This is a genomic window from Nocardioides sp. zg-1230, from assembly GCF_013155335.1.
In the GTDB taxonomy this organism is placed as follows: domain Bacteria; phylum Actinomycetota; class Actinomycetes; order Propionibacteriales; family Nocardioidaceae; genus Nocardioides.
In genome coordinates this window covers 170,994-285,198 of the sequence record NZ_JABJQZ010000008.1, presented here as the reverse complement: position 1 = coordinate 285,198, position 114,205 = coordinate 170,994, and the positions used below count along the sequence as shown (strand labels likewise).

The 114,205-nt window shown below is 72.5% G+C and carries 100 protein-coding genes, 1 pseudogene and 1 riboswitch (2 of these 102 only partly in view); of the genes and pseudogenes, 70 read left to right on the top strand and 31 right to left on the bottom strand.

The window, feature by feature from the left end; genetic code table 11:
• On the top strand, positions 1-596 hold the 3' portion of the coding sequence (locus HOO61_RS20635; RefSeq protein WP_172261474.1) for a hypothetical protein. Its footprint begins 268 nt before the window's first position; 596 of the gene's 864 nt are visible here — the last part of the coding sequence; its start codon lies beyond the left edge, outside the window; its stop codon occupies positions 594-596.
• Positions 597-691: 95 nt separating this feature from the next.
• On the opposite strand, the gene valS is transcribed toward HOO61_RS20635, so the two are convergent.
• Positions 692-3,340 (bottom strand): valine--tRNA ligase, encoded by a 2,649-nt coding sequence (gene valS, locus HOO61_RS20630; protein WP_172258987.1) that lies wholly within the window; start codon positions 3,338-3,340, stop codon positions 692-694.
• 77 nt (positions 3,341-3,417) lie between these two features.
• Here valS and HOO61_RS20625 point away from each other — a divergent pair, with 77 nt between their 5' ends.
• From HOO61_RS20625 to HOO61_RS20570, 12 genes and pseudogenes are all read left to right on the top strand, one after another.
• Positions 3,418-4,383 (top strand): GNAT family N-acetyltransferase, encoded by a 966-nt coding sequence (locus tag HOO61_RS20625; RefSeq protein ID WP_172258988.1) that lies wholly within the window; start codon positions 3,418-3,420, stop codon positions 4,381-4,383.
• 12 nt (positions 4,384-4,395) lie between these two features.
• Entirely contained in the window at positions 4,396-5,769 is a 1,374-nt protein-coding gene (locus HOO61_RS20620; protein WP_172258989.1) for a folylpolyglutamate synthase/dihydrofolate synthase family protein, read from the top strand.
• Positions 5,766-6,164 (top strand): DUF4233 domain-containing protein, encoded by a 399-nt coding sequence (locus tag HOO61_RS20615; protein ID WP_253942384.1) that lies wholly within the window; start codon positions 5,766-5,768, stop codon positions 6,162-6,164. The genes HOO61_RS20620 and HOO61_RS20615 overlap by 4 nt, the downstream gene beginning before the upstream one ends.
• A gap of 23 nt (positions 6,165-6,187) precedes the next feature.
• The gene (ndk, locus tag HOO61_RS20610; RefSeq protein WP_172258990.1) at positions 6,188-6,616 is read left to right on the top strand and encodes a nucleoside-diphosphate kinase; all 429 of its coding nucleotides are present in this window, start codon (positions 6,188-6,190) and stop codon (positions 6,614-6,616) included.
• A gap of 118 nt (positions 6,617-6,734) precedes the next feature.
• The gene (locus HOO61_RS20605; protein ID WP_172258991.1) at positions 6,735-7,778 is read left to right on the top strand and encodes a rod shape-determining protein; all 1,044 of its coding nucleotides are present in this window, start codon (positions 6,735-6,737) and stop codon (positions 7,776-7,778) included.
• The gene (gene mreC / locus HOO61_RS20600) at positions 7,778-8,716 is read left to right on the top strand and encodes a rod shape-determining protein MreC (protein ID WP_172258992.1); all 939 of its coding nucleotides are present in this window, start codon (positions 7,778-7,780) and stop codon (positions 8,714-8,716) included. The genes HOO61_RS20605 and mreC overlap by 1 nt, the downstream gene beginning before the upstream one ends.
• Entirely contained in the window at positions 8,713-9,225 is a 513-nt protein-coding gene (gene mreD, locus HOO61_RS20595; RefSeq protein ID WP_172258993.1) for a rod shape-determining protein MreD, read from the top strand. The genes mreC and mreD overlap by 4 nt, the downstream gene beginning before the upstream one ends.
• Complete coding sequence (mrdA, locus tag HOO61_RS20590) at positions 9,222-11,369, top strand: penicillin-binding protein 2 (protein WP_172258994.1); 2,148 nt, start codon at positions 9,222-9,224, stop codon at positions 11,367-11,369. Before mreD ends, mrdA begins: the two co-directional genes overlap by 4 nt.
• A 4-nt stretch (positions 11,370-11,373) precedes the next feature.
• Positions 11,374-12,558: a rod shape-determining protein RodA gene (gene rodA / locus HOO61_RS20585; RefSeq protein ID WP_172258995.1), complete on the top strand. Its 1,185-nt coding sequence runs from the start codon at positions 11,374-11,376 to the stop codon at positions 12,556-12,558.
• Between the two features lie 143 nt (positions 12,559-12,701).
• The gene (locus HOO61_RS20580; protein WP_172258996.1) at positions 12,702-14,675 is read left to right on the top strand and encodes a TIGR03960 family B12-binding radical SAM protein; all 1,974 of its coding nucleotides are present in this window, start codon (positions 12,702-12,704) and stop codon (positions 14,673-14,675) included.
• Between the two features lie 124 nt (positions 14,676-14,799).
• Positions 14,800-15,168 carry a hypothetical protein gene (locus HOO61_RS20575; protein ID WP_172258997.1) on the top strand — a complete coding sequence of 123 codons (369 nt, stop codon included), beginning with the start codon at positions 14,800-14,802 and terminating at the stop codon, positions 15,166-15,168.
• Positions 15,165-16,679: pseudogene (locus HOO61_RS20570) on the top strand (glycosyltransferase); the annotation flags it as partial. The gene HOO61_RS20575 and the pseudogene HOO61_RS20570, both read left to right, overlap by 4 nt.
• 52 nt (positions 16,680-16,731) lie before the next feature.
• On the opposite strand, the gene HOO61_RS24340 reads toward HOO61_RS20570, so the two are convergent.
• Genes HOO61_RS24340 through HOO61_RS20560 form a run of 3 tightly spaced genes read right to left on the bottom strand, consistent with a single transcriptional unit; the run spans position 16,732 to position 20,377 of the window.
• Entirely contained in the window at positions 16,732-18,312 is a 1,581-nt protein-coding gene (locus tag HOO61_RS24340) for a DUF2142 domain-containing protein (RefSeq protein ID WP_253942385.1), read from the bottom strand.
• A gap of 11 nt (positions 18,313-18,323) precedes the next feature.
• A complete protein-coding gene (locus HOO61_RS20565; RefSeq protein ID WP_172258999.1) occupies positions 18,324-19,439 on the bottom strand; it encodes an acyltransferase in 1,116 nt (371 codons plus the stop codon).
• Positions 19,436-20,377 (bottom strand): hypothetical protein, encoded by a 942-nt coding sequence (locus tag HOO61_RS20560; RefSeq protein WP_216658880.1) that lies wholly within the window; start codon positions 20,375-20,377, stop codon positions 19,436-19,438. The genes HOO61_RS20565 and HOO61_RS20560 overlap by 4 nt, the downstream gene beginning before the upstream one ends.
• A gap of 120 nt (positions 20,378-20,497) precedes the next feature.
• Between HOO61_RS20560 and HOO61_RS20555 the strand changes: the two genes are divergently transcribed.
• Both HOO61_RS20555 and HOO61_RS20550 read left to right on the top strand, forming a co-directional pair.
• Positions 20,498-21,709, top strand: a complete 1,212-nt coding sequence (locus tag HOO61_RS20555; RefSeq protein WP_172259000.1) for a hypothetical protein — start codon at positions 20,498-20,500, stop codon at positions 21,707-21,709.
• Positions 21,710-21,719: 10 nt separating this feature from the next.
• On the top strand, positions 21,720-22,826 hold the full coding sequence (locus HOO61_RS20550) for a glycosyltransferase family 1 protein (RefSeq protein ID WP_172259001.1): 1,107 nt from the start codon (positions 21,720-21,722) through the stop codon (positions 22,824-22,826).
• Between the two features lie 28 nt (positions 22,827-22,854).
• Here HOO61_RS20550 and HOO61_RS20545 read toward each other — a convergent pair whose 3' ends face one another.
• From HOO61_RS20545 to HOO61_RS20535, 3 genes are read right to left on the bottom strand one after another with little or no spacing between them, the layout of a single operon-like run.
• On the bottom strand, positions 22,855-23,757 hold the full coding sequence (locus HOO61_RS20545) for a glycosyltransferase family 2 protein (protein ID WP_367650139.1): 903 nt from the start codon (positions 23,755-23,757) through the stop codon (positions 22,855-22,857).
• Entirely contained in the window at positions 23,754-24,146 is a 393-nt protein-coding gene (locus tag HOO61_RS20540) for a DUF2304 domain-containing protein (RefSeq protein WP_172259002.1), read from the bottom strand. Before HOO61_RS20540 ends, HOO61_RS20545 begins: the two co-directional genes overlap by 4 nt.
• Positions 24,143-24,946 carry a glycosyltransferase family 2 protein gene (locus HOO61_RS20535; protein ID WP_172259003.1) on the bottom strand — a complete coding sequence of 268 codons (804 nt, stop codon included), beginning with the start codon at positions 24,944-24,946 and terminating at the stop codon, positions 24,143-24,145. Before HOO61_RS20535 ends, HOO61_RS20540 begins: the two co-directional genes overlap by 4 nt.
• A 57-nt stretch (positions 24,947-25,003) precedes the next feature.
• Here HOO61_RS20535 and HOO61_RS20530 point away from each other — a divergent pair, with 57 nt between their 5' ends.
• Together HOO61_RS20530 and HOO61_RS20525 are read left to right on the top strand one after the other, a co-directional pair.
• Positions 25,004-26,953, top strand: a complete 1,950-nt coding sequence (locus HOO61_RS20530) for a hypothetical protein (RefSeq protein WP_172259004.1) — start codon at positions 25,004-25,006, stop codon at positions 26,951-26,953.
• A gap of 12 nt (positions 26,954-26,965) precedes the next feature.
• Complete coding sequence (locus HOO61_RS20525; protein WP_172259005.1) at positions 26,966-27,685, top strand: TIGR03936 family radical SAM-associated protein; 720 nt, start codon at positions 26,966-26,968, stop codon at positions 27,683-27,685.
• Here the strand turns inward: HOO61_RS20525 and HOO61_RS20520 are convergent.
• Both HOO61_RS20520 and HOO61_RS20515 read right to left on the bottom strand, forming a co-directional pair.
• Positions 27,640-28,860: a glycosyltransferase gene (locus HOO61_RS20520; RefSeq protein WP_172259006.1), complete on the bottom strand. Its 1,221-nt coding sequence runs from the start codon at positions 28,858-28,860 to the stop codon at positions 27,640-27,642. The genes HOO61_RS20525 and HOO61_RS20520 overlap by 46 nt on opposite strands.
• Positions 28,850-30,622, bottom strand: coding sequence for a glycosyltransferase (locus tag HOO61_RS20515; RefSeq protein ID WP_172259007.1), 1,773 nt, complete (start codon positions 30,620-30,622; stop codon positions 28,850-28,852). Before HOO61_RS20515 ends, HOO61_RS20520 begins: the two co-directional genes overlap by 11 nt.
• Positions 30,623-31,059: 437 nt before the next feature.
• On the opposite strand from HOO61_RS20515, the gene HOO61_RS20510 reads away from it, so the two are divergent.
• The 5 genes from HOO61_RS20510 to proB all read left to right on the top strand — a co-directional run bounded on the left by HOO61_RS20510 (position 31,060) and on the right by proB (position 37,914).
• Positions 31,060-34,278: an Rne/Rng family ribonuclease gene (locus tag HOO61_RS20510; RefSeq protein ID WP_172259008.1), complete on the top strand. Its 3,219-nt coding sequence runs from the start codon at positions 31,060-31,062 to the stop codon at positions 34,276-34,278.
• A 187-nt stretch (positions 34,279-34,465) separates the two neighbouring features.
• The gene (gene rplU, locus HOO61_RS20505; protein ID WP_056908626.1) at positions 34,466-34,765 is read left to right on the top strand and encodes a 50S ribosomal protein L21; all 300 of its coding nucleotides are present in this window, start codon (positions 34,466-34,468) and stop codon (positions 34,763-34,765) included.
• A 43-nt stretch (positions 34,766-34,808) separates the two neighbouring features.
• On the top strand, positions 34,809-35,063 hold the full coding sequence (gene rpmA, locus HOO61_RS20500; protein WP_056908627.1) for a 50S ribosomal protein L27: 255 nt from the start codon (positions 34,809-34,811) through the stop codon (positions 35,061-35,063).
• Between the two features lie 162 nt (positions 35,064-35,225).
• Positions 35,226-36,791, top strand: coding sequence for a GTPase ObgE (obgE, locus tag HOO61_RS20495; protein ID WP_216658881.1), 1,566 nt, complete (start codon positions 35,226-35,228; stop codon positions 36,789-36,791).
• Positions 36,781-37,914: a glutamate 5-kinase gene (gene proB / locus HOO61_RS20490; protein ID WP_172259009.1), complete on the top strand. Its 1,134-nt coding sequence runs from the start codon at positions 36,781-36,783 to the stop codon at positions 37,912-37,914. The genes obgE and proB overlap by 11 nt, the downstream gene beginning before the upstream one ends.
• On the opposite strand, the gene HOO61_RS20485 is transcribed toward proB, so the two are convergent.
• Positions 37,911-38,267 carry an HIT family protein gene (locus tag HOO61_RS20485; RefSeq protein ID WP_172259010.1) on the bottom strand — a complete coding sequence of 119 codons (357 nt, stop codon included), beginning with the start codon at positions 38,265-38,267 and terminating at the stop codon, positions 37,911-37,913. The two genes, proB and HOO61_RS20485, sit on opposite strands and share 4 nt — an antisense overlap.
• Before the next feature lie 32 nt (positions 38,268-38,299).
• Here HOO61_RS20485 and HOO61_RS20480 point away from each other — a divergent pair, with 32 nt between their 5' ends.
• Positions 38,300-38,959 (top strand): hypothetical protein, encoded by a 660-nt coding sequence (locus tag HOO61_RS20480; RefSeq protein WP_172259011.1) that lies wholly within the window; start codon positions 38,300-38,302, stop codon positions 38,957-38,959.
• 4 nt (positions 38,960-38,963) lie between these two features.
• Here HOO61_RS20480 and HOO61_RS20475 read toward each other — a convergent pair whose 3' ends face one another.
• On the bottom strand, positions 38,964-40,211 hold the full coding sequence (locus tag HOO61_RS20475; protein ID WP_172259012.1) for a hypothetical protein: 1,248 nt from the start codon (positions 40,209-40,211) through the stop codon (positions 38,964-38,966).
• A gap of 73 nt (positions 40,212-40,284) precedes the next feature.
• Here HOO61_RS20475 and HOO61_RS20470 point away from each other — a divergent pair, with 73 nt between their 5' ends.
• The 3 genes from HOO61_RS20470 to HOO61_RS20460 are packed head-to-tail and all read left to right on the top strand — an operon-like array spanning position 40,285 to position 43,571.
• Positions 40,285-41,466 (top strand): cysteine desulfurase family protein, encoded by a 1,182-nt coding sequence (locus tag HOO61_RS20470; protein ID WP_172259013.1) that lies wholly within the window; start codon positions 40,285-40,287, stop codon positions 41,464-41,466.
• Positions 41,467-41,481: 15 nt separating this feature from the next.
• Positions 41,482-42,585 (top strand): tRNA 2-thiouridine(34) synthase MnmA, encoded by a 1,104-nt coding sequence (mnmA, locus tag HOO61_RS20465; RefSeq protein ID WP_172259014.1) that lies wholly within the window; start codon positions 41,482-41,484, stop codon positions 42,583-42,585.
• Positions 42,582-43,571 carry a methionine synthase gene (locus HOO61_RS20460; protein WP_172259015.1) on the top strand — a complete coding sequence of 330 codons (990 nt, stop codon included), beginning with the start codon at positions 42,582-42,584 and terminating at the stop codon, positions 43,569-43,571. Before mnmA ends, HOO61_RS20460 begins: the two co-directional genes overlap by 4 nt.
• A 26-nt stretch (positions 43,572-43,597) precedes the next feature.
• Here HOO61_RS20460 and HOO61_RS20455 read toward each other — a convergent pair whose 3' ends face one another.
• From HOO61_RS20455 to HOO61_RS20445, 3 genes are all read right to left on the bottom strand, one after another.
• Positions 43,598-44,236, bottom strand: a complete 639-nt coding sequence (locus HOO61_RS20455) for an alpha/beta hydrolase (RefSeq protein ID WP_367650140.1) — start codon at positions 44,234-44,236, stop codon at positions 43,598-43,600.
• Positions 44,237-44,291: 55 nt separating this feature from the next.
• Positions 44,292-45,911: an MFS transporter gene (locus HOO61_RS20450; RefSeq protein WP_172259016.1), complete on the bottom strand. Its 1,620-nt coding sequence runs from the start codon at positions 45,909-45,911 to the stop codon at positions 44,292-44,294.
• A 75-nt stretch (positions 45,912-45,986) separates the two neighbouring features.
• A complete protein-coding gene (locus tag HOO61_RS20445; RefSeq protein WP_172259017.1) occupies positions 45,987-46,595 on the bottom strand; it encodes a TetR/AcrR family transcriptional regulator in 609 nt (202 codons plus the stop codon).
• Between the two features lie 154 nt (positions 46,596-46,749).
• Between HOO61_RS20445 and ligA the strand changes: the two genes are divergently transcribed.
• From ligA to HOO61_RS20425, 4 genes are all read left to right on the top strand, one after another.
• Entirely contained in the window at positions 46,750-48,882 is a 2,133-nt protein-coding gene (ligA, locus tag HOO61_RS20440) for an NAD-dependent DNA ligase LigA (protein ID WP_172259018.1), read from the top strand.
• 79 nt (positions 48,883-48,961) lie between these two features.
• Positions 48,962-50,215, top strand: coding sequence for a calcium-binding protein (locus tag HOO61_RS20435; RefSeq protein ID WP_172259019.1), 1,254 nt, complete (start codon positions 48,962-48,964; stop codon positions 50,213-50,215).
• Between the two features lie 58 nt (positions 50,216-50,273).
• Positions 50,274-52,508, top strand: coding sequence for a sensor histidine kinase (locus HOO61_RS20430; RefSeq protein ID WP_172259020.1), 2,235 nt, complete (start codon positions 50,274-50,276; stop codon positions 52,506-52,508).
• A gap of 43 nt (positions 52,509-52,551) precedes the next feature.
• Complete coding sequence (locus HOO61_RS20425) at positions 52,552-53,196, top strand: response regulator transcription factor (RefSeq protein WP_172259021.1); 645 nt, start codon at positions 52,552-52,554, stop codon at positions 53,194-53,196.
• Positions 53,197-53,215: 19 nt separating this feature from the next.
• On the opposite strand, the gene HOO61_RS20420 is transcribed toward HOO61_RS20425, so the two are convergent.
• Genes HOO61_RS20420 through HOO61_RS20410 form a run of 3 tightly spaced genes read right to left on the bottom strand, consistent with a single transcriptional unit; the run spans position 53,216 to position 56,377 of the window.
• Positions 53,216-54,124 (bottom strand): LCP family protein, encoded by a 909-nt coding sequence (locus HOO61_RS20420; protein WP_172259022.1) that lies wholly within the window; start codon positions 54,122-54,124, stop codon positions 53,216-53,218.
• Positions 54,121-54,732, bottom strand: a complete 612-nt coding sequence (locus tag HOO61_RS20415; RefSeq protein ID WP_172259023.1) for a hypothetical protein — start codon at positions 54,730-54,732, stop codon at positions 54,121-54,123. The genes HOO61_RS20420 and HOO61_RS20415 overlap by 4 nt, the downstream gene beginning before the upstream one ends.
• A gap of 34 nt (positions 54,733-54,766) precedes the next feature.
• Positions 54,767-56,377 (bottom strand): N,N-dimethylformamidase beta subunit family domain-containing protein, encoded by a 1,611-nt coding sequence (locus tag HOO61_RS20410; protein ID WP_172259024.1) that lies wholly within the window; start codon positions 56,375-56,377, stop codon positions 54,767-54,769.
• Positions 56,378-56,504: 127 nt separating this feature from the next.
• Here HOO61_RS20410 and gatC point away from each other — a divergent pair, with 127 nt between their 5' ends.
• The 9 genes from gatC (at position 56,505) to HOO61_RS20365 (ending at position 68,294) form a co-directional block, all read left to right on the top strand.
• The gene (gene gatC, locus HOO61_RS20405; RefSeq protein ID WP_172259025.1) at positions 56,505-56,804 is read left to right on the top strand and encodes an Asp-tRNA(Asn)/Glu-tRNA(Gln) amidotransferase subunit GatC; all 300 of its coding nucleotides are present in this window, start codon (positions 56,505-56,507) and stop codon (positions 56,802-56,804) included.
• Entirely contained in the window at positions 56,804-58,318 is a 1,515-nt protein-coding gene (gene gatA / locus HOO61_RS20400; protein WP_172259026.1) for an Asp-tRNA(Asn)/Glu-tRNA(Gln) amidotransferase subunit GatA, read from the top strand. Before gatC ends, gatA begins: the two co-directional genes overlap by 1 nt.
• The gene (gene gatB, locus HOO61_RS20395; RefSeq protein ID WP_172259027.1) at positions 58,315-59,826 is read left to right on the top strand and encodes an Asp-tRNA(Asn)/Glu-tRNA(Gln) amidotransferase subunit GatB; all 1,512 of its coding nucleotides are present in this window, start codon (positions 58,315-58,317) and stop codon (positions 59,824-59,826) included. Before gatA ends, gatB begins: the two co-directional genes overlap by 4 nt.
• 124 nt (positions 59,827-59,950) lie before the next feature.
• Positions 59,951-61,360, top strand: a complete 1,410-nt coding sequence (locus HOO61_RS20390; RefSeq protein ID WP_172259028.1) for a prenyltransferase/squalene oxidase repeat-containing protein — start codon at positions 59,951-59,953, stop codon at positions 61,358-61,360.
• Between the two features lie 91 nt (positions 61,361-61,451).
• Positions 61,452-61,591, top strand: a riboswitch (cobalamin riboswitch).
• A 76-nt stretch (positions 61,592-61,667) separates the two neighbouring features.
• A complete protein-coding gene (locus tag HOO61_RS20385; protein ID WP_172259029.1) occupies positions 61,668-63,602 on the top strand; it encodes a hypothetical protein in 1,935 nt (644 codons plus the stop codon).
• A complete protein-coding gene (locus HOO61_RS20380; RefSeq protein ID WP_172259030.1) occupies positions 63,599-64,738 on the top strand; it encodes a hypothetical protein in 1,140 nt (379 codons plus the stop codon). The genes HOO61_RS20385 and HOO61_RS20380 overlap by 4 nt, the downstream gene beginning before the upstream one ends.
• A gap of 6 nt (positions 64,739-64,744) precedes the next feature.
• Entirely contained in the window at positions 64,745-65,845 is a 1,101-nt protein-coding gene (locus tag HOO61_RS20375) for a CbiQ family ECF transporter T component (protein WP_172259031.1), read from the top strand.
• Positions 65,842-67,461, top strand: a complete 1,620-nt coding sequence (locus tag HOO61_RS20370; RefSeq protein WP_172259032.1) for an ABC transporter ATP-binding protein — start codon at positions 65,842-65,844, stop codon at positions 67,459-67,461. The genes HOO61_RS20375 and HOO61_RS20370 overlap by 4 nt, the downstream gene beginning before the upstream one ends.
• On the top strand, positions 67,458-68,294 hold the full coding sequence (locus HOO61_RS20365; protein WP_172259033.1) for an ECF transporter S component: 837 nt from the start codon (positions 67,458-67,460) through the stop codon (positions 68,292-68,294). The genes HOO61_RS20370 and HOO61_RS20365 overlap by 4 nt, the downstream gene beginning before the upstream one ends.
• Positions 68,295-68,312: 18 nt before the next feature.
• Here the strand turns inward: HOO61_RS20365 and HOO61_RS20360 are convergent, their stop codons facing one another.
• From HOO61_RS20360 to HOO61_RS20350, 3 genes are read right to left on the bottom strand one after another with little or no spacing between them, the layout of a single operon-like run.
• Positions 68,313-69,488, bottom strand: coding sequence for a sorbosone dehydrogenase family protein (locus HOO61_RS20360; RefSeq protein WP_172259034.1), 1,176 nt, complete (start codon positions 69,486-69,488; stop codon positions 68,313-68,315).
• Entirely contained in the window at positions 69,485-70,396 is a 912-nt protein-coding gene (locus HOO61_RS20355) for a DMT family transporter (RefSeq protein ID WP_367650141.1), read from the bottom strand. The genes HOO61_RS20360 and HOO61_RS20355 overlap by 4 nt, the downstream gene beginning before the upstream one ends.
• Positions 70,397-70,409: 13 nt before the next feature.
• Positions 70,410-70,988, bottom strand: a complete 579-nt coding sequence (locus HOO61_RS20350) for a PadR family transcriptional regulator (RefSeq protein WP_172259035.1) — start codon at positions 70,986-70,988, stop codon at positions 70,410-70,412.
• Between the two features lie 64 nt (positions 70,989-71,052).
• On the opposite strand from HOO61_RS20350, the gene HOO61_RS20345 reads away from it, so the two are divergent.
• From HOO61_RS20345 to HOO61_RS20310, 8 genes are all read left to right on the top strand, one after another.
• Positions 71,053-72,156: an exo-alpha-sialidase gene (locus HOO61_RS20345; protein WP_172259036.1), complete on the top strand. Its 1,104-nt coding sequence runs from the start codon at positions 71,053-71,055 to the stop codon at positions 72,154-72,156.
• Between the two features lie 30 nt (positions 72,157-72,186).
• Positions 72,187-72,645 (top strand): SRPBCC family protein, encoded by a 459-nt coding sequence (locus HOO61_RS20340; protein WP_172259037.1) that lies wholly within the window; start codon positions 72,187-72,189, stop codon positions 72,643-72,645.
• 314 nt (positions 72,646-72,959) lie between these two features.
• Positions 72,960-73,610 carry a helix-turn-helix transcriptional regulator gene (locus HOO61_RS20335; RefSeq protein ID WP_172259038.1) on the top strand — a complete coding sequence of 217 codons (651 nt, stop codon included), beginning with the start codon at positions 72,960-72,962 and terminating at the stop codon, positions 73,608-73,610.
• Between the two features lie 78 nt (positions 73,611-73,688).
• The gene (gene ilvD, locus HOO61_RS20330; RefSeq protein ID WP_172259039.1) at positions 73,689-75,380 is read left to right on the top strand and encodes a dihydroxy-acid dehydratase; all 1,692 of its coding nucleotides are present in this window, start codon (positions 73,689-73,691) and stop codon (positions 75,378-75,380) included.
• Positions 75,381-75,428: 48 nt separating this feature from the next.
• Complete coding sequence (locus HOO61_RS20325; RefSeq protein WP_367650142.1) at positions 75,429-76,649, top strand: kynureninase; 1,221 nt, start codon at positions 75,429-75,431, stop codon at positions 76,647-76,649.
• Positions 76,646-77,413, top strand: a complete 768-nt coding sequence (locus HOO61_RS20320) for a GNAT family N-acetyltransferase (protein WP_172259041.1) — start codon at positions 76,646-76,648, stop codon at positions 77,411-77,413. The genes HOO61_RS20325 and HOO61_RS20320 overlap by 4 nt, the downstream gene beginning before the upstream one ends.
• A 1-nt stretch (position 77,414) precedes the next feature.
• Complete coding sequence (locus tag HOO61_RS20315; RefSeq protein ID WP_172259042.1) at positions 77,415-77,831, top strand: VOC family protein; 417 nt, start codon at positions 77,415-77,417, stop codon at positions 77,829-77,831.
• A complete protein-coding gene (locus tag HOO61_RS20310) occupies positions 77,828-78,301 on the top strand; it encodes a deaminase (RefSeq protein ID WP_172259043.1) in 474 nt (157 codons plus the stop codon). Before HOO61_RS20315 ends, HOO61_RS20310 begins: the two co-directional genes overlap by 4 nt.
• Here HOO61_RS20310 and HOO61_RS20305 read toward each other — a convergent pair.
• Positions 78,285-78,737, bottom strand: a complete 453-nt coding sequence (locus tag HOO61_RS20305) for a hypothetical protein (protein WP_172259044.1) — start codon at positions 78,735-78,737, stop codon at positions 78,285-78,287. The two genes, HOO61_RS20310 and HOO61_RS20305, sit on opposite strands and share 17 nt — an antisense overlap.
• A gap of 25 nt (positions 78,738-78,762) precedes the next feature.
• Here HOO61_RS20305 and HOO61_RS20300 point away from each other — a divergent pair, with 25 nt between their 5' ends.
• The 8 genes from HOO61_RS20300 (at position 78,763) to HOO61_RS20265 (ending at position 87,012) form a co-directional block, all read left to right on the top strand.
• A complete protein-coding gene (locus HOO61_RS20300; RefSeq protein ID WP_172259045.1) occupies positions 78,763-79,779 on the top strand; it encodes a S66 peptidase family protein in 1,017 nt (338 codons plus the stop codon).
• A gap of 41 nt (positions 79,780-79,820) precedes the next feature.
• Positions 79,821-80,504 carry a 4a-hydroxytetrahydrobiopterin dehydratase gene (locus tag HOO61_RS20295; protein WP_172259046.1) on the top strand — a complete coding sequence of 228 codons (684 nt, stop codon included), beginning with the start codon at positions 79,821-79,823 and terminating at the stop codon, positions 80,502-80,504.
• 249 nt (positions 80,505-80,753) lie between these two features.
• On the top strand, positions 80,754-82,529 hold the full coding sequence (locus HOO61_RS20290; protein WP_172259047.1) for an acetolactate synthase large subunit: 1,776 nt from the start codon (positions 80,754-80,756) through the stop codon (positions 82,527-82,529).
• Positions 82,526-83,074, top strand: a complete 549-nt coding sequence (gene ilvN, locus HOO61_RS20285) for an acetolactate synthase small subunit (RefSeq protein WP_172259048.1) — start codon at positions 82,526-82,528, stop codon at positions 83,072-83,074. Before HOO61_RS20290 ends, ilvN begins: the two co-directional genes overlap by 4 nt.
• A gap of 34 nt (positions 83,075-83,108) precedes the next feature.
• The gene (gene ilvC / locus HOO61_RS20280; protein ID WP_367650143.1) at positions 83,109-84,137 is read left to right on the top strand and encodes a ketol-acid reductoisomerase; all 1,029 of its coding nucleotides are present in this window, start codon (positions 83,109-83,111) and stop codon (positions 84,135-84,137) included.
• A 177-nt stretch (positions 84,138-84,314) separates the two neighbouring features.
• A complete protein-coding gene (locus tag HOO61_RS20275) occupies positions 84,315-84,653 on the top strand; it encodes a hypothetical protein (protein ID WP_172259049.1) in 339 nt (112 codons plus the stop codon).
• 46 nt (positions 84,654-84,699) lie between these two features.
• Complete coding sequence (locus tag HOO61_RS20270; protein ID WP_172259050.1) at positions 84,700-86,199, top strand: cytosine permease; 1,500 nt, start codon at positions 84,700-84,702, stop codon at positions 86,197-86,199.
• Between the two features lie 96 nt (positions 86,200-86,295).
• A complete protein-coding gene (locus HOO61_RS20265; protein WP_172259051.1) occupies positions 86,296-87,012 on the top strand; it encodes a DsbA family oxidoreductase in 717 nt (238 codons plus the stop codon).
• 3 nt (positions 87,013-87,015) lie between these two features.
• Here the strand turns inward: HOO61_RS20265 and HOO61_RS20260 are convergent, their stop codons facing one another.
• On the bottom strand, positions 87,016-87,588 hold the full coding sequence (locus HOO61_RS20260; RefSeq protein ID WP_172259052.1) for a YdeI family protein: 573 nt from the start codon (positions 87,586-87,588) through the stop codon (positions 87,016-87,018).
• Between the two features lie 167 nt (positions 87,589-87,755).
• On the opposite strand from HOO61_RS20260, the gene serA reads away from it, so the two are divergent.
• The gene (serA, locus tag HOO61_RS20255; protein ID WP_172259053.1) at positions 87,756-89,366 is read left to right on the top strand and encodes a phosphoglycerate dehydrogenase; all 1,611 of its coding nucleotides are present in this window, start codon (positions 87,756-87,758) and stop codon (positions 89,364-89,366) included.
• A 6-nt stretch (positions 89,367-89,372) separates the two neighbouring features.
• Here serA and HOO61_RS20250 read toward each other — a convergent pair whose 3' ends face one another.
• Complete coding sequence (locus HOO61_RS20250) at positions 89,373-90,824, bottom strand: PLP-dependent aminotransferase family protein (protein WP_172259054.1); 1,452 nt, start codon at positions 90,822-90,824, stop codon at positions 89,373-89,375.
• Positions 90,825-90,885: 61 nt separating this feature from the next.
• Here HOO61_RS20250 and HOO61_RS20245 point away from each other — a divergent pair, with 61 nt between their 5' ends.
• On the top strand, positions 90,886-91,587 hold the full coding sequence (locus HOO61_RS20245; RefSeq protein WP_216658883.1) for a YitT family protein: 702 nt from the start codon (positions 90,886-90,888) through the stop codon (positions 91,585-91,587).
• Here HOO61_RS20245 and HOO61_RS20240 read toward each other — a convergent pair.
• Both HOO61_RS20240 and HOO61_RS20235 read right to left on the bottom strand, forming a co-directional pair.
• Positions 91,553-93,058, bottom strand: a complete 1,506-nt coding sequence (locus HOO61_RS20240; protein ID WP_172259055.1) for a gamma-glutamyltransferase — start codon at positions 93,056-93,058, stop codon at positions 91,553-91,555. The genes HOO61_RS20245 and HOO61_RS20240 overlap by 35 nt on opposite strands.
• Before the next feature lie 18 nt (positions 93,059-93,076).
• The gene (locus tag HOO61_RS20235; RefSeq protein ID WP_172259056.1) at positions 93,077-93,643 is read right to left on the bottom strand and encodes an O-methyltransferase; all 567 of its coding nucleotides are present in this window, start codon (positions 93,641-93,643) and stop codon (positions 93,077-93,079) included.
• A gap of 424 nt (positions 93,644-94,067) precedes the next feature.
• On the opposite strand from HOO61_RS20235, the gene HOO61_RS20230 reads away from it, so the two are divergent.
• Genes HOO61_RS20230 through HOO61_RS20210 form a run of 5 tightly spaced genes read left to right on the top strand, consistent with a single transcriptional unit; the run spans position 94,068 to position 99,022 of the window.
• On the top strand, positions 94,068-94,208 hold the full coding sequence (locus HOO61_RS20230; RefSeq protein ID WP_172259057.1) for a hypothetical protein: 141 nt from the start codon (positions 94,068-94,070) through the stop codon (positions 94,206-94,208).
• Positions 94,209-94,218: 10 nt separating this feature from the next.
• Positions 94,219-95,307, top strand: a complete 1,089-nt coding sequence (locus HOO61_RS20225; RefSeq protein ID WP_172259058.1) for a 3-isopropylmalate dehydrogenase — start codon at positions 94,219-94,221, stop codon at positions 95,305-95,307.
• A 35-nt stretch (positions 95,308-95,342) separates the two neighbouring features.
• On the top strand, positions 95,343-96,431 hold the full coding sequence (locus HOO61_RS20220) for a branched-chain amino acid aminotransferase (RefSeq protein ID WP_172259059.1): 1,089 nt from the start codon (positions 95,343-95,345) through the stop codon (positions 96,429-96,431).
• On the top strand, positions 96,428-98,290 hold the full coding sequence (gene nhaA, locus HOO61_RS20215) for a Na+/H+ antiporter NhaA (protein WP_367650144.1): 1,863 nt from the start codon (positions 96,428-96,430) through the stop codon (positions 98,288-98,290). Before HOO61_RS20220 ends, nhaA begins: the two co-directional genes overlap by 4 nt.
• Before the next feature lie 57 nt (positions 98,291-98,347).
• On the top strand, positions 98,348-99,022 hold the full coding sequence (locus HOO61_RS20210; protein WP_172259060.1) for a DUF2306 domain-containing protein: 675 nt from the start codon (positions 98,348-98,350) through the stop codon (positions 99,020-99,022).
• Here the strand turns inward: HOO61_RS20210 and HOO61_RS20205 are convergent.
• From HOO61_RS20205 to HOO61_RS20190, 4 genes are all read right to left on the bottom strand, one after another.
• Positions 98,998-99,642, bottom strand: coding sequence for a response regulator transcription factor (locus HOO61_RS20205; protein WP_172259061.1), 645 nt, complete (start codon positions 99,640-99,642; stop codon positions 98,998-99,000). The two genes, HOO61_RS20210 and HOO61_RS20205, sit on opposite strands and share 25 nt — an antisense overlap.
• The gene (locus HOO61_RS25075; protein ID WP_216658884.1) at positions 99,639-100,784 is read right to left on the bottom strand and encodes a sensor histidine kinase; all 1,146 of its coding nucleotides are present in this window, start codon (positions 100,782-100,784) and stop codon (positions 99,639-99,641) included. Before HOO61_RS25075 ends, HOO61_RS20205 begins: the two co-directional genes overlap by 4 nt.
• Before the next feature lie 629 nt (positions 100,785-101,413).
• On the bottom strand, positions 101,414-102,820 hold the full coding sequence (locus HOO61_RS20195) for an HNH endonuclease signature motif containing protein (RefSeq protein WP_172259062.1): 1,407 nt from the start codon (positions 102,818-102,820) through the stop codon (positions 101,414-101,416).
• A 140-nt stretch (positions 102,821-102,960) separates the two neighbouring features.
• On the bottom strand, positions 102,961-103,305 hold the full coding sequence (locus HOO61_RS20190; protein ID WP_172259063.1) for a TraR/DksA C4-type zinc finger protein: 345 nt from the start codon (positions 103,303-103,305) through the stop codon (positions 102,961-102,963).
• A gap of 88 nt (positions 103,306-103,393) precedes the next feature.
• On the opposite strand from HOO61_RS20190, the gene HOO61_RS20185 reads away from it, so the two are divergent.
• The 5 genes from HOO61_RS20185 to cimA all read left to right on the top strand — a co-directional run bounded on the left by HOO61_RS20185 (position 103,394) and on the right by cimA (position 109,330).
• Entirely contained in the window at positions 103,394-105,124 is a 1,731-nt protein-coding gene (locus HOO61_RS20185; RefSeq protein ID WP_172259064.1) for a serine/threonine-protein kinase, read from the top strand.
• 71 nt (positions 105,125-105,195) lie between these two features.
• Positions 105,196-105,762 (top strand): DUF5709 domain-containing protein, encoded by a 567-nt coding sequence (locus tag HOO61_RS20180; protein ID WP_172259065.1) that lies wholly within the window; start codon positions 105,196-105,198, stop codon positions 105,760-105,762.
• 124 nt (positions 105,763-105,886) lie between these two features.
• Positions 105,887-106,918 (top strand): zinc metalloprotease, encoded by a 1,032-nt coding sequence (locus tag HOO61_RS20175; protein WP_172259066.1) that lies wholly within the window; start codon positions 105,887-105,889, stop codon positions 106,916-106,918.
• Positions 106,919-107,084: 166 nt separating this feature from the next.
• Positions 107,085-107,501: a hypothetical protein gene (locus HOO61_RS20170; protein ID WP_172259067.1), complete on the top strand. Its 417-nt coding sequence runs from the start codon at positions 107,085-107,087 to the stop codon at positions 107,499-107,501.
• 248 nt (positions 107,502-107,749) lie between these two features.
• Positions 107,750-109,330, top strand: coding sequence for a citramalate synthase (gene cimA / locus HOO61_RS20165; protein ID WP_172259068.1), 1,581 nt, complete (start codon positions 107,750-107,752; stop codon positions 109,328-109,330).
• 51 nt (positions 109,331-109,381) lie between these two features.
• Here cimA and HOO61_RS20160 read toward each other — a convergent pair whose 3' ends face one another.
• Positions 109,382-111,178: an LVIVD repeat-containing protein gene (locus tag HOO61_RS20160; RefSeq protein WP_216658885.1), complete on the bottom strand. Its 1,797-nt coding sequence runs from the start codon at positions 111,176-111,178 to the stop codon at positions 109,382-109,384.
• 156 nt (positions 111,179-111,334) lie between these two features.
• On the opposite strand from HOO61_RS20160, the gene HOO61_RS20155 reads away from it, so the two are divergent.
• Positions 111,335-112,012 carry a DUF305 domain-containing protein gene (locus HOO61_RS20155; RefSeq protein ID WP_172259069.1) on the top strand — a complete coding sequence of 226 codons (678 nt, stop codon included), beginning with the start codon at positions 111,335-111,337 and terminating at the stop codon, positions 112,010-112,012.
• Positions 112,013-112,022: 10 nt separating this feature from the next.
• Here the strand turns inward: HOO61_RS20155 and HOO61_RS20150 are convergent, their stop codons facing one another.
• Positions 112,023-112,613, bottom strand: coding sequence for a TetR/AcrR family transcriptional regulator (locus HOO61_RS20150; RefSeq protein WP_172259070.1), 591 nt, complete (start codon positions 112,611-112,613; stop codon positions 112,023-112,025).
• Positions 112,614-112,684: 71 nt separating this feature from the next.
• Here HOO61_RS20150 and HOO61_RS20145 point away from each other — a divergent pair, with 71 nt between their 5' ends.
• Positions 112,685-113,239, top strand: a complete 555-nt coding sequence (locus HOO61_RS20145) for an NADPH-dependent FMN reductase (RefSeq protein WP_172259071.1) — start codon at positions 112,685-112,687, stop codon at positions 113,237-113,239.
• Between the two features lie 31 nt (positions 113,240-113,270).
• Positions 113,271-114,205 carry the 5' portion of an amidase family protein gene (locus HOO61_RS20140; RefSeq protein WP_172259072.1) on the top strand. The gene runs 478 nt beyond the window's last position, so only the first 935 of its 1,413 coding nucleotides appear in the window; the start codon lies at positions 113,271-113,273; its stop codon lies beyond the right edge, outside the window.

The following is a 114,205-nucleotide window of genomic DNA, read 5'->3' as shown; positions in this document are numbered from 1 at the left end:
ACACGGCGTCGGAGGACACCGACGCGGCGGGCACGTCCGGTGGCTCTTCGAACGACTCCGGCACTGCTGCCGCGCAGTCCTCCGACCCCGCGTCCTCGGACGACGACGGCTCGTCGTCGGCGGACCGCGACGCCGCGAGGGAGGCCGAGAAGGCCGAGCGGGCCGCGCAGCGGGAGGCCGAGAAGGCCCAGCGTGCCGCGGAGCGGGAGGCCGCCAAGGCCCAGCGTGCCGCGCAGCGGGAGGCCGAGAAGGCCCAGCGTGCCGCGCAGCGGGAGGCCGAGAAGGCTCAGCGTGCCGCGCAGCGGGAGGCCGAGAAGGCTCAGCGTGCCGCGCAGCGGGAGGCCGAGAAGGCTCAGCGTGCCGCGCAGCGGGAGGCCGAGAAGGCTCAGCGTGCCGCGCAGCGGGAGGCCGCGAAGGCTCAGCGTGAGGCCGCCAAGGAGCAGCGGGCTGCCGAGCGGGAGGCCGCCAAGGCCCAGCGCGAGGCCGAGCGGGCAGCAGCCCAGGCCGCGCAGCAGGCGGCGCAGAACCCCGGCAACGGCAACGGCAATGGCAACGGCCCCGGCTCGAACAACGGCCACGGGAACGGCAAGGGCTGACGCCCCACCACCGCTCGGCGGTGCGGAGGAGCTCCCGGACGCACGGATCCCCCTCCCGCACCGTCCAGCAGGTGCGGGAGGGGGATCGGTCGTGCTCAGTCCTCGGTGGGCGCCAGGTCGGCGGCGGTGACCCGCAGCTCGGTGGCCGACTCGTCGGTGACGAAGTCCAGGTCACCGACGATGGTGCCGACGGCCCGTAGGTCGTCCTGCGCCTGCTGGGCGGCTTCCACCAGGGATGCCGGGCCGGTGATCTCGACGCGGGAGAGCGGGGCGCGCATCTTGGCCTTGGCCTGCGACTTGGCGCCGCGGATGCCGGTCAGCGCAGCCGCCACCGCGTCGAGGACCAGCGGCTGAGAGGCAGCAGCCGAGCCGAGGTCGGCGGCGGTGGGCCACGAGGCGTGGTGGATGGAGCCGTCCTGCCACCACGACCAGACCTCCTCGGTGGCGTAGGGCAGGAACGGCGCGAGCAGCCGGAGCTGGACGTGCAGCGCGATGGCCAGGGTGGCGCGCGCGGAGTCGGTGCCAACGCCGCCCTCGGCGTCGTACGCGCGCTCCTTGACCAGCTCGAGGTAGTCGTCGCAGAACTCCCAGAAGAACTTCTCGGTGACCTCGAGCGCGGTCGTGTAGTCGTAGGCGTCGAAGGCCTCCGTCGCCCGTCGGACCACGATCTCGAGACTGCCGAGCAGCGCGCAGTCGACCGGGTTGATGACGACGGCCGGGCTGAGCTCGGTGGCGCCGACGTTGCCGAGGACGAACTTCGAGGCGTTGAGCACCTTCATCGCCAGGCGGCGCCCGACCTTCATCTGCGACTCGTCGAAGGGGGAGTCCATGCCGGGACGGCCGATGGCGGCGCGCCAGCGGACGGCGTCGGCGCCGTACTTGTCGAGGATGTCGGTCGGGACGACGACGTTGCCCTTGGACTTCGACATCTTCTTGCGGTCGGGGTCGACGATGAAGCCGGAGATCATCGCGTGCGACCACGGCACGACCTGCTGCTCGAAGTCCGCGCGGACGACGCGGGAGAACAGCCAGGTGCGGATGATGTCGTGCGCCTGGGTGGCCAGGTCGTAGGGGAAGACGCGCGAGAACAGGTCGTCGTCGACGCCCCACTGACCCGCGATCTGCGGGGTGAGGGAGGACGTCGCCCAGGTGTCCATCACGTCGGGGTCGCCGACGAAGCCGCCGGGCTTGCCGCGCTGGTCCTCGGTGTAGCCCTCCGGCGCCTGCGTCGACGGGTCGACCGGCAGCTGCGCCTCGGTCGGCATCAGCGGGTGGTCGTGGTCGGGCTCGCCGTCGGCGTCGAGCGGGTACCAGACCGGGAACGGGATGCCGAAGAACCGCTGGCGTGAGATCAGCCAGTCGCCGTTGAGGCCGCCGACCCAGTTGTCGTAGCGGTGCTTCATGTGGGTGGGGATCCAGGTGATCTCCTCACCCCGGACCAGCATCTCCTTGCGGAGGGCCGCGTCCCTGCCGCCGTTCTTGATGTACCACTGGCGCGTGGCGATGATCTCGAGCGGCTTGTCGCCCTTCTCGTAGAAGTTCGCCATGCGCTGGGTGGCCCTGGGCTCGCCGTCGAGGTCGCCCGACTCGCGCAGCAGCGCGACGATCGCCTCGCGGGCGCTGAAGGTGGTCTTGCCGGCCATCTCGGCGTACGCCGTCGCGGCGCCCTCGGCCCCACCCGAACCAGCACTGAGCCACTCGGGCGTCTCGCGGGTGAGGCGCCCGTCGCGGCCGACGACCGTGCGGACGGGGAGGCTGAGCTCGCGCCACCACATCACGTCGGTGAGGTCGCCGAACGTGCAGCACATCGCGATGCCGGCGCCCTTGTCGGGCTCGGCCGCGTGGTGGGCGAGGACCGGGATCTCGACGCCGAAGACCGGCGAGGTGACCGTGGTCCCGAAGAGGTCCTGGTAGCGCTCGTCGTCGGGGTGGGCGATCAGCGCGACGACGCTCGGGATGAGCTCGGGACGCGTGGTCTCGATGTGGACCGGAGTGCCGTCCGGGCGGTGGAACGCGACGCGGTGGTAGGCGCCCGGGTAGTCGCGTGCCTCGAGCTCGGCCTGCGCGACGGCGGTCTGGAAGGTGACGTCCCACAGCGTCGGCGCCTCGGAGAGGTACGCCTCGCCGCGGGCGTAGTTGCGCAGGAACGCGCGCTGGCTGACGGTGCGCGAGTGGTCGCCGATGGTCGTGTAGGTCGGGTTCCACTGGACCGAGAGCCCGAGCTGGCGCCACAGCGCCTCGAACGCCTTCTCGTCCTCGACGACGAGCTGCTCGCACAGCTCGATGAAGTTGGGCCGGCTGATCGGGACCTGCTTCTTGGCGTCGGGCTTCTCCGGCGGCGTGAAGTCGGGGTCGTAGGGCAGCGTCGGGTCGCAGCGGACGCCGAAGTAGTTCTGCACGCGCCGCTCGGTCGGCAGGCCGTTGTCGTCCCAGCCGATCGGGTAGAACACGGCCTTGCCCTGCATCCGCTGGTAGCGCGCGATCAGGTCGGGGTGGCTGTAGGAGTAGACGTGGCCGACGTGCAGCGAACCGCTCACCGTGGGCGGCGGGGTGTCGATCGAGTAGACGTTCTCCCGCGGCTGCGTGCGGTCGAAGGCGTAGGTGTCCTCGTCGGCCCACCGCTGCGACCACTTGTCCTCCAGCCCCTCGAGCGCCGGACGCTCCGGTACGACGACGGCACGCTGGTCGGTGCTCGCTGTCGTCGGACCAGTGTCCGGGGCCTGGGTGCTGGGGTTCTCAGTCATGCGCCGAGTCTATTGACGGGCCTCCGGCCTGCGAAAACGAGTATCGACGCACGTGCACCGACCCCTAGCGTGACGACATGGCTCTCCCGACTGACGGCGCCTTCGCGCTCGAGTTCTTCGACGCTCCGCAGCCCTTCCTCGACGCGGCCAGTGACGTGCTCGCCGCCGACCCGGTGATGGGGAGCGTCATCGCCAGCGTCACGGAGCGGACGGCGCGCGAGCTCGCGGCCGGGCGTGGCTCCTGGGCGGAGGTCGACGCGCCGTTCGAGCGCTGGTGGGTGGTCGTGCGCGACGCCCCGGGCAGGGTCGTGAGCGCCACCATGCGGACCGCCCCCTTCCCGCCCCACCCGTCCTTCTCGATGCCCATGCCGGACGCGGCCGCCCGCCTGCTCGCCGCGGCACTCCACGAGCGCGGCGAGCTGCTCGGCGGCGCCAACGGTGCCCTCCCCGGGGCCGAGGTGCTGGCCCGCGCCACGGCCGAGCTGGCCGGGGGAGTGGTGGTCGCCGACAAGGCGACCCGCCTGTGGGAGGCCACCTCGGTCACCGTGCCGCCTGCGCCCGAGGGACGCCTGCGGCTCGCGACCGAGGACGACGCCGCCCTGGTGCTGTCCTGGTTCACCGCCTTCCACGTCGAGGCCGACGAGCAGGCCGGACGTGAGCCCGACCCCGCCTCGGGTGAGCACAACACGCTCGACAGCGTGCTGGTCCGCATCCGGGAGGGTGTCGAGTGGCTGTGGGAGCTGCCCGACGGCACGATCGCCCACCTGACGGGCGCGGGCCTGCCGTCGTACGGCGTCTCCCGCATCGGTCCGGTCTTCACGCCCCGAGAGTTCCGCGGGCGCGGGATCGCGTCGTACGTCGTCGGCGAGCTGACGCGGCGCGGCCTGGCTGCGGGCCACCGGATGTGCCTGTTCACCGACCGGGCCAACCCCACCTCCAACAAGATCTACGCGGCGCTGGGCTACGAGCCGACGGTGGACATGGCCGAGCACGTCGTCCGGGTGCCCGGCGACGAGTCGTCGCAGGGTGCAGCGGGTCAATAGACTCGGAGGGCGATGACTGACGCCCACGACACTGCCCCCGACGCCCCCCGCCTCGCCGAGACCTTCGCCGAGGTCGAGGACGCGCTGCTGTCGCGCTGGCCGGAGACCAGGCTGGAGCCCAGCCTCGACCGGATCGAGGCCTTCACCGAGCTGCTCGGTGAGCCGCAGCACTCCTTCCCCTCGATCCACCTGACCGGCACCAACGGCAAGACCAGCACCAGCCGGATGATCGAGACCCTGCTGCGCGCCCTCGACCTCCGCACCGGCCGCTTCACCTCCCCGCACCTCGAGCGGATGAGCGAGCGGATCAGCATCGACGGCGAGCCGCTGGACGACGAGGCGTTCGTGCGCGCCTTCAACGACGTCGCCCCATACACCCATCTCGTCGACGCCGAGCAGGACCACCCCCTCAGCTTCTTCGAGACGATCGTCGCCATGGCCTTCGCCGCCTTCGCCGATGCGCCCGTCGACGTGGCCGTGGTCGAGGTCGGCATGGGCGGCAGCTGGGACGCCACCAACGTCATCGACGCCGACGTCGCCGTGGTGCTGCCCGTCGCCGTCGACCACGCCAAGTACCTCGGCGAGGACGCGGTGACCATCGCGGCCGAGAAGGCCGGGATCATCAAGGCCGGCTCCGTCGCCGTGCTGGCCGAGCAGACGCCCGAGGTCGCCGCCGTGCTCCTCGAGCGCGCGGCCGAGGTCGGCGCGACGATCGCGCGCGAGGGCATCGAGTTCGGTGTCGCCTCGCGCACCCCCGCAGTCGGCGGACAGGTCGTCTCCCTGCAGGGCCTGCGCGCCCGGTACGACGACGTGTTCCTGCCGCTCTACGGAGCCCACCAGGCCCAGAACGCCGCCGTGGCGCTCGCCGCTGTCGAGGCGTTCGCCGGGACCGGCGTCCTCGACGACGAGGTGGTGCGCGCTGCGTTCGCCGAGGTCACCTCGCCCGGCCGGCTCGAGATCATCCGGCGCAGCCCGACCGTGCTGCTCGACGCCGCGCACAACCCGCACGGCGCGGAGGCCGTCGCGGCCGCGCTCGAGGACTCCTTCTCGTTCAGCCCGCTGGTCGGGGTCCTGGGCGTGATGGAGGACAAGGACCACGAAGGCCTGCTGGCGGCGTTCGAGCCCCACCTCGCGCACGTGGTGTGCACCCAGAACTCCACCCCGCGCTCGATGTCCGCCGCGGCCATCGGGCGAGCCGCTGCCGAGATCTTCGGCGAGGACCGCGTCAGCGTCGTCCCCGACCTCGCCGACGCGATCGACCGGGCCGCGACCCTGGCCGAGGCAGGGGAGGCGATCGATGTCTCGATCGGCGCCGGCGCGGTGCTCGTCACCGGGTCGGTCGTCACCGTGGGCGAGGCCCGCTCCCTGCTGAAGGGACGCCGATGAGCGAGGAGACCCCCGACCCGGTGCCGACCAACACCGAGCGCTCGCCGCGGCGCGGGATGGCCGCCGCCGTCCTGAGCCTCGAGGCGATCACCCTCGGCCTGACCACGCCCGTGATGATCACCATCGCCGACGTCCCGGCCGGCACGGCCGTGACCGTCGGTCTCGGCCTCGCGGTCGTGTGCCTCCTGCTGGCCGGGATGCTGCGGGCCGAGTGGGCCTACCTCGCCGGCTACGTCGTGCAGGTCGCGGCCATCGCCCTGGGCTTCGTCGTCCCCGTCATGTTCGGCCTCGGAGCCGTCTTCGCCGCGCTCTGGACGGCCGCGGACCTCCTCGGCCGGAAGATCGAGCGCGAGCGCGCCGCCGCGTGGGCGGCGTACCGCGCGGAACAGGGCTGAGCCTCCTCGCTAGGCTGCCCCGCATGACCGACGTCCAGCGTTCCCTCGTCCTCGTCAAGCCCGACGGCGTGCGCCGCGGCCTCTCGGGCGAGGTCCTGCGCCGGATCGAGGCCAAGGGCTACACGCTCGCGGCCGTCGAGCTGCGCACCGCGACCCCGGAGATCCTCGCCGCGCACTACGCCGAGCACGAGGGCAAGCCGTTCTACGGCCCGCTCGTGGAGTTCATGCTGTCGGGCCCCGTGCTCGCGGTGGTGATCGAGGGCGAGCGCTGCATCGAGGGCTTCCGCTCGCTCGCCGGCGCCACCGACCCGACCGTGGCCGCCCCCGGCACCATCCGCGGTGACCTCGGCCGCGACTGGGGCGTGGCCGTCCAGCAGAACCTCGTGCACGGCTCGGACTCCGAGGCCTCCGCCGCCCGCGAGATCGGGATCTGGTTCAGCGACCTGGCCTGACGCCAGCCGCGTGTCCTCCCGGGAAGACCCGCTCCCGCTCCTTAACCTGAGCGTGGGTCGGCAGCCTCGCCGTCCCCTCTTCCCGAGTACGACCCGACCTGCAAGGGCAGCAGCGGCAATGGCACTGAATGGCACAACAGGGGGCTTCATCGGCCGCGACATGGCCGTCGACCTCGGCACCGCCAACACGCTCGTCTACGTCCGCGGCCGGGGCGTCGTGCTCGACGAGCCGTCCGTCGTGGCGATGAACACCACCACCGGCGAGGTGCTGGCGGTGGGCCACGAGGCCAAGCGGATGATCGGTCGCACACCCGACACCATCGCTGCCATCCGCCCGCTCAAGGACGGCGTGATCGCCGACTTCGAGGCGACCGAGCAGATGCTGCGCTACTTCATCCACCAGGTGCACCGCCGCCGCTACTTCGCCAAGCCGCGCATGGTGATCTGCGTGCCGAGCGGCATCACGGCCGTCGAGCAGCGCGCGGTCAAGGAGGCCGGCTACCAGGCCGGCGCCCGCAAGGTCTACATCGTCGAGGAGCCGATGGCGGCCGCGATCGGCGCCGGGCTGCCCGTCCACGAGGCCACCGGCAACATGGTCGTCGACGTGGGCGGCGGCACCACCGAGGTCGCGGTCATCAGCCTGGGCGGCATCGTCACGAGCCTGTCGGTGCGCACCGCCGGCGACGACCTCGACCAGGCGATCATCGCGTGGATGAAGAAGGAGTACTCCCTCATGCTGGGGGAGCGCACCGCCGAGGAGATGAAGATGACCCTCGGCTCCGCCTTCCCGCTGCCCAGCGAGCCCGACGCCGAGATCCGCGGGCGCGACATGGTCTCCGGCCTGCCGCGCACCGTGGTCGTCTCCAGCTCCGAGCTGCGCCAGGCGCTCGAGGAGCCGCTGCACAGCATCATCGACGCCGTCCGCACCACCCTCGACCAGACGCCGCCCGAGCTCGCCGGCGACATCATGGATCGCGGCATCGTCCTCACCGGTGGCGGCGCGATGCTGCGCGGCCTCGACGAGCGGCTGCGCCACGAGACCGGCATGCCCGTCCACGTCGCGGAGGACCCGCTGTCCTCGGTGGCCTACGGCGCCGGTAAGTGCGTGGAGGAGTTCGAGGCGCTCCAGCAGGTCCTGGTCTCCGACCCGAGGCGCTTCTGATGGGGGCCTTCGGGGGGCACGAGGGTCGCGAGCGGCGCTGGACCGGCCTCGACCGGCTCGAGTCGCGCAACCGCCCGCCGCGCTCGCTGCTGGTGGCGCTCGTCCTGGCCAGCGTCACGCTCATCACCCTCGACGTGTCCGGCGGGGCCAGCTCGCCGATCGAGCCGGCGCGACGCGTGGTGGGGGAGGCCTTCGGTCCCGCCGAGACCGGCGTCGCCGCAGCCGTGCGCCCCTTCACCGCCGTGCCCGCGTGGTTCCGCAGCAAGGGCGACCTCGCCGACCAGGTGCGGGACCTCGAGGCCAGCAACGCCGAGCTCAAGGGCCAGGTCGAGCTGGCCGGCTTCGACCGCAACCGCCTCGAGCAGTACGACGGACTCACCACGGCCGCGGAGGACCTGGGGTCGGCCCTCGTCCCGGCCCGCGTGGTCGCGCTGGGCTCGCGCCAGTCGCAGAGCTTCACGGTCACCATCGACGCCGGCTCGGAGGCCGGCGTCGGTCCCGACATGACGGTCGTCAACAACGACGGCCTCGTCGGCCGGGTGCTGCGGGTCACCCGCACCACCGCCACCGTGCTGCTCGTCATCGACCCCGACTCGACCGTCGGCGGTCGCGTCGGGTCGAGCATGGAGATCGGGTTCGTCACCGGCAGCGGGTCGCTCGACCAGGAGTCGGGCCTCGACCTGCGCCTCGTCGACGACGCGTCGGTGCCCGCTCGCGACGACACCGTCGTGACGTGGGGCAGCACGACCGGCCCCTACGCCCCGGGCGTGCCCATCGGCACCATCACCGAGGTCTACAGCTCGCTGCGCGAGGCCTCCCAGCGCGCGGTGGTGAAGCCCTTCGTGGACTTCTCCGCCCTCGACGTCGTCGGCGTGATGGTCCCGAGCGGCGTTCGGAGCGACCGCGCCCTGGTCGAGGCCGACGGGAGCCTGCGATGAGCTACCTCCGCTGGCTGGCCGCCCTCGCCGCGGTCGTCGTGGCGCTCGTCGTGCAGGTCACCCTCTTCCCGCACGTCGCGTGGCACGGCATCGTCCCCAACCTCTGCCTGCTGGTCGTGGTCGCGGCGGCACTGACCGTCGAGGCGCCGTTCGCCCTGGTCCTGGGCTTCGCGGCCGGGCTCACCCTCGACCTCGCGCCACCGGCCGACCACGTGGCCGGTCGCTGGGCGCTCGCACTGACGGTGGTGGCGTTCCTCGCCGCCCGGGTGCGCCAGGACCAGAAGCCGACCGCGCTCGCCGTGGTCGGCACCGTCGCCGCGGCGTCGTTCGTGGCGACGTCGTTGTTCGCGCTCTCGGGCGTGCTGCTCCAGGACCCCGCCATGTCGGTCGCCGGGCTGCTCGAGGTGGTCCTGGTCGCTGTCGCGTGGGACGTGCTGCTCACCCCGTTCGTGCTCCCGCCGCTGATGAAGCTCTTCACGCGCCTCAGCCCGCAGTGGGCCGCCTCGTGAGGCCTGCCACCCGGGGCAGGGGCGACCGGAGCCGCCTGCGGCTGGTGGTGGTGCAGGCCCTCGTCTTCTCGCTCTTCGCGACCCTGTTCGTCCGGCTCTACTACCTCCAGGTCATCGGCGGCGAGTCCTACCAGGCGCAGGCCGCCGACCAGTCCGTGCGCGACATCGTCGTCCAGCCCCAGCGCGGGCTGATCGTCGACAACCAGGGCCGACCGCTCGTGGCCAACCGCACCTCGTGGGTCATCTCGATGGATCGCACGCTCCTCGGCAAGCTGGAGGAGCGCCAGCGCACCGAGCTGGTCCGGCGCGTCTCCGTGGTCGTCGACGCCCAGCCGGCCGACGTCGAGGCCCGCCTCGTGACGTGCGGCGACCCCGGAAGCGTGCGCGACGTGTGCTGGAACGGCTCGCCCTACCAGCCGGTGCCGGTGGCCACCGACGTACCGAAGAGCGTCGCCCTGCAGGTGCTCGAGCAGCCGGAGGACTACCCCGGCGTGCTGGCCGAGCAGCAGAACGTCCGCTCCTACCCGCGACCCTTCGGCATCAACCTCGCCCACGTGCTGGGCTACCTCAGCCCGGTCACCGAGGAGGAGTACGACCTCGCGGCGGAGCGCGACGACCGCTCCCTCAACGGCGCGTCCGTCGTCGGCCGTGCCGGGGTGGAGAAGCAGTACGACGAGTGGCTGCGCGGCCTGCCCGGATACCGCCGCGTCGCGGTGGACTCCATGGGCCGCGTCCTTGGCGACGACTCGCTCGTCGACAGCACGCCCGGCGACACGCTCGTCACCTCGATCGACGCCAAGGTGCAGTCGGTCGTCGAGCGCCAGCTGGCCGAGCGGATCGCCTTCCAGCGCACGCAGCTCGACACGGTGACCGGCCGCAAGTACGTCGCCGACTCCGGCGCCGCCGTCGTCCTCGACGCCAAGACCGGACGGGTGGTCGCGATGGCCAGCCAGCCGACGTACGACCCCGACGTGTGGACCGGTGGCATCAGCCAGGAGCAGCTCAAGAGGCTCTACTCCGAGAAGGCCGGCACGCCGCTGCTCTCGCGCGCGACCCAGGGCCAGTTCGCCCCCGGGTCGACGTGGAAGCCGTTCATGACGGCCGGCGCGCTGACCAACGGCTACTCGATGGACACTGCGCTGCCGTGCTCCTCGGGCTTCCAGGTCGGCAACCGGGTGTTCAAGAACTACGAGTCCGGCGCCTACGGCAGCATCGGCTTCGCCAAGGCGCTCGAGGTCTCCTGCAACACCTTCTTCTACCGCATCGGCTACGACTTCTGGCAGCGCTTCGGAAGCGACCCGGCCGACATCGACGCCAAGGACCCGCTGGTCGAGGAGGCCAAGGACTTCGGCTTCGGCTCCCGCACCGGCATCGACCTGCCCGGTGAGGCGCCCGGCCGGATCGCCGACCGCCATTGGAAGCAGGCCTACTACGAGTCACAGAAGGACTACTACTGCGAGCTCAGCGCCAAGCCGCAGACCGACGACACGAGCGACTTCGTCTACAAGTTCGCCCGCGAGTTCTGCCTCGAGGGCAACCTCTACCGCGCCGGCGACGCCGTGAACTTCTCCATCGGCCAGGGCGACACGATCGTCACGCCGCTCCAGCTCGCCCGCGGCTACGCCGCGCTGAGCAACGGCGGCACCCTCTGGGCGCCGACCGTCGCCAAGGCGATCGTCAGCCCCGAGGGCAAGGTGCTGCGCCGCATCGCCCCACGCAAGGTCGGCGAGGTCGACGTCCCGAAGAAGTACCTCGACTACATCGACGGCGCCCTGGAGAACGTCTCCCGGGTGGGCACGATGGCCTGGAAGCTCGTCGGCTTCCCCATCGACGACGTCACCATCCGCGCCAAGACCGGCTCCGCGGAGGTCTACGGCAAGCAGTCGACCGGCTGGGTCGCGTCCTACTCGAAGGACTACGTCGTGGTCATGATGATCAGCCAGGGCGGCACCGGGTCGGGCTCCACCGGCGAGGGCATCCGCGCGATCTGGGAGGCGCTCTACGGCGTCGAGGGCGAGACCGTGCGTCCGGCACGCGCCGCCATCCCGGGCACCGTGCCGCCGGCCAGGCTGCCGCAGTTCCTCGAGGACGGGTCGATCATGCCGCCCGTCCCCGGCACGGCAGCAGACAAGGGAGGGGAGTGAGCCGATGACCGTCCTGTCCACCCGGCCCACCGGTCGTCCTGCCCGGCCCCTGCGCGCGGCGACGAGCCTGCGCGCCCCAGGACTCGACTGGCTGCTGATGCTGGCCGCGCTGGCGCTCGTCACCCTCGGCACCCTGCTGGTCTGGTCGGCCACCTCGACCCGCGCCGACCTGACCGGCGGCGACCCCAACGCCTACCTGCGCAAGCAGCTGGTCAATGTCGCAATCGGTTTGGTGCTGATGGTCGCCGTCCTCGCCACCGACCACCGGTGGGTGCGCATCCTCGCGCCGCTGGCCTACCTCGCCAGCGTCGGCGGCCTGGTCATGGTGCTCGTGGCCGGCAGCACGATCAACGGGTCCCGGTCGTGGATCCAGCTCGGCGGCATGTCGATCCAGCCCGCGGAGTTCGCCAAGCTCGCCGTGGTGATCGGCATGGCGCTCGTCGTGGCCGAGCGCACCGAACGACGGTGGGGCCGGCGCGTGGGCAGCCTCGAGGTCGTCGTCATGCTCGCGATCGCCGGGGTGCCCGCGGCGCTGATCCTGCTCCAGCCGGACCTCGGCACCATGCTCGTGCTGTCGGCGACGGTCTTCGGCGTGCTCGCGGTGGCCGGCGCCGGCCGGCTGTGGCTCGCGGGCCTGACGCTCGGCGCGGTCGGCGGCGCCGTCGTGGCGGTGTCCATGGGCGTGCTCAAGCCCTACCAGGTCGACCGTTTCCTCGCCTTCACCAACCCCGGGCTCGACCCGCGCGGCGCGGGGTACAACGTCGAGCAGGCGCGCATCGCCGTCGGCAACGGCGGCCTCCTCGGCCAGGGCCTGTTCGACGGGTCCCAGACGCGTTCGGGGTTCGTGCCCGAGCAGCACACCGACTTCATCTTCACCGTCGCCGGCGAGGAGCTCGGCCTGGTGGGCGCGGGCGTCCTGATCCTGCTCGTCGCGGTCGTGATCTGGCGCGCACTGACGATCTCCGCCCAGGCCCCCGACCTCTTCGGCCGCGTCGCCGCTGCCGGTATCGCCTGCTGGTGGGGGTTCCAGGCCTTCCAGAACATCGGCATGTGCCTCGGCATCATGCCCGTCACGGGCGTGCCGCTGCCGTTCGTGTCCTACGGCGGCAGCTCGCTGTTCGCAGGCATGCTGGCACTCGGCCTGCTGCAGAACATCCACCTGAGGTCGGCGGGCCCGCTGCGTCGATGAGCGGGGGCCGCTGAGCCTCGCTGAGCCCCGCTGAGTAGGCCGCACCACCCGCGTCGACGTAACCTTGAGGGTCGACGCGGCCGCCGTGCCCGTCCTTCCCTGGTCCCGAACCGTGTCCCCAGCCATGTCGAGGTGTTGCTGTCATGTCCGTCGCGTCGGTCTTCCCGCGCCTGGAGGCGAGGCTTCCGTCGGTGCAGAAGCCCATCCAGTACGTCGGTGGCGAGCTCAACTCGGTCGTCAAGGACTGGGACTGCGCGGAGGCGTCGGAGACCGGCGGCCCGACGGTCCGCTGGGCGCTGATGTACCCCGACGCCTACGAGGTGGGCCTGCCCAACCAGGGCGTGCAGATCCTCTACGAGGTGCTCAACGAGCGCGACTGGATCCTCGCGGAGCGCACCTACTCGGTGTGGCCCGACATGGAGCAGGTGATGCGCGAGGGTGACGCGCAGGGACCGATCCCGCAGTTCACCGTCGACAGCCACCGCCCGGTCGGCGCCTTCGACCTCTTCGGCCTGAGCTTCTCGACCGAGCTCGGCTACACCAACATGCTCAACGCCCTCGACCTGGCCGGGATCCCGCTCCACGCGGTCGACCGCGGTGAGGACGACCCGGTCGTGATCGCCGGCGGGCACGCCGCGTTCAACCCCGAGCCCATCGCCGACTTCGTCGACGCGGCCGTGCTCGGCGACGGCGAGGAGGTCGTGCTCGCCATCTCCGAGGTCGTGCGCGAGTGGAAGGCCGAGGACCGTCCGGGCGGTCGCGAGGAGCTGCTGCGCCGGCTCGCGGTCACCGGCAACATCTACGTCCCGCGGTTCTACGACGTGGCCTACGCCGCCGATGGCTCGATCGAGGCCGTCGTGCCCAACCGCCCGGGCATCCCGTTCCGGGTCCGCAAGCACACGCTGATGGACCTCGACCAGTGGCCCTACCCGGCCAACCCGCTCGTGCCGCTGGCCGAGACCGTGCACGAGCGCTTCTCCGTCGAGATCTTCCGCGGCTGCACCCGCGGCTGCCGCTTCTGCCAGGCCGGGATGATCACCCGCCCGGTGCGCGAGCGGTCCATCGAGACCATCGGCGACATGGTCGAGAACGGCATCCGCAAGTCGGGCTTCGAGGAGGTCGGCCTGCTGTCGTTGTCCAGCGCCGACCACACCGAGATCGGTGATGTCGCCAAGGGGCTGGCCGACCGCTACGAAGGCTCCAACGTCTCCCTGTCGCTGCCCAGCACGCGCGTCGACGCCTTCAACATCACCCTGGCCAACGAGTTCTCCCGCAACGGGCGCCGCTCGGGCCTGACCTTCGCTCCCGAGGGTGGCTCGGAGCGGATGCGCAAGGTGATCAACAAGATGGTGAGCGAGGACGACCTCATCCGCACCGTCGCAGCGGCGTACTCCCACGGCTGGCGCCAGGTGAAGCTCTACTTCATGTGCGGCCTCCCCGAGGAGACCGACGAGGACGTGCTCGCCATCGCCGACCTCGCCAAGCGCGTGATCAAGACCGGCCGCGAGGTCTCGGGCCGCAACGACATCCGCTGCACCGTGTCGATCGGCGGGTTCGTGCCCAAGCCGCACACGCCGTTCCAGTGGGCCCCGCAGCTCGACCACGAGGCCACCGACGAGCGGCTGCGGCTCCTGCGCGAGGTGGTCCGCGAGGACAAGAAGTACGCGCGTGCGATCGGCTTCCGCTACCACGACGGCAAGCCCGGGATCGTCGAGGGCCTGCTCTCGCGGGGTGACCGCCGTGTCGGCCGGGTCATCGAGGAGGTCTGGCGCGACGGCGGCCGCTTCGACGGCTGGAGCGAGCACTTCTCCTACGACCGCTGGATGACCTCGGCGGAGAAGGCGCTGGCGGGCACCGGCGTCGACGTCGACTGGTACACCACCCGCCCGCGTGACTACGACGAGGTGCTGCCGTGGGAGCACCTCGACTCCGGCCTCGACAAGGACTGGCTGTGGGGCGACTGGGAGGACGCCCTCGCGACCGCAGACGGCGCCGACATCGAGATCGAGGACTGCCGCTGGACGCCCTGCTACGACTGCGGCGTCTGCCCGGAGATGGGCACGGAGATCCAGGTCGGCCCGACGGGCCAGAAGCTGCTCCCGCTCTCCGTCGTGTGAGGGTGGTCTGACCTCGGGCCTGCCCGGCGGCGGTCCCGGCTTGGGATAGCCTGACGCGCGCACGGAGCAGGTCCGGCGCGCACCGCGCGCGGCAGCAAGGCAGGCAGCAGGCGGAGGAGACAGGGTGACCCAGGACGCGACGACGGCGACGGGCGAGTCGGAGGTCGAGCGGCTCCGCCGCGAGATCGCCGAGGTCCGCCACGAGCTGCTGCTGAGCCGCGACCAGGTCATCGGCAGCGACGCCGAGGTCGGTCGGGTCAACCGCGACCTGACCCGGCTCACCCAGGAGCTGCGCTCGACCACCCGCAAGCTGCGCCGCACGACCGCCCGCCGCGACGAGCTCCAGCAGCGCCTCGACCGCTCCCGCAAGCGCCAGGAGGAGCAGGTGCAGCGCCTGCGCAACCGGGTGGCCCAGCTCGAGGGCGAGCTGTCGGCAGCACGCACGTCGTTCCCGCGACGCGTCGCGCGCGCCGTGCGCCGGCGGCTGCGGTGAGCCCGGCACGGGCGGGCAGCCGCGGGGAGGCCCCGCTCTTCTCCATCGTCACACCTGTCTTCGACCCGCCGATCGAGGTGCTCGAGGAGACGATCGCCTCGGTGCTCGCCCAGGAGCACCGCGACTGGGAGTGGATCTTCGTCGACGACGCCTCGACCGACCCGCGCGTGGTGGGCACCATCACCCGCCACATGCTCGCCGACGAGCGGATCCGGCTGCTCGAGCGCGACGTCAACGGACACATCGTGGCGGCGTCCAACGACGGCATCGAGGCCGCGCGTGGCGAGTTCATCGTGCTGCTCGACCACGACGACCTGCTGACCGCCGACGCGCTCGCGGTCAACGCGCGCTGGATCGCCGAGCACGACGACGTCGACTACCTCTACTCCGACGAGGACAAGGTCGACGACCGCGGCCGCACCTACGGCCGTTTCGCCAAGCCCGACTGGTCCCCGGAGCGGCTGCGCGGCCAGATGTACACCTCGCACCTGTCGGTGATCCGTACATCGGTGGTGCGCGAGGTCGGCGGCTTCCGCGAGGGCTACGACGGGTCACAGGACCACGACCTGGCGCTGCGCGTGGGTGAGGTCGCCCGCCGCGTGGTGCACATCCCTGAGGTGCTCTACCACTGGCGTGCCGTCGCCGGGTCCGCGTCCGCCGCGATCGATGCCAAGCCGTATGCCACCGTCGCGGGTCAGCGCGCGGTGCAGGACCACCTCGACCGCACCGGGGTGCCCGCCCGGGTCGAGCAGGGCGCCGAGCCCGGCCGCTACGTCATCCACCGCGACCTCGACCCGGGCATCCGCGTGTCGGTCGTCATCCCGACACTCGGCCAGAGCGACCTCGTCTTCGGGCGGCGGCGGGTGATGGTCGTGGAGGCCGTGCGCTCGCTCCTGGCCCGCACCGAGCACCGCGACGTCGAGGTGGTCGTCGTCCACGACGCCCCGACCCCGCCCGAGGTGCTCGAGCAGCTGCGCGAGGTGGCCGGGGACCGGCTGGTGCTGGTGCCCTACGCCAAGCCGTTCAACTACAGCGAGAAGATGAACCTCGGCGCCGTCGCCGCCACCGGCGAGCGGCTGGTGCTGCTCAACGACGACGTCGAGGTGATCTCCGATCGCTGGTTGGAGAACCTCGTCGCGCCCCTCGACGACCCCCGGGTCGGGATGACCGGCGCCAAGCTCTACTTCGCCGACAGCACCGTCCAGCACGCCTGCCACGCCTACTGGGGCACCCACTACCGGCACCCGTTCCGGTTCTGGACACGGGACGAGGCCGGTCCGTTCGGCGAGCTCGTGGTCAACCGTGAGGTCAGCGGCGTCACCGCGGCCTGCGCGGCGATGAGGCGCGAGACCTACTTCGAGGTCGGCGGCTTCACCGAGACGCTGCCGGCCAACTTCAACGACGTCGACCTCTGCTACAAGGTCCGCCACGTCGGCCGCTCGATCGTGTGGGTCGCCAACTGCGAGCTCTTCCACTTCGAGTCGCGCACCCGCGAGGGGAAGGCCGAGGCGTGGGAGCGCTACGCCGTCGTACGCCGCTGGGGGATCCCCGAGGAGGACCCGTTCACACCGAGTGCGGTTGCCTCTCCGATGATCGATCCGCACCGGATCCTGCGGGAGCGGATCCGTGAGGCCGATCCCGGCCTTCGAGCCCCTGCCGCAGTGCCGCCGCCACCACCCAGGTGAAGCCGAGGGACGCCGCCAGCCAGACCAGCGTGGCGTCCGGCGCGGAGCTCCACCACCACTCGAGGTCGTCGCCGAAGATGATCTTCGAGACGTCCAGACCCGTGACGTAGCGCCGGATCTGGATGTGGAGCGAGACGGCGTGGGTGAGACCGAGCGCCGCGACGATCGCCCAGTAGGCGACGGGCGTCAGGCGCAGCGTGGTGTCCCGGGTGCCGAGCAGGCTGAGCCCGGTGAAGATGAGCAGGATCGGCAGCACGTAGCGGGGCTGGACGCCCTCCCCGACGAGCACGTGCGACTGCATCAGCAGGTACATCGGATGCACGAAGAGGGCAGCGCCGATCAGTGCGAGCCCGACGAGCTTGGCCGGGAACATCCGGCGCCAGCCCTGGAGGAGCACGCCGAACCACACCGCGATGCCGAGCATCGGGACCATCGGCGGGAAGGGGGTGTCGAACCAGCCGATGTTGCCGAGCGGCCCCGAGCCGAACATGCCCAGCCACAGGGTGGGCAGCGAGGAGAGGTTGATGAGGAAGAGCTGCGTCGTGGTGAGCTCGATCCGTGTGTAGCCGAAGCCGTCGGTGAGCGCCGAGGCGTGCCCCGACGACAGGAAGATCGCGGCCGCCAGGGCGAACGAGATCGCGGCGGCTGCCGTCACCACGGGAGCGCGACGCAGGTGGCGCACGCGGAGGATGACGACGAGGGCGACGCTCATCAGCACGAACAGGCACCCGTCGGCACGGGAGCCCGAGCCGATGAAGGCGGCGAGGACGGCGAAGGCGGCCAGCGCGTTGCGGCGCCAGCCCTCCTCCTCGTACGCCACGTAGAGCGCCGGCCAGAGGGTCGCGGCCCCCAGGATCGCCCAGCTGCTGGGGTTGGTGGAGGCGAGCACGGCCACCAGCAGAGGCACGGACATGAGCACGAGCGGCACGGCCGCGAGAGGGCGCCGTCGACGGGGCAGCAGCGCAGCGAGGCCCGCCACGAGCGCGACGGCGATCAGTGAGTTGACCATCCGCATCACGGCGACGGCCGGCCCGACGTCGGGGCCGACGAACAGCGACATGGTGGCGTAGAAGTACGGCGGGTAGGCGCCACCCCAGTTCCCGTGGTCGATCCCGGTCTGGGGGCCCTTGAGGGTGAACTGCTCCTGGCACGCTGCGCTCGCCGCGAAGTCGCCGCCGTAGCAGATCCCGGCACCGGAGGCGAGGTACGGGAGCAGCCGGTGGTCGGGCATCCCCTCCATCTCTCCGCAGCGGTCAGGGTCGATGCCCTGGGCGCACCAGATCGAGGCCAGGTGGTAGTCGTCGTCGGGGGACGAGCCGGCCGGGGAGGCGATCGACCAGCCGGCGAGTGCCGCGAACGCGGCGAGGCAGGTGGCGACCCACGCGGCAACGGTCCTCGCGGTGGGGCGGGAAGTCGTGCTTGCGGCTGCGGGCGCGGCCCCGTGATTGCCCCTCGACATGAGGGCAGAGCCTAGCTTCCGCCGGGCTGTGAACCCCGAACCGGGTCACCGGGACCGGGCTCCGACGAGGACGGGTGGTCGCCCGCCGGCGGTGCCGTCGGACGAGGCTTGTGACGCAGCGCCGGTCGCTCGATGAGCCGCCACGACGCGATCGCCAGCAGCCACACCACCGGAGTCGCGAGGGCCATCATCACCCAGGGGTCGTCCACGCCCCACTGCACCAGAGCCTGCTGCACCGGGAACGCCCAGATGTAGACGCCGTAGGACGCGTCACCCCATCGGACGAGCACCTGCCCCACGGGGCGGACGGCGTAGGCGAACCAGTAGGACAGGTAGACCGCCGCCGGCGTCCACACCAGCACCCGGACGGCGTCGGGGCCGAGTCCCGACGCGACGCAGAGCGGCACCAGGGCCAGGGCGACGGGCCACGCGAGCACGATCCGGTCGCGCCACGTGTAGGCGGCGGCACCGAGCGCGAAGGCCGACAAGACGTAGGTCGCGCCGACGGCCTCCGACGTCACGGTCACCCACCAGGCCGCCCACACCAGGCTGAGCCCGGCGAACGTCGTGACCAGCCACCGGCGGCCCAGCAGGCCCGCCAGCCCCAGCAGGAAGAGGCAGAAGTAGGCGAAGACCTCGACCGGGAGGCTCCACAGCGGCCCGTTGACCCCGGGGTAGAGGTTGCCCTCGAAGACGCCCGGGAGCGGCGCCCCGAACGTGTAGAGCAGGGTGACCCGCACCGGGTAGATCCACGTCTCCCACGACGAGTAGTACGACGACAACGACCGGCTCGTCACGAGCGGCCCCAGCACGAAGGCGGTCACGAGCGCGACCGTCGCCAGGGCGGGGAGCAGGCGCAGGGCGCGCTTGACCCAGAAGTCGCGCGGCGACGGGTCGTGCTCCCAGCTGCGGCGGATCAGCAGGCCGCTGACGGCGAAGAAGACCAGGACGCCGACGTTGCCCAGCGTCGTGCCGAACTGGTGCAGCGGCTCCTCGCGCCCGACGAGGGCGAAGGAGTGTGACACCAGGACCGACCACGCCGCCATCAGCCGGAGCACGTCGAAGTTGTTCTCCCTGCTGCCGAGCCGGTCCGCGAGGCGTACGCCGCGCAGCTGGGGGACGGTCATCCGACCGCGTCGCGCAGCGGGCGCTGCGAGCCGGTGGTGAGGTCCTGCACCACCAGGTGGGCGATCTCGTCGAGGCGCGCGCTGCCGGAGAGGTGGGTGAGGTTGCCCGAGGCGTCGCGCGACTCGCGGAAACGGGACTCGACGTAGCCCTCGGCCGCCGACAGCGCCCGGAGGTCGCCGAGCTGGTCGAGCCGGACGAAGTAGGCGTTGTTGCCGTTGCTGTTGCTGCCGACGAAGGCGTAGCCCTTGCGCTCGGCGAGGTCGCACAGGGCACCGAGCGAGGCGCCGAAGAAGAGGTGGGAGTGGTGCGCCGCGCGCCGCGTGAAGTCGGCCGCGTAGGGGACGGTCACCTTGGCCTCCGGGCCGAAGACGCTGTTGTACTCCGCGACGACGACGACGGGGGAGACGACCTCGATCGCCTCCCAGACCCAGTAGTCGTTGCCGTCGATGTCGATGCTCAGCAGGCCCACCTCGCCGGTGAAGCCGGCCGAGGTGAACAGGTCGTTGATGTTCTCGCGCGTGATGAAGCTGGCGACGGCGGTGAGGTCGTGGCGCCAGTGCTCCGCCATCGTCGTGATGCTCGCGACGTTGGCCTCGCTGCCGTCGATGACGAGGCCCCGCCAGTTGTCCTTGACCAGCAGGAAGCGGGTGTTGGACTCGCGGTAGGTCTCCACGCCGAACTCGATGAAGCTCTCGGGAGCGTCCACGTGCTGGAGCAGGTACTGGATGATGCCGTCGTCGCCGAACTGGGAGAACACGCGGAACTCCACCTCGCGCAGCGACGACACGCTCGCCGGCAGCTGGCGCGCCAGCATCGTGCCCGTCAGCACCCGGTTGAGCTCGATCTCCCGGGTGAGCTGACCCGGCGTCTGCGCGCGCACCTGCTGGAGCACCTGGGCCACCCGCGGTGAGCCCGCCACCAGTCGCTCTCGCAGCATGTCGTCCCCTGTGTGTCGGCGTCTCGGACGGCTCGGACGATACAGGTCCACCGCGCCGTCACCGCGGAGCGGTCGCGCCGGTGCCTCGACGGCGGGTGCCCACGCCTACGATGGCTGATCGTGTCGAGACGATCGCAGCTGGTGGGCTCGCCGACCGCCCTCGTCCTCGGTGCGTCCCTGGTCAGCGGCGTCTCGGGCTACCTCGCGCTCATCCTCGCCGCCCGGACGCTCAGCCCGGCCGACAACGCCGAGTTCCTCGTCTTCTGGGGCACGGTCTTCGCGCTCTACGGCGTCCTCATCGGCGTCACCACCGAGACCACGCGCGCCGTGACCACTGCCCGCGACGACCGGCCCGCGACCACGCCGCTGATGCCGGTGGTCGTGGGCTTCGGGCTCACGCTCGTGGCCGTCGTCGCCCTGAGCGGGCTGGTCTGGGCGCCTGCTGTGCTCGGCGCCGACTGGCTGGCCCTGCTCGGCGCCACCGCGCTCGGCAGCGCTCTGTTCGCCGTCCACGTCGCCGTGTCCGGCGTCGCGTCGGGTCGGGGGGCCTGGTCGGGCTACAGCCTGCTGGTCGCCGGCGAGACGGCCTCACGCCTGCTCCTCTTCGTCGTCGTGGCGCTCACCGCCGCCAGCGTCACCGGCTTCGCGGTGGCCAGCGCGGTCGCGTCTGGCTTCTGGCTCCTGGCGACGCTGTTCTCGCGCCGCTACCGCGACCTCTGGAACCAGCGCGTGGAGGCCGACGTACGCGGACTGCTCCGGCGGCTCGTCGCCTCCTGCTCGGCCACCGGCGTCTCGGCGCTGCTGCTCGTCGGCTACCCGGTGCTGCTGCGGGTGACCACACCCGACGACGTCTTCGCGGGGGCGGCGCCCCTCGTGCTGGCCGTCTCGCTGTGCCGCGCCCCGCTGCTCGTTCCGCTCGGCGCCTACCAGAACGTCGTCGTGTCGAAGGTGGCCGCGCACGGCGTGCGCGCGCTGGTGCCGGTGCTGGTCGGGCTCGGCGCCGTCACCGCGGTCGGCGCGCTGGCGGCGTGGCCCGTCGGGCCCTGGGCGCTCCGGCTGGTCAACCCCGACTACCACGTCGACGGGCCCGTCTTCGCGGGCCTCGTCCTCGGTGCGGGGCTGGTCGCGGTGCTCACGGTGACCGGAGCGGCGGCCGTGGCACTGGACCACCACACGGTCCACCTCGCGGGCTGGATCGCCGCCACCGTGACGACCCTCGGGGTGCTGCTCGTGCCGGGGATGCTCGAGGCCCGCGTCGTGACGTCGCTGCTGGTCGGCCCGGCGGTCGGGGTGCTCGTGCACCTCGTCTGGGGGCGGCGGCGCATCCGTTAGGGTCTGGGCCGTGCCAGAGCGTCCCCTCGTCCTCGTCGACATGCTGTCCTACACCGGCACGAAGGGCGGGATGGAGACCTACACGCGTGAGCTCTACCGCGCGCTCGGCCAGCTCGACACCGGCCTCGACTTCGTGGCGTTCGCCAGCAAGGAGGGGGCCCGCCTCGACCTGTCCTGGTTCCCCGGCGAGGTGGTCGCCTCGCGCATCAGCGGCGAGAACCGCTTCGTGTGGGCCTTCGGAGAGCTGGTCGCGTCGAGCTGGGTCGCCCGGCGCCGCCGCGCGGACCTCGTGCACTCACCGGCCACGCTCGGCCCGATGTGGACCTCGATGCCGACCGTCATCACCATCCACGACATGCTCTACTGGAGCCACCCGGAGCTGATGACGACCCCGCTCTACACGCGCCCGGTCATGTGGATGGAGAAGCGGGGAGCCGCCAACGCCTCCCACGTCATCACCGACAGCCAGGTCTCGGCCGACGAGATAGTGAAGTACCTCGGCTTCCCGCGAGAGCGCCTGCACGTCACCCTCCTCGCGGCCGAGCACCCCGACACCCCGCCGTCGCTCGACCGCGCCACCGACAACCTGCTCCTGGCGAGCGGCCAGCGACGCCCCCACAAGAACTGGGACCGGCTGATCCGCGCCCTCGCGCTGGTCGAGGAGGAGGCTCGTCCGCGGCTGGTGATCACGGGCGGCCGCGGCGAGGACCCGCTGGCGCCGGTGGTCGCGGAGACCGGAATGGGCAACTGGGTCGAGCTCCGCGGCTGGGTGGACGACGACGAGCTCGCCGACCTGCGCTCCCGCGCCCGGGCAATGGCCTTCCCGACCCTGGCCGAGGGCTTCGGCCTGCCGATCCTCGAGGCGATGGTGCTGGGCCTGCCCGTCATCGCCTCCGACCTCCCGGTCCTGCGCGAGGTCGGGGGAGACGCCGCCCTGTGGTTCGACCCCTACGACCTCGACTCCATCGCCGACGCGATCCGCACGGTCGCGACGAAGCCCGAGGTGCTGCCCGTCATGGCCGCCGCGGGCCTCGAGCAGGCCGCCCAGTTCAGCTGGGAGCGGGTCGCTCGCGAGACGCTCGACGTCTTCCGGACCGCGCTGGGCGGTCGCCGCTGACCCCTCGTCGCCGGGGGGTGGCCCGGGCTCAGCGCTCGGTCGCGTGCGCGAGCAGGGACCGTACGGCGCTGCGCTCGCGCTGGCGCAGCGCGGTGGGCAGCAACGTCACCGCGTGCAGCCGCGAGGTCCAGCGCAAACGCGCCGTGCGGGCGGCACGGCTCCACCCGCGATCGCCCATCTGCGCGGCGGCGGAGGCGTAGTAGCGACGCTCGTCGGCGAAGCGGGTGCCGTGCAGCAGGCTGCTCGCGGAGGCGCTCTGCGTGTGGCGACGGTAGGAGAAGCAGACGGTCGGGTCGAGCACAAGGGACTCGCCGGCGGCCGTCATGTCGATCAGCAGGGCGAGGTCCTGGATGATCGGCAGGCCGTCGCGGAAGGCGTAGCGCTGCAGCGCCTCGGTGCGGAAGACCAGGGCGGGCCAGTAGTGCCAGGCGCCCCGCAGCAGGCTGGTGGCCAGCCGCTCGCCCGAGAGCTCCGTGCGCCGCTCGACCGACGGCCGGATCGCGCGCTTGACCCGGTCGGTCAGCGGGTCGATCGGAGCACCGTTCTCGTCGATGACCTGGACGCCGACCTGGATCGTGGCCGCCGTCGGGAACTCGCGGTGGGCGGCCTTCACGGTCTCGACGAACGTCGGGTGCATGAGGTCGTCGCAGCCCATGAACATCATCAGCTCACCCGAGGCCAGCTCGCGGCAGCGCTGGTAGTTGTCGGTGATGCCCAGGTTGGTCTCGTTGCGGACGTAGGTGATCCGCGGGTCGTCCTCCGCGGCGAAGTGCTCGGCGACCCCCGGGTCGGGGTAGCAGTCGTCGACGACGGTGATCGTCCAGCCGGGGTCGGTCTGGGCCTTGACGCTCGCGACGGTGGCGTAGAGCAGCGCGGGGTCACCCCAGAAGGGGATGAAGACCTCCAGCGGGCTCGGGGTCGCGGCGCTCACTCGCGCGGCTCGTCGCTGGGCTCGCCGGTGCGGAGCGCACCGCCGGCGTGGCGGTGCTGGTCGATCTCGAGGCGGAGCAGGGCGATCTCCTCGGCGAGGGTGCGGGTGCGCTCCTCGAGACGCCCGAGCTCGGAGCTGTGCTGCAGCGTGAGCACCATGATGACCATCGAGGCGCCGAAGAACAGCAGGTTGGCGGGCACCTCGAGGCCGATGGCCTGCGAGGTGCGGATGAGGATCGCCGGGAAGGCCGCGACCGTGATGATCGACAGTGCGACCAGTGCCCAGATGAGGGCGTACTTCTCGCGCAGCCGGTGGCGGCGCATCATCTCGAACAGCGCGAGCAGGATGATGACCGAGCCGACCAGCCCGAGGATCGTGACGCCGCTCACGGGTGGGCCTCCTCGTGGGGATTGGCGGGCAGGGCCCCGGCCGCGACCGGCTCGGCCTCGAGGTCGTCGGCCGTCGCCCCCTCCTCGAGCTGGGCGGGCCAGTCGCGCACCAGCGCCAGCACGAGCGCCACCATCGCGCGGCAGAGGTAGACGGCCGCCTTCACCGGGGAGTGCGACGCGCGTCCCGCGACGCGGGCCCGCATCGTGACGGGCACCTGGGTGATCGTGCAGCCGGCGCGGGCCGCGATCACCAGCGACTCCACGGTGTCGCCGAGGTACTCGGCCGGGTAGTGGGTGGCGAAGACCGAGATGGCGCGGCGGTTGGACACCCGGAACCCGGAGGTCACGTCGGTGAGCCGCGTGTGCGCCAGTCGCGAGAGCACGCGTGCGAGCAGGACCATGGCCCAACGCCGCGGTCCCCGCACCTTGTAGGGGTCGTCGGGGGTGGCGAAGCGGGCACCGATCACGACGTCGGCGGTGCCGAGCTGGTCGAGCAGGCGCGCGAGGTAGCGCGGGTCGTGCTGGCCGTCGGCGTCGATCTGCACGGCGGCGTCGTAGCCGTGACGCAGGGCGTAGCGGTAGCCGGTGCGCATGGCGCCACCCACGCCGAGGTTGAAGGGCAACGGGCACACGGTCGCCCCGGCCGCCTGGGCCCGCTGCGCGGTCAGGTCGTGGGACCCGTCGTCGATGACGAGCAGGTCGGCGTGGGGGACGCACTGACGGATCTCGGCGATGGTCCCGCCGATGGCGTCCTGCTCGTTCCACGCGGGCACGATGATCAGCACGCGCTCGCCAGACATGGCCGCGATACTATCGCGGCCGCTCGTCCGTCCAACTCCTCAGGAGGCCTCGTCCCGGTGGGCCACGCAACTGTTGGCGCACCGCGTCGGACCCGGCTCGCCTCCCTCCCGTGGCACGTCGTCGCGCCGGTCGTCCTCTACCTCCTCGTCTCACTGGCGGGGGTGTCCCAGTCCTCGATCGGGGCACCGGAGCTCCGGGTCGACCCGGCCGACCCCACCGGCGTGATGCTCGGGGAGGCACGGGCCACGCGCTCGGACGAGTTCCTGACCGCGACCCCGCTCGTGCTGGGCGTGCAGGCGACCGGCCGGACCGAGGACCACAACCCGCTCACGGCGCAGCAGGCCGTCCTGAACGTGCTGCCGTCGGGTCCGGTGACGTCGGTGCTCTTCCTCGACGGCACGGTCCAGCGTGCGGGGCCCTGGCTGCCCGACAGCGTGCTGTTCGCCGCGCGGCACTGGCTGGGCGTCCTGCTCCTGCTGCTGGCGGCGCCCGCGTTCTTCCGCACCCTCACCGGAAGCCGCTGGATCGGCTGGTTCGCCGCGGCGCTGATCCTCTTCTCGCCGGCCAACGCGTGGTGGTCCGGCACCCACGCCAACCTCCTCGGGTTCGCCTTCGCCGGCGCGGTCGCGCTCGAACGGGCCGTCCGCGGGGTCGACGACCGACGTTGGGCGGCGGCCGGCGCCTGGTCGCTGCTCGCCGCGGCCCTCCTGGTCCGTACGCCGCTGCTCTACCCGCCGTGGGCGGTGGTGCTGGTGCCCGTCGTGGTCCTGGCGATGGTCGCCGGGCTGCTGGCACCGCGGCCCGGACGGGGCCGCCGCCTCGCGGTAGTGGCCGGCGTGGGCGTGCTGACCCTGCTGCTCCTGGCGGCCGTCTACTGGGAGAGCCGCGCCGCGATCGCCGCCTCGGCGGACACCGTCTACCCCGGCACCCGGGTGCTGACCGGGACGGCCGCCGCCGTGCAGTCGCTGTTCGGGGCGACCCACCTCGGGGTCCTCGCCGACGGCGTGACCGTGGTCGGGTCCAACGCGTCGGAGATCTCCTCGGCCTTCCTCGTCGCGCTCGTGCCCGCGCTCCTGCTGCTGGTGCGCGGCGTGCAGTGGCGGGTGCCCGGCCACCGCTGGGCCGTGGTCGCGGTCGCCGCCTCGACCGGGTGGTGGGCGCTCTGGACGATGCTCGACTTCGGGACCGTGGGCTCACGCCTCCCGCTCGTCAACATGGTCCCGCCGGCACGGGACGCGCAGGTGCTCGGTCACCTCGCCGTCATCCTCCTGTGCCTCGTCCTGCCGGGCGCGGCGGAGCGCGGCACCCGCACGCTCGCGGTGGTCGCGGCCGGGGCCGCCGCGCTCGTGTCCGGCTACGCCGGGTCCGTCCTGCGGGTGCAGAACCTCCCGGACATGTCGCTGGCCACCGTCTGGGTGGCTGCCGGGGGAGTGGGAGTGGTCGTCTTCCTGCTGACCCGGTGGCCCCGCCACGCGGCTGGTTACGTCCTCGGCGGAGCACTCGCGTTCTCCCTGGTGTGGGACGTCAACCCGGTGCTCGTCGGGCTCGGCGACCTGCGCGGCACCGAGGTCGCCCAGCAGATGGAGCAGGACGGGGACGCCGCCCGTGCGGACGGGGGCGTCTGGGCCTCGGACCACTACTCGGTCGACGCGCTGATGATGGCCACCGGCGTCCCGGCGTTCTCCGGGCGCCAGATGTCCGGGCCCGACCCGGAGGTCTGGGGCCGCCTCGACCCGGGCCGGGAGCACGAGGAGGTGTGGAACCGTGGCGGGGCCTACATCTGGTTCTCGTGGTCGGGCCGTGACGAGCTCGAGTGGACCAACCCGACGCCCGACGTGATCCACGTCGCCGGCTCGCCCTGCGTCGTCGCGGAGCGGCTGCCCCGGCTGACGACCGTCGTGGCCAAGCGCGAGCTCGACCTCGACTGCCTGCGTCCCGAGCGCACCTTCGACTGGGGCGGGGAGCCGCGCTGGGTCTACTCGGTCGAGGAGCGGGCCGGGCGATAGCCTGACCCCGCCATGCCCCGACAGGATCCTCCCCAGCAGCCACCCCCGGTCCAGCGCCTCCGCGTCCGCTACGCCAAGCGCGGCCGGCTGCGGTTCACCAGCCACCGCGACTTCTCCCGCGCGTTCGAGCGCGCCGTCTTCCGCGCGCGCATCCCGATGGCCTACTCGTCCGGCTTCAACCCGCACCCGCGCATCTCCTACGCCGGCGCCTCACCCACGGGGGCTGCGAGCGAGGCCGAGTACCTCGAGCTGGCCCTCGCGGAGGTGCTGGTCCCGGCCGAGGTGCACGAGCTGCTCGACGCCTCGCTCCCGCCCGGGCTCGATGTGCTGGCCGTGGTGGAGTCGCCGGGCGGCTCGCTCTCCGACCGGCTCCAGGCCAGTCGCTGGCGGATCGAGGTCGACGTACCCCGTCCCGACGCCCAGCGCGCGGTGGAGGCGTTCCTCGCCGCTCCGGAGGTCACGGTCGAGCGGATGACCAAGCGCGGTCTGCGCAGCTTCGACGCCCGCGGGGCCGTGTCGTCGCTCGCGGTCGTCGACGCGGCCGAGGGGGCACAGACGACCGTCGAGCTGGTCCTGCGGCACGGGGAGCCGGCCGTGCGGGCCGACGACATCCTCTCGGGGATGACGCGGCTCGGCGGGCTGGACCCGGCCGGTCCGGCGCTGCTGACCCGGCTCGACCAGGGTCCCTACGACGAGGCGACGGGCGAGGTGGGCGACCCCTTCGCCAGCTGAGCCTCCAGCGCCCGACGCACGGACGCCGCGACCGAGTCCCACGCCCAGGTGCTGTGGGCCTGCTCGGCGGTGGCCGACATCGTCGCGGCGTAGCGCTCGGTGTCGCGGGCGAGGTCGACCGCCTCGGCGAGGGCGCCGTCCCACTCGTGATCGCGGGCCAGCCGCCCGGTCACCCCGTCGGTGATGGCGGCGTCGAGCGACGGCGTGTGCGACGCGACCGTCCACGTGCCGACCACGGCGGCCTCGAAGAACTTCAGGTCCGACTTGCAGACGTTGAAGGCGTTGTGCTGGAGGGGCGCGACGTTGACCTCCACCTCCGCGATCGAGTGCTGCAGCTCCACGTAGTGCATGAACGGCACGAACTCGATGCGGTCGCGGAACTCCTCCAGCGGTCCGACGTCGTCGAGGAACCCGGCGATCCGGACGTCCACGTCGGGGTCGCGGGCGAGCAGGCGGGCCAGCGCGGGCGCGGCGACGGTGAAGTCGCGCACGTGCGAGGGGGTGCCGCTGAAGTAGCCGATGGTCACCGGGCCCGTGCGCCGGTAGCCGGACGACTGCTTGGCCTCGAGGAGGGTGCGGCTGTACTCCTGCTGCACGCGGTTGAGCACGTTGGGCACCACGTGGACGTGCTCGAGGGGCAGGTGGCGGGCGAGCTCGGCGCGGAGCGTCTGGTTGGTCGTGAACGCGCCCTCGCACAACCCGAGCGTGGCGTTGAGCCGCCCCATGTAGGAGAACCAGACGTCCCAGTCCAGGCTCACCGTGGCGTCGCGCCCCAGCGAGTCCATGACGAGGCCGGCGTAGGAGGTGTCGAACACGAGGTCGTCGGTGTCGAACAGGAGGGGTAGGCCGGCGCGCGCGGCCGTCGCGGCGAGGCGTCGCACGTTGCCGCCGTAGCGGTGGCGGGCGAGCACGATCGCGTCGAGCTGCGGCACGACCGGGAGCACGGACGGGATGTCGTCGTCGCTGAACCAGCCGGCGCCGACCACGCCGTCGGGGTCGCTGTTGACGGCCTCGACCACGTTGGCCACGCGGTAGCGGAAGGTGCTGGTGTCGGGCTGGCCGTAGAACCAGGCCACCTTCACGTCGCCGTCGAGCATCCGTCCCACGCGCTGCGTGACCGTGCTGTCCCACAGCACCGGCAGCGGTCCGGTGGGACGGGGGAGGTCAGCGAACATCGCCGGACCGCATCACGGCGGCGAAGCGCTCGACGAGGGCGTCGACGGTGGGGGCGAGGCTCGTCGTCCAGTCGCGTTCGATGGAGTCGGCCCGCAGGTTGGCCGCCCGCTGCTCCCGGTCGTCGGACAGCGCGAGCAGCCGCTGCATGCCCTCGAGCAGCCCGTCGACCGTGGCCGGGGCGGTGAGGATGTTGGCCGAGTAGTCGCTCAGGTCCTGCTTGCTGCCGTGGGTGTTGGTCAGCACGGGGACGCCCGCGGCGGCGAGGTCGAGCGGCGGGTAGGACGGGTGGGGCGTGTCCATCAGCACCAGCGCGGCGTCGATCGTGTGCACGAGCGCCTGGTAGTCGAGCCAGTTGAGGCCCTCGACGACGAGGGGCCTGGTGTCGCGCGGGAAGGTCAGGTCGGGCGTGCGGCGTCCGACGAGGTACAGCTCCCACTCGTCGGGGTCGAGGACGCCCTGCTCGACGGCGCGGGAGAGGACGGTGCCGCCGCGCCAGAAGAGGTTGCGGGCGTTCTCCGGGCGCGAGTAGAAGAAGAGCCGCCGCTTGCCCTCGGGCCGCGGGGCCAGGCCGGCGCCGTCGCGCGGCAGCCCGCCGGGGAAGGCCGGGGTGAGCGCGATGGCCTCCTCGGCCAGGTGCGGGTAGTTGTCGGGTGACCCGAGGTGGTCGAGCAGCCGCTGGGTGTTGACGACCACGGTGAAGCCGCGCTCGCCGAGGGTCTCGCTGCACATCAGTCGCTCGTCGCCGAAGGCGTAGAACATCCGCTCGTCCTCCTGCAGGAGGTAGAGCACCTGCTCGCGGGGGACCGTGCTGCCGAGCGTGGCGCGGGTCGTCCACCACGAGGTGGTCATGACGATCTCGTCGTCGGCGACCGCCAGCTCGGCGTCGCCCGACACCGGGACGTACGCCGTCTCCAGCGCGCCCTCGAGCCGGACGCCGGACGCCTGCTCGAGGGTGGCGACGACGCTCGGGTCCGGGGCCTCGGTACGGGTGGCGATGCGGAGGGTGGCGCCGAAGCGGTTGGCCAGCAGGATCGCGAGGATCACCGAGGTGCCGACGCCGCCGAACAGGCTGGACGGCCCCACGCTGTCGGTCAGCACGGTCACCCGCGGCGTCACCGACGTGAGGTGGGCGACCGGCAGCGGCGCGAGCTGCGCCCACTGCTGGGCGAACAGGCTGTCGAAGTAGGGCTCGCGCAGCCGGCCGCGGGGCGCGATCCGTCCCTCGTGCCGTCCGAAGCGCAGGTAGTGCAGCAGCGGGTTGGCGCCGCTCTTGGCGACGTCGACGTTCTGGCGCTGGTAGCCGGTGGTGGAGAACAGCTCGCTGGGGTCGTCGCCACGACGGGCGCCGAAGCGGAGGTAGTGGCGGACGAGGTCGGCGTCCTCGGGCAGGTCGGGGTGGAAGTGCCGGTAGTAGTCGGGGTCGAACAGGCCCGACTCGACGATCAGTGCGATGTCGTCGGCCAGGGGGTTCATGCTCCTGCCCTCCGCCCGGCCGATGCGCAGGTAGTGCACCAGCGGGTTGATCTTCGCCGCCGCCACCTCCGGGTTGCGCTGGAGGTAGGAGCGCGACGAGAAGGCCGCCGACGGATCCTTGCCGTTGAAGCCGCCGCGGGTGAGGTAGTGCTGGACCGGGTCCTTGCCCTGCTCGCGGAGCTTGGGGAGCTGCTGGAGGTAGAACTCCTCGTCGAACAGCTCGGACTCGCGCAGCAGGTCGGCGTCGCTGACCTCGCGTCGGTGGATCTTGCGCTCTGTCGTGGCCAACTCGGGCGTCCCCCTGCTGAGGATGTGGTGCGGACGTGGTGAGGATCGGACGGTGCATCCGGATGCCCGGGGAGCATATCGGCGGACCCCGGCACGCCCGGCCGCCGCGCGCCTTGGGGTCGGAGGCGGGCGGTGTGCGATACTCGCCACGTTCGACGCCCTGACCACCGTCGGGATCCGTCGAGCCGACGACGTTCTCGCCGGCCGCACCAGCGGTCGGCACCCCGGGTGGGTGGACGTCACCGGACCGCGACGCGGCCACAGGAGTCGGTGACAGCGACTCGCGTGGCCCGGCGACCGCGGCGGGTGGCGCACCGGCCGGCCGGAGACGCACCCGCGGAGGGGGTCGCCGCCACAGAAGCTTTGCGTCCCACTGATCGCCATGCGAGAGGGGCGGACGCCGTACCGGCACCGTCACGGTGCCCGAGGAGCACCACATGCTCAGTGATGACCAGCCCGACCAGCCCGAGCGCACCGAGTCCGGGTCCGCCACTCCAGAGGCGGGGAACGAGCCGACCGCGGACACCTCGCCCGCCGCGCCCGTCGTGACACGTCGTACGCGCAAGGCACCCGCCAAGAAGGCGGCTGCCGCACCGGCCGCCGCCGCCCCCGATCCTGCTCCCGCGGCCGGCGACGCCGACGAACCCGTCGTCCGCAAGACCGCCTCCCGCCGGGCGCCTGCCAAGAAGGCGCCGGCGCGCAAGAGCGCCGCGAAGAAGGCCGCCGCGACGCCTGAGCCCGACGCCGTTGAGCCCCCCGCCGTTGAGCCCCAGGCTGCCGACGTGACCGAGGACGCCCCGGCACCCGCGAAGAAGGCGACGGCGCGCAAGTCCGCCGCGAAGTCCGCCGCGAAGGCGCCTGCCAAGAAGGCGGCCGCCAAGCGGACCAGCGCCAAGAAGGCCGCCGCAGCACCCCAGCCGGAGGTCGCGGAGACCGCTCCGGCCCCCGAGTCCGACGCCGGTCACGCGGTGCTGTTCCAGGCCCCGGTCGTCACCACGACCACTCGCCGCACGCGCAAGAAGCCCGCGGCCGCCCCGGTCGAGGCCCCGGTCGAGGCCCCGGTCGAGGCCGACGAGGCCGACGAGGCCGACGAGGCGGCCTCGGAGACTCCGGCACCCGCCAAGAAGGCCGCGGCGAAGAAGTCGGCGGCGAAGAAGTCCGCCGCCGAGAAGCCTGCCAAGAAGTCCGGCCGGAAGGCCGCCCAGACGTCCGTCGCCGAGACGACCGACGCGACGGACTCCGAGGAGGACGAGGACGGCACCGCTCTCGTCGCCGACACCTCCGAGGCCCCGGACGCCGACGCCCCCGACACCTCGGAGTCGGAGGACTCCGACGGCGAGGGGGAGGGCGGCTCCGGTCGCCGTCGTCGCCGCCGCGGCGGTCGTCGTCGCCGCAAGTCCGGTGAGGGCGGCGAGGGGGAGGGCGACTCCGACACCGGGTCCGCCGACACCTCCGACGACACCGCGGAGGCCTCGACCTCCGGCCCGACGGACGGCGACTCCCAGGCGTCCGACGGCAACGGCGAGGGTTCCTCGCGCCGTCGCCGCCGTCGTCGCCGCGCCGGCGAGGAGGGCTCGTCCGACGACGGCGACCCCAACACCGTCACGCGGGTGCGCAAGACGCGCTCCGCCGAGGACCAGATCACCTCGGTCCAGGGCTCCACCCGCCTCGAGGCCAAGAAGCAGCGCCGCCGCGAGGGCCGCGAGGCCGGCCGTCGCCGGGCGCCGATCGTCAGCGAGGCCGAGTTCCTCGCCCGCCGCGAGGCGGTCGAGCGGGTGATGGTCATCCGCCAGCGCAAGGACCTCACGCAGATCGGCGTGCTCGAGGACAAGGTCCTCGTGGAGCACTACGTCGCACGCAAGTCCCAGACCTCCCTCATCGGAAACGTCTACCTCGGCCGCGTGCAGAACGTGCTCCCCTCGATGGAGGCCGCCTTCATCGACATCGGCAAGGGCCGCAACGCGGTCCTCTACGCCGGTGAGGTCAACTGGCAGTCGCTCGGCCACAAGGAGGGGCAACCGCGCAAGATCGAGTCGGTGCTCTCCAGCGGTCAGATGGTCCTCGTGCAGGTCACCAAGGACCCGGTCGGCCACAAGGGCGCCCGCCTGACCAGCCAGGTCAGCCTCGCCGGACGCTTCCTCGTCTACGTCCCGGACGGCACCACGTCCGGGATCTCCCGCAAGCTGCCCGACACCGAGCGCAGTCGCCTCAAGACGCTCCTCAAGCAGATCGTCCCCGACACCGCAGGCGTCATCGTGCGCACCGCGGCGGAGGGTGCCAGCGAGGAGGAGCTGACGCGCGATGTCGAGCGCCTCAAGGCTCGCTGGGAGGACATCGAGAAGAAGGCGACCCACAAGGGCTCCGGCCCGCAGCTGCTCTACGGCGAGCCCGACCTGACCCTGAAGGTCGTGCGCGACCTGTTCACCGAGGACTTCGCCAAGCTCGTCATCGAGGGTGACGACGCCTGGGAGACCGTCCGCGGGTACGTCGACTCGGTCGCTCCCGACCTCGGCGAGCGCCTCGAGAAGTTCGAGCGCGGCGCGACCGGCGGCGACGTCTTCGCGACCTACCGCATCGAGGAGCAGATCCAGAAGGGGCTGGACCGCAAGGTCTGGCTGCCCTCGGGAGGCTCGCTCATCATCGACCGCACCGAGGCGATGACCGTCGTCGACGTCAACACCGGCAAGTTCACCGGGTCCGGGGGCAACCTCGAGGAGACGGTCACGAAGAACAACCTCGAGGCGGCCGAGGAGATCGTGCGTCAGCTCCGGCTGCGCGACATCGGCGGCATCATCGTCGTCGACTTCATCGACATGGTGCTCGAGTCGAACCGCGACCTCGTGGTCCGCCGCCTCGTCGAGTGCCTCGGTCGCGATCGCACCCGGCACCAGGTCGCCGAGGTGACCTCGCTCGGCCTCGTCCAGATGACTCGCAAGCGCATCGGCACCGGGCTCGTGGAGGCGTTCAGCGAGAACTGCGAGCACTGCCACGGCCGCGGCGTGGTCATCAAGGACCAGCCGGTCGACCCCGACGCACGACCCGACGACGGCGAGGGCCGTCGGGGGAGCCGCAGGCGCGGTCGCCGCGGTGCGGGCAACGAGGAGCCCGGCACCGGCAACGAGGGCGGCAACGCCAAGGTTGCCGAGCCGCACCACGCCCCGTCGCACGCCCCGTCGCCCAAGGACGTCGCCGCGATGGCACGGGCCGACCGGGCGGCCGAGGAGGCGTCGAGCGAGGCTCCCGCCGAGGCGACGCCTGAGGCTCCGGCCGCGACGACCTCTGAGGCGCAGGTCGAGGCTCCGGCTGAGGCGGCGCCCGAGGCTCCGGTCGAGGCGGCGCCCGAGGCTCCGGTCGAGGCGGCGCCCGAAGCTCCGGCCGAGACGACGCCCGAGGCTCCCTCGATCGAGCCCGAGAAGCCGAAGGTGGTCACGCGCACGCGTCGCCGCTCGGCCAGCCGTCCCGCCGGCCCGCCGTCGGGCGTGGGCACCGTGCCGGCCACGGGCGTGGTCGAGCCCGGGACCGCGGGCCTCGAGGCCGGGGCCGGCACGCCGGCGGTCGACGGAGCTGCTCCGGACGACACGTCGTCCGGCGGTCCGGGCGAGGCCCCGGTCGTCGAGCACGTCCCGATCAAGAAGAAGGGCTCACGCAAGCGCTGAGCCCGCGGGAGAGGGTGGCCGACCTCGTTTTGCCCGGTCGGCACCCGATCCCGTAGTCTTGACCCTCGGTGTTCGACGCACCGATTCTGCGCGCCCGCCACGCGGCGTACTCGCCCGACCAGGCGGTGTCGTGCGCAGTCCCGAATGTTTTCTTACCTGTAGTTCGTATCGAGGAGAGTGACTCGCCGTGTACGCAGTCGTGCGCAGTGGCAGCAAGCAGCAGAAGGTTGCCGTTGGCGACGTCATCGAGATCGACGCGATGGCCGCCGCGGGCGACACCCTCACCCTTCCCGTGGTGATGGTGGTCGACGGCGACAAGGTGACCGCGACCGGCCTGGACAAGGCGAGCGTGACCGTCGAGGTGACCGGCCGCACCAAGGGCCCGAAGATCATCATCCAGAAGTACAAGAACAAGACCGGCTACAAGAAGCGCCAGGGTCACCGCCAGAAGTACACCCAGGTCAAGGTCACCGACATCTCCCTCTGAGCACTCGCTCGAGGTCGACTCTTCATTCCCAAAGGACTGGACAATGGCTCACAAGAAGGGTGCTGCGAGCACCAAGAACGGTCGTGACTCCAACGCGCAGCGCCTCGGCGTGAAGCGCTTCGGCGGCCAGGTCGTCGGCGCCGGCGAGATCATCGTCCGCCAGCGCGGCACGCACTTCCACCCGGGCACCGGCGTGGGTCGCGGCGGCGACGACACCCTCTTCGCCCTGCAGGCCGGCGCCGTCGAGTTCGGCACCCGCCGCGGTCGCAAGGTCGTCAACATCACGCCCGTCGACTGAGCTCGCGAAGTCGACACACGGGCGGGAGATTGAGGAGAGCTCGGCTCAGGTCCGAGCTTGCGAGGAGCTGAGCGACTCGTCTCGAGATCCGCCTCATCACCACTGGGCGTCCCTTCTGGGGCGCCTTTTGTGGTTTCAGCACCACCAACAGCAAGGAATCCCATGGCCATCCCCACGTTCGTCGACCAGGCCACGCTGCACCTCGCGGCGGGCCGCGGCGGCAACGGCGTCGCCTCGGTCAAGAGGGAGAAGTTCAAGCCCCTCGGCGGCCCCGACGGCGGCAACGGCGGCCAGGGCGGGTCGATCATCCTGCAGGTGGACACCAGCGTCACCACCCTCGTCGACTACCACCACAGCCCCAAGCGCCGTGCGGAGAACGGCGGTCAGGGCGCCGGTGACCACAAGAACGGCGGCAACGGCAAGGACCTGGTCCTGACCGTCCCCGACGGCACCCTGGTCAAGGACGCCGACGGCCACGTGCTCGCCGACCTCGTCGGGCACGGGACGACCCTCGTCGTCGCCCAGGGCGGCCGCGGTGGTCTCGGCAACGCCGCCCTCGCCTCCTCCAAGCGCAAGGCGCCCGGCTTCGCCCTCCTGGGTGAGCCCGGGGACGAGCTCGTCGTACGCCTCGAGCTGAAGGTCGTCGCCGACATCGGCCTCGTCGGCTTCCCGAGCGCGGGCAAGTCGTCGCTGATCGCCGCGATCTCGCGGGCCCGGCCCAAGATCGCCGACTACCCCTTCACCACCCTCATCCCCAACCTCGGCGTCGTCACCGCGGGCGAGACCACCTTCGTGGTCGCCGACGTGCCCGGCCTGATCGAGGGTGCGGCCGAGGGCCGCGGTCTCGGCCACGACTTCCTGCGCCACATCGAGCGCTGCTCCGCGCTGGTGCACGTCATCGACACCGCCTCCATCGAGCCCGGGCGCAACCCGCTCGACGACCTCGACGTGATCGAGGGCGAGCTCGCCCGCTACGGCGGCCTCGAGGACCGGCCCCGGCTGGTGGCCCTCAACAAGGTCGACGTCCCCGACGGCCAGGACATCGCGGACATGGTGGTCGAGGAGCTGCGCGGTCGCGGCCTGCGGGTCTTCGAGGTCAGCGCCGCCTCCGGAGCCGGGCTGCGCGAGCTCACCTTCGCGATGGCCGAGATCGTCGAGGCATCGCGGGAGGCCGCGCCGGCGGCCGAGGCGGAGCGCATCGTGCTGCGGCCCCGGCCCGTCGACGGCGGCGACGACTTCACGGTCGTCGCGACCGACGAGGGGTGGCGGGTGCGCGGCACCAAGCCCGAGCGCTGGGTGCGCCAGACCGACTTCAGCAACGAGGAGGCCGTGGGCTTCCTGGCCGACCGCCTCAACCGCCTGGGCGTCGAGCTCAAGCTCGCGAAGATGGGCGCCCAGGAGGGCGACGCGGTCCTGATCGGCCCCGACGACAACTCGGTGGTCTTCGACTTCAAGCCCAGCATCGAGGCCGGTGCCGAGATGCTCGGCCGACGCGGTGAGGACGAGCGGTTCCGCGAGGACCGGCCGGCCCGCGACCGGCGTCGCGACATCGCCGAGGCGATGGAGACCAAGTCGGAGGAGGAGGCCCGCGCCGACGTGGCCCGCCGTCTCGACGAGGAGCGCCGGACGAAGGGCCCCAACCGCAGCTCCGGCAGCTCCGGCGTCGGTCCGATGGCCTACGAGATCGGCAGCAAGGACGACCCCGACTGGGACGGCAGTGACGACTGACCGCTCGGCCACGCGAGGGAGCCTGGTCGACGGTGCCCGTCGCATCGTCGTCAAGGTCGGCTCGTCGTCGTTGACCACCGCCGCCGGGGGGATCGACCCGGCACGCGTACGGCAGCTGGTGGAGGTGCTCGCCGCCGCCCGCGGAGGCGGAGCCGAGGTGGTGCTCGTGTCGTCGGGGGCCATCGCTGCGGGACTCGCCCCCCTCGGGCTGAAGCGTCGCCCCCGTGGTCTCGCCGCCCAGCAGGCCGCCGCGTCGGTGGGACAGGGGCTGCTCGCGCACCGCTACCAGGAGGAGTTCGCCCGGCACGGCATCGTCACGGGCCAGGTGCTGCTCACCGTCGACGACGTCACCCGGCGCGCGCACTACCGCAACGCCCACCAGACCTTCGCCAAGCTGCTCGAGCTCGGTGTCGTGCCGATCGTCAACGAGAACGACACGGTCGCGACGTCGGAGATCCGCTTCGGTGACAACGACCGGCTGGCGGCGCTCGTCGCCCACCTCGTGCACGCCGACCTGCTGGTGCTGCTCTCCGACGTCGACGGCCTCTACGACGGCCCGCCGTCGCGCCCCGGCGCACAGCTGGTCCCGGTGGTGAGCTCCGAGGACGACCTCGAGGCGGTGACCGTGGGGTCGGCCGGTGCCGCCGGTGTCGGTACCGGCGGGATGACCACCAAGGTCGACGCGGCCCGGATCGCGACCGGTGCCGGCATCGACGTCGTGCTGACCTCCGCCGACCAGGCCGCGGCCGCGCTGTCCGGCGCGGACGTCGGCACCCACTTCGAGGCGACCGGCAAGCGCCGCCCCACCCGGCTGCTGTGGCTGGCGCACGCCACGTCGGGTCAGGGCACGCTGTCGCTCGACGAGGGGGCTGTCCGCGCGATCGTCGAGCGCCGCGCCTCGCTGCTCCCGGCCGGCATCACCGCCGTGGGCGGGGCGTTCGTCGCCGGTGACGCGGTCGACCTGGTCGACCCCGACGGCACGGTGGTGGGCCGCGGACTCGTGAACTTCGACGCCGACGAGCTGCCTGCCCTCCTCGGCCGCTCGACCCGGGAGCTGAAGCACGCGCTGGGGACGGCGTACGAGCGCGAGGTCATCCATCGCGACGACCTCGTCGTGCTCTAGGGCGGCGGGCGCTCAGCCGAAGACGCGGGGCAGTTCGAGCACGGCGGCGAGGCGCTCGGCGTACGGCGTGCGCTGGGCGGGCGTGACCCATCGCGCATCGCGACGGCCACCTGCTGCGTGAGGTCCCACACGGCGTGACCGGCCTCGGTGGGGATGCCGTAGAGGTTCTCGTGGTGCGCGCGCGGGATCACCAGCACGGCGCCGTCGTTGGCCGGCCACCACTTCGGGGAGATCCGGGCGTAGGCGTGCTCCGTCACGGCCACCACGTCGGCGGGCCGGTTGCGCTCGTCGTGCACGCCACGCTGGATGAGGCAGAAGGGACAGTCGTAGCCGGCGCGCTCGTGGGTGCGCACGGCCGACACCCTCCCACGGGTAGCGTCGGCGCATGGCCGACCAGCGCGAGCCCCTTCACCGGACTCCCGAGGAGGTGGCCGAGGACGAGCACTTCTACCGCTGGTACGGGGCGTGGGCACCGCTGGACCCGGACGGCCTGATCCGCTTCATGGCGGGCTTCGACCGGCCGTGGTGGATCGTCGGCGGCTGGTCCGTGGAGGCGTTCACCGGCCACGCCCGCGAGCACGAGGACGTGGACCTCTCGATCCTCGCCTGCGACCTCACCGCCTTCCGCGAGCACGTCGGGGACGACTGGAACCTGTGGAGCAACCACGGCGGCACACTTCGGCCCTTCAACGACCGCCACCGCGAGGTGCTCGACGTCCGGAGCCAGGTCTGGGTCCGGCGCAGTGCCGCTGACCCGTGGATCATCGACCTCGTCATCACGCCCGACCAGGACGGTCTCTGGACGAGCAAGCGCGATCCCGACCACGTGGCCCCGGTCGACGACGTGACCTGGGTGGCCGGCGACGGCGTGCGCTACCTGCGTCCCGAGGTCACCCTGCTCTACAAGGCCGCGCTGCACCGGCCCAAGGACGACCGGGACCTCGAGGTGACGTGGCCGCTCCTGGACCCGGCGCCGCGCGAGTGGCTGCGCGCGTCCGTGGGCCGGCTCTACCCCGGGCACCCCTGGCTGTCGCGGATGGCCTGAGGCCTCAGGCGGCCCTCGCCCAGGCGAGCGCCTGCGCGCTGAGCTCCGTGGTCGAGAGCCCGAGCTCGCGGCGCACGACGCCCTCGGTCTGGGACCAGGAGAAGATGCGGGCCGTGCGGAAGGTGCGGACGAGGTCCCACAGCGCGGCCTCGCCCCTCGTAGTGGCGACGTAGTCGCACACGACCGCCGCCAGGTTGTAGCTGAGGGTGGGGTCGTCCCGGTAGAAGCTCCTGGTCGGCTCGAGCGTGCGTGCGGACGCGGTGCCGAGCTGGTGGGCGGCGATCCGGCGACGCTCGTCGACGGGCACGGTCGAGCGGGCGACGTACTCCGCGACGCCCTCCATCAACCAGACCGGGGAGCGGTCGTCGGTGGGTCCCAGCGCGACGTGCGCCAGCTCGTGGCGGAACACGAGGCCGCGCGCGAGGACGTCACCGACGACGGTCGGGTTGACGGCGAACCGGTAGGCGGCGACCGGGCCGTCGGGGCGCGCCAGCACCGGGAACGCCACGCCGGCGGTCTGGTCGACGGACATGCCGCTCATCTCGGCGATGGCGGTGGTGTCGGAGGTGCCGTACGCGACGTAGCGCCCCGGCCAGTCCGGGAAGTGACGCCTGACGACCGCCGTCGCGTTGGCGAGGTCGGACATGACATAGCTGGCGTGCTCGCTGGTGTCCTCGTCGAAGACCGCGAGGATTCCTCCGGAGCGGCGCACCTCGATGTGGGCGAGGTCCCACGGAGCCGGGATCCACCCGTTCACCAGGTCGACCTGCTCGTCGCGGTCGCCGGCGAGGAGCACGTGGTCGTCGCTGTGCACGAACGTCCACACCATCTTGTCGGTGACGGGGCGGCTGTCGAAGCCGCGCAGCCGCATCGTGAAGTCGACGGGGAGCCGCAGCTCGCCGTCGTCGAAGTCGTCGGCCAGGGCGTCCTCGTCGCCGAGCTCGAAGGACACGTCCCCCACGGGGAGTCGGGCGAGGTTGTCGAACCATCGCGCCTGGGTCGCGGAGAAGGTGAGCTCGTCAGGGTCGACGGTGGCGAGGAACGCCTCCCGGTCGCCTTCCGCCAGCGCCCGCTCGCGCTCGTCCACGAGTGCGAGGGCCTCCGCGCGGAGCGTCTCGTCCGTCGCGGCCGGTGCCGCGGACCGCGCAGGGCCGCCATCTGCGGGGGAGTCGGCAGCCGGTTGGCCGCCCGCCTCGCACGCGAGGGTGGGCACCAGCAGGAGGCAGGCGAGCCAGGCCCGGGGAGCGCGCACGGGGCGAGCCTAGGTGTGAACGTGGCCACGCGGGGCGGGTTGGCGCAGCCCGGCCCCGTAGGCTTGGCAGGTCATGACCCGTCCGCTCGTCTACCTCGATCACGCCGCGACCACGCCGATGCTGCCGGTCGCGATCGAGGCGATGACGCGCCAGCTCACTGGCGTCGGCAACGCCAGCTCGCTGCACGCGTCGGGCCGCGGCGCCCGGCGGGTGGTCGAGGAGTCCCGCGAGACCATCGCTGGCGTGATCGGCGCCCGGCCGGGCGACGTCGTCTTCACCTCCGGAGGCACGGAGTCCGACAACCTCGCGCTGAAGGGGATCTTCTGGGCCCGGCGCGCCGAGGACCCCCGTCGTACGCGCATCCTCTCCACCGCCGTCGAGCACCACGCGGTGCTCGACCCGCTCCACTGGCTGGCCGAGTACGACCACGCCGAGGTGGAGCTGCTGCCCGTGTCGTCCGAGGGCGTCCTCGACGTCGGCGCCCTCCGGGAGTCCGTCGCCCGCGACCCCGGATCCGTCGCGCTGGTGTCGGTGATGTGGGCCAACAACGAGGTCGGCTCGCTGCAGCCGATCGACGAGGTGGTCGCGATCGCCGCCGAGCACGGGATCCCCGTCCACACCGACGCCGTGCAGGCGCTCGGGCAGGTGCCCGTCGACTTCGCCGCCTCGGGCGTCGACGCGCTGACCTTCACCGGCCACAAGGTCGGCGGCCCCTACGGTGTGGGGGCGCTCGTCGTACGACGCGACCTGCCCGTCAGCGCACTCGTGCACGGCGGTGGCCAGGAGCGCGACATCCGCAGTGGCACGCTCGACGTGCCCGCGATCGCCAGCCTCGCCGCGGCCGTCGAGGAGTCGGTGAAGCACCAGCACGAGCACGCGGTGCGGGTCGCCGCGCTGCGCGACGACCTGGTGCGCCGCGTCATCGAGGCCGTGCCGGACGCCCACCTGCACGGCGCGCCGGCGGGACCTCGGCGGCTCCCCGGCAACGCCCACATCGGGTTCCCCGGCTGCGAGGGCGACTCCCTGCTGATGCTGCTCGACGCCCGCGGCATCGAGTGCTCCACCGGCTCGGCCTGCTCCGCCGGCGTCCCGCAGCCGTCCCACGTGCTGCTCGCGATGGGCTGCGACCCTGACCAGGCGAGGCACTCGCTCCGCTTCTCGCTCGGCCACACCACGACCCCGGCCGACGTCGATGCCGTCGTCGAGGCCATCGGTCCGGTCGTGGAGCGTGCCCGGGCCGCCCGGGCGCGCTGAGGGGTTGGGTCGGGGATGAAGGTCGTCGCCGCCATGTCGGGCGGGGTGGACTCCGCCGTCGCCGCCGCGCGCGCCGTCGAGGCCGGGCACGACGTGACCGGCGTGCACCTTGCGCTGAGCCGCAACCCGGCGTCGTACCGCTCCGGGGCGCGGGGGTGCTGCACGATCGAGGACAGCAACGACGCGCGCCGCGCGGCCGACGTCATCGGCATCCCGTTCTACGTCTGGGACCTCTCCGACCGCTTCCACGAGGACGTCGTGGAGGACTTCATGGACGAGTACGCCGCCGGGCGCACGCCCAACCCGTGCCTGCGGTGCAACGAGAAGATCAAGTTCGCCGCCGTTCTCGACCGGGCCCTCGCGCTCGGCTTCGACGCGGTCGCGACCGGGCACTACGCGCAGCTGCGCACCGGGGCCGACGGCCTCATCGAGATGCACCGCGCCACCGACCACGCCAAGGACCAGTCCTACGTCCTCGGCGTCCTCGACCAGGAGCAGCTGCGACACTCGCTCTTCCCTCTCGGTGACACCGACAAGCCGACCGTGCGCCGCGAGGCCGAGGCACGCGGCCTGCTGGTGGCCGACAAGCCCGACTCGCACGACATCTGCTTCGTCGCCGACGGCGACAACGCCGGCTGGCTGCGCGAGAAGCTCGGCGACCGCGCTCCCAACCACGGCGGGGACATCGTCGACGCGACGACGGGGGAGACGGTCGGCAGCCACACCGGCACCTACGGCTTCACCATCGGTCAGCGCCGCGGCCTCCGGCTCGGCGTGCCCGCGGCCGACGGCAAGCCGCGGTTCGTGCTCGACATCGAGCCGGTCAGCGGCACCGTCACCGTCGGTCCGCGCGAGCGCCTGGCAGTGGACCACGTGGCCGGGGTGCGCCCGCGCTGGTGCGGCACGGTCCCGGAGCGGGTCGAGGGCACCGTGCAGCTGCGTGCTCACGGCGCCGAGCACCGGGCGGTCGTCGTCGTCTCCGGCGACCGCGTGGAGATCGACCTCCTCGACCCGGCCGAGGGCATCGCGCCCGGTCAGGCCGCGGTGATCTACGACGGCACCCGCGTCGTCGGCTCAGCCACCATCGCCTCCACGCGTGCGGTCGGGGCCCCCGCATGACGCGTGCCACCGGCGTCGGCTCGATGCCCGGAGACTCCGACCGCGCCCACGCAGAGGCGACCCGCCTCGTCCTGGGCGAGCTGCCCGACCTGCCGCACGTGCCGGAGGTGCCGGGCCGCGGTGTCACGGCCGCGATGACCGGGCGCGGTCTTGCGGTCGTCGAGGGCCTCGGTGCCGACCTGCAGCCCGCCGGGTGGCGGCTCACCGACGCCAGTGGGATCGACCACCGTCGTGCGCGCTCGCTGCTCGCGCAGGACCTCGACACGGTCGAGGAGCTGGCCCAGGACTACGAGGGGGCGTTCAAGACCCAGGTCATCGGACCGTGGACGCTGGCGGCGACGGTCGAGAAGCCGCGAGGTGACAAGGTGCTCGCCGACCACGGCGCGCGCCGGGAGCTCGCCCAGGCCCTCGCCGAGGGCGTGCGCACCCACCTCGCCGACCTGCGTCGGCGGATCCGCGGTGCCGACCGCTGGATCGTGCAGCTCGACGAGCCGGCGCTGGCCGCGGTCGTGGCCGGGCAGGTGCCGACCGCCAGCGGCTACGGCCGGCACCGCAGCGTCGACCTCCCCGAGGCCGCGGCGCACCTGGAGTGGGTGGTCTCCGCCATCGCTGACGGCGGCGGCGAGGCGTGGGTGCACTCGTGCGCCCCGCAGACGCCGTGGTCGCTCGTCGCGGGGACCGGGGTGCACGGGCTCTCCGCCGACCTCGACATGCTCGGCCCGGCCGACCTCGACACCTTTGCGGAGGCGCTGGAGTCGGGCCGCACCGCCGCGCTCGGCGTCGTACCGTCCACCGCGCCGGCCGGCGACGCCTCCGACGTGCGCACCACGGAGCGGGTGCAGCGCTGGCTCGACATGCTCGGCCTGGATCCCGACGGCGTCGGTGACCAGCTGGTCATCACGCCGACCTGCGGCCTCGCCGGGGCGACGGCGGACTGGGCGGGTCGGGCCGTACGCCTCTCGGCGAGCGTGGCGCGCAACCTCTGACCGGCCAGCGGCCGGTTAGAGGCCGGTCAGCGCTCGGCGCGCGGGACCCGGGCGGCGAGCACCTCGAGTACGGAGGTCAGCGCGACGTCGTGCCAGCGCCGGGACCCGGCCAGCATGTAGTGGCCGAGGCCGCCCATGTCGTGGAGCTCGACGCTGTCGGCGACGCTGCGCGCACGGTCGACGTAGCGGGTGGTCTCGCGGAACGACGTGATGCGGTCGCGGCGCCCGTGGGCGGCCCGGAGCGCGCGACCCGCCAGGGTGGCGACGGGGTCGTCGGCCGACCACCACGGGGCCAGACCGACCACCCCTACGACCGACGGGTCGTCGGCCGCGTGCACCGCCACCCGGGCACCCATCGAGTGTCCCAGGAGCACGACGGGCACGTCGCCGTGCGCGGACCGAAGCTCCTCGAGCGCCCACCGGGCGTCGGCCACCGGGCCGGCGCCGCCGTTCCACCCGCGCACCCGGTAGCGCGCCAGCCACACGCCGACGCCCGCCTCGTGCGCCTGGGGCGTGATCGCACGCTGCAGCCACGCGGCCCGGCGCCACGACGCGCTGGTCGTGCCGATGACCCGGTCCGACCGGGGCTTGCCCCCGTGGAGGACCAGGACCATCGCACGCGGCTCGCCCGGGACGTCGGCCGTCGTCAGGAGGGGATCGCTCACAACCCTCCTTCGAGGCGGCGGCGACGTCGGATGGGCGATCGGGCCGGACGCCCGATCAGTGGACCCCGACCCCTTCCGGCGCGGACTCCGACGCCAGCTCCTCGTGCTTGACGTCGAGGAACAGCCAGACGAGCACCGAGGCGGCGATCATCATCAGCGAGCCGACGAAGAAGGCCATCGTGGCGCCCTCGGTGAACGAGCCGAGCGAGGCCAGCTGGCCGACAGCCGCCTGGTCGAGCTGCGGTGCGGCTGCCGCGATCGAGGGCGCGATCTCGTCGGCCCGTGTCTGTGCGAAGTGCAGCGACACCGTGCTGAGCGTCGCAAGCCCCAGCGCGCCGCCCACCTGCTGCATCGTGTTGAGCACGCCCGAGCCGATGCCGGTGTCCTGCGCACGCAAGTGGTGCACGGCGACGAGGGTGAGGGGGACGAAGTTGAGCCCCATGCCGAAGGCCATCAGCACGACGAACGGCAGGATCTGGGTCCAGTAGCTGACGCCGTCACCGAGGGCGACGCCCTGCCCGCCCAGGGCGGTCGGCATCGAGGCGAGGATGGATGCCGGGTCCTCCGGGACGGTGATCCGGCTGAAGCCGTAGAGCGCGACCGCCGAGAGCAGCGTGCCGACCCCGGACAGGAAGCGCGGGTCGACGTGGCTGATCAACCGGGAGGCGGCGGTGGCCGAGATGATCATCGCGATCGAGAACGGCAGGAACGCCACGCCGGTGGTGAGCGGGGAGTAGCCCACGACGAGCTGGATGAAGAGCGAGAGGAAGAAGAACATCGCGAACATCGCCGCCGGCACGATCATCATCACGGCGAAGGCGGTCGCACGGTTCTTGCTGCGGAAGATGCGGAAGGGCATCAGCGGGTGCTCGGCACGGGACTCCACGAGCAGGAAGATGCCGAGGAGCGCCACGCCGATGACGAGGCTGGCGACCGTGGTGGTGTCGCCCCAGCCATAGCGCTCGTCGCCCGCGCGGGACAGGCCGTAGACGATCGCGAGGAGGGCACCGGTGCCGGTGATCGCGCCCGGGATGTCGAGCCACCCGGTGTGGCGCTCGGACTCGTCGAAGAAGCGCGGGGCGAAGAAGGCCGCGGCCAGCCCGATGGGGACGACGATGAGGAACGTGTAGCGCCAGCCCTCGAGGCCGAGGATCGGGTCGAGCCCGGTCAGCCAGCCGCCGAGGATCAGCCCCACGGCCGCACCGACGCCCGCCATGGCGGCGTACACCGCGAAGGCGCGGTTGCGCTCGCGCCCGGCCGGGAACGTGGTGGTGATGAGGGCGAGCGCGGCCGGCGAGGCCAGGGCGGCGCCGAGGCCCTGGAGGCCGCGGGCGCCGAGCAGCATGACCTCGTTCTGGGCGAAGCCGCCGACGAGCGAGGCGAAGGCGAACAGCAGCACGCCGACCATGAAGATGCGACGGCGGCCGTAGAGGTCGGCGAGGCGGCCCCCGAGCAGCAGGAAGCCGCCGAAGGTCAGGGCGTAGCCCGTGACGATCCACTGCAGGTTGGCCTGGTCGATGTCGAGGTCCGTGCCGATGTAGGGAAGGGCGATGTTGGCGATGGTGCTGTCGAGCACCACCATCAGCTGCGCGAGCGAGATGAGCACGAGCGCCCAGCGCAAGCGCTTGTGCTGCTCGGGGGTCACCTCGTCGGCAACCAGCGTGCTGTCGGTCATGGAGCGTCCTTCGTGGATGGTGGTGCAGGTCGAGTGGAGCAGAGGGGTCCGACAGCGGTCGCCGGACGTGGTGGGTCAGCCGGTGGGGGAGGCGGGTCCGTGGAGCGCCGCCGGGAGGATGACCTCGTCGAGCACCCGTCCGACGAGCTCGGGGGTGACGGGGTCGCCGAGCAGGAAGGCCCGGTGCAGCACGATGCCGGCGAGCGAGGGGCCGAGGATCGTGAGGTCCGCGTCGGGGTGGACCTCGCCCCGCTCGCGGGCCCGCTCGTAGATGCCCCGGGAGGCCGCGATCTTGGGCGCGATGAAATCGCGGCGGTAGATCTCGGCGAACTCCGGGTCGCGGCCCATCGCGGTGACGACCGCGGCGAGCACCGCCTGGGCCCGCGGGTCGCTGATGCCTCCGCTGCCGCAGTAGGCCGCGAGCAGGTCGCCGCGGAGGGTGCCGGTGTCGGGGGCGGTCGCGGTGGTGGTGTGGTGCTGGGTGACCGCGGCGACGACGAGCTCGGGCTTGCCCCGCCAGCGTCGGTACAGGGTGGCCTTGGACGCCTTCGCCCTGGCGGCGACGGCATCCATGGTGAGCAGGTCGTAGCCGACGTCGGCGAGCACCTCGAGGGTCGCGTCGAGGATCTCCAGCTCGCGCTCGCCCGCCACGCGGGGTCGGGTGCCGGTCTCGGTCGGGGTCACGCCTGCTCCTCGGTCCTGCGGTCATGATGAAACGGAACGGTTTCGTTCCACAACGTCAGGGTAGGCAGATGCATTCCGATGGAACAAATGTGTTTCATCCGGTCCAGACCGGAGCGTGGGGCGCGGTGTCGCACGAGACCGGCAGACTGTGCCCATGAGCACGAGCGAGCAGCCCGACCTCGAGGCCACCGCCGCGACGGTGGCCTCCGCCCCGCCCGAGGCGCGCGAGCGCCACCAGGAGCTCAGCGAGCAGGTCGACGACGCCCGCTGGCGCTACTACGTCCTCGACGACCCCACGCTGTCCGACGCCGAGTTCGACGTGCGGCTGCGCGAGCTCGAGTCGCTGGAGGAGCAGTTCCCCGAGCTGCGTACGCCCGACTCGCCCACCCAGAAGGTCGGTGGAGCGGTGTCCACCGAGTTCACCGCGGTCGACCACCTCCAGCGGATGGAGAGCCTCGACAACGCCTTCACCTTCGAGGAGCTCGGCGCCTGGCACGCACGCATCCTGCGCGAGGGCATCGAGTCGCCGGCGCTGCTGTGCGAGCTCAAGGTCGACGGCCTCGCGATCAACCTGCTCTACGAGGACGGTCGCCTCGTGCGCGCGCTGACCCGCGGCGACGGGCGCACCGGTGAGGACGTGACGCCCAACGTACGCACCATCGCGTCGGTGCCGCACCGGCTGGTCGCGAACGACGACCACCCGGTCCCGGCGCTGCTGGAGGTCCGGGGCGAGGTGTTCCTCCCGACGCAGGGCTTCGAGCGGCTCAACGCCTCCATGGCCGACGCCGGCAAGCCCATGTTCGCCAACCCGCGCAACGCCGCGGCCGGCTCGCTGCGGCAGAAGGACCCGCGGGTCACCGCCACCCGCGACCTGGGCATGGTGTGCCACGGCATCGGGGCGCGCGACGGCTTCGAGCCGACCTCGCAGAGCACGGCGTACGACGCGCTGCGGGCATGGGGCCTGCCGACCTCCGACCAGGTGAAGGTGGTCCCGACGCTGGCGGAGGTCGAGGCGTGGATCGAGCACGTGGGCGAGCACCGGCACACCATCGTCGAGCACGAGATCGACGGGCTCGTCGTCAAGGTCGACGACGTCGCGCTGCAGCGACGGCTCGGCTCGACGAGCCGTGCGCCGCGGTGGGCGATCGCCTACAAGTACCCGCCCGAGGAGGTCAACACGCTGCTGCTGTCGATCGAGGTCAACACCGGACGCACCGGCCGGGTGACCCCCTTCGGCGTCATGGAGCCCACCAAGGTGGCCGGCTCCACGGTGGAGCGGGCCACCCTCCACAACGCCCACGAGGTCCGTCGCAAGGACGTGCGCCCCGGCGACACCGTCATCCTGCGCAAGGCCGGGGACGTCATCCCCGAGATCCTGGGCCCCGTGCTGGCGCTGCGTCCCGACGACCTCCCGGAGTGGGTGATGCCCACCCACTGCCCGTCCTGCGGCACCGAGCTGGTGCAGCAGAAGGAGGGCGACAAGGACCTCCGCTGCCCCAACCACCGCAAGTGCCCGGCCCAGCTGCTCGACCGCGTCTTCCACGTCGCCGGCCGCGGTGCCTTCGACATCGAGGGACTCGGCTCGGAGGCCGCCCACGCGCTGCTCGACGCGGGCGTGATGGAGGACGAGGGCGACATCTTCGACCTCACTGCCGACAAGCTGGTCCGCACCCAGCTGTTCACCCGGGCCCCGAAGAAGGGTGAGGAGGGGCCGCAGCTCTCGGCCAACGGCCAGCGACTGCTCGACAACCTCGCCACCCGCCTCGACGTCCCGCTGTGGCGGGTCGTGGTCGCCCTGTCGATCCGCCACGTCGGTCCGACCGCCGCCCGGGCCCTGGCCACCGAGCTCGGGTCCATGGCAGCGATCCGTGACGCCTCGGAGGAGGAGCTGGCCGGCACGGAGGGTGTCGGGCCCACCATCGCCGCGTCGGTGCGCGAGTGGTTCGACGGCCCGGACGCCGACTGGCACAACGAGATCGTGCGCAAGTGGCAGGCCGCCGGGGTCCGGATGGCCGACGAGCGGGACGCGTCGGTGCCGCGCACGCTCGAGGGCCTCACGATCGTGGCCACCGGCTCGTTGCAGCACTACACCCGCGACTCGGTGAAGGAGGCGATCATCAGCCGCGGCGGCAAGGCGTCGGGGTCGGTGTCGAAGAAGACCGACTACGTCGTGGTCGGCGACAACGCCGGGTCCAAGGCCGACAAGGCCGAGCAGCTCGGCGTGCCGGTGCTCGACGAGGACCAGTTCACGGTGCTGCTGGAGAAGGGGCCCGACGCGCTGGCGTGAGGTGACAACTTTCGACCGGACCGCGGTGTCCCACCCAACGAGGTGCCGTCTCGGGCGCCCACAGCGAAAGGTCGTCACCATGTCACGCAGGGCTCGCCGGCTGGTCCCCACGCTCGCACTGGTCGCGCTCGTGACCACGCCGCTCGTCGTCCTCGGGGGCCCCGCCGGGGCCACGCCACCGAGCTGTGCCGGCCTCAAGGCCACGATCGTCGGCAACGCCCGGGCGAACTCGATCACCGGCACGCCCCAGCGCGACGTGGTCCTCGCCCGGGGCGGCAACGACACCATCCGCGGCCTCGGCGGCAACGACGTGATCTGCGGCGGTGACGGCGCCGACACGATCCTCGGCGGCGAGGGCAACGACCGCCTCTACGGCGAGACCGACCTCGTGCGGCTCGACCAGTTCGGCCGGGTCGTGAAGAAGGGCGACACCCTCTCCGGCGGCACCGGCGACGACACGATCGACCTCGGCTACGACCCGCGCCCGGCCAGCGAGGGCACCGCCGTGCGTCTCGACGGCGTCACCTACGTCAACGCCGTGGCCCCGGTGGTGGTGGACTTCCGCGCCGCAGCGACCGTCCCGATCGCCGCCGACGGCAGCGACACCGTCACCGGGTTCAACGGCGGCATCCGCCTCGTCGGCTCGCCCTTCGGCGACACCGTCAAGGGCACCAACTCCGCCGACGTCATCGCTGCGCGCGGTGGCGACGACACGATCTTCGGCCGGGGCGGCGACGACACGATCGTCGCGGACACCTCTGGCGCTCTCGGCAACGACCGGCTCTACGGCGACGCGGGCGACGACACCCTGACCGGCAGCCTCGGCTCCGACATCTTCGTCGGCGGGAGCGGCGCCGACACGTTGGGCTCGACCTCGGAGCTCCACCAGGAGTTCCGCGGCGGCAGCGGCGTCGACACCGTCACCTTCCCGATCCCCGCCGAGTCCGGCTTCTCCGCCCGGGGTCACGGCGGCCAGGACAAGCTCCGCCTGCTTCCCAACTCCAACCCGGCGATCAAGCCCACCCTGCGCCTCGACCAGACGAGGAGGACGACGGTCCGCGACCTCCCCTTCACCATCGAGGGGAAGATCAACGGCTTCAGCGACATCGTGCTCCCGGCCCGGACGCTGTCGATCTTCAAGGGCAGCAACGACTCCGAGGTCATCACCGCCCACCCCGACTACCGCGCGATGATCTACGGCCGCGGCGGGGCCGACGTGATGACCGGCTCGAGCCAGCCCGACCGGCTCGACGGTGGTCTCGGCTTCGACATCGCCCGCGGTCGTGGCGGCAACGACACCTGCAAGGCGGCCGAGAAGCGATCCAGCTGCTGAGCTCCCCACCCAGCGCGTCTGCTTCCCCCGTGACCGCGGACGGGGGCACCATGCCTCCATGGCGCGCACCAGCAGGCTGCTCGTGCTCGCAGTGGCCTGGGCGGTGCCGGTCTGCTGGACCGTCCTCGCGCTGCTGGCCGGCCCGTCCGACGGCACCAGCCTCTCCTCGAGGCTCGTGCCGTCGGCGGACTCCGGCTGGGGTGACACCGTGCGGGTCGCGACCACCTACGGGGAGACCCCGCTCCGGCCGGGCGACGAGGTGCAGGCCGTCGACGGGCGCTCCCCGGCACAGTGGGTCGCCGACGCGGACGGCGTACGGCGGCAAGTGGGCGACATCGTGCGCTACGAGGTACGCCGCACCGGTGCCGGCCTCGACCTGATCCAGCAGGTCGACGTCACGCTGCACCGCTACCCGTTCGCCGCGGCCGCGCGGAGCGCCCCGCACGTGGTCCTCCTGCCGGTCCTGCTGCTCGCGGTGGGGTCACTGGTCTTCTGGACCAGGCCGTCAGCCGCTGCCGCCCGGGCGTTCCTGGTGGCGACCGCGCTGCTGCCGGCCGCGACCACGTCCACCCCGCTCGGACTCGGGGTCATCGACCTCGCCGGCGCCCGCGGCGCCTGGCCCCAGCTCGTGGGCGAGGCGGTGGCCGCCGTCGGGTTGGTGGCCCTCCTGCTCTCGGTCGCGCTCCTGACCCGAGCGGCCGCCCGCGACCGGTGGGTGACCATCGCGCTCCTGGCCGTGCCTGTGCTGGCGTACGCCGTCTGGCTGGGCGTGCGCCTCGGGAGTGCGGGCTCGGCCCTGGAGCGGCTGTCGCTGTGGGCGACCGTCTTCGCGCCCGTCCTGTGGGCCGCCGTCCCGGTCCTGCTCGTGGTCGCCACCCTCGCGTACCTGAGGGCTCGGGACCGGACCGACGTGCTCGCCACCCGGCTCGCGCTCCTCGGTGTCGGTGCCGGCGTCGCTGCCTGGCTCGTCCTCGGCCCGGCACCTGCCCTGCTCACCGGTGCGCCGCTCCTGCGCCAGGACCTGCTCGTCCTGCTCGGAGGAGCGCTCGCCCTGGCCGGCATCGCGGCCGCCGCCGGCCACTACCACCTCGCCGAGATCGAGCCGCGGGTCCGCCGCGGGCTCGTGCAGGCCCTCGTGTTGGTGGTCGTCGCAGCCGCCTTCGTCGGCATGGTGCGGGCGGTGGACGCCGCGGCGGACATCTCCGTCGGCTCGATGCTGGCCGGCGGCCTGCTGGCGCTGCTGCTGCTGCCGGCTGCCGTCGCGGTGCAGCGGACGGTGCGACGGGTGGTCTACGGCGACCGCGAGTTCCCGCACCGGGTCGTCTCGGACCTGCGCCGGCTCGACGCGCTGACCGCACCGGAGGACGCGCTGCGGGAGGCCCTCGAGCTGCTCGCGCGCCGCCTCCACCTCTCGTTCGCGGCCGTCGACGTGCTGGCCACGCCCACCTCCGGTCCGGTCGCGGCGTCCATCGGCGCTCCCCTCGGCACGCCCGCCACTGTCGACCTGTCCGTCGGGGGCACGACCGTGGGCCGCCTCCGGCTCGAGGTGGACGCAGGCCACGACCCCTTCGGGCCCGGCGACCGGCGGTTGCTGGAGGACGTGGGCACCCAGGTGGGCGCGCTGGTCCAGGCGGTCACGGCCAACCGTGAGCTCCAGGTGTCCCGGCAGCGGCTGGTCGCCGCCCGGGAGGAGGAGCGACGCAGGCTCAGGCGCGACCTGCACGACGGCCTCGGGCCGTCGCTCGCCTCGCTCGCGATGCGCCTCGAGGCCGCCACGGACCTCATCGAGGACGACCCCGAGCAGGCGGCCGACCTCGTCGGGCGGCTCTCCGACCAGGCCCGCGAGGGCATCGGCGAGGTGCGGCGGCTGGTGGAGGGCCTTCGTCCGCCTGCGCTGGACCAGCTCGGCCTGGTCTCGGCACTGCGGCACCGGGCGGCCGAGCACGGCGCCGGGGTGGGCACGGTGCCGTGGACGGTCGAGGCCGCCGACGACATCGAGCCGCTCCCGGCGGCGGTGGAGGTCGCGGCCTACCGCATCGTCGTCGAGGCCGTCACCAACGCGCAGCGCCACAGCGGCGCCGACCGGTGCGTCGTACGCCTGTCCCGCGACGCCGGCGACCTGCGCATCGAGGTTTCCGACACGGGGTCGGGACTGGCAGCAGACCGCCGTCCGGGTGTAGGCCTGTCCTCGATGCGGGAGCGGGCCGAGGAGCTCGGAGGCACGTTCGAGGCCGGCGACCGCCCCGGTGGCGGCACGGTGGTCCGGGTGCGGCTGCCGCTGCAGCAGGGTTGACTCCGGCAGGGTCGAGGAGTCCGAGGACAGTCAGGAGGAGCCGATGGACGGCTACCGGGTGTTGATCGCCGACGACCACGACGAGTTCCGGCGTGGGCTGGAGGCCCTGCTCGCCGCGACGCCCGACGTGGAGGTGGTGGGCACGGCCTCGGACGGCGCGATGGCGATCGCGCTGGCGCTCGACCTCCAGCCGGACGTGGTGCTCATGGACCTGCACATGCCGCGGGTCAACGGCATCGACGCCACCGCGCAGATCGTCGGCTCGTCCCCCCACATCGGCGTGCTCGTGCTGACGATGATGGAGGACGAGGAGTCGGTGTTCGCCGCCGTGCGCGCAGGCGCCCGCGGCTACCTCCTCAAGGGCGCGCGGCGCGGTGAGATCACCCGGGCGGTGCAGGCCGTCGGCGCGGGCGAGGTGATCTTCGGGCCCGGCATCGCCGACCGGGTGATGGCGTACTTCGCCGGCGCCCGCAGCCGGCCGGTCGCCGACGCCTTCCCCGACCTCACCGAGCGTGAGCGGGTCGTGCTCGGACTCATCGCCGAGGGCAAGGAGAACGGCGAGATCGCCCGGCAGCTGGGCCTGTCGATCAAGACCGTGCGCAACCACGCGAGCAACATCTTCACCAAGCTGCAGGTGGCCCACCGGGCGCAGGCGATCGTCAAGGCCCGGGAGGCGGGGCTGGGCTGAGGCGGGGCTGAGTGGCGGATCAGCCCTCGTCGCGGCAGCCGCCCTGCAGCCGCGCGTCGCCCCTGGCGTCGTCGCCGACGGCCCGCGCCTGGGCCAGGTCGGGGAGGACGACGTCGGCGCCGCCCACCACGGCGAACGTGCCCGTGATGATGCAGCCCTCCGTGCGACCCGGTTCGACGGTGGTGAGCGCCTGGACCAGCCGGTAGACCTCCGACGGTGACATGTCGGTCTGGAGGCCGCCGATCGCGGAGAGGGCGACCCCCTCCATGAAGCCTGGTTCGTCCTCGACGCTCCGGAGCCGCTCCAGTGTCCCGAGGAGCAGCCGCTGGTGGTTGGCCACGCGCTCGAAGTCGCTTCCGTCGGGGAGCGTGTCGCGGGTGCGGGCGTAGGAGAGGGACTGGTCGGCGTCGAAGGTGTTGCGACCGCGCTGCACCCGGACGTCGCCGTCCTCGGAGGTGAACGCCGTCGGGGAGTCCACCTGCACGTCGCCGACGGCGCCCATCATCGAGAGGAACCCCTCGAACCCGGTCACCAGGACCACGTCGGCCTCGATGCCGAGCAGCTCGTCCACCTCGCGGGCCACCCCCTCGGGCCCCTCGTCGCGCAGGGCGGTGTTGAGGCGGGCGCTGCCGTTGCTCATCTCGACGTAGAGGTCGCGGGGCAGGCCGATGGCGAGGGCCCGACCGGTGTCGAGGTTCACCCCGACCAGCTGGATCGCGTCGGTGAGGCCGGCCATCACGTCGTCGCCGGCGGCGGCCTCGGAGCCGAGGGCGAGGACCCAGACGACCCCGTCACCCGCGTCGACCGCCTTGGCGGTGCCGATGGTCGTCAGGTTGATGGTCGTCGGGTGGACGGAGCCGGACGGCACGACGAGCGCTATGCCGGCGAGGAGCGCCAGCCGTGCGGCAGTGCGCCGGAGCCACCTCATGAGCCGCCCCCCTCCGCCTCGGCGGACGACTCGTCGCCGTTGTCGAACCTGACGTCGTAGCCGAAGACCGACCAGGTGCCTTCGTCGGCGTCGAGCAGGAAGCGTCCGTCGAGCGTCAGCGGTCGCGTCGAGCCGTCCTCCATGGTGGCCTCGAAGGCGAAGTGCACGGTGGCGGTCGCGCCGTGGACCTCGCCGGCCTGGTCGAGGAACGACAGCCGGGCGTCGAGCTCGGTGGCGCGCATGTCGGTCGCGTCTCGCGCGGTCGCTGCGGTGAGGTAGTCGATGTGCCGGGTCGCCTTGCGTGCGGCCACGCTGGTGAAGTCCTCGAAGGCCCGGACGAAGTCCTGCCGGGGGAACTCACCGAGGAAACCCTCGAGGACGTAGTCGGACAGCACCTCGCCGACGGCCCCCTCGATCTCGGTCCGCGTCGTCTCGTCGAGGCGCTCGCCCCCGGTGACGGTCTGCACGCGCAGCGCGGCGGACTCAGGGGTCGGCGTCTCCTCGTCGTCGGGCGGGCCGCCGTCGGAGCAGCCGGCGGCGAGCACCGCGACCGCCGCCGCGACGCCGAGGCGTGCGGTCCGCCCGACGCGGTGGCGAGTGTGGCCCATGGCGATCATCATGGCCGACGCAGCCTGCGCTGTCTCAGCTCGCCGGGACCGTGTTGACGGGGGAGAGGTCGAACTGCGCGACGTTGTCGCGGGCCGGGTGCCGCGCCCCGACCGGGCCCCGGGCGAACTCGGTGACCAGCGTGCCGGTCACCGTCCGGGTGAACTCCCGCGTGGCGGCACCGAGCGGCCGCTCGCACCGGTCGACCATCGCGCAGCCCCAGCGCAGCGTGCCCGCGGCGAAGACCCCGGCCCCCGAGCCGGCCGTGTAGTAGACCGACTGCGTCGTGGTGGTGACGCCCCGGCACGAGTACGGCGAGTGGCTGAGCACCTGCAGCGGCCGCGGCAGCCGCTCGTCCGGGTAGACCCGGTCGGCCTCCGGTCCGACGAGGCCGTGGACGTGGGTGCCGCGACGTACGCCGGTCCCGCGGAAGCCCCACCAGCCCGGGGAGGCGATGACGTAGTCGGTGTCCACCGGGTAGCACTCGTACTGCATGCCCAGCAGGTCGTGCTCGGGACGGGGCACGGGCGGCTCGCGGAACAGCGCGGTGGCGTCGACCGAGCCCTGCGCGTACAGCGGGTCGAGGTGGGCGGAGTGGCGGTAGCCGACGACGACGCGGGCAGGACCCTCGGCGCTCGGCTCCAGTCGGATCCGCCAGTACATCGTGTTCGCGCCGAGGAAGGCCAGGTTGACCCCGGCGTCGCGGGCGCTGAGGACGACCTCGCGCATGGTGTTGGTCCAGTACTCGTCGTGGCCCATCGAGACGTAGCCGCGTGCGCCGGCCAGGGCTCCCGGCGAGGTGTGGAGGTCGACGTTGGTGAAGTACGACAGCGGGACGCCGGACTGCTCGGCGCGGAGGACGATCGGGATCGCAGCGGTGCGGTAGTCGTTGGCCCCGGTCGCCCCGTTGTAGGGCCGGTCGAAGCTCACCGCGTGGCTCGGGGCGTCGCCGTTGGCGCCGGCGTACAGGCTGTAGCCGCCCCACTCGTTGTAGGCCTGCCACGTCGTGACGGGTGCGACGAGCGCGACGGTGCCCTCCGCGGACTCCGAGGTGACGACGTAGGGCACCTGGGTCTCCCAGCCGGTGTCGGTGCGCAGCCGGAAGACGTAGAAGCCGGGCGTCCACGTGGAGGTGTCGACGGTGAGGTCACGCGTCCACGGCGCGACCACGGTGCGTCGCTCGTACGACGACCAGCGGGGGGCCGGCTGCTGACGGCCGCGGCGGAAGCCTGACTCCCACACGAAGGCGCCGGTGCCGCCCTGGTAGGACCCGATCCGGAACGCTGCCGCCTCCCAGCCGCCCTCGGTCGTGGAGACCTTCAGCCCCACCCGCGTGCCCGGCACCCCGCTCGCGTGCGTGGTGTAGGCCGCGACCTCGCCCCGGAACGACGTCTTGCTCACCCGCCAGTCCTCCGTGCCGGGGGGCTCGGGCGCGGGCTCCGGCTCCGGCGCCTCCGTGGCCTCCTCGTCCAGGCCGGCGTCCGCCTGGGCCCGCGGCAGGCCGATCGCGGCCCCGCTGTCAGCGCCCGCGTCCCGTCCGTCCCGTGCTCCGTTCCGCGCTCCGGTCCCCCCGCCGGGCGCGCACCCCGTGGCCAGCACCGTGAGCACCACCAGGGCCACCGTCATCTGTCGCGTCAGCTTCGCCATGGTGACGACGCTCGTGGGGAGGCACTTCCCGGCACATGGGGCGCCGATCCCGGGCGGTCGGGACGTTGCGGACCACGGTCCCGACCGGGGGCGGGCGCGGCCGGGGCGGGGACCTAGGATCAACCCCATGCCCGAGATCTCCAGGGACGAGGTGGCCCACCTGGCCATGCTCGCCCGCATCGACCTCTCCGACGCCGAGCTCGACCACCTGGCGCCCCAGCTGAGCGTCATCCTGGAGTCGGTGGCCTCCATCAACGGGGTCGCAGGCGACGACGTGCCGCCGACCTCCCACGCCCTGCCGTTGACCAACGTCTTCCGCGAGGACGTCGTCGTGCCGGGCCTGACGGCCGAGGAGGCGCTGGCCGGCGCCCCCGCCGTCGAGGACCAGCGCTTCTCCGTCCCGCGGATCCTGGGCGAGGAGGCCTGATGAGCGACGTCACCCGCAGCACCGCTGCCGCGCTCGCCGAGGGCCTCGCCGAGGGCGATCTCACCTCCGTCGCGCTCACCGAGGCACACCTCGACCGCATCGACGCCGTCGACGGGGCGGTCCACGCCTTCCTGCACGTCGACCGTGACGGCGCCCTCGCCGAGGCCGCCGAGTCCGACGCCCGCCGGGCCCGCGGCGAGGCACGCGGCCCGCTCGACGGCGTACCGGTCGCGGTCAAGGACGTGCTCGCCACCCGTGGCCTGCCGACCACCTGCGGCTCGAAGATCCTCGAGGGGTGGGTCCCGCCCTACGACGCGACCGTCGTGTCGCGGCTGCGCGAGGCCGGCCTGCCGATCCTCGGCAAGACCAACATGGACGAGTTCGCGATGGGCTCCTCCACCGAGCACTCCGCCTACGGCCCCACCCGCAACCCGTGGGACCTCGACCGGATCCCCGGGGGGTCCGGAGGTGGCTCGGCCGCCGCCGTCGCGGCCTTCGAGGCGCCCCTCGCCATCGGCACCGACACCGGCGGCTCGATCCGCCAGCCCGGCGCCGTGACCGGCACCGTCGGTGTGAAGCCGACCTACGGCGGCGTCTCGCGCTACGGCCTGGTGGCGCTCGCCAACAGTCTCGACCAGGCGGGTCCGGTCACCCGGACGGTGCTCGACGCGGCGATGCTGCACGACGTGATCGGCGGGCACGACCCGCGCGACTCCACGTCCATCCAGCAGGACTGGCCGTCCTTCACCGAGGCGGCGCGCGCCGGCTCGGCCGGCGACATGACCGGCGTCAAGGTGGGCGTCATCACCGAGCTCGCCGGCGAGGGATGGCAGCCCGGCGTCATGACGCGCTTCCAGGAGTCTGTCGACCTGCTGGTCAAGGCAGGCGCCGAGGTCGTCGAGGTGTCGTGCCCGTCCTTCGTGCACGCCCTCGCCACCTACTACCTCATCCTCCCGGCCGAGGCGTCGAGCAACCTCGCGAAGTTCGACGCGATGCGCTACGGCCTCCGGGTGACCCCCGAGGGCGACCCGAGCGCCGAGGAGGTGATGCGGGCCACCCGCGACGCCGGCTTCGGCGACGAGGTCAAGCGCCGCATCATCCTCGGCACCTACGCCCTGTCCAGCGGCTACTACGACGCCTACTACGGCCAGGCCCAGAAGATCCGCACGCTCATCAGCCGCGACTTCGACGCCGCCTTCGCCGACGTCGACGTGCTGGTCTCGCCGACCGCCCCCACCACGGCCTTCAAGCTGGGGGAGAAGCTCGACGACCCGATGGCGATGTACCTCAACGACCTCGCCACCATCCCTGCCAACCTCGCCGGCGTGCCCGGGATCTCGGTCCCCAACGGCCTCGCCGACGAGGACGGCCTCCCCAGCGGCTTCCAGGTGCTGGCCCCCGCCCTGGCCGACGACCGCGTCTACCGCGTGGGTGCCGCCCTCGAGGCCCTGTACGCCGACCAGTGGGGCGGCCCGCTGCTCGACAAGGCACCCGAACTGGAGACCGAGCGATGACCGCCCAGACGAACGACACAGCCCTGATGCCCTTCGACGACGTCCTCGCGGCCTACGACCCGGCCCTCGGGCTCGAGGTCCACGTCGAGCTCAACACCGCCTCGAAGATGTTCTGCGGCTGCCCGGCCGTGTTCGGCGGCGAGCCCAACGCGGGCGTGTGCCCGACCTGCCTCGGCCTGCCCGGCGCGATGCCGGTGGTCAACGGCAAGGCCGTCGAGTCGGCCATCCGCATCGGCCTCGCGCTCAACTGCGAGATCGCCGAGTGGTGCCGGTTCGCCCGGAAGAACTACTTCTACCCGGACATGCCGAAGAACTTCCAGACGTCGCAGTACGACGAGCCGATCTGCTTCGACGGATACATGGACGTCGACGTTGATGGTGAGATCTACCGGGTCGAGATCGAGCGCGCCCACATGGAGGAGGACACCGGCAAGTCGCTGCACGTCGGCGGCTCCACCGGCCGCATCCACGGCGCCGACCACTCGCTGGTCGACTACAACCGGGCCGGCATCCCGCTCATCGAGATCGTCACCCGACCCATCCTCGGCGCCGGCGAGAAGGCGCCCGAGGTCGCGAAGGCCTACGTCGCGCAGCTGCGCGAGCTGATCGTCGCCCTCGGCGTCTCCGAGGCCCGGATGGACCAGGGCAACCTGCGTGCCGACGTCAACCTGTCGCTCTCGCCCAAGGGCAGCGGCACCCTCGGCACCCGCACCGAGACCAAGAACGTCAACTCGTTCCGCTCCGTCGAGCGGGCCGTGCGCTTCGAGATGCAGCGCCATGCCGCGATCCTGAGTGGGGGTGGCTCGATCCTGCAGGAGACGCGCCACTGGCACGAGGACACCGGGATCACCACGAGCGGCCGCGTGAAGTCCGACGCGGAGGACTACCGCTACTTCCCCGAGCCGGACCTGGTGCCGGTCGCGCCGAGCCGCGAGTGGGTCGAGGAGCTGCGCGGCACGCTGCCGGAGAACCCGACCGTACGTCGTGCGCGGCTGCAGGCAGAGTGGGGCTTCAGCGACCTCGAGATGCGCGACACCATCGGCGCGGGAGCCCTCGGCCTGGTGGTGGAGACGATCGCCGCGGGCGCCGCCCCGCAGGCCGCCCGGAAGTGGTGGCTCGGCGAGCTCGCCCGGCGCAGCAACGAGGACGGCGTGGACCTCGTCGACCTGCCGATCACGCCGGCCGACGTCGCCCGCGTCCAGGCGCTGGTCGACGAGAAGGTCGTCAACGACAAGCTGGCCCGTCAGGTCCTCGAGGGCGTCCTCGCCGGTGAGGGCACGCCCGACGAGGTCGTGGAGAAGCGCGGCCTCGCGGTCGTCTCCGACGACGGTGCGCTGGGTGCGGCCGTCGACAACGCCATCGCCGCGAACCCCGACGTGGCCGACAAGATCCGCGACGGCAAGGTCGCCGCTGCGGGAGCCCTCATCGGCGCCGTGATGAAGGAGATGCGCGGCCAGGCCGACGCCGGCAGGGTCCGGGAGCTGATCCTCGAAAAACTCGCGGTCTAGACAACTTGTTAGTGTGCTGGCGAGTCCCACTGGTCACATCGCCAACCAAGACGCTCGCAGCATCGGGGGACGTGGTCGGCCGCATCATGCGGTCCGGACGGCCTCGGCGAGTGGAAAGGAAGTCATGCACCATCGCATTCGACCCATCCGATCAGCAGCGGTCGTCCTGTCGACCGTCGCCCTGGGCGCCGGAGTGCTCGCCGCTCCGCCGGCCACGGCGGACGTCTCGTCCGCCCTCCGGGCTGCCAAGGCAGGCGTGAAGACCGACAGCACGCCATCCAACGTCGCGGCCGACTGGATCACCGACGAGCTTGCCAACGGGCTGATGGTCGGCTCGAACGGACCCGACTACGGGCTGACTCTCGACACCGGCCTCGCGCTGCACAGCGTCCCGGGTCACGAGGCCGGCGTCGCGGCGATCAACGCCGCGTTCAAGCCGCGCGTCGACGAGTACGTCGGCGACGGCACCAAGGAGTCGTACGCCGGGGCGCTCGGCAAGGCCGCCGCGTTCATCCGCGCCGCGGGCGAGAACCCGATCGACTACGGCGGCAAGAACCTGCTGGCGCGCCTCGAGCAGCGCACGGCCGACGTGCCGGCGGACCCGGCCGCCGAGCCGCAGGCCGCGGCCATCGCCGGCCGGATCTTCGACAAGTCGGAGTTCGGCAACTACGCCAACGTCGTGGGGCAGTCCTACGCCGTGCGTGAGCTGTCACTCGCCCGGTCGACCGAGGCGGGCGCGGCACGCGACTTCCTGCTGAAGCAGCAGTGCGCGTCGGGCTACTTCCGACTCAACTTCGAGAAGGCCAACGTCCCCAACCAGTCGTGCACCGAGGGCGCGCCCGGCAGCGAGCTCGACCCGGACGCCACCGCGCTCGCGATGATCAACCTGATCGAGTCGCACGACAACTCTCCGGCGGTCAAGGCCGCCCTCGACAAGGCCAGCGCCTGGCTGGTCGACCGGCAGCGCAACAGCGGTGCCATCCGCAGCTCTGGCGCCGACGCGCAGATCAACACCAACACCACCGCCCTCGGTGGCTACGCCCTCGGCCTGATGCGCCAGTCCGACGCAGCGCAGAAGGCGGCGCTCTGGGTCCGCAAGAACCAGCCCGTCGACAAGTACAAGTGCCGTACGGCGCTGACCAAGGACACCGGTGCCGTCGCCTTCCGCAAGGACCGGTCCAAGGCAAGCAAGGCCACCGGCATCCCTGCCGAGGGTCGCGACGAGTGGCGCCGTGCCACCGCCCAGGCGATCCTCGGCCTGCAGTTCGCCCCGGCGAGCAAGGACAGGTTCCGCATCGAGTCCGTGCGCAAGCAGGCCCGTGCCGGCGAGCGCGTCCAGTTCCGCGTCTACGGGCTGGCGCCCGGCGAGAGCGCCTGCATGCAGGTCAAGGGTGACTTCCTTCGCGTCAAGGGCAAGACGAAGGGCACCAAGATCGTGCGCAAGCTCCGCCTGCCGACCGGCAACCAGCGTCGTGTGGGTCTCGTGAAGACCTCGGACGACGAGGCGCGTACGTGGATCCGGGTCCGCAACTGATCCACCAGCTCCACCCGTCACACCACGGTCGGCCCGGCGTCTCGCGACGCCGGGCCGACGTGCGTTCGGACTCCGGACGGGGTTAGGCTGCGCACGCCGCACCCGACCGGGTCGGCACCACACACGCCCGAGCTGGGGAAAGCCGGTCCGAAACCGGCGCTGACCCGCAACCGTGGGCACGGGAGCGATCCCGTGCGAGCCGGAACACCTGCCTCGACGCGTCTTGATCACCATCGCTGTCGAGGAATGCAGCGGGGGCGGACCGGTGCATGCCGCTTCCCTCGTTGTTGCAGCGAGGGAAGGAACCATGAAGCTCTCCGCGTCGAGGACCGCCCTGTCGGGCCTCGCTCTCACCGTCGCCGCCACCGCGCTCGGCCAGCCCCTGCTCGCCCCCGCGGCAAGCGCTGCCACGGACGCGCCGGCCACGAGCGCCGCGCGCGCTGGCACCGGGTGGCTCGCCACCCAGCTCACCAACGGCGTCATCCACAACGACACCTACGACTTCGACGACCTCGGCATGACGATGGACATCGGCCTGAGCATGGACGAGGTCGGCGGCGACCAGGCCATGGTCCGCCAGATCCGCTCGTCGCTCTCGAGCCGCGTCGAGGAGTACGTCACCGGTGGTCAGTACGGCGACCCGAGCTTCCGCCTCGCGGGCGAGCTCGCCAAGTCGCTCGTCTTCGCGCAGGTCTCCGGCGCCGATCCGCGGACCTACGGCGGGTACGACCTCGTCGCCGAGGTGGAGAAGACCGTGACGGCCTCGGGCCCCAGCGCCGGACGCGTCGTCAACTACTCGCCTGCCCCCGGGTGGGACGACTACGCCAACACCTTCAGCCAGGCGCTCGCCGTGCGCGGGCTGTCGGTGGCCGGGTCCGACAAGGCCGCCGCGGCGACCGGCTTCCTGCTCGAGCAGCAGTGCTCCTCCGGATACTTCCGCACCTTCTTCACCGCCGACGCGTCCGCGGCGGGCCAGTCGTGCGTCGAGGGGACCGACCCGACCGACACCGACACGACGGCGTACGTCGTCAACCAGCTCGCTGCGACCACGCCGCGCTCCGCTGCCGTGGACGCCGCGCTCGCCCGGGCGGTCGCCTGGCTCGGCGCGACCCAGAAGGCCGACGGCTCCTTCGTCGGCAGCCCCTTCACCCCGGACCCCAACACCAACAGCACCGGGCTCGCGGCCAGCGCGCTCGCCGCCGCCGGGACCTGCGAGCAGGCCGGCCGCGCCGCCGAGTGGGTCTCCTCCCTCCAGGTCGGGCCCCAGCCCTCGACCTCGCCGCTCGCCGGCGAGGAGGGCGCCCTCGCCTACGACCGGGGGGCGATGGACAGTGCCTCCGCCAACGGCATCGGCGCGGCCCGCGACCAGTGGTGGCGCGCGACCGTGCAGGCGGTCGCCGGCCTCACCCACGCCCGCGGCTCGGCGACGGCGCTCGCGGTGACCTCCACCGGCAGCGAGCCCGGAAGCACCGCGACCCTGTCCGCGACCGGCGGCACCGTGGGCGACCGCTTCTGCCTCACCGGTCCCGGCATCGACGGCAGCCGCACGGTCGTCGTCGGCGCCGACCGCGTCCTCGAGGCCCCGGTCACGCTTCCCGCTGCAGCCGGGCCCGCGACGTACACCCTGACCGGCCACGACGGCGCGACCACCCACACCGTCGCCGTCCGCTCCGCGGCCCAGCCCGCACAGCCCGCACAGCCCGCACAGGCTGCCCAGCCCGACGCCGCGCGCGGCTCGGTCGTGGGCGTGCGCCTCGTCGGCCCGGCCGGCTTCCGCAAGGCCGGTAGCAAGGTCGCCCTCGAGGTCATCGGCGCTGCCCCCGGTGCACGGTTCGTGCTGCGCGGCCCCGGCCTCGCCGACACCACGATCGTGGCGGGTTCCGACGGTGCGCTGACCCGCACGGTCACCCTGCCGAAGGCGACGACGACCGCGGCCTACGTGCTGCTTGGCTCTGACGGCCAGGTCGCCGACGGCACCCGGGTGCTGGGCAAGCGCAGGCTGAAGGTCTCCGCGCTCGCCAGCGACGGTCCCCGCACGCGTGTGCTGGTCCGGCGTCTCGTCGCGGGCGAGAAGGTGCGACTCGTCGTCGCCGGCCGCGTGCTCGCCAAGGGCCGCGCGAACAGCAAGGGCCGCTTCCTCACGCGCGTCGCGCTGCCGGACGGCCGGGCGAAGGTGCGGGTGCGCGCCGTCGGCCAGTTCCCGGACCTGCGCTCCGGCTCGACGCGGGTGACCCTGCGATGACGGCCTACGCCGCGCGCCGTGTGCTCGTCGCGCTGCTGCTGGTGGCCGCCCCGGGGTTCGTCCTCGGGTCGGCCCCGGCGGCCGGCGCCGCCACGTGTGCGTCCTCGGGCGGCGTCAGCGTCGTCGTCGACTACCGCGAGCTCGGCGGCAGCATGGTCACGGCCTGCGCCGCCGACGGAGGTGGCCAGAGCGCCGCGGCGATCTTCGCCTCGGTCGGCGTCGACATCACCTACGCGACCCGGCAGGCCGGGTTCGTGTGCCGCGTCAACGGCGTCCCGACCAGCGACCCGTGCGTCAACACCTCGCCCGCGAACGCCTACTGGGGGCTGTGGTGGGCCGACGGGTCGAAGGCGTCGTGGACCTACGCGTCCTACGGCGTCGGCTCGCTCACCGTGCCGGCGGGCGGTTCGGTCGGGTGGTCGTGGCAGCAGGACCGCACGACCTCGACGAGCGTCCCGCCCAGCGTCGCCCCGCCGGTGACGAAGACGACGGCCACGCCGACGCCGACGCCCACCCCGACGGCGACCTCATCCCCGTCGCAGACCACCTCGCCGACCGCCTCGCCCAGCTCGGGCGGCACCGGGTCCGGCGGGTCGGGCAGCGGGTCCGGCGGGTCGGGCAGCGGGTCGGGCAGCGGCTCCGAGCCCAGCAGCCCGTCGTCCCCCTCCGGCGGGAGCGGCTCGGGTGGCTCAGGGTCCAGCCAGACCTCCAGCCCATCGTCCAGCCCGTCGACTCCCTCGTCCTCGTCGTCCCCGTCGGCATCCGCCTCCACCTCGGCGTCCGCCGAGCCGTCAAAATCGCCAGTGGGCGGTGAGTCTCCTGGAGACTCACGGCGCGCAGCCGCCGCGGGCGGGGCCGACGGCGACCGGGAGAGCAGCGCCGGAAAGGGCTCCAAGAAGGGCTCGGACGACGATGGGTCTCCCAGCGACTCACCGTCCAGTGCCGGGGGCGACCCCTCCGGTTCGACCTCTGAGTCTCCTGCGGACTCAGCGTCGAGCGCGTCCTCCGAGGCGGTCGACCCGCAGGCGGACAGCCCCGCCCGGGTGCCGGCCGCCCTCACCTGGGGCGTGCTCGGGCTGCTCGTGGTCGCGATCGCGGTCAGCGCGGTCGTCGCGCGTCGTAGACGGGGGGTCTGACGCGTCGTGACCGGACCGGCGGCCCTGCCGCGTGACCTGCACCCGATCGCCTGGTGGTCCTGGGCGATCGGGCTGGCCACCGCGGCGTCGTTCACCACCAACCCGCTGTTGCTGCTCCTCATCATGGGGTCGGCGACGGTGGTGGTGATGGCACGTCGGTCCGGTCACCCCTTCGGCCGGTCGTTCCGGCTCTACGCCATGCTGGCCGCGTTCACGGTGGTCATCCGCGTGGTCTTCCGCATCATCTTCGGCGGCCAGGAGGTCGGCCACGTGCTGCTCGACCTGCCCGAGATCCCGCTGCCCGACTGGGCGGCCGGCATCCGGCTGCTCGGGCCGGTGACCAGCGAGGCCCTGCTGGCCGGGTTGTACGACGGCCTGCGGCTCGCCGCGGTCATCCTGTGCGTGGGGGCCGCGAACTCCCTCGCCAACCCCAAGCGCCTGCTCGCCTCGGTGCCGCCGGCGCTCTACGAGATCGGGACCGCCCTCGTCGTCGCGGTGACGATCTTCCCGCAGCTCGCCGACAGCGCCCGCCGGGTCCGTGCCGCCCAGGCACTGCGCGGCGGCGCCACCTCGGGCGTCGGGCGCCTGCGCCGCTTCCTCGTGCCCGTCCTCGAGGACGCGCTCGAGCGGTCGCTGTCGCTCGCCGCCGGGATGGACACCCGCGGCTACGGCCGGTCCGGCGGCGCGACCGTCCGGGAGCGGTGGGTGACCGGCTCGCTGCTGCTCCTGGCCCTGACCGGCATCTGCGTCGGGACCTACGCCTGGCTCGACCCGACCGCCCCGCAGGTGCTGGCGCTCCCCATGCTCGGCGTCGGCGTCTCGGTGGCCGTCGTCGGGCTCGTCAGCGCCGGCCGCCGGGTGCAGCGCACCCGCTACCGCCCTGATGCGTGGCGCGGTGCGGAGCTCTTCACCGTCGGCGTCGGCGTCGCGGTCGCCGTGCTCGGCTGGTACGTCGGCCGCACCCAGGCGATCGTCGCCTACCCGGGTGTCGACGTCATGCCCTACCTCTCGCCCCTCGCCCTCGCGCTCGGCGTGCTCGGCGCACTGCCTGCCGTCGCGACGCCGGTGCCCGCCAGCGCACCGGTCCGCCAGGAGGTGGCCGCATGAGCGGGCACGGCGTGATCGCGCTGCGCGACATCGGCTTCCGCTACGACGAGCACCAGGTGCTCGCCGGGGTCGACCTCTCCCTCGACGAGGGGGAGCTCGTGCTCGTCTCCGGTCGCACGGGTGTCGGCAAGTCCACGCTCCTCGGCATCGTCACCGGGCTGGTGCCGCGCTTCACCGGCGGAGTGCTCACCGGCGACGTGCTGCTCGACGGGCGGAGCATCGTGGACCAGCCGCCGCGCGAGCGCGCCCACCTCGTCGGCTACGTCGGACAGGACCCGCTGGCCGGGTTCGTCGCCGACACGGTCGAGGAGGAGCTCGCCTACGGCATGGAGCAGCTCGGGACCGCCCCGGAGACGATGCGGCGCCGGGTCGAGGAGACCCTCGACCTGCTCGGCATCGCCGACCTGCGGGCGCGCGACCTACGCACCCTCTCCGGCGGGCAGCAGCAGCGGGTCGCGATCGGGGCGGTGCTGACCGCCCACCCCCGCGTGCTGGTGCTCGACGAGCCCACCTCGGCACTGGACCCGACTGCAGCCGAGGACGTGCTCGCCACGATCACCCGACTGGTCCACGACCTCGGACTGACGGTGCTCCTCGCCGAGCACCGGCTCGAGCGGGTGGTCCCGTTCGCGGACCGCATCTGCCTCGTCACCGGTGACGGCGGCATCCGGGTGGACGACCCGCACACGGTCCTCGTCGACTCGCCCGTCGCTCCGCCGCTCGTCGAGCTGGGCCGTCTCGCCGGCTGGGAGCCGCTGCCCCTCACCGTGCGCGACGCGCGCCGCCGGGCCCGTTCGTTGCCCGAGATCGCCCCGCCCGAGCCGACGCCCGACCTCGCGGCCGAACCGCTGCTCGCCGCGCGTGGGGTGACGGTGGTGCACGGCTCGCACGTCGCCGTCCGTCAGGTCGACCTCACCCTGTCCTCGGGCCGGGTCACCGTGCTCATGGGCCGCAACGGCTCGGGCAAGTCCAGCCTGATCTGGGCGCTGCAGGGCTCCGGCAAGCGGCGCTCCGGGACGGTGAACGTCGCGGGCGACGACCCGGCCGACCTCGCGCCCGCCCAGCGGCGTACGCACGTGGGCCTCGTGCCGCAGACCGCCGCCGACCTGCTCTACCTCGAGACCGTCGCGGAGGAGTGCGCCGCCGCCGACGCCGGCGCCGAGATCGAGCCCGGGACCTGCCGCGGCCTCCTCGACCGGCTCGCCCCGGGCATCGACGAGACCATCCACCCGCGCGACCTGTCCGAGGGGCAGCGACTCGCCCTGGCGCTCTCGATCGTGCTCACCGCCCGACCGCCGGTGGTGCTCCTCGACGAGCCGACCCGCGGCCTCGACTACGCCGGCAAGGCCGAGCTGGCGCGCATCGTCGCCGACCTCGCCGCCGACGACCACGCCGTCCTCCTGGCCACGCACGACGTCGAGTTCGCCGCCCACGTGGCCGACGAGGTGGTCGTGATGGCCGAGGGCGAGGTCGTGTCCAGCGGCACGCCGCGCCGGGTGCTGGCCGAGTCGCCGTCCTTCGCCCCGCAGGTCACCAAGGTCCTCGGACCGCCGTGGCTGGTCGTCGAGGAGGTCGCCGCGGCGATGGGCGCCCGCGCGGGAGGCGGGCGCCCATGAGCATCCTCGAACGCACCCGCTCGAGCGCCCGGCCCGGCGCGCAGCTGCCGGTCGCCCTGCCGATCGGCCCGCGCACGGCGGCCGTGCTGGTCCTCGCGTCCCTCGCCGGCCTGATGATGCTGTGCTGGCCGCTGCTGCTCGAGGCACGGCCCGGCGACAGGGTCGAGCCCCCGTTCCTCTTCCTCGCGCTGCTGCCGCTGGTCATGGTGGTCGTGCTGGCCGAGATGGGCGAGGGCGGCATGGACTCGCGCGTGCTGGCCGTGCTCGGCGTCCTGTCCGCCATCAACGCGGTGATGCGCGGGCTCGGTGCCGGGACGGCCGGCATCGAGATGGTGTTCTTCCTCCTCGTGCTCGGTGGCCGCGTCTTCGGCGCCGGGTTCGGCTTCGCCCTCGGCTGCACGTCACTGTTCGCCTCGGCCTTGCTCACCGCGGGTGTCGGACCATGGCTGCCGTTCCAGATGGTCTGCGCGGCCTGGGTCGGTATGGGGGCGGGCCTGCTGCCCCGTCGCATCACCGGCCGCGCCGAGATCACCATGCTTGTCGTCTACGCGGTGGTTGCGTCCTACCTCTACGGCCTGCTGATGAACCTGAGCTTCTGGCCCTTCGCGCTCGGCATCGCGGTGCCGGGGCACGAGGGCTCACTGGCCTACGTCGCCGGGGCGCCGGTGCTGGAGAACGCGCACCGCTTCCTCGTCTACACGCTCCTCACCTCGACCGGCGGCTGGGACACCGGGCGCGCGATCACCACCGGGATCGCGATCGTGGTGCTCGGCCCGGCGATCCTCACCACGCTGCGCCGGGCGGCCCGCCGCGCCGTCGTACATCCCGCCTGACCGGTCGCGCCCGGGGCGTCAGGGGCGGACGCGGAGGATGCGGTCGTCGGCCGGAGCCGGCTCGCCGCGCCCGTCGCGGTTGGACGTCGTCAGCCAGAGCAGTCCGTCCGGCGCGGCGGCGACGGTGCGCAGCCGCCCGTAGTCCTCGGTGAAGAACGCCCGCGGTTTCGACGCCTGACCCTTCCCGGAGACGGTGATGCGCCACAGTCGCTGCCCGCGCAGGCCCGCCATCCACAGGTGGCCGTCGGCGAACGCCAGCCCGCTCGGCGACGCCTGGTCGACCGGCCAGACCAGCTGCGGATCGACGTACGACGCGTCCCCGCCGGCGCCCTCGACGCGGGGCCAGCCGTAGTTGCCGCCCTTCTCGACCAGGTTCAGCTCGTCCCACTCCGAGTCGCCGAACTCCGAGGCCCACAGGCGCCCCTCGTCGTCCCACGCCAGGCCTTGCACGTTGCGGTGGCCGAGCGACCAGACCGGGGACCCGGGGTCGGGGTTGCCGGGCGCGGGCCGGCCGTCGGTCGTGATCCGGAGGATCTTCCCGGCCAGGCTCTGCGGGTCCTGGGCCAGCTCGGGGTCGCCGGTCTCGCCGGTCGTCACGTAGAGGTGGCCGTCGGGGCCGAAGGCGATCCGGCCTCCGTCGTGGATGAAACCTGCCGGGATCCCGTCGAGGACGACCGTCGTCCGGCCGAGGCGGCTGCCGTCGAGCTCGGCCCGGACCACCCGGTTGTCGGTGCCGGTGGTCAGGTAGAGGTAGAGGGTCCGGTCGGTGTCGAAGTCGGGGGAGACGGCGACGCCGAGGAGTCCGGCCTCGCCTTGAGGGACGGAGCCCGGGACCGTTCCCAGCGGCGTCACCGCACCGTCCCTGCCGACGCGGAGGACCCGTCCGGAGATGCGCTCGGTCACGACCGCCCGGCCGTCGGGGAGGAAGTCCACGCCCCACGGCACCTCGAGACCCTCGACGAGGGTGTCGGCCACCTGGGGCGGGCCGCCACGGTCGGGGGAGGCGGATGGCGACTCCGCGTCGGTCTCGGGGCTGTCGCTGGGCGTCGGCTGGCTCGGCAGGTCGGTGGGTTGCGTGACCCGCGGGATCGGTTCCTCGTCGGGGCTCGAGCAGCCCGAGGCGCCGAGGAGGAGGGCGAGCGAGAGGAGGGGCGGACCGAGGACCAGTCGAGGTCTCACGCGGCCCGCTGTCATGTCGCCAGTGTGCCGTGCGCCGCCGAATGGTCGTCGTCGTGGTGCCCGGGCGGCTCGCTCGGGTTCGCACCCGAGCGGGTCGCGCCGATGGACGCGACGACGACGCAGGCGATGGCGAGCCACTGCAGCGGCGACAGGTGCTCCTGGAGGACGACGATCGCGGCGAGCGCGGCGGCGGCCGGCTCGAGGCTCATCAGGATGCCGAAGACCGCGGGCCGCAGGCTGCGCAGCGCAACGAGCTCGCAGCTGTAGGGGATGACGGAGCTGAGCAGTCCCACGAGCGCACCGATCAGCAGCACGCGGCCGTCCCACAGCGACGTACCCGCCGTGAGCAGCGCCGGCAGCGTCATCGCGATCGCCGCCACGATGCTCGCCACCGCGAGCCCGTCGAACCCGGACCACCGCCGGCCGGTGCTGGCGCTGAGCAGGATGTACGCCGCCCAGGCCGCGCCCGCGAGGAGGGCGTACGCGACACCGGCCGGGTCCAGCCCCGTGCGCTGGAAGCCGAGGAAGGCGACCCCGACGCCTGCCAGCAGCACCCACACGAGGTCGCGGGCGCGCCGGGAACCGAGGACGGCGAGGGTCAACGGACCGATGAACTCGATCGTCACCGCGATGCCGAGCGGGATCCGGGAGAAGGACTGGTAGATCGCCCAGTTCATCGTGGCGAGGCTGGCGCCGAAGGCGAGCACCACCAGCCAGTCGCGCCGGGTCCGGCCGCTGAGCCGTGGCCGCGCGACGGCCGCGAGCACGAGCGCACTGGTCGCCAGCCGCAGCCACACCATGGCGGTGGGGGAGATCTCGCCGAACAGCCCCTTCGCGATCGCGGCGCCGAGCTGGACCGACAGGATGCCAACGAGGACCAGCCCGACGGGGCCGAGCAGGGTCTGGCTCGGTCGCTGGATCACCGGGCCAGCCTATTCAGCCCGCTGTGCCCTTCTCGAAGCTGCCCTCCTCGAGGCTGTCCAGTGCACGGCGGGCGTGGCGTCCCTCGGCGGCGAAGTAGTCGAGGCCCCAGTCGGCGACCAGGGACGGGAACCGGAAGGGTTCCCCCGGTCGGTCCGCGCCGCGGAGGGCCTCGCGGACCTGGCCGAGGTCGGCGATGGCGCTGTCGAGCTCGTCGAGGTAGTCGAGCAGCATCCGCCGGGTCTGCTCGGGCTCGCTGGCGTGACCGATGAGCAGCCGGAGCAGCACGGTGTGCTTGAGGACGGGGAAGCCGGCCGGCGTCTGGTCCATCCACTCCCGCAGCGCCTGCTTCCCGGCGTCGGTGATGGCGTACGTCGTCACCTCGCGGCCGCCGTCCGCGCGGGCGTCGGCCCGCACCAGTCCGAGCCCGGTGAGCCGCCGCAGCTCGGTGTAGATCTGGCTCATCGCGGGGGAGACCCAGTAGAAGCGCAGCGTCACATCGGCGCGCTGCTTGACCTCGTACCCCGTCAGCTCGTCGCCGAACGTGAGGAGGCCGAGGATCGCATAACCCGTCACCGGGACGTCTTGACTCATCGTTCTCCGAGAGTAGTGTTCCTAATCGGAATAGTCATGCTCCCTCGACGTCCAGGAGGCCCCGATGTCGCGCACGCTGCTCATGGTCGGCACCCGCAAGGGCATGTGGCTCGGGACGTCCGACGAGGACCGGACCTCGTGGGACTGGACGGGGCCCCACTTCCCGATGGAGGAGGTGTACTCCGTCATGGTCGATACTCGTGGCAGCGCGCCCCGGTTGCTCGCCGGCGCCTCGTCGAGCTGGCTCGGGCCACAGGTCTGGCGCTCCGATGACCTCGGTGCCACGTGGGACGAGACGCCCAACGGAGCCGCCCGCTTCCCCGAGGACACCGGCGCCACGCTGGCCCGGGTGTGGCAGCTGCAGCCGGGCCCGTCGGCCGACGGGGGTGACGGCGTGGTCTGGGCCGGGACCGAGCCCGGCGCGGTCTTCCGCTCCGAGGACCGGGGCGAGACCTTCTCGCTCGTCCGGGGCTTGTGGGACCACCCCCACCGCCCGGAGTGGAACGAGGGCTTCGGCGGTCAGGCCTTCCACACGATCCTGCCCCACCCCTCCGACCCCTCACGCGTGCTTGCTGCGCTGTCCACGGGTGGCGTCTACGTCACCGAGGACGGCGGGTCCTCGTGGCGGGCGTCGAACACCGGGGTGAAGGCGGAGTTCTTCCCCGGTGAGCGCAACTACCCCGAGTTCGGCCAGTGCGTGCACAAGGTGGCGCGGGACGCAGTGGACCCCGATCGGCTCTACCTCCAGAACCATGGCGGCGTCTACCGCTCCGACGACGGGGGCGCCTCCTGGCAGGACATCGCCCCGGGCCTGCCGACCGAGTTCGGCTTCGCGATGGTGGCCCACCCCCGCCGTGCGGACACGGCGTACAACTTCCCCATCACGGGGGCCGAGGCCCGCTGGCCCGTCGACGGCAAGGCACGGGTCTACCGCACCACCGACGCCGGGTCGTCCTGGGAGCCGCTGGGCGAGGGGATCCTGCCCGACGGCTACTACACGGCCGTCATGCGCGACGCGCTGTGTGCCGACGACCACGACCGACCGGGGCTCTACTTCGGCGGCCGCAACGGCGGGGTCTGGGCCTCGCCCGACGAGGGCGCGTCGTGGCAGGAGATCCACAAGGACCTCCCGGACGTGCTCGTGGTCCGCGCCGCGAAGCTCTCGTGAACCGGATCGGCTGAGGACCAGACTCCCGTCATGGCCGACTTCTCGCTCTCGCGGAGCACCACCATCCAGGCGCCGCCGGACCGCATCCACGCGCTGGTCGACGACTTCCGGGAGTGGCAGAAGTGGTCGCCCTGGGAGGGGGTGGACCCCGACCTCGACCGCGAGTACTCGGGCCCGGATCACGGCGTCGGATCGACCTACCACTGGTCCGGCAACAAGAAAGCCGGCGAGGGCGAGATGCGGATCACCGGGTCGACGCCGACCTCGCTCGTCGCGGACCTCGAGTTCCTCAAGCCGTTCAAGGCGTCCAACGTCATGAGCTTCGCGCTGGCGCCGGACGGCGACGCCACCGACGTCACGTGGACGATCACCGGTCGTCGCAACGCGATGATGTCCCTGATGGGAAAGCTGTTCTTCGACAAGTCGATCGGCAAGGACTTCGAGCGCGGCCTTGCCGCCCTCAAGCGCGAGTCCGAGCACACCGCCTGACCGGGCCGGACTCTTGCCCGTGAGTCTCTGAGGGACTCACGTCCTCGACCCGTCCTGCGCCCCCGCCAGCGGAGACTCTTGCCGGTGAGTCTGTGAGCGACTCGCCGGCAAGGGCGCGGCTCCGGAGCCGGCGTGCGTGCCCCCGGCGAAACGGGGCGACCGTCGGGGCCCCTAAGTGTCCACAGGCGGCCGAATCCAAGGTCACCAGAGGCGTCTGTGGATGACGGCTGCCTCGATGTCGGCGTCCGGGTCTGTGCTGGAGGTACGAGGTGCCCGACAGCGGGTGCCGGGGCAGCAGAAGACGGGTGGACCCGATGGAAGACGTGAATGGGGCGGGCGAAGGTGGCGAGCAGCTCGCGGCCGAGGAGATCGATCGCGCGTCCTGGGACTCGATGGCGAACTGGACGCAGGCCGAGCGGGACTACTGGTTCATGGGACCGTTCGACGGCGGGATGCCCGGCATGATCCGCCGGATCAGGAGGATCCTGGACGTCTCGCAGCGGGGTCTTGCGGCGCTCCTGAAGGTGTCCCAGTCGGTGGTGGCGCGTTGGGAGACCGGGCGCACGAGCCCGCGATCGTGCGTGGTGGAGCAGCTGCTGCGGATGGCCCGGCTGCGGGCGACCGTCCGCGACGAGCAGGGCGAGGAGGTGGGCCCGATGCGTGCCGACGGGGCCAGGACCCACGCCGGCAGCCGGTATCCCGCTCACGTCGACCTGCGGGCGACGGGGTGGTGGGTGCCGCGCCGGTTGCGGTCGATGACCTCGGTCGAGGCGTTCGCCTGGCGTGACCGGTCGAGGAGGGTCGGCGACCCGGCCATCCGCTACCAGGCCTCGCCCTTCTGGAAGGCGGTTGAGCGGGAGCTGTACGGCATCCCGGACGACCATCCTGCGGTGCACCAGCTCGTCGCCGAGGTGCGGTACCTCGACGAGCGTCGGGTGGAGCGCTGCCGCCCGCGCGCCGCGTGAGACCGCCGCGTGAGACCGCCGCCGGATCGACATGAGACACGACGCGGCGACACCAGGCGTGCCCACTAACCTGCAGGCATGACCCACGCAGCCGACGGACCCGACATCAAGCCTCGCAGCCGCGACGTCACCGACGGGCTCGAGAAGGCTGCGGCCCGGGGCATGCTCCGGGCGGTCGGCATGGGCGACGACGACTGGGAGAAGCCCCAGATCGGCGTCGCGTCGAGCTGGAACGAGATCACCCCCTGCAACCTCTCGCTCGACCGGCTCGCCAAGGCCGTGAAGAACGGCGTGCACGCCGCAGGAGGGTTCCCGCTCGAGTTCGGCACCATCTCGGTCTCCGACGGCATCTCGATGGGCCACGAGGGCATGCACTTCTCGCTCGTCAGCCGTGAGGTCATCGCCGACTCGGTCGAGACCGTGATGATGGCCGAGCGTCTCGACGGATCGGTCCTGTTGGCCGGGTGCGACAAGTCGCTCCCCGGGATGCTGATGGCCGCCGCGCGGCTCGACCTGGCCAGCGTCTTCCTCTACGCCGGGACGATCATGCCGGGCCAGGTCGACGGCAAGGACGTCACCATCATCGACGCCTTCGAGGCCGTGGGCGCCTGCCTGGCCGGCAAGATCAGCCGCGAGAAGGTCGACGAGATCGAGCGCGCGATCTGTCCCGGCGAGGGCGCCTGCGGTGGGGCGTACACCGCCAACACGATGGCCAGCGTCGCCGAGGCGCTGGGCATGTCCCTGCCGGGCAGCTCGAGCCCGCCGGCGGTCGACCGTCGCCGCGACGGCTTCGCGCACAAGTCCGGGGAAGCCGTGGTCAACATGCTGCGACAGGGGATCACCGCCCGCCAGATCATGACGCGGCCGGCCTTCGAGAACGCGATCGCGATGGCGATGGCGCTCGGCGGCTCGACCAACGCCGTCCTCCACCTGCTGGCCATCGCGCGCGAGGCCGAGGTCGACCTGACCCTGGACGACTTCACCCGCATCGGCCGCACGGTCCCGCACCTGGCCGACATGAAGCCGTTCGGCCGCTTCGTGTGGACCGACTTCGACCGCGTCGGCGGGATCCCGGTGCTGCTGCGGGCCCTGCTCGACGCCGGCCACCTCCACGGTGACGTCCTCACCTGCACCGGAAAGACGATGGCGGAGAACCTCGCCGGCCTCGACCCCAAGCCGCTCGACGGCGAGATCCTGCGCCAGCTCGACCGGCCGATCCACGCCACCGGCGGGCTGACCATCCTCAAGGGCACGCTGGCGCCCGAGGGCGCGGTGGTCAAGAGCGCTGGCTTCGACGACTCCACCTTCACCGGCACCGCCCGGGTCTTCGACGGCGAGCGCAAGGCGCTCGACGCCCTGGCCGAGGGTGCCATCGCCGCCGGCGACGTCGTCGTCATCCGCTACGAGGGCCCGAAGGGCGGTCCGGGGATGCGCGAGATGCTCGCCATCACCGGGGCCATCAAGGGCGCCGGCCTCGGCAAGGACGTCCTGCTGATCACCGACGGCCGGTTCTCGGGCGGCACGACCGGTTTGTGCGTCGGCCACATCGCCCCCGAGGCCAGCGACGGCGGTCCCATCGCGTTCCTCCGCGACGGCGACCAGATCACCCTCGACGTGGCCAACATGACCCTCGACGTGCACGTCGACGAGGCCGAGCTCGCCGCGCGCGCCGAGGGCTGGGAGCCCCTGCCGCCGAAGTACACCCGCGGCGTGCTGGGGAAGTACCGCAAGGTCGTCCAGAGCGCCGCCCACGGGGCGGTCTGCTACTGACCGACGGCCGGGCCCACCGCGCGGACCGGTCGGGGATAGGTTGCCGTGGTGACCTCCTCCATCCAGCAGGGCGCGGCAGAGCTCGACGCAGCCGACCCGCTCGCCCGGTTCCGCGACCGCTTCGTCGGGGCGGCCAGCGACCTCGTCTACTTCGACGGCAACTCCCTCGGCCGCCCCGTCGCCGCGACGGCGGACCGGCTGACCGAGTTCGTCGAGAAGGAGTGGGGCGGACGGCTGATCCGCGGCTGGGACGAGCAGTGGATGGACCTGCCGACGACCCTCGGCGACGACCTGGCGCGCGTGTGCCTCGGTGCGGCCGCCGGCCAGACCGCGATCGGCGACTCCACCACGGTGTGGCTCTACAAGCTGATGCGCGCGGCGGTCGACCACGCCGTGCGGACCGACCCGGACCGCACCGAGCTCGTCATCGACACCGACAACTTCCCCACCGACCGCTACGTCGCAGAGGGCATCGCCGCCGAGCGCGGACTGACCCTGCGCTGGATCGAGGTCGACACGTCCGAGGGCGTCACCGCCGACCAGCTCCGCGAGGCCGTCGGCGAGCGCACCGCGCTCGTCGTGCTCAACCACGTCGCCTACCGCTCCGCCTGGCTGGCCGACGCGCCCGAGCTCACCCGGATCTGCCACGACGCGGGCGCGCTGGTCCTCTGGGACCTGTGCCACTCCGCCGGTGCGGTCCCGGTCGCCCTGGACGAGTGGGACGCCGACCTGGCCGTCGGCTGCACCTACAAGTACCTCAACGGCGGCCCCGGGTCGCCGGCCTTCGGCTACGTCAACGCCCGCCTCCAGGACCGGCTGACCCAGCCGATCCAGGGGTGGATGGGCCACGCCGACCCGTTCCTGATGGGGCCGGGCTACACGCCCGCGCCGGGCATGCGCCGGTTCATCTCGGGCACCCCGCCGATCCTCGGCATGGTCGCCATGCAGGACATGCTGGCGCTGGTCGAGGAGGCCGGAATCGAGGCGATCCGGGCCAAGTCCGTCGCCCTGACGTCGTACGCCGTCGAGCTCGCCGACGCGACGCTGCCCGAGGTCACGCTCGCCTCCCCGCGCGACCCCGAGCGGCGTGGCGGTCACGTGACGCTCCACCACGACCGGATGCGTGAGGTCACCGCGCTGCTGTGGGAGCGCGACGTGATCCCGGACTACCGCGACCCGGGCGGCCTGCGGCTGGGGCTCTCGCCGTTGTCGACGTCGTTCGACGAGGTCGAGCGCGGCATGGCGGCCGTCGCGGAGGCGCTGCGATGACCGGGCCGGTGGGGGTGCGGCTCTCGGCGACCCGGACCCGGACGACCAACGAGCACGGCCAGCCCCTGGGCCGTCCGGTCGAGTGGGCGGGTGCGACGGCACCGACGAAGGACAGGGTCCTCGAGGGCAGAGGCGTCCGGCTCGAGCCGATCGGTCCGCAGCACGTCGACGACCTGTTCCGCGCGCTGTGCCGCCAGGACGACGACCCGGTCTGGACCTACCTGTCCTGGGACCGTCCGCGCGACCGCGACCAGCTGGCGACGATCGTCGAGCAGGCGGCCGCCGACCCCGGCCGGGTGACCTACGCGGTCGTCCCCGTCGAGACGGACCGGGCGGCCGGGTTCTGCTCGCTCATGCGCATCGACGAGGAGATGGGCTCGATCGAGGTGGGCGCGATCGCCTACGGCCGCCAGCTCCAGCGCAGCCGCGCCGCGACCGAGGCGATGGCGCTGCTCATGCGGCACGCGTTCGACGACCTCGGCTTCCGCCGCTACGAGTGGAAGTGCGACAGCCTCAACGGCGCCTCGCGGCGCGCCGCGCTCCGGCTCGGCTTCGTCTGGGAGGGCCGGTTCCGCAACGCGCTCGTCTACAAGGGCCGCAACCGCGACACCGACTGGTTCTCGATCACCGACCGCGAGTGGCCGCGGGTGCGGCAGGCCCTCGACGACTGGCTCGACGACGGCAACTTCGACGACACGGGTCGTCAGCGCGCCCGTCTGGCCGCTCGCCCGCCGCAGGCCGCAGCACCGGACAAGGAGCAGTGACATGGACCAGCGCGTCAGCTTCATCACCCTCGTCGTGACCGACCTCGACGTGACCCGACGCTTCTACGTCGACGGGCTCGGCTGGGAGCCGGCGATCGACGTGCCGGGGGAGGTGCTGATGTTCGAGGTCGCCGACAAGGTCGTGCTGAGCCTGTGGACCGAGAGCGGCTTCGTCGCCGAGGTCGGGCAGGCGCCGGCACGCGGCGGCGTACCGCCGGTCACGCTGTCGCACAACCTCGCCACCACCCAGGGCGTCGACACGGTCCTCGAGCAGGCCCGCGCCGCCGGGGCCTCGCAGGTCGGGGAGGCGAGCGAGCGCGACTGGGGCGGCTACTCCGGCTACTTCGCGGACCCCGACGGCTTCCGGTGGGAAGTGGCCTACAACCCGGGCGAGATCGGGCAGTCTGTGCTTCCGTGAGCGCACCGAGCAGCGAGAGCACCGGAGAGAGTCCCGGCCACGTCGTCCCCGGCTGGGACGACTACTTCCTCGGCATCGCCGACGCCGTCGCCGCGCGCGCCAAGTGCACGCGTCGACGGGTGGGGGCGGTCCTCACGATCGACCACCGGATCATCGCCACCGGCTACAACGGCGCCGCGCCCGGGGAGGACGACTGCCTGGGCGGGGCGTGCCCACGCGGCCAGCTCGGGTACGACGACGTGCCGGGGCTCGGCGACTACGACCGGCCCGGCACTCCCGGGTTCTGCATCGCCATCCACGCCGAGGTCAACGCCCTGCTGTTCGCGACGCGCGACACCAAGGGCGCTACGGCGTACATCACCGACCCGCCCTGCCCCGGCTGCCGCAAGGCGCTCGCCGCGGCCGGCGTCGTGCGTGCCGTCTGGCCCGACGGGGAGCACGACCGCGTCGGGCTCACCGCCTGGGGCTGACCCAGACCAGCTCGCCCGACTCCCACATCGCCAGGGCCACCGGCACCAGGCTCGACATCGCCTCGGACTGGCTCAGCCCGGCGAGGTCCTCGGCGTGCTCGGCCCCATAGGCCTGCCCAGCGGCGTTGTTGCTCTCGTCCACGCTCGAGTCGCGGCGGTTGGGGGTGCCCGCCTCCTGCGCGGCCGCGAGAGCGCGGGCGGGCTCCAGCCCGAACCGTGCGGTCAGCGTCGCCTGCCACATGAAGTGCCGCATCGCGTTGGTGCGTCCCGGGACGCCGCGGCCGTGGGTCGCGGCTGCCCGTAGGGCGGCCTGCGAGATGCGCAGCACCTCGAAGGCCTCCGACGGCTCCAGGCCGGCCCTGGTCGCGCCGGCGTAGAGCCGCGGCACCCCGGTGCCCGCATGGATGGCCTGCTGCACGACGTCGCCGAAACCCATGGACACAGACTGTCAGAATCAAGTCATGGCTCCGCCGATCCGCTTCCCCCGCCCCCTCCGACCGGGTGACCGCGTCGCGGTGACCGCGCCGTCCGCCGGTGTCGTGGGTCCCTCGGCGGCTCGCATCGAGTTCTGCCTGGACTGGCTGCGCGGTCGGGGGTACGACGTCGTGGAGGGGGAGTGCCTCCACGGCGGCGGCCTCACCTCGGCCCCGGCCGAGCAGCGGGCTGCCGAGCTGACCCGCATGCTCGCCGACCCCGACATCCACTGCGTCGTCCCGCCCTGGGGCGGCGAGACCGCCATCGACATGGTCGACCTGCTCGACTGGGACGCGCTCGCCGACGCCGAGCCGACGTGGCTCGTGGGCTACTCCGACCTCTCGACCCTGCTCGTGCCGATCACCACCCGCCTCGGCTGGGCCACCCTCCACGGGGACAACCTCGCGGACACGCCGTACGCCGTCCCCGACGGGCTGCTGCACTGGCTCGACCTGGCCGGCGGTCCCGGGCCCTTCATGCAGCGCGACTCCGGCCTGGTCGCCACCTGGGTGCGCTTCGAGGAGGACCCCCAGGCCACCGCGTGGAAGCACGTCGGCGAGGGGGGCTGGGAGGTCCAGGGCGGCGGCGCGCTCGACGTCACCGGCCGCCTCATCGGTGGCTGCACCGAGACGGTCGCCAACCTCGCCGGCACGCCGTACGGCGACGTCCGGGCGTGGGCCGAGGCGCTGGACGGGCCGACGATCGTCTACGTCGAGGCCTGCGAGGAGCACGCCGTCAACACCTGCCGCTACCTGCACTCCCTCCGGCTGGCCGGGTGGTTCGACCGGGCGGCCGCCGTGCTGGTCGGCCGTACCAACGCCCCCGACCACCCGGAGATGACGCAGCGCGAGGCGGTGCTCGACGCCCTCGGCCGGCTCGACCTGCCGATCGTGTGGGACCTCGAGATCGGCCACGTGCCGCCGCACCTGCCGCTGGTCAACGGGGCGCTCGCCCGGGTCGTCGTCGACGGGGACACCCGGGAGATCACCCAGACGCTGGCCTGAGGGGGTGGCCCGCTGTCGGTGGACGGTGGCAGGGTCGTGGCATGAGCGATGCGACGACCGACCCGAAGGCGCGACTCAGCCACGACCAGATCCTCGAGGCCGGTCTCGACGACTGGCGCAAGGTCCTCGACCGCCTCAAGGCACGCTTCCGCACCGGCGACTTCGCGACCGGTGTCACGCTGGTCGACCGGATCGGCGCGGCCGCCGACGAGGCGAACCACCACCCCGACGTCCAGCTGACCTATCCCGAGGTCATCGTCACCCTGAGCAGCCACGACGTCGGCGGCATCACCAGCCGCGACATCGAGCTGGCCCGCCGGATCAGCGGCTTCGCGGCCGACCTGGGCGCCGAGGCCGACACCTCCGGGCTGACCGAGCTGGAGCCCGGTCTCGACACCTCCGCCGGCGACCGGCTCGGCGCGTTCTACGCAGCGCTCCTCGGCGGCGAGGCCGGACCGGGCGGGCTCCGGGACCCGAGCGGGCAGGTGCCCGGCGTGTGGTTCCAGGAGCCCAGCAACGAGGGCTCGGAGCTGCCTCCCCAGGAGCCCGAGCAGCGCTGGCACTTCGACGTCTGGGTGCCCCACGACGAGGGCCAGCGGCGCCTCGAGGCCGTCCTCGCGGCCGGTGGCCGGCTGGTCAGCGACGCCGAGGCGCCGTCGTACTGGGTCATCGAAGACCCCGACGGCAACCGCTCCTGCATCTGCACGCCGCTCGACCGCGGCTGACGAGGCGCGCCCAAGAGGCCACATCGCGAGACTCCTGTTCCAGATACTGGGACGCCTGTCACACTTGCTTGACGCCGGACCACCCCGGCGACGACGGTTGTCACATGCGCACCGAGATTCTTGTACGCACGCGACGCGTGAGCTGAGGCCGACCGGCCAACGCACGCGCGTCACCCCTCGTCGCCCACCGGGCCGAGGGGTTTTTTCATGGGCTCACCGCTGGACCGCAGACGCAGGAGAGAGAAGGACATGACGGAGCAGGGCGCACAGGGAAGCGGGTCGGTCACGGGCGCACAGAGCCTGGTGACGTCCCTCGAGGCGGCCGGTGTCACCGACATCTTCGGCATCCCCGGCGGCGCGATCCTCCCGGCCTACGACCCGCTGATGGACTCGACGCGCATCCGCCACATCCTGGTGCGCCACGAGCAGGGCGCCGGCCACGCCGCCCAGGGGTACGCCGCCGCCACCGGCCGGGTGGGCGTCTGCATGGCGACCTCCGGTCCCGGCGCGACCAACCTGGTCACGCCGCTCGCCGACGCCCACATGGACTCGGTGCCGATGGTGGCCGTGACCGGGCAGGTCGGGGCCTCGATGATCGGCACCGACGCCTTCCAGGAGGCCGACATCCGCGGCATCACGATGCCGATCACCAAGCACAACTTCCTGGTCACCGACCCCGCCGACATCCCGCACACGATCGCCGAGGCCTTCCACATCGCCTCCACCGGTCGCCCGGGCCCGGTGCTCGTCGACGTGGCCAAGTCGGCCCTGCAGGCGCAGACCACCTTCGCCTGGCCCGACGAGCTGCACCTCCCCGGCTACCGACCGGTGACGACGCCGCACGCCAAGCAGATCAAGGAGGCCGTGCGCCTGATCCGCGAGGCCCGGCGCCCCGTCCTCTACGTCGGCGGCGGCGTCATCCGCGCCCGGGCGCACCGCGAGCTCGCCCAGCTGGCGGCGCTGACCGGCATCCCGGTCGTCACCACGCTCATGGCGCGCGGCGCGTTCCCCGACAGCAACCCCCAGCACCTCGGGATGCCCGGCATGCACGGCACGGTCGCCGCGGTCGCCGGCCTGCAGAAGAGCGACCTGATCATCAGCCTCGGTGCGCGCTTCGACGACCGGGTGACCGGCAACCTCGACTCCTTCGCCCCCGGCGCGCTGGTGATCCACGCCGACATCGACCCGGCCGAGATCGGCAAGAACCGCCACGCCGACGTGCCGATCGTCGGTGACTGCAAGGAGGTCATCGCCCAGCTCGTCGCGCTGCTGCAGGCCGAGGGCGCCGACGGCGACTACGAGGCGTGGATCTCGTTCCTCGCCGGGGTCAAGAAGCGCTACGCGCTCGGCTACGACGCGCCGACCGACGGCTCGCTCGCCCCCCAGTACGTCCTCGAGCGGCTCAGCCACATCGCCGGCTCCGACTCGATCTACGTCGCGGGCGTCGGCCAGCACCAGATGTGGGCGGCCCAGTTCGTGGGCTACGAGAAGCCCAACACCTGGATCAACTCCGGCGGCCTCGGCACGATGGGCTTCTCCGTCCCGGCCGCCATGGGCGCCAAGGTCGGGATGCCCGACACCACGGTGTGGGCCATCGACGGCGACGGCTGCTTCCAGATGACCAACCAGGAGCTCGCCACCTGCGCGATCAACGACATCCCGATCAAGGTCGCGATCATCAACAACGAGTCGCTCGGCATGGTGCGGCAGTGGCAGACGCTCTTCTACAACGAGCGCTACTCCAACACCGACCTGCACTCCAAGCGCATCCCCGACTTCGTCAAGCTCGCCGACGCCTACGGCTGCGTGGGCCTGGCCTGCGAGTCGCCGGACGACGTGGACGCCACGATCGACAAGGCGATGGCGATCGACGACCAGCCGGTCGTGGTCGACTTCCGCGTCCACCGCGACGCGATGGTGTGGCCGATGGTCGCCGCCGGCACCAGCAACGACGAGATCAAGTACGCCCGCGACCTCGCGCCGCAGTACGACGACGTCCAGGACGACTGGGAGGTCCGGGCATGACCAACAAGCACACGCTGAGCGTGCTGGTGGAGAACAAGCCGGGCGTGCTCGCCCGCATCGCCAGCCTGTTCTCCCGCCGCGGCTTCAACATCGACAGCCTCGCGGTGGGCCCGACCGAGCACTCCGAGGTGTCGCGGATGACCATCGTGGTCAACGTCGACGAGTCGCCGCTCGAGCAGGTCACCAAGCAGCTCAACAAGCTGGTCGAGGTGATCAAGATCGTCGAGCTCGACGGCCCCGGGTCGGTCAACCGCGAGCTCCTGCTGGTCAAGGTCCGCGCGGACGCCACCACCCGCGGCGCCGTGCTCGACGCCGTCCAGCTCTTCCGGGCCAAGGTCGTCGACGTGGCCCCCGACGCGGTCACCGTGCAGGCCGTCGGCAACGCCGACAAGCTCGCCGACCTGCTGCGCGTGCTCGAGCCCTTCGGCATCCGCGAGCTCGTGCAGTCCGGCATGGTGGCGATCGGGCGCGGCTCGCGCTCGATCAGCGAGCGCACGCACCGCCCCGTCGCCGTACCCGCCCCTGTTTCTGCCATCGCCAACTGACCCCAGAGAAACCACCCATGAAGGAGAGCCCCCAGTGGCTGAGATGTTCTACGACGACGACGCCGACCTGAGCCTGATCCAGGGCAAGAACGTCGCGGTGATCGGCTACGGCAGCCAGGGCCACGCCCACGCGCTGTCCCTGCGCGACTCCGGCGTCGACGTCCGGATCGGGCTGCAGCCCGGCTCGAAGAGCCGCGACAAGGCCGAGGCCGAGGGCCTGCGGGTGCTCACCCCGCGCGAGGCGGCTGAGGAGTCCGACCTGATCGTGATCCTCGCCCCCGACCAGCACCAGCGAAAGCTCTACGCCGAGGAGATCGAGCCGGCCCTCACGCCGGGCGACACCCTCGTCTTCGGCCACGGCTTCAACATCCGCTTCGGCTACATCACCCCGCCCGAGGGCGTCGACGTGTTCATGGTCGCCCCCAAGGGCCCCGGCCACCTGGTGCGCCGTGAGTACGTCGACGGGCGCGGCGTGCCCGTCCTCGTCGCGGTGGAGAAGGACGAGTCCGGCAAGGCCTGGGACCTCGCGCTGTCCTACGCCAAGGCCATCGGCGGCCTGCGCGCCGGCGGCATCAGGACGACCTTCACCGAGGAGACCGAGACCGACCTGTTCGGCGAGCAGGCCGTGCTGTGCGGCGGTGCGTCGCAGCTGGTGATGTACGGCTTCGAGGTGCTCACCGAGGCCGGTTACCAGCCCGAGGTGGCCTACTTCGAGTGCCTCCACGAGCTCAAGCTGATCGTCGACCTGATGTACGAGGGCGGCATCGCCAAGCAGCGCTGGTCGGTCTCCGACACCGCGGAGTTCGGCGACTACGTCTCCGGCCCCCGCGTCATCACCCCCGAGGTGAAGAAGAACATGGAGGCCGTGCTCGCCGACATCAAGAACGGCGCCTTCGCCGAGCGCTTCATCACCGACATGGACAACGGCTCGCCCGAGTTCACCGAGTTCCGCAAGAAGGCCGAGAGCCACCCGATCGAGCAGACCGGGCGTGAGCTCCGCAAGCTGATGGCCTGGGTGAAGTCGCACGACTCCGACTACGTCGAGGGCAGCTCCGCTCGCTGACGCACGACCCGCATCAACCGCCGTACGGCGCGTCGGACAGGACGAAATTCCTGCCCGGCGCGCCGTTTCGCGCGTACGAGTCTCCGTGTCCGCGAATTCGTCCTGTCCGACACGCCGTCCACGCCCCTCGGGACCCTCCGCCGCTAGCGTCGAAGCACCACGACGAGAGGCGAGCAGATGATCCTGCGCAGATGGCGGGGCGCGGTCCGGGCCGCGGACGCGGAGGCGTACCTGCGTCACCAGGACGGGACCGGGGTGCGCGACTACCGGTCGACCGAGGGCAACCTGGGGGCGCTGGTCCTCAGCCGCGATCGCGGCGACGGCCTGGTGGAGGTGGAGACCGTCTCGCTCTGGCGGTCCATGGACGACGTACGACGCTTCGCAGGCGACGAGCCGGACCGTGCGGTGTTCTACCCGGGGGACGACGACCTGCTCGCGGAGAAGGACCTGCACGTCGACCACTTCGACGTGGTGGGTGCGGACCTCGACCCCCGGCTGGTCGCACCGCCCGAGTAGGCGGGTGGTGCTGGCTCCCGGGACCTGGGTGCGCGACGATGCGGGCATGAGCAACACGACCGCACCCGCGTCGGGGCTGGAGCAGACCCGCCGTCTCGGCGTCGAGACGACCGGCATCGAGATCATCGAGGAGTCCCAGCGGACGGCGCGTCCGCGCGACCTGTTCTGGCCGTGGTTCGCGGCCAACGTCTCGGTCTTCGGCATCAGCTACGGCTCGTTCGTGCTGGGCTTCGGCATCTCGTTCGTCCAGGCCCTGGTCGTCACGGTCGTCGGCATCGTCGTGTCGTTCGCGCTGTGCGGGATCATCGCGATCGCGGGCAAGCGCGGCTCGGCGCCCACGATGGTGCTGAGCCGGGCGGCGTTCGGTGTCAACGGGCAGAAGGTGCCCGGGGTCGTCTCGTGGCTGGTCTCCATCGGCTGGGAGACATTCCTCGCGATCCTCGCCGTGCTCGCGACCGCGACGATCTTCGCCCAGCTCGGCTGGTCGGGCGGCACCACGACGCAGGTGGTGGCCACCATCGTCGTCGCGCTGCTCATCGTCTCGGCGAGCGTGGCCGGCTACCACGTCATCATGCGCATGCAGTCGGTCCTGACCTGGATCACCGGCATCGCCACCATCGTCTACGTGGCCCTCACCCTCGACGAGATCGACTGGTCGGCGGTCAGCGCCATCCCGGACGGCAGCGCCCAGCAGATGGTCGGCGCCCTCGTCATGGTGATGACCGGCTTCGGCCTGGGCTGGATCAACATCGCCGCCGACTGGTCGCGCTACCAGCACCGCGACGCCCCGGGCGCCGCCATCGTCGGCTGGAACACCTTCGGCGGAGCGATCGCGCCCGTGCTGCTGGTGATCTTCGGGCTGCTGCTCGCGGGCTCGTCGGACACCCTGTCCGCGGACATCGCCGCCGACCCGATCGGCACGCTCGGCACGCTGCTGCCGACGTGGTTCCTGGTGCCGTTCCTGATCGCCGCCATCCTCGCGCTCGTCAGCGGCGCCGTGCTCGGCATCTACTCCTCGGGCCTGACCCTGCTGTCGCTGGGCGTGCGCATCCCGCGACCGGCCGCGGCGTTCGTCGACGGCCTCATCCTCACCCTCGGCACGATCTGGGTGGTCTTCTTCGCGGAGGACTTCCTGGGCCCGTTCCAGAGCTTCCTCATCACCCTCGGCGTCCCGCTCGCCGCGTGGGCGGGGATCATGATCGCCGACATCGCGCTGCGCAAGCGCGACTACGACGAGGCCGCCCTGTTCGACCCTGCCGGGCGCTACGGGTCGTTCGACTGGACGTCGATCGGCACCATGGTGGGCGCGTCGGTCCTCGGCTGGGGCCTGGTGGTCAACAACTTCGCCGCCGATGCGGCCTGGAACAACTGGCAGGGCTTCCTTCTCGAGCCGCTGGGCCTCGGCACCTACGTCGACGACCCGGCCGGCCCCTACTGGGAGGGCAACTGGCCCTACGCCAACCTCGGCGTGCTGCTGGCCCTGGTCCTGGGCTTTGGCGTGACCTACGTCGCCCGCCGCGCCAAGGTGCGCCGCCAGGAGTCCTGAGCCGCGACACGCCCGGGACTGGCCGTTGAGTCTCCTGGAGACTCACTGCCCAGTCCGCTCGGGAACACGCAGGTCACACGGCGTGTTGGGCTCGGCGTGAAGATCGAGATCTGGTCCGACGTCGTCTGCCCGTGGTGCTACATCGGCAAGCGTCGCATCGAGAACGCCCTGGCCGACTTCGAGCACGCCGACGAGGTGGAGGTGCACTGGCGCTCCTACCAGCTCGACCCGGGCGCGCCGACCGAGCCGACGGAGAGCACGACGACGATGCTGGCTCGGAAGTACGGCCAGTCGCCGGACGGCGCCCAGCAGATGCAGGACCGGGTCGAGGCGGTCGCGGCCGAGGAGGGCCTGGTCTACCGGCTCTCGCAGACGCTGCACCTCAACACGGTGGACGCCCACCGCCTCATCCACCTCGCCCACCAGCAGGGTGGCAACGAGCTCCAGGGCCGCGTGAAGGAGGCCCTGCTCGCGGCCTACTTCACCGAGGCCCGCAACGTCGCCGACCACGACGTGCTGCGCGACGTCGCTCGGGCGGCCGGTCTCGACGCGGCACGCGTCGAGGAGGTCCTCGGCTCCCGCGAGTTCGAGGACGACGTGCACGCCGACGTCGCGCAGGCCCAGGCCTACGGCGCCAACGGGGTGCCGTTCTTCGTGGTCGACCAGAAGTACGGCGTCTCCGGCGCGCAGCCGACCGAGGTCTTCACACAGGTGCTCGAGCGCGCGTGGTCGGAGTCGCACCCCGCGATCGAGGTGCTCGCCACGGGCAGCGCGACCGGGCAGGAGTGCGGCCTGGACGGCTGCGCCATCTGAGACCTACTGCGACTTGACTCCCTGAGCGGCCTTCTCGGCCGTCGTCTCGATGCGGGTCGCGCGGGTCTCCGGGCGCTTGGCCAGCACGATCCAGGTCAGGATCATCTTCTGCGCGGACGCCGACCACGACTCCCAGTGCTCGCGTGACCCCGGATGGCGGTCGAAGGCGGCGGCCAGGTCGTCGGGGACGACGCGGTCCTCGACCTGGTCCATCAGGGTCCACATGCCCGTCTCCTTGGCACTCGCGATCGCGGCTGCGCCGGCGGGCTCCATCAGGCCGGCCGCCTCGAGCCGGGCGACGCGCCCCTTGTTGATGCGGGTCCACATGCTGCCCCTGCGGCGCGGGGCGAACCACTGCATCGACCGTTGCTCGTCCACCGGCCTGGCGGTCGAGTCGACCCATCCGTAGCGCAGCGCCTCGAGGACGGCCTCCTCGTAGGAGAACGGCCGATCGGTGGCTTTGCGCGGACTGACCAGCCACACCCCCTGCGGCTGATCGTGGTGCTCACGCAGCCAGGCGCTCCACTCCTCGACCGTGCCCGGCTCGAGCCGCTCCGCGTCGTCCATCACGCCCATGGAGCGATCGTAGGAGTGCCCTCCGACACTCGGCCCGTGCCCGGGGCCCCGCGCGACACCTGGAGAGTGGGACAGGTTCGTGGGCCGGCCGACTCGCGAGTAGGGTGGGCCGGGCACAGCGTCGTGCAGTCCCGGACACACCCTTGATTCTCCGCGAGGACCCCGCTGTGAACGCACCTGCACCCTCCACGCCAGCCCGCCCGGTCGTGCTCATCGCCGAGGAGCTGAGCCCCGCCACGATCGAGGCGCTCGGCCCGGACTTCGAGATCCGCAGCTGCAACGGCGCTGACCGCGCCGAGCTCATCCCGGCGATCGCCGACGTCGACGCCATTCTGGTGCGCTCCGCGACCAAGGTCGACGCCGAGGCCCTCGACGCGGCCCAGCGCCTCAAGGTCGTCGCCCGCGCGGGGGTCGGCCTCGACAACGTCGACGTGAGGGCCGCCACCCAGGCCGGCGTCATGGTGGTCAACGCGCCGACGTCCAACATCGTCAGTGCCGCCGAGCTTGCCGTCGCGCTGATGCTCGCGGCGGCCCGCCACATCAGCCCGGCGCACGCTGCGCTGCGCGGTGGCGAGTGGAAGCGGTCGAAGTACACCGGCATCGAGCTCTACGAGAAGACCGTCGGCATCGTCGGCCTCGGCCGCATCGGCGTCCTCGTCGCCCAGCGACTCAGCGCCTTCGGCATGAAGGTCATCGCCTACGACCCCTACGTGCAGGCCGGCCGCGCCGCCCAGATGGGCGTACGCCTCGTCGACCTCGACACCCTCCTGGCGGACTCCGACTTCATGAGCGTCCACCTGCCCAAGACGCCCGAGACGGTCGGCCTGATCGGCGCCGACCAGCTCGCCCGGGCCAAGCGCAGCCTGGTCCTCGTCAACGCCGCCCGCGGTGGGATCGTCGACGAGGCCGCGCTGTTCGACGCCCTCAAGACCGGGCAGATCGCCGCGGCCGGGCTCGACGTCTTCGCCAGCGAGCCCTGCACCGACAGCCCCCTGTTCGAGCTCGAGAACGTCGTCGCCACGCCCCACCTCGGCGCCTCCACCGACGAGGCCCAGGAGAAGGCCGGCGTGGCCGTCGCCCGGTCGGTCCGGCTCGCGCTGAGCGGCGAGCTGGTGCCCGACGCCGTCAACGTGCAGGGCGGGGTCATCGCCGAGGACGTGCGTCCCGGTATCCCGCTCACCGAGAAGCTGGGTCGCGTCTTCACCGCCCTGGCCGGCGAGGTCGCCCAGCAGCTCGACGTGGAGGTCCGCGGCGAGATCACCGAGTACGACGTCAAGGTGCTCGAGCTGGCCGCGCTCAAGGGAGTCTTCGCCGACATCGTGGAGGAGCAGGTCTCCTACGTGAACGCCCCGCTCCTCGCCGCCGAGCGCGGCACGGAGGTGCGCCTGGTGACCGAGGCCGAGAGCCCCGACCACCGCAACCTCATCACCCTCCGCGGGACGCTCGCCGACGGCACCCAGGTGTCGGTGAGCGGCACGCTCGTGGGGATCGCGCAGAAGGAGCGGCTGGTCGAGGTCAACGGGTTCGACGTCGACATCGAGCCGACCGACCACCTCGCGTTCTTCACCTACGTCGACCGGCCCGGGATGGTCGGCACGGTCGGCGGGATCCTCGGCGACGCGCAGGTCAACATCGCCGGCATGCAGGTCTCGCGCCAGGGCAAGGGCGGCGAGGCGCTCGTCGCGCTCAGCGTCGACTCGGCCATCCCGGCCGAGACGCTGAACGAGATCGAGGCCGCCATCGACGCGGTCTCGGTGCGCGCGGCCGACCTGGTCTGAGGCGACCTACGCGACCATCACCCGGCCGGCGGCGCGACGCGCTGCCGGCCGGGCTGCGTCGGTGGACACGTGCTCCCACGCGGCGGCGAGACGTCGTACGGCCTCGGTGAGGTCGTCGGGGGAGGCGGTCCAGGGGATCCGGACGAAGCGGTCGAGACCGCCCTCGACCGCGAACACGGGCCCGGGCGCGACGACCACGCCGCGGCGCTCCGCCTCGACCGTCGTCGCGGTGCCGAGCGCCTCGGGCAGCTCGCACCACAGGGCGAGCCCGCCGTCGGGCACGCGGAAGCGCCAGGACGGCAGGTGCTCGCGGACGCCCGCGACGAGGGCGTCCCGGCCCGCGAGCAGGCGCTCGCGGTGCACCGGCAGCACCTCGTCGGCGCGGTCGAGCAGGTCGGCGAGCACGAGCTGCTCGAAGACCGGCGCGCCCAGGTCGAGGCCGATGCGCGCCTGCAGCAGGCGGTCCATGTCGGCGAGCGGCGCCCGCACCCAGCCCAGGCGCAGCCCGCCCCAGAACGACTTGCTCGCGCTGCCGATCGTGATCGCGTCGGGGGCGTACGCCGCCAGCGGCCGCGGCATGTCGTCGGCCAGCCCCGGCCGCAGGGCGAGCGCCTGGTGGGCCTCGTCGGCGACGACGGTGGTGCGCGTGCGGGCGAGGGTCCGGGCGAGCTCCTCGCGCTGGGCGTCGCTCATGAGCTGCCCGGTCGGGTTCTGGAAGTCGGGGATCAGGTAGGCCAGCCGGGGCGAGGTCTGGCGGAGCGTGGCCGCCAGCGCGTCGAGGTCCCAGCCGTCGGGGTCGACCGTGGCCGCGACCAGGCGTGCACCTGCGTGGCGCACCGCCTGCGTGGCGTTGGGGTAGGTGGGCGACTCGACGACGACCCGCTCGCCCGGGGCGGTGAAGGCCTGCGCCACGACGGACGCGGCGGCCAGCGCGCCGGCGGTGACCATCACCTGCTCGGGCACGGTCGGCACCCCGCGGGCCTCGTAGGCGGCCGCGATCCGCGCCTGGAGCGCGGGCACCCCGAGCGGGAAGTAGCCCGGACCGCTGAGGTAGGCCGGCAGCTGCTCGGTGGCGCGCTGGTAGGCCTCGACGAGGCCGGGCGGGGCGGAGTGAGCCGCGCAGTTGAGGTCGATGACGTCCTCGCCCCCGGTGCCCGGCATCAGCGACCGGTCGTGCGCGCGGCGCTGCCCACCCGGCACGGTCGTGAACGTGCCGGAGCCTCGCCGCGCCTCGGCGTACCCGGACTCCCGCAGCACCTCGTAGGCCCGCGTGACGGTGGTGCGCGAGACGTCGAGGGCGGCTGTGAGGTCGCGCTCGCTCGGCAGCCGCACGTCGATGCCGATCCGACCATCGCCGATGAGGACGCGCAGGCTCTCGGCGAGTCCGAGGTAGGCGGGGGAGCGCGGGAACTCACCGACGAGGGTGGCTACGCGCTGGGACGTCACGACCCGGCTCATGCAGGCCACTGTTCCATGATTGGCTATTTCGGACAAGGCCAATCGCGGGCATGATGGTGCCATGACCAGCACGACCCCCACCGGAGCCACCACCGCGACCACCCTGGGAACCGCTCCCCGCGGCGTCCTCGTCGACCTCGGTCCCGTCGCCCAGCTGCGCGCCGGACATCTTCTCCGGCGCCTGCCGCAGCTCTATGTCGGACTCGTCCTGTACGGCGTCTCGCTGGCGATGATGGTGCGCGGCGCGCTCGGCCTGGCGCCGTGGGACGTCCTGCACTCCGGCTTCGTCCGCCACGTCCCGATGACCCTGGGCCAGGCGGTCGTGCTCTTCAGCTTCGTGGTGCTCGTCCTCTGGATCCCGCTGCGTGAGATGCCGGGGCTCGGCACGATCAGCAACGCGGTGGTCGTGGGCCTCTCCGCCGACGCGACCCTGGCCGTCCTCGACCGCCCGGACGCGATCGCCGGCCGGCTCGGCCTGATGGTGGGCGGCGTCGTGCTGTGCGGACTGGCGAGCGCGCTCTACATCGGCGCTCAGCTCGGCCGCGGTCCGCGCGACGGCCTGATGACCGGGCTCGCGCGACGCACCGGCCTGTCGTTGCGGCTCGTGCGCACCGGTCTCGAGGTCGCCGTCGTGGTCATCGGCCTCCTGCTCGGTGGCGTCCTCGGTGTGGGCACGGTGGTCTACGCCCTGGCGATCGGTCCGCTCACCCAGCTGATGCTGCCGTGGTTCACCGTGGACCTGATGGCGCCTCGCGAGGGCTGACCCCCACCACCCGGGCCTCACCCTCGCGTCGCGGGTCAGCGACCGCGTCGAGCGATCCGTCGGAGCGGGTGAGCGCGGCACCGACGCCGCCGAAGTACATGGACAGCGCGTCCTCCATGCGCACCACCTCGTCGGGCAGCCCGGCCCGGTGGACGTGCACCCGGGGATGGGCCACGGCGGCGTGGAGGTCGAGCCCGCCGTTGACGAAGCCGGCCAGCGCACACACGACCGCAGTCGTGATGCGGTCGGCACCGGGCGACCCGATCGCCAGCGTCGACCCGTCGTCGTGGCGCCCGACGACGGGCGCCATGTTGGACAGCAGGCGCTCACCCGGGGCGACCTGCCGGTCGGGCGGGTTGAGCTCCTGCTCGCCGAGACAGTTGTTGAGCCAGATCCCGGTGCCGGCCGCGATCATGCCGGCGCCGTAGCCCGATGACACTGTCAGCGAGCACGCCGAGCCGTCGGCGTCGGTGACCGACACGTGGGCCGTCGAGCCCGACTCGAGCACCGCCCGGTGGTCGGCGTCGACCCGGTCGAGCCAGGCGCGCGACGCGTCGGCGAGGTCGGCGGCGACCTCCAGCACCTCGCGACGGTGTCCCAGGACGGCCCGCTGCACCCGGACGAGGTGCGCGACGTCGTCCGCGTCCCAGCCGGCCCTCGGCCGGTCCTCCATCAGTCGCAGCATGGCCGCGAGGACCACCCCACCGACCGACGGCGGCGTCGTGGTCGCGAGGCTCCAGCCGTGGACGCGGGCCGTCAGCGGCTCGCGGACCACGGGCGCGTACGCCGCCAGGTCGACGCGTCCGAGCAGGCCGCCGCGCTCGCCGACGTCCGCCGCGATCGCGTCGGCGAGGTCGCCGTCGTGGAGCGCGCGAGGGCCGACGGCCGCGACGTGCTCCAGCGTCGTCGCGAGGTCGGCGACGACGACGCGGTCCTCGGTCAGCCGACCCGCGTCGTCGTGCAGGGCTGCGTGGCTGGCGGGGTCCCACCCGAAGATCGACTCGTGGACGTGGCGCAGGTAGTAGCGCGACGCCGAGCCCAGGGTGAAGCCACCGCGGGCGACGTCGATCGCCGGCGCCACGAGCTCGGCCCACGGCAGGTGCCCGTCGCGGGCGTGCGCCTCGCCGAAGGCGGCGAGGGAGCCGTGCGTGGCGACCGAGCCGGCGCCGATCGTGATCTCCACCCCGCCGCCGTACTCCGTCGAGACGTCCCACGTGCGGGGCGGGGGAGCGTCGACGCGGCGGCCGATGCCGGGCCGGTCCATCCAGCCGTCGACGGCGTACGCCGCTCGGGCGGACGGTTGCACCGTGACGAACCCGCCCGAGCTCAGCGAGACGAGCCCGACCTCGGTGACCATCGCGACCAGGGCGGCCGCGATGGCGGCGTCGACGGCGGAGCCGCCCGCGCGGGCGACCTGCTCAGCGGCGTCCGCGGCCTCCGGGCTGGGCGCCGCGACGGCGAGCCGTCCCACGTCCCGGCGCCCGCCTGCTCAGCGCCGGGTGGCGATGACGGCGGACGCGTCGGCGGCCACCATCACCTCGACCGCGGTGAAGCGCTCGTCGGTGAGCCACTGCTCGCGGAGGGTGTCGACGCGGCCGTAGGTGATCGGGGGCCAGGACTCGCAGGGCGCGAAGTCGTCGAGCACCACGATGCCGCCGGGCTCGACGAGGTCGATGACGGCGTCGACGCCCACCTCGGACGGCGTGCCCGAGTCGAGGAACAACAGGGAGAAGGGGCCGTGCTCGCGCAGCACGCTCCAGTCGGCGGCGAGCACCTCGACCTTGGCGTCGTCGTCGAAGATCTTGGACGCCGCGCCGGCCAGCGACTCGTCGAGCTCGGCGGTCAGGATGCGCGCCCCGTTGCGTACGCCGCTGCGCAGCCACGCGGTTCCGACACCGCAGCCGGTGCCGAACTCGGCCATCGTGCCGCCCCGTGTCGCGGCGAGTGTCGCGAGCAGGCGACCGGTCTCGTTGCGGCAGAACGCGACGTAGCCGGCCTGGCGGCACACGTCGAAGGCGCGCTGGACGATGTCGGGGAGATCCGGGGGAGCAGACATGAGGCCGCCGAGTCTGTCACTCCTCGCCCGCGATCCCAGTCGATGGCCGCCCATCTCACGATCTGACACGTTTACAGAAACCCCGTGCGGCGGCGCGTCCGTCAGTCGTACAGTCGTCCCATCATGCGGAGCGTCTTCGTACTTATCGATCGCCGCGGCGAGGCCTGAGAGAGAGGCCACCTCGTCGCGGTGTTCGGCGTTGACGAGGTTCCGCCGCCCGGCCTTTCGCCCCTCCGCTGAGCGCCTGCTCAGCCGAGCTCGAAGCCACCGCCTTCGCGGCGGGTCCCTCGCAGTCCTGCGCGACCCGCACGCTCGTCGGCCGGCAGCCGGGCCCGGGCGATCCCCGACGTCCTGCTTCCCTCCCCGCCGCGGTGTCGGCGGCTTCGGGCTCACCCACCACCAGCCACACACAGGAGTGAGACCCATGTACGCGATGTATCCCGACACCTGGGGCCCCGCGGCCCACGACCCCGAGAACCCGCGCAGCGCCGAGAACACCGCGGTCGCCGTCCAGACCGCGCTTGACCTGCGAGACGGCGGCGGCCAGCGCCCCGACGACAACTAACGTTCGCCGCATGCCTGACACCGCGCAGACAGCAGCAGCCCGCGACACCGGGAGCCCGACCCTCGCCGTCATCCCCGGCGACGGCATCGGCCCCGAGGTGACCGCCGAGGCCCTCAAGGTCCTCGAGGTCGCCTCGCCGGTGAAGTTCGAGTCGACGCGCTACGACCTCGGCGCCGAGCGCTACCTCGCGACCGGCGAGGTGCTGCCCGACTCGGTGCTCGCGGAGATCCGCGGGCACGACGCGATCCTGCTCGGTGCCGTCGGCGGCAAGCCCAACGACCCGAACCTGCCCCCCGGCATCCTCGAGCGCGGCCTGCTCCTCAAGCTGCGCTTCGAGCTCGACCACTACGTCAACCTCCGCCCGTCGCGGCTCTTCCCGGGCTCGGTCTCACCCCTGGCCGACCACGTGCTCGACAAGGGTGACATCGACTTCGTCGTGGTGCGCGAGGGCACCGAGGGCCCCTACACCGGCAACGGCGGCGTGCTGCGCGGCGGCACCCCCGCCGAGGTCGCGACCGAGGTCTCGCTCAACACGGCGTACGGCGTCGAGCGCGTGGTCCGCGACGCTTTCGCCCGCGCGCAGAAGCGCCCGCGCAAGAAGCTGACGCTGGTCCACAAGACCAACGTCCTCGTCAACGCCGGCTCCCTGTGGTGGCGACTCTTCGAGCAGGTCGGCGCCGAGCACCCCGACGTCACGACCGACTACATCCACATCGACGCGGCCATGATCTTCATGGCCACCGACCCCGCCCGCTTCGACGTGATCGTCACCGACAACCTCTTCGGCGACATCGTCACCGACCTCGCCGCCGCCATCACCGGCGGCATCGGGCTGGCCGCCTCCGGCAACGTCAACCCCGACCGGACGGCCCCGTCGATGTTCGAGCCCGTCCACGGTTCCGCCCCCGACATCGCCGGACAGCAGAAGGCCGACCCGACCGCCGCGATCCTCTCCGGCGCGCTCCTGCTCGACCACCTCGGCCACGCCGAGGCGGCGGCCGCGATCGAGGCGGCCGTGCTGGCCGACCTCTCCGAGCGCGACCCCGGCACGAGCCGTCGTACGAGCGAGGTCGGGGACGCCATCGCCGCCCGCCTCTGAGAGCCCGCCGACGGGTTCTGGAATAGGTTGACCCCATGCAGATCAGCACCACCGCCAACCCCGCCCCCGTCGACGACGCCCGGCTCGCAGAGATCCTCGCGAACCCCGGGTTCGGCCAGCACTTCACCGACCACATGCTCACGGTCGAGTGGACGCCCGCGGACGGGTGGCACGCCGCGCGCATCGAGCCCTACGGCCCGCTGACGCTCGACCCGGCGACGGCGGTGCTGCACTACGCGCAGGAGACCTTCGAGGGGATGAAGGCCTACCGGCACGAGGACGGGTCGATCTGGACCTTCCGTCCCGAGCAGAACGCCGCGCGGATGGTGCGCTCCTCGCAGCGGCTCGCGTTCCCCGAGCTGCCGGTCGACGACTTCGTCGCCTGCGTCGACGCGCTCGTCGAGGCCGACCAGCGGTGGGTCCCCGACAACGCCGCGGGCGGGGGAGAGGGCGAGAAGGCGCTCTACCTGCGGCCCTTCATGTTCGCCTCCGAGGTCTTCCTCGGCGTGCGCCCCGCGCAGCACGTGACCTTCATGGTGATCGCGTCACCGGCAGGCGCCTACTTCAAGGGCGGCATCAAGCCCGTCAACCTGTGGCTGTCGGAGACGTTCACCCGCGCCGGTCGCGGTGGCATGGGCGCCGCGAAGACCGGCGGCAACTACGCCGCGTCGCTCGCCGCCCAGCGCGAGGCCATCGAGAAGGGCTGCGACCAGGTCGTGTTCCTCGACGACCAGGAGTTCCGCTACATCGAGGAGCTCGGCGGGATGAACCTCTTCTTCGTCCACCGCGACGGCAGCATCGTCACCCCCGAGACCGGGACCATCCTCGAGGGCATCACCCGGGCCTCGATCATCGAGCTGGCCGGCAAGCTCGGCCACGCGGTGGAGGAGCGGAAGTTCTCCATCGACGAGTGGCGCGACGGCGTCGCGTCGGGCGAGATCACCGAGGTGTTCGCGTGCGGCACCGCCGCGGTCGTCACCCCCGTCGGCGAGCTGCGCTCGCCCCAGGGTGTCACCCCGGCGCCCGCCAGCACCGAGCTGACCATGCGGATCCGCGAGGCGCTCGTCGGGATGCAGTTCGGGCGCGCGGAGGACACCTTCGGCTGGATGCACCGCGTGGTGTGAGCGACGACCAGTCGTCCTGCACGGGGTCCGCGGCCTTCGAGGCGCAGAGCTCGCGCTCGCTGCGCGACTTCATCCGGACCGAGTCCGGCTCCGCCGGCATGCTGGTGGTCGCCGCGCTCGTCGCCCTGGTGTGGGCGAACTCGCCGTGGTCGCAGTCCTACGTCGACCTCTGGCACACCGAGGTGTCCCTCAGGTTCGGTGACGGCGGCCTGTCGATGGACCTGCACCACTGGATCAACGACGGCCTCATGGTCGTGTTCTTCTTCGTCATCGGCCTCGAGGTCCGCAAGGAGTTCGCCATCGGCGAGCTCGTCGACCGCAGCCGGGTCGTGGTGCCGCTCGTCGCGGGCGTGATGGGCATGGTCGTGCCGGCCGCCCTCTTCCTGGCGCTCAACCCGTCCGGCGAGGCCGCCGCCGGCTGGGGTGCTGTCATCGGGACCGACACCGCCTTCCTGCTCGGCGTGATGGCGCTGGTGGGTCCTGCGGTGTCGACCCAGCTGCGGATCTTCCTGCTGACGCTCACCGTCATCGACGACATCGTGGCCGTCAGCGTCATCGGTGTCGTCTACTCCGACGACCTGTCCCTCGGCGCCCTGGCCGTCGCCGCGGCCTGCCTGCTCGTGCTGGTCGGGCTCGACCGCGCGGGGGTGTGGCAGGCGGCGCCCTACGTGCTGGGCGTGCTGGTGATGTGGTTCGCCACGCTGGAGTCCGGTGTGCACGCCTCGATCGCCGGCATGCTCAGCGGGCTGCTGGTCCCGGCGCTCGACCCGCGCCGCTCCGACGTGGAGGACGCCGCTCGCAGCTTCCGCGCGTTCCGGCAGTCGCCGATGCCCGGGGTACAGCGGGCCGCACGCCGGTCACTGACCCGCGCGATCTCGGTCAACGAACGCCTGCAGGAGGCGTTGCACACCCCCACCAGCCACGTCGTCGTACCCGTCTTCGCGCTCGCCAACGCCGGGGTGGACCTGCGCGACGGCGTCCTCGGCGACGCCCTCGGTTCGCGGCTGATGTGGGGCATCGTGCTCGGGCTCGTCGTCGGCAAGGCGCTGGGCATCTTCGCCGGCGCCTGGGCGAGCGTGCGCCTGGGCTGGGGCCGGCTGCCGCAGGGAGTCGGGCTGGGCCACACGCTGGCCGGTGGCGCGCTCTCCGGCATCGGCTTCACCGTGTCGCTCCTCATCATCAGCCTGGCGTTCGAGTCGTCCCGGCTCCAGGACCAGGCCCGCGTCGGAGTCCTGCTCGCCGCGGCCCTCGCGAGCCTGGCCGGCTGGCTGGCCTTCCGCTTCGCCGCCCGCTTCCTCGGCCAGCGCGACGCCGCCTTGCCGACCCACCTCAGCCGGCCGGTCGACCCGGCGCGCGACCACGTCGCGGGTCCGGTCGACGCCCCGCTGACCCTCGTGGAGTACCTCGACTTCGAGTGCCCGTTCTGCGCCCGGGTCAGCGGTGTCGGCAAGGAGCTCCGCGCGCACTTCGGCGACCGGCTGCGCTACGTCACCCGGCACCTGCCGCTGCCGGTGCACCCGCACGCCGAGCTGGCGGCGCTGGGCGCCGAGGCGGCGGCACGCCAGGGCCGCTACTGGGACATGCACGACGTGCTCTTCGCCCACCAGGACGAGCTCGAGCTGGAGGACCTCGCCGGCTACGCCGCCGAGCTCGACCTCGACGTGGAGCAGTTCCTCCGCGACCTCGACGACGACGACCTCGCCCGGCACGTCGCCCAGGACGTCGCCTCGGCGGAGGAGAGCGGCGTACGCGGCACCCCGACCTTCTTCGTCGGCGACACCCGCCACGTCGGTCCCCACGACGCCCGCACCCTGATCGCCGCGCTGGAGGCGTCGGCGGTGTCTCGGCCGATCGGCTGACCCGCGCCGGCCCGCGGGCCGATGCGTCGTACGTCCGGCGAAGCGAGGCTCGTCGGCATGACGACGACCGCCGCAACCCGCCCTGCCAGTGCCACGCGGTCCCGCCGCGACTGGTGGATCCCGGCCAGCCTGCTGGCGCTCGCCGTGGTGCCGTCCCTGGGAGGCGTCTTCCGCCTGGTCGACCTGTCGGGTGGCCGCACGGCCGAGAACGCACGCTTCTTCGACCTGCCCGCACCGATCCTCGTCCACATCTTCGGAGCCACGGCGTACCTGCTCCTCGGTGCGCTCCAGCTCTGGCCGTCCTTCCGGCGCAGGCGTCCGGGCTGGCACCGCTGGACCGGACGGGTGCTGGTGCCGGCAGGTGTTGCGGGTGGGCTGAGCGGGATGTGGATGGCGGCCTTCTCCGACCTTACGACCCACGACAACACCACCCTGATGTGGCTGCGCCTGCTCTTCGGGGCCGTCATGGTCGCCGGGCTGGTGCTCGGCCTGCTCGCGATCCGCCGCCGCGACGTCCGTACGCACCAGCGGTGGATGGCGCGGGCGTACGCCGTCGCGCAGGGCGCCGGTACCCAAGCGCTGTTCCTCGGCCCGTACGTCGCGCTCGTCGGGCAGCCCTCGGGCCACCCGAAGGCCGTCGTGATGGGTCTGGCGTGGGTGCTCAACCTGGCCGTCGCGGAGTGGTTGGTGCGGCGGTCGCAGACGCGTCAGTCGAGCCGTCGGGCCTGGTAGGCCCACAGCGCGAGCTCGACCCGGTTGCGCACGCCGAGCTTGGCCATCAGCGCACCGATGTGGGTCTTGACGGTGCTGAGGGAGATGTAGAGCTCGGCGGCGACCTCGTGGTTGGTCAGGCCGCGCGCGACGGCGACCAGCACCTGCTCCTCGCGCTCCGTCAGGGGCGTGGCGGGCTGCGGGGGAGTGTCGCGGCCCGCGAAGGTCCGGAGCAGGCGGGTGGTCACGGTGGGGGCGATCAGGGAGCCGCCGTCCGCCGCGGCGCGCACCGCATGGGTGAGCAGCTGCGGCCCGCAGTCCTTGAGCAGGAAGCCCCGCGCGCCGGCGAGGAGCGCGCCGTAGACGTAGTCGTCGAGGTCGAAGGTCGTCACCACGACCACCGCCATCGGGTCGGCGACGTCCGGGCCGGCGAGCGCGCGGGTCGCCTCGATGCCGTTGAGCCGGGGCATGCGGATGTCGAGCAGGCACACGTCGGGACGCAGCGCCCGCGCCTGCTCGACGGCGTCGTGGCCGTCGACGGCCGTGGCGACGACCTCGATGCCGTCCTGGGCGTCGAGGATCATCGCCAGCCCGGTGCGCACGATCTCCTGGTCGTCGGCCACCAGCACGCGCAGCGTCATCGGCCCTCCTCCAGCGGGAGGCGCGCGGTCACGCGCCAGCCGGCCGCCGGTGCCAGCGGCCCGGCCTCGAGACGGCCGCCGAGCAGGGCTGCCCGCTCGGTCATGCCGGCGATGCCGAAGCCGTCACCGCTGCCCGCCGACCCCCGTCCGTCGTCGGTCACGGCCAGCGTGACGCAGTCCCGCTCCCGGGTGACCCGCACCTCGACCAGTGTGGTGTCCCGGGCGTGCCTGCGCGCGTTGGCGACAGCCTCCTGCGCGATGCGCTGGAGGGCGGCCGCGACCGTCGGGGTCAGGTCGTCGAGGTGGACGTCGACGTCAACCGTGACCACCGGCCCGGGCCCGTCGCTCGCCAGGCCGAGGAGGTCGTCCAACGGTTGCACCGGTGGCTCGTCGTCGGTGCGGAGCATCCGCAGCACCTTCCGCGTCTCGGCCAGCGTGCGCGTCGCCTCCTCGTCGATGCGACGCAGGGCGTCGGTGGCCGCGTCTGGCTCACGGTCGGCGACCGCGAGTCCCGCCTGCGCGCTGATCGCGATCGCCGTGAGGTGGTGGGCCACGGTGTCGTGCAGGTCGCGGGCCAGGCGCTCCCGCTCCTGCTGCCGTACGTCGTCGAGCTGGCGCGTGCGCAACATCGCCCGTGCGCGGACGGCGGCGCCCAGCGCGACGGCGGCCACGACGACCGCGGTGCCGCCGATGCGGTCGGCGGTCGAGACGTCCTGCGACGCCAGCGAGGTGCTCGCCACGACGAAGAAGAGGGTGAGGCCCTCAGCGGCGCCGGCGCCCGACGCCCACCGGGTGAGGCTGTAGGGGATGAGGAGTCCCACGACGGCGGTGTTGAGGTCGCCGGGCGCCGGCCCCGCCGTGGTCGACGTGACCACAAGCAGTGCCATCACCACCGCCGCGAAGACCGACACCGTCAACAGCGGCATGGTCCGGCGCACCAGCAGCGTGGGCAGCCACGCCAGGAAGCCGGCGAGCGACAGCCAGCGGTACGGCAGGTCCGTGCGCAGCACCGCGACTTCCACCACGGCCAGGGCGGCCACCACTGCCACGAAGGCATAGTCGAGACCTCCGGGCGGGCGGGCGTCCGGCGCAGCGGGCAACCGCCACACGGACAGGACCATTGACCGGACGCGGGTGAGCACGCCAGCACGGTAGTGCCCGGCGGGGGTACGCCGGATCGGCCGGATGGCCGAGTGCGTCACGCGCGCGGCGGGCGACCGGTCCCTCCAGTCAGTCAGCTTCTTCAGGAAGTCCTGCGCCGCCTCTTCGGACACCGGTGATGGCGGCAACTGGTGCAACCATTCCCTCAACCGGCCGCCGTTCGAGGAAGTGAACACGGCCTACGTGGTGTTCGTCCGGCACCCCGTGCCCCGCTGGCCGGGCTCCGACTTCAGCACAGTGCGGTCCAATGCCTGTGCGCGGGCTCGGACCCGTGCTGCTGCACGGGTCATGTCGACAACCGGGGTGGCCGTCACTTCGGTGCGGACTTCGAGTCGAGCACGACGACCCCGCCATTGCGGGTGACGACGACGTGGTCAAGGTCGGAGAGTTGCAGGCTGATGCTGTCCATCCATCCTGTTGTCCCTCCCAAGCGCGGAGGAACATCGCGGCGAGGCCAGTCTGGAACAGGCCGATGAGGTACCACCCGTATCTACCTGCGAACGCGCGCGAAGACGACATGCGACGGTGCACTGGCCTGAGTGCCGGCGGGTTGGACCAGGACATGCCTCTCGCCCCCTGCGTGGTGCTCCTCAGGGGGTTCGGGGCGGGGTCATGGTCGACGGGGTCGGGGAATGCCGGGCGGAGCATCCGGGGGGTCGAGTGCGGTGGTGCCGGTGTTGTCGCGTCGGTAGCGGTACGCGTGCGGGCTGGTCCACTCGAACACCCCGGGTGCGACCATCGCGTAGCGCCAGGCCGAGTGGGTCTTGAGCCGGTGGTGGCCGCGGCAAAGGGCGGCGAGGTTGTCGGTCTGCGTGGGGCCGGGCTGGGGCCTGCATTCTGCTTCGGCGCCGGGGTCATGGGGGATGACGTGGTCGACGTCTGCTCGCCGGGCGGGGCGGGTGCAGTGCGGGAACACGCACGTGCGGTCGCGAAGGACGACCTGTTCGCGGATCCGGTCCGGGACCTGGTAGGCGTCGGTGTGGAGCGCGGTGTTGAGGTCGATGACGGGCTTGATGGTGACCTTGGTGCGCGTGTCGGCGCACCACGACTTCACCTGCTCGAGCAGCAGCAGCCGTTGGCCCTTCTCCAGGCGTCCGGTGGGACCGAACACGGTGGTGTCGCCGGAGAAGCCGGCGTCGAAGTGGGCGTGGAGCACAACCTCCCGCGCGGCCGGCAACCGCTGAGGGTCAGCGCCGACTCCTGCAAGATCGAGTGCGGTCTGGGTGCGGGCGAGGTCGCCGAGGGCCTGCGATCGGCGCACGTCCAACGTGTCGGTGGACCCCAACGCCTTCCGCTGCGCCGCGCCCTGCGTGAGCGCGCGGTCGAGGTCGAGGGCGTCGGCGATGCCGAGCTCGGCCTCCACCCGCATGGTGCCGGCGTAGTGCACGTCCCGGGTGTCGACGGTGACGTGGCGCGGGTCGACGTAGAGGTAGCCGTCCTCGGGATCGGCGGTCCGGTCAGCCTCAGCGAGGTCGCAGAGTCTGATGGCTTCGGCGACGAGCCGGTCGAGCTGGGCGGGACCGACCCGGCCGGCGACGGCGGCGACTTGCGCGTCGACGAACCCGGCCGCCTCCTTCGTGAGCGCGGGGCTGGAGTGGATGGTGGTCTCGGCGACCGCTCGGGCCTTCCACGCCGGCACCCGACCGGCGTGGACCTGGGCCCACAGCCGCGGCAGCCGGTGGCGCAGCTCGAGGGCGTGGCCGATGAGCTTCTTCGCCGCGACCGTCGAGACACCGAGGACGCCGCCGAGCTCGGCCACGCAGAACTCCGCCACTAGCGGGCATCCCTCGCCCGCGATGGGCTCCTCGTGCTCCCACCCCGCCGCCGGCACGGAGAAGGAGGCGGCGTGGTGGATCGACTCCGGCGGGTGCAGGTCCGCCCACCGGGCCGCCACCTCGAGAAGGTCGGCGGCGGCGCGCTCCTCGGCCGCCTTCCGGTCCCGCGCGAGCGCCAGCAGGCCGGAGGCGGTGAGGTCGTCCACCTCACCTGTCACCCGGACTGCCAGCGCTTCGCTCATGTGTTCGATTATATCGGTCACTGTTGACACTCGGCCATGACTGTGGACGGTTGCTGGCCACTCTCCTCGGCGAGTTCGGGGACCCCATCAAGGTTGAGACGTTGAGGGCCCGGGTGGCCTCCCTTCCGCCCCGCGCCGGCTCACGACCGCCGGGACGCACACGTGATGCACGTGCGCGCCGCCGGCAGCGCTTCGAGGCGAGCCTCCCCGATCGCGGACCCGCAGGCCTCGCAGGCGCCGTAGGTGCCGGCATCGACCCGGGCGAGGGCGGCGTCGAGCTCGGCGAGGTGGTGGCGCACCTGGCGCACGAGCGCGCCGATCTGTGACCTCTCGAAGGCGATCGTCGCGCCCTCGGGGTCGTGCTCGTCGTCGGCGTTGGTGTCGAGGGACGCCGCCACGATGGACTCGTGGTCGCCCGTCAGGCTCGCCAGGCGCTCGAGCGTCTGCTCGCGCTCGTGCTGCAGCCGCTGTCGTACGTCGTCCACCACCCCATGGTCGCCCAGAGGTCCGACGACGCCCCGCCGGGCGTGCCGGGATCGGGGTGCACCGGGCCTCCCGCCGTATCCTCGTGCCGTGACGACGTCCCCGAAGGCGCCGCCGCCCGGGCTGACCGTCGGCGGCTACGCGCTGCGTGCCCGCCTCGGCGAGGGCGGCATGGGCGTGGTGCACCTCGGGCAGCGGCCCGGGGAGCGTCCGGTGGCGATCAAGGTCCTGCGCCCTCACGTCGTCGGCGACGACGAGGCACGGCGCCGGCTGGCGCGCGAGGTGAGCTCGCTGAGCCGCATCCGCAGCCGTCGCATCGCCGAGATCGTCGACGCCGACCCGTTCGGCGAGATCCCCTTCGTCGCGACGCGCTACGTGCCCGGCCTCTCCCTCCACGACCACGTGCAGGAGGAGGGGCCGCTCGGGGGCGCCGATCTGCTGTGGTTCGCCGACTGCCTCGCCGAGGCGCTCGAGGCGGTCCACTCCGTCGGCGTCCTGCACCGCGACGTGAAGCCGTCCAACGTGATCATGGAGGGCCGCACGCCCATCCTCATCGACTTCGGCCTCGCCCGCGTCGCCGAGGACTCCCGCATCACGATGAACGGCTGGCTCCTCGGCACGCCCGGCTACCTCGCCCCCGAGATCCTCTACGGCGACGACGCCACCGCCGCCTCCGACGTGCACGCCTGGGCCGCCACGGTGGCGTACGCCGGCACCGGCCGCGCCCCGTTCGGCCGCGGGCCGTCCGTGGCCGTCATGGACCGCGTCCGCCGCGGCGAGCACGACCTCGCCGGCCTCGACCCCGACGTGCGCGAGCTCGTCGAGGAGGCACTCGCACCGAAGCCCGCGGACCGGCCCTCGCTCGAGGAGGTGCGCGACTGGCTCGAGGACCTCGGGTCGCCCGAGCACGAGGAGCGTGACGACCGCACGGCCGCACCCGTCACGCTGCCTTACGTCGCCGGCGTACGACAGGACCTCGAGGCCCCCACCCGCGTCGGCAGTGCCGCTGCGCTCGCGCAGCCGGTCGCTCCGCCCACCGCACCGTCGTACGCACGGCCCGAGGCCGAACCGGTGCACTGGTCCCACGACTGGGACCAGACACACCACGACGACCACGACGACCACGACGACACCGTCGGGTGGGGTGACGCCGGGACGCTCCCGCACCGGCAGACCCGCGTGCTCCCGGACGGATCGGTCGAGGCCGTCACCGACTACGGCCCCCACGTCCGACCACACGTCCCCGCCGGCCAGCGGCTGCGCCGCACGCTCACTCTCCTCGCCGCGGGCGGCGTCGTCGCCGGCGCGATCACCGTGGCCCCCTACGTCGCGCTCGCCGTCCTCCTGGTCCTCGTGTGGCTGCTGCGCAGCGGCTCGATGGCCGCGGCGTCCGCGGGCAGCCGCCGCGACCGTCGCGGTGCGAGGTGGTACGACGGCCTCCAGGTGCTGCTGGCCGCGCCGTGGCACGCGGTGGCCGGCCTCTCCGGCACCCTCGTGCTCTTCCTGTGGAGCGCCGGCATCGCCTGTGCGGTCGCGCTCCTCTGCTTCGCCGCGTCGCTGTCCCTGACGACCTCGCTCGCCGCGATCGGCGCGATGTTCGCGCTGTCGACCTGGTGGGGGCCGGGGTCCGAGCGGCTGCGCTCGCCGGTGCACCGCGTCGTCGACCCGCTCGCACGTCGCGGCGTTCCGTGGCTGATCGTCACGCTCCTGGTCGCCGCCGCCGCGTCCGGGCTGGGCGCCGCGGCGTCGGCACAGGGCACCAGCTGGACGCCGTACGACGCCGCACCCTTCTCCGACGTGAGCCTCCCCGGCTGGTTGTGACGGACCTCCCCGTTCAGGCGGGCCGGTCCGGGGTACCTAGCCTCCTCATGCACCTGACAGCAGGAGGACCGATGAGCGGCGACACGACCGACAACGAGAGCTACCACGGCTACAGCGTCGACGACGAGGACCAGCCCCAGGGCGAGGGCGACAGCCTCGTCGACGACCGGGGCCTGGCCGAGCCGCTCGACGAGGGCTACTCGCCGCCGGAGAAGTGGTCCGCGGCGCAGGGCTACGGCAACACCCCGCTCGAGGAGAGCCAGGGCGAGTCGCTCGACCAGCGCGTCGAGCAGGAGGTCCCCGAGCCCGACCCGTACGTCGTCGCCGACGCTGAGGCGGCCAGGGGCGACCTCGCCGCGCTGGTGGCCGAGGACTCGAGCGAGGGCGAGGCCGTGCAGGCCGACCTCGACGCCGCCGAGGTCGACGGCGACCGCGCGGGTCGTCTGGTGGCCGAGGACGAGGGGGTCCGCACCGACGCCGAGAAGGACCTCGTCGCCACCGACGTCGGCATCGACGGGGCCGCGGCCGGTGCCGAGGAAGCCGCGGTGCACGTCGTCGAGGACCCCGAGGTGGGTGACCCCGGGCTGCTCGACGCGGAGGTCGTCGACGAGGAGCCCGACGGGCGCGTCCAGGGCTGATCGAGCGGCCCGGCCCGGCCGCGTGACCGCGCCGGGCCGGGGTCCACCCGAAGGTGGGTCTTCCCCGACCGCCCGCGCGGGCTCTACGGTCCCCTCAACCGACTCACGTGAGGGGATCCCCCATATGCACCTCGTCAGCACCCTTGCCGTACGACGCCTCGGCGTCGCGGTCACCGCACTCGCCCTCGGGATGGGCATGTCCACGCCGTCGTTCGCCGCGCCGGCCAAGGAGAAGTCCACCGACTGCATCGACTACGGCGAGGTCGCCGAAGCGCCGGAGGGCACCATCCCCCGCGACGACCTGCACCTCGTCCACAAGGACCCGCTCGCCAAGGCGATGAAGGCGCGCACGACCTCGCGCACCTCCGCCAGGGGCAAGCCGGGCGCCGCGGTGGCGGCCGCCGCGTTCGAGCCCGTCACCGTCCCGGTGCGTTTCCACGTCATCGCCAAGGACCGCGGCCAGGAGGGCGGCGACCTGTCCGACGCCCGCATCGCCGAGCAGATCCGGGTGCTCAACGAGGCCTACGCACCGCACGGCTTCGCCTTCGAGCTCGAGGAGGTCACCCGCACCTACGAGCCGCAGTGGTTCAACCTGATCTACCCCAATGGTGCCGAGCCGCGCTTCCGCGGCAGCTCCAAGGAGATCGCGATGAAGAAGGCGCTCTACGGCGACAGCACCTCGGAGACGCTCAACATCTACTCCGCCTCGCTCGGCCAGTCGCTGCTCGGCTGGGCGACGTTCCCGTCCGACTTCGACGCCGAGGCCACCGGCGGCAACCCGATGCCGCGGTACCGCGACGGCGTGGTCATCGACTACCGCAGCCTGCCGACCGTGCCCAACGACACCGGCGACACCAGCGTGTACTCGGTCTACGGCGAGGGCGACACCGCGACGCACGAGGTCGGCCACTGGCTGGAGCTCTACCACACGTTCCAGGGCGGGTGCTCCGAGCCGGGTGACTACGTCGCCGACACCGCGCCGGAGGCCTCGCCGGCCTTCCAGTGCCCGGTCGGCCGCGACACCTGCGCCGGCGGTGGGCTCGACCCGATCACCAACTTCATGGACTACACCTACGACTCCTGCATGACCCAGTTCACCGCGGGCCAGGCCACCCGCATGCAGACGGCCTGGACGGAGTACCGCGCCATCGGCTGACCCGAGCCGACGTCCCCCGCGGGGCACCGCCCCGCGGGGGACGCCCGGCCACCCGCGCAACTGTGCGAGAACTGTGCGGGTCGCTGTTCGTGGCCGCTGCCGGCCAGAGACGGTGGACTGCTCCTGCCGCGGCCCACAGGGGGTCACGGGGGAAGGGAACACCACCATGGGCATCACCACCGTCCGACGGCTCGGCGTCGTCACCGCCGGCGCCGCAGCCGCCATCGCCGTCACCGCGGCGAGCGCCAGCGCTCACCACTGCTTCATCCCGATGAACACCCTCGACGGGCCGACCTCGTCGAACTGGTTCGTCATCTCCGCCGAGATGGGCGCCGAGTTCGAGGGGTACACCGCCGACTGCGACGGGGCCCGCGACGCCGGCTACGCCGCGCTCCGCGAGGCCGGGCTGCCGGTCGCCCTCAAGGTCTTCGAGAAGATGACCATCGGCGACCCCAAGCACACCGGTCGCACCAACCCCAACGGCGCCGACGGCAAGGGCCTGGAGTACTTCGCCGAGGGCTCGCCGCTGCCGATGCAGATGGTGGAGACGTACGTCGCCGGGGCGGACGCCTACAGCTGCTGACCGGCTCAGGGTTCGGGGGGACGTCACGTGCCCCGGGTGCCGCTCGTGGGGGGTGGCACCCGGGGCACGCGCGTGCCTGCCGACCGGATGCCGAGACGCAGGTCTCAGCCACGTGACATCGGTGGCACCATGAACAGGTGACCAGCAGCACGATCATCATTGCCTAGCGCGTCGGGACTCCCCGCCGCGCCGACCTCCTGCACCCCAGGAGGTTTTTTCATGTCAGCACCGACCGAGAGACCGCTCCGATGGACCTGCACGGCTCGTTCCACGTCTACGACACCACCCTGCGCGACGGCGCCCAGCAGGAGGGGCTCAACCTCTCGGTCGCTGACAAGCTGAGCATCGCCAAGCAGCTCGACGGGCTCGGGGTGGGCTACATCGAGGGCGGCTGGCCGGGCGCCAACCCCAAGGACACCGAGTTCTTCCGCCGTGCCCGTGAGGAGCTCGACCTGCGCCACGCGCGACTGGCGGCGTTCGGCGCGACCCGGCGGGCCGGCGTACGCGCCGCGGACGACCCGCTCGTGGCAGCGCTGCGTGACTCCGGGGCAGGCGTGGTCACCCTCGTGGCGAAGTCGCACGACCGCCACGTCGAGCTCGCCCTGCGCACCACGCTGGAGGAGAACCTCGCGATGGTGCGCGACACCGTCAGCCACCTGCGCGAGGAGGGCCAGACGGTCTTCCTCGACGCGGAGCACTTCTTCGACGGCTACCGCGCCAACCGGGCGTACGCGCTCGAGGTCCTCCGCACCGCTGCCGAGGCGGGCGCCGAGGTGGTCGCACTGTGCGACACCAACGGCGGCATGCTGCCCGACTGGGTCTCCGACGTCGTGCTCGACGTCGTCGAGACGACCGGCGCCCGGGTCGGCATCCACGCCCACAACGACAGCGGTTGCGCCGTGGCCAACTCGCTGGCCGCCGTCGCCGCCGGCGCGACCCACGTGCAGGGCTGCATCAACGGCTACGGCGAGCGCACCGGCAACGCCGACCTGGTCACCGTGGTGGCCAACCTCGAGCTCAAGCTGGACCGGTCGGTCCTGCCGCAGGGCCTGCTCCGCGAGGCCACCCGCATCGCGCACGCGGTCGCCGAGGTCACCAACGTGCCGCCGGCCTCGCGCCAGCCGTACGTCGGCACGTCGGCGTTCGCGCACAAGGCCGGCCTGCACGCCAGCGCGATCAAGGTCGACCCGGACCTCTACCAGCACCTCGACCCGCTCGTCGTCGGCAACGACATGCGCCTGCTCGTCTCCGACATGGCCGGCCGCGCCTCGATCGAGCTGAAGGGCCGCGAGCTCGGCTACGACCTGTCGCAGGACCGCGACGTCGTCACGCGTGTCACCGAGCGCGTCAAGGAGCTCGAGCAGCGCGGCTACACCTTCGAGGCCGCGGACGCCTCCTTCGAGCTGCTGCTCGCCGAGGAGGTGGAGGGCACGCGCCCGTCCTACTTCGACGTCGAGTCGTGGCGCGTCATCACCGAGACCCGTGTGCAGGGCGAGGCCGTCTCCGAGGCGACCGTGAAGCTACGGGCGGAGGGTGTGCGCTACGTCGTCACCGGCGAGGGCAACGGGCCGGTGAACGCCCTCGACGCGGCCCTGCGGGAGGCGATCGGGCAGGCCTTCCCCGAGGTGGCGAAGTTCGAGCTGATCGACTACAAGGTGCGCATCCTCGACCAGGGGCACGGCACCGACGCGATCACGCGCGTGCTCATCGAGACCACCGATGGCGAGTCGTCCTGGGTCACCGTCGGTGTGGGCGCCAACGTGATCGAGGCGTCGTGGGGCGCACTCGTCGACGGGCTCACCTTCGGCCTGCGACGCCACCACCGCTGAGGGGTGGCGCCACCACCGCGGCCGAGGCCGGGGTGGTGGCGCCGTACCTGCTCAGAGGGCGCCGCGCAGGTCCTTCAGCGCCTGCTTGAGCTCTCCCTGGTCGCCGGAGTCGTCGAGGACCCGGATGGCGTTGCTCAGCTGGGCCTTCGCCGCGGCGCCCCGGCCCTCGAGCTTCTCGGCCTTGGCGAGGTGCTTCTCGACGGTGTCGAGCGTCGCGCCGGACAGCTCGCCCGAGCGGACCGCCTGGTCGAAGTAGGCCCCGGCGACGTTGAAGCTCGGCTCCCAGACGATCTTCTCCTGGTGCTGCGCGTTGAACTCATCGAGCACGACCTCGCGCGCCGCGTCGAGCTCGTTCTCACTCAGCATGTCGCTCGTCTCCAGCCCGAAGGTGTCGAAGCCACGCGCGATCTCGGTGCCGTAGACCTGGCCGTTGTACCAGTAGGTCGACCAGAGACCGCCCAGGTTGAGCCCGTTCGGGTTAGCCGGGGTGCTGATCGGGCCGCGGTCGAAGTAGGCGATCTCGACCGGGTTGGCGGTGTCGCTGAAGTCGATCACCGACAGGCCGCCCTGGTACCAGGCCTGGACGAGGATGTCGCGACCGGGGACCGGGACCAGCGAGGAGTTGTGGGCGACGCAGTTCTCCGCGGTGGTCTGCGCGGCCGGCATCTTGTAGTAGCTCGCGAACTCCATCTGGTCACCGTCGAGGTCGAACAGCGCGTCGGCGCCCCACTCGGGCTTGTCGGTCGCGCGGCACCGGGCGCTCGTGCCGCCGCCCCACTCGTCGGTGAAGATCACCTTGGTGCCGTCGTTGTTGAAGCTCGCGGAGTGCCAGTAGGAGAAGTTGGGGTCGGCGACCGCGTCCAGGCGAACCGGGTTCACCGGGTCCTCGGTGTCGAGCAGGATGCCGTTGCCCTGGCAGGCGCCGGCGACCAGCTCCTTGGCGGGGAAGGCCGTCACGTCGTGGCAGGTGTTCGTGTTGGGCAGCGGGGAGTACGCCGTCCCGGACGGGTGCAGCGTGCCGGGCACCGTGTTCTGCAGGCCGTTGAAGGCGCCGGTCGCCGGGTCGGTGAAGATCCGCGGCTGGCTGACGATGGCGGCCGTCTCGGGTGCCGCGAGGGGGACCTTGATGACGTCGATGCGCCACTGGGTCGGGTTGCCTGACGTGACCGGCGCGGGGTTGTTGGGGTTGGCGTTCTCGCAGCCCGCCAGCTCCGCGGCCGGGCGGACCCCGGACGTGCCGGAGTTGTAGATGTAGATGTTGGCCGGGTCGTCGGGGTCGCTGACGATCGTGTGCGTGTGGGACCCGCGGCAGGTCTGCACCCCCGGCAGCTGCACCGGGTTGTCGATGTCGGAGATGTCGAAGATCCGCACGCCGCGGAAGCGCTCGGGGTTGACCGCGCCGGGCGCACCCTGGGTGCCGCAGTCGATGCGGCCCCGACCCTCCTCCACGGAGATGAAGAGCAGGTCGCCGTAGACCGACGGGTCGCCCTGACCACCCGGGCACACGAACGACGTGCGCAGCGTCGGGTTGGTCGGGTCGGAGAGGTCGTAGACCTGGAAGCCGTTGAAGCTGCCGACGATCGCGTTGTCACCACTGAACGCCAGGTCCGAGTTGGCGAACCCGATGCCGTTGAAGCCGGTGACGTCCGAGTCGAAGGCCCCGGCGCGCGGATCGTTGTCGAGCAGCTCGATGTTGCTGCTGGCCTCTGACCACGGGATGTAGCCCGGCGCGAGGTCCTCGCGCGGGTCGTCCGCTGCGTACGCCGCTGCGGGCACGAGCGCCGCGGCCAGGACCATCACCCCCGCGGCGCGCATCGTGGTCCGGCTCCGACGGGGTAGACGAGACATCGCGGTGACCCTCCCAGCTCAGGTCGGCACGTGATGATCGGTCCGGGAGGTCCGCGGCGTGGTCGACCTACTATGACGTTGACTTGTCAACGTAGCGATGACACGCCGCGTCCGCCAGACCCAGAATGTGGGTACACCGCCGTGAATGGAGAGCCCATGCCGCTGACCCGTGACCGCCGTCCGGGCCGCACCACCGCCGCGCTCGCCGTACTGGCCGTGGCGCTCGGGCTGACGGGATGCACCGCCGAGGCCGAGCCCGAGGACGACGCCGCCCCGGTGGTGCAGCTGGGGGCGCCGGGGGAGTCCAACACCACGCTGTCACCGGAAGAGGCGGAGTCCATCGACGATCCGGCGTACACCGCCGCCGACGTCGCCTTCGTGCAGGGGATGATCCCGCACCACCAGCAGGCACTGAAGATGACGGCTTTGGTCGGGGACCGCGCCGACGACCCCGACCTGAGGACGATCGCGGAGCGCATCGAGGTGTCCCAGGTCGCCGAGATCGAGCAGCTCGAGGGATGGCTGACCGCCCGCGGCGAGAGCGTCTCCGGCATGCATGCCGGTCACGGTGACGGTGAGCACGGGATGCCGGGGATGCTCACCCCGCAGGAGATGACCCGGCTCGAGCGCGCCTCCGGCCGGCGCTTCGACCAGCTGTTCCTGCTGGGCATGATCCGCCACCACGAGGGCGCGGTGCTCATGGTGGAGTCGCTGCTGACCGAGGGCGAGGGCGGGCAGGAGTCCGAGGTGTTCCAGCTCGCCGGCCACATCGGCTCCGACCAGCAGGTCGAGATCGCGGCCATGAAGCGCAAGCTCGCCGAGCTGGCCCGCTGAGGGGTCGCGCTCAGGCGCCGACCACCCGGCGCACGAGGTCGTCCCACCCGGCCTCGACCCGGTCGACCGCGATGTGCTCGGTGTTGACCTGCTGGTCGAGCACGACCATCTCCAGCGGCGCGAGGAGCGCGGTGGCGAGCATCAGCAGGTCCCCGGTGACCCCGAGCTCGCCCAGGAGGTAGCGGACGTGCATGTTGGCGAACGAGACGGCTGCCGCCGAGCGGGCGCCGGGGCGGCCCGCGGCCGCGATGAGCTCGCCGTGGGTCAGGTTGGTCCGCAACCGGGAGTGCCCGAAGGCGAGCAGCCGGTCCAGCGGAGGAGCGCCCGGCCCCAGGGGCGGCGGACCCGAGATGACGCTGGCCTGCCACGCGGTCTCCGACTCGTTGAGGACCGCGGCCATCAGCCCCTCGCGGCTCTCGAAACGTCGGAAGAGGGTTCCCTTCCCGACGCCGGCCTCGGCGGCGACCGTGTCCATCGTCACGCAGCCGACCCCCCGGGTCCGCACGAGGCGCAGCGCCGTTGCGAGGATCGCCTCCCGGTTGCGCGCCGCGTCGGCCCGCTCCGGCGCGGGCTCGTCGGCAAGCGGCAGGAGGTGGATCACCGCGCCAGCCTAGGTCGCAGGAAGTTCGACGGCAGCGGAATATAAGCGGACTACGGTCCGTTTAGCGGTGCATGACCACTCAGAAGCAGACCCGTGTCGCCGTCCTCCTCGGCTCCTACCGCGCCGGTTCGCTCAACCGTCGCATCGCCGAGCACCTCCGCGACCACGCCCCCGCGGGCGTCACCGTCGACGTCGTCGAGGGCCTCGACGCCGTCCCGTTCTACAACGAGGAGCTCGACGGGGACGCTGCGCCGGTCGCCGCCACCGCCCTCCGCGAATCCGTCGCCGGTGCCGACCGCGTGCTGGCCGTGACGCCGGAGTACAACGGCACCATGCCCGCCGTCCTCAACAACGCCATCGACTGGCTCTCGCGGCCCTACGGCCAGGGCGCCATCGTCGGCAAGCCCTTCGCGGCCATCGGCGCCACTCCCACGCCGTACGGCGGCAAGTGGTCGCACGAGCACGCGCGCCACTCGGCCACCATCGCCGGCGCCGTCGTGGTGGAGGGCATCGTCGTCGACGAGCCCGCCCTCGAGGGCGACCCGCTGGAGAACGAGGAGGCCGTGCAGCGCTTCCTCGGTGCGCTCGACGCCCTCGTCGCGCACGAGGTCGAGGCCGCCGCCTGAGCCTGGCCACCGATCTCGCTACGGTCGAGGTGTGCCACTCCACGACCTGACCGCGCTCGAGCAGGGTGACGCCGTACGCCGTGGGGAGGTGTCGCCGCTCGAGCTGGTCGAGCACTATGCCGGCCGTGCCGGCTCGATCGAGGTGGGTGCCTTCATCACGCCGACGCACGAGCTGGCGCGTGACCATGCGCGCCGCCTGACCGAGCAGTTGGCCGGGGAGCGACGCCCCGCGGACGCCGGTCCGCTCTGGGGGGTCCCGACGGGCATCAAGGACCTCCATCCCACGGCCGGGGTCCGCACCACCTTCGGGTCCGCGGCGTACGACGACTTCGTCCCCGAGGAGTCCGACGGCCTCGTCCTCACCGTCGAGGCGGCCGGCATGCCCAGCCTCGGCAAGACCAGCACGCCGGAGTTCGGGTCGCCCTGCTACACCGAGCCCGACGTCGCCCCGCCGGCCGTGACGCCGTGGGACACCTCCCGCACCGCGGGTGGGTCGTCCGGCGGCGCCGCAGCTGCGGTCGCCGCCGGGCTCCTGCCGGTCGCACCCGGGTCGGACGGCGGCGGCTCGATCCGGATCCCGGCGTCGTGCTGCGGGCTGGTCGGGCTGAAGCCGACGCGCGGACGGATCAGCGGCGCCCCGCGCTACGGCGACCCGGTCGGCCTCGCCACGGCCGGCACCCTCGCGCGCACGGTCCGCGACGCCGCCGCGCTGCTCGACGTGCTGGCGGGCCGCCGGGTCGGCGACCCGTTCTGGGCCCCCGAGCCGTCGGGCACCTTCCTCGACGCCTGCGACCGCGAGCCGGGGCGGCTCCGCGTCGCCCGCTTCGTGACTCCGGTCATCGTCGACGTCGAGGTCCACCCGTCCTCGGTCACCGCCTGGGACGCCGCCTCCCGCCTGCTCGAGTCCCTCGGCCACGACGTGGAGGACGTGCCCGTGCCGATCCCGCGCGAGGCCGTCGCCGACTT

Excerpts from the sequence above, each read along its gene's own strand:
- HOO61_RS20480 (WP_172259011.1), top strand. The coding sequence starts at position 38,300 with ATGGCCGACCAGCGCGAGCCCCTTCACCGGACTCCCGAGGAGGTGGCC.
- HOO61_RS20430 (WP_172259020.1), top strand. The coding sequence starts at position 50,274 with ATGGCGCGCACCAGCAGGCTGCTCGTGCTCGCAGTGGCCTGGGCGGTG.
- HOO61_RS20315 (WP_172259042.1), top strand. The coding sequence starts at position 77,415 with ATGGACCAGCGCGTCAGCTTCATCACCCTCGTCGTGACCGACCTCGAC.
- cimA (WP_172259068.1), top strand. The coding sequence starts at position 107,750 with ATGGACCTGCACGGCTCGTTCCACGTCTACGACACCACCCTGCGCGAC.
- HOO61_RS20300 (WP_172259045.1), top strand. The coding sequence starts at position 78,763 with ATGGCTCCGCCGATCCGCTTCCCCCGCCCCCTCCGACCGGGTGACCGC.
- valS (WP_172258987.1), bottom strand. The coding sequence starts at position 3,340 with ATGACTGAGAACCCCAGCACCCAGGCCCCGGACACTGGTCCGACGACA.
- HOO61_RS20195 (WP_172259062.1), bottom strand. The coding sequence starts at position 102,820 with ATGAGCGAAGCGCTGGCAGTCCGGGTGACAGGTGAGGTGGACGACCTC.
- HOO61_RS20425 (WP_172259021.1), top strand. The coding sequence starts at position 52,552 with ATGGACGGCTACCGGGTGTTGATCGCCGACGACCACGACGAGTTCCGG.
- HOO61_RS20210 (WP_172259060.1), top strand. The coding sequence starts at position 98,348 with ATGACGACGACCGCCGCAACCCGCCCTGCCAGTGCCACGCGGTCCCGC.
- ligA (WP_172259018.1), top strand. The coding sequence starts at position 46,750 with ATGAGCACGAGCGAGCAGCCCGACCTCGAGGCCACCGCCGCGACGGTG.
- HOO61_RS20605 (WP_172258991.1), top strand. The coding sequence starts at position 6,735 with ATGGCACTGAATGGCACAACAGGGGGCTTCATCGGCCGCGACATGGCC.
- HOO61_RS20615 (WP_253942384.1), top strand. The coding sequence starts at position 5,766 with ATGAGCGAGGAGACCCCCGACCCGGTGCCGACCAACACCGAGCGCTCG.
- mnmA (WP_172259014.1), top strand. The coding sequence starts at position 41,482 with ATGAAGGTCGTCGCCGCCATGTCGGGCGGGGTGGACTCCGCCGTCGCC.
- HOO61_RS20340 (WP_172259037.1), top strand. The coding sequence starts at position 72,187 with ATGGCCGACTTCTCGCTCTCGCGGAGCACCACCATCCAGGCGCCGCCG.
- HOO61_RS20510 (WP_172259008.1), top strand. The coding sequence starts at position 31,060 with ATGCTCAGTGATGACCAGCCCGACCAGCCCGAGCGCACCGAGTCCGGG.
- HOO61_RS20385 (WP_172259029.1), top strand. The coding sequence starts at position 61,668 with ATGAAGCTCTCCGCGTCGAGGACCGCCCTGTCGGGCCTCGCTCTCACC.
- HOO61_RS20290 (WP_172259047.1), top strand. The coding sequence starts at position 80,754 with ATGACGGAGCAGGGCGCACAGGGAAGCGGGTCGGTCACGGGCGCACAG.
- HOO61_RS20250 (WP_172259054.1), bottom strand. The coding sequence starts at position 90,824 with ATGAGCCGGGTCGTGACGTCCCAGCGCGTAGCCACCCTCGTCGGTGAG.
- HOO61_RS20420 (WP_172259022.1), bottom strand. The coding sequence starts at position 54,124 with ATGAGGTGGCTCCGGCGCACTGCCGCACGGCTGGCGCTCCTCGCCGGC.
- HOO61_RS20380 (WP_172259030.1), top strand. The coding sequence starts at position 63,599 with ATGACGGCCTACGCCGCGCGCCGTGTGCTCGTCGCGCTGCTGCTGGTG.
- HOO61_RS20350 (WP_172259035.1), bottom strand. The coding sequence starts at position 70,988 with ATGAGTCAAGACGTCCCGGTGACGGGTTATGCGATCCTCGGCCTCCTC.
- HOO61_RS20560 (WP_216658880.1), bottom strand. The coding sequence starts at position 20,377 with ATGCTGCGAGAGCGACTGGTGGCGGGCTCACCGCGGGTGGCCCAGGTG.
- gatA (WP_172259026.1), top strand. The coding sequence starts at position 56,804 with ATGAGCGACGTCACCCGCAGCACCGCTGCCGCGCTCGCCGAGGGCCTC.
- rodA (WP_172258995.1), top strand. The coding sequence starts at position 11,374 with ATGACCGTCCTGTCCACCCGGCCCACCGGTCGTCCTGCCCGGCCCCTG.
- HOO61_RS20145 (WP_172259071.1), top strand. The coding sequence starts at position 112,685 with ATGACCACTCAGAAGCAGACCCGTGTCGCCGTCCTCCTCGGCTCCTAC.
- HOO61_RS20450 (WP_172259016.1), bottom strand. The coding sequence starts at position 45,911 with ATGACCGACAGCACGCTGGTTGCCGACGAGGTGACCCCCGAGCAGCAC.
- HOO61_RS20275 (WP_172259049.1), top strand. The coding sequence starts at position 84,315 with ATGATCCTGCGCAGATGGCGGGGCGCGGTCCGGGCCGCGGACGCGGAG.
- HOO61_RS20360 (WP_172259034.1), bottom strand. The coding sequence starts at position 69,488 with ATGACAGCGGGCCGCGTGAGACCTCGACTGGTCCTCGGTCCGCCCCTC.
- HOO61_RS20520 (WP_172259006.1), bottom strand. The coding sequence starts at position 28,860 with ATGTTCGCTGACCTCCCCCGTCCCACCGGACCGCTGCCGGTGCTGTGG.
- rpmA (WP_056908627.1), top strand. The coding sequence starts at position 34,809 with ATGGCTCACAAGAAGGGTGCTGCGAGCACCAAGAACGGTCGTGACTCC.
- HOO61_RS20345 (WP_172259036.1), top strand. The coding sequence starts at position 71,053 with ATGTCGCGCACGCTGCTCATGGTCGGCACCCGCAAGGGCATGTGGCTC.
- HOO61_RS20335 (WP_172259038.1), top strand. The coding sequence starts at position 72,960 with ATGGAAGACGTGAATGGGGCGGGCGAAGGTGGCGAGCAGCTCGCGGCC.
- HOO61_RS20460 (WP_172259015.1), top strand. The coding sequence starts at position 42,582 with ATGACGCGTGCCACCGGCGTCGGCTCGATGCCCGGAGACTCCGACCGC.
- HOO61_RS20170 (WP_172259067.1), top strand. The coding sequence starts at position 107,085 with ATGGGCATCACCACCGTCCGACGGCTCGGCGTCGTCACCGCCGGCGCC.
- HOO61_RS20155 (WP_172259069.1), top strand. The coding sequence starts at position 111,335 with ATGCCGCTGACCCGTGACCGCCGTCCGGGCCGCACCACCGCCGCGCTC.
- HOO61_RS20235 (WP_172259056.1), bottom strand. The coding sequence starts at position 93,643 with ATGTCTGCTCCCCCGGATCTCCCCGACATCGTCCAGCGCGCCTTCGAC.
- HOO61_RS20620 (WP_172258989.1), top strand. The coding sequence starts at position 4,396 with ATGACTGACGCCCACGACACTGCCCCCGACGCCCCCCGCCTCGCCGAG.
- HOO61_RS20160 (WP_216658885.1), bottom strand. The coding sequence starts at position 111,178 with ATGTCTCGTCTACCCCGTCGGAGCCGGACCACGATGCGCGCCGCGGGG.
- HOO61_RS20365 (WP_172259033.1), top strand. The coding sequence starts at position 67,458 with ATGAGCATCCTCGAACGCACCCGCTCGAGCGCCCGGCCCGGCGCGCAG.
- HOO61_RS20625 (WP_172258988.1), top strand. The coding sequence starts at position 3,418 with ATGGCTCTCCCGACTGACGGCGCCTTCGCGCTCGAGTTCTTCGACGCT.
- HOO61_RS20245 (WP_216658883.1), top strand. The coding sequence starts at position 90,886 with ATGACCAGCACGACCCCCACCGGAGCCACCACCGCGACCACCCTGGGA.
- HOO61_RS24340 (WP_253942385.1), bottom strand. The coding sequence starts at position 18,312 with ATGTCGAGGGGCAATCACGGGGCCGCGCCCGCAGCCGCAAGCACGACT.
- obgE (WP_216658881.1), top strand. The coding sequence starts at position 35,226 with ATGGCCATCCCCACGTTCGTCGACCAGGCCACGCTGCACCTCGCGGCG.
- ilvN (WP_172259048.1), top strand. The coding sequence starts at position 82,526 with ATGACCAACAAGCACACGCTGAGCGTGCTGGTGGAGAACAAGCCGGGC.
- HOO61_RS20180 (WP_172259065.1), top strand. The coding sequence starts at position 105,196 with ATGAGCGGCGACACGACCGACAACGAGAGCTACCACGGCTACAGCGTC.
- ilvD (WP_172259039.1), top strand. The coding sequence starts at position 73,689 with ATGACCCACGCAGCCGACGGACCCGACATCAAGCCTCGCAGCCGCGAC.
- mreC (WP_172258992.1), top strand. The coding sequence starts at position 7,778 with ATGGGGGCCTTCGGGGGGCACGAGGGTCGCGAGCGGCGCTGGACCGGC.
- HOO61_RS20580 (WP_172258996.1), top strand. The coding sequence starts at position 12,702 with ATGTCCGTCGCGTCGGTCTTCCCGCGCCTGGAGGCGAGGCTTCCGTCG.
- HOO61_RS20435 (WP_172259019.1), top strand. The coding sequence starts at position 48,962 with ATGTCACGCAGGGCTCGCCGGCTGGTCCCCACGCTCGCACTGGTCGCG.
- HOO61_RS20410 (WP_172259024.1), bottom strand. The coding sequence starts at position 56,377 with ATGGCGAAGCTGACGCGACAGATGACGGTGGCCCTGGTGGTGCTCACG.
- HOO61_RS20295 (WP_172259046.1), top strand. The coding sequence starts at position 79,821 with ATGAGCGATGCGACGACCGACCCGAAGGCGCGACTCAGCCACGACCAG.
- HOO61_RS20320 (WP_172259041.1), top strand. The coding sequence starts at position 76,646 with ATGACCGGGCCGGTGGGGGTGCGGCTCTCGGCGACCCGGACCCGGACG.
- gatC (WP_172259025.1), top strand. The coding sequence starts at position 56,505 with ATGCCCGAGATCTCCAGGGACGAGGTGGCCCACCTGGCCATGCTCGCC.
- HOO61_RS20260 (WP_172259052.1), bottom strand. The coding sequence starts at position 87,588 with ATGGGCGTGATGGACGACGCGGAGCGGCTCGAGCCGGGCACGGTCGAG.
- HOO61_RS20225 (WP_172259058.1), top strand. The coding sequence starts at position 94,219 with ATGCCTGACACCGCGCAGACAGCAGCAGCCCGCGACACCGGGAGCCCG.
- mreD (WP_172258993.1), top strand. The coding sequence starts at position 8,713 with ATGAGCTACCTCCGCTGGCTGGCCGCCCTCGCCGCGGTCGTCGTGGCG.
- HOO61_RS20205 (WP_172259061.1), bottom strand. The coding sequence starts at position 99,642 with ATGACGCTGCGCGTGCTGGTGGCCGACGACCAGGAGATCGTGCGCACC.
- HOO61_RS20390 (WP_172259028.1), top strand. The coding sequence starts at position 59,951 with ATGCACCATCGCATTCGACCCATCCGATCAGCAGCGGTCGTCCTGTCG.
- HOO61_RS20535 (WP_172259003.1), bottom strand. The coding sequence starts at position 24,946 with ATGTCTGGCGAGCGCGTGCTGATCATCGTGCCCGCGTGGAACGAGCAG.
- HOO61_RS20230 (WP_172259057.1), top strand. The coding sequence starts at position 94,068 with ATGTACGCGATGTATCCCGACACCTGGGGCCCCGCGGCCCACGACCCC.
- HOO61_RS20305 (WP_172259044.1), bottom strand. The coding sequence starts at position 78,737 with ATGGGTTTCGGCGACGTCGTGCAGCAGGCCATCCATGCGGGCACCGGG.
- HOO61_RS20175 (WP_172259066.1), top strand. The coding sequence starts at position 105,887 with ATGCACCTCGTCAGCACCCTTGCCGTACGACGCCTCGGCGTCGCGGTC.
- HOO61_RS20370 (WP_172259032.1), top strand. The coding sequence starts at position 65,842 with ATGAGCGGGCACGGCGTGATCGCGCTGCGCGACATCGGCTTCCGCTAC.
- HOO61_RS20525 (WP_172259005.1), top strand. The coding sequence starts at position 26,966 with ATGCCCCGACAGGATCCTCCCCAGCAGCCACCCCCGGTCCAGCGCCTC.
- HOO61_RS20470 (WP_172259013.1), top strand. The coding sequence starts at position 40,285 with ATGACCCGTCCGCTCGTCTACCTCGATCACGCCGCGACCACGCCGATG.
- HOO61_RS20565 (WP_172258999.1), bottom strand. The coding sequence starts at position 19,439 with ATGACCGTCCCCCAGCTGCGCGGCGTACGCCTCGCGGACCGGCTCGGC.
- HOO61_RS20415 (WP_172259023.1), bottom strand. The coding sequence starts at position 54,732 with ATGGGCCACACTCGCCACCGCGTCGGGCGGACCGCACGCCTCGGCGTC.
- ndk (WP_172258990.1), top strand. The coding sequence starts at position 6,188 with ATGACCGACGTCCAGCGTTCCCTCGTCCTCGTCAAGCCCGACGGCGTG.
- gatB (WP_172259027.1), top strand. The coding sequence starts at position 58,315 with ATGACCGCCCAGACGAACGACACAGCCCTGATGCCCTTCGACGACGTC.
- HOO61_RS20270 (WP_172259050.1), top strand. The coding sequence starts at position 84,700 with ATGAGCAACACGACCGCACCCGCGTCGGGGCTGGAGCAGACCCGCCGT.
- HOO61_RS20220 (WP_172259059.1), top strand. The coding sequence starts at position 95,343 with ATGCAGATCAGCACCACCGCCAACCCCGCCCCCGTCGACGACGCCCGG.